General features: G+C 62.1%; 122 protein-coding genes and 1 tRNA gene (1 of these 123 cut by a window edge). 48 read left to right on the forward strand and 75 right to left on the reverse strand.

Annotated elements, in window-relative coordinates; translation table 11 throughout:
* Positions 1 to 433: 433 nt before the first annotated feature.
* A complete protein-coding gene (locus IB267_RS26660) occupies positions 434 to 2,401 on the forward strand; it encodes a M23 family metallopeptidase (RefSeq protein WP_043626166.1) in 1,968 nt (655 codons plus the stop codon).
* A gap of 86 nt (positions 2,402 to 2,487) precedes the next feature.
* Here IB267_RS26660 and clpB read toward each other — a convergent pair whose 3' ends face one another.
* Together clpB and IB267_RS26670 are read right to left on the reverse strand one after the other, a co-directional pair.
* A complete protein-coding gene (gene clpB / locus IB267_RS26665) occupies positions 2,488 to 5,094 on the reverse strand; it encodes an ATP-dependent chaperone ClpB (protein WP_192450558.1) in 2,607 nt (868 codons plus the stop codon).
* A gap of 240 nt (positions 5,095 to 5,334) precedes the next feature.
* A complete protein-coding gene (locus IB267_RS26670) occupies positions 5,335 to 6,354 on the reverse strand; it encodes an NAD(P)-dependent oxidoreductase (RefSeq protein ID WP_192450559.1) in 1,020 nt (339 codons plus the stop codon).
* A 130-nt stretch (positions 6,355 to 6,484) separates the two neighbouring features.
* On the opposite strand from IB267_RS26670, the gene IB267_RS26675 reads away from it, so the two are divergent.
* Positions 6,485 to 7,069, forward strand: a complete 585-nt coding sequence (locus IB267_RS26675) for a TetR/AcrR family transcriptional regulator (protein WP_192450560.1) — start codon at positions 6,485 to 6,487, stop codon at positions 7,067 to 7,069.
* Positions 7,070 to 7,173: 104 nt separating this feature from the next.
* Here the strand turns inward: IB267_RS26675 and IB267_RS26680 are convergent, their stop codons facing one another.
* The 5 genes from IB267_RS26680 to IB267_RS26700 form a co-directional block, all read right to left on the reverse strand.
* On the reverse strand, positions 7,174 to 7,833 hold the full coding sequence (locus IB267_RS26680) for a DUF4167 domain-containing protein (RefSeq protein WP_192450561.1): 660 nt from the start codon (positions 7,831 to 7,833) through the stop codon (positions 7,174 to 7,176).
* A gap of 332 nt (positions 7,834 to 8,165) precedes the next feature.
* The gene (prmC, locus tag IB267_RS26685) at positions 8,166 to 9,035 is read right to left on the reverse strand and encodes a peptide chain release factor N(5)-glutamine methyltransferase (RefSeq protein ID WP_192450562.1); all 870 of its coding nucleotides are present in this window, start codon (positions 9,033 to 9,035) and stop codon (positions 8,166 to 8,168) included.
* 3 nt (positions 9,036 to 9,038) lie between these two features.
* Entirely contained in the window at positions 9,039 to 10,121 is a 1,083-nt protein-coding gene (gene prfA, locus IB267_RS26690) for a peptide chain release factor 1 (protein WP_192450563.1), read from the reverse strand.
* A 69-nt stretch (positions 10,122 to 10,190) separates the two neighbouring features.
* Positions 10,191 to 12,458, reverse strand: coding sequence for a phosphoenolpyruvate--protein phosphotransferase (ptsP, locus tag IB267_RS26695; protein WP_192450564.1), 2,268 nt, complete (start codon positions 12,456 to 12,458; stop codon positions 10,191 to 10,193).
* 85 nt (positions 12,459 to 12,543) lie between these two features.
* Positions 12,544 to 13,818: an aspartate kinase gene (locus IB267_RS26700; RefSeq protein WP_043622972.1), complete on the reverse strand. Its 1,275-nt coding sequence runs from the start codon at positions 13,816 to 13,818 to the stop codon at positions 12,544 to 12,546.
* Positions 13,819 to 14,109: 291 nt separating this feature from the next.
* On the opposite strand from IB267_RS26700, the gene IB267_RS26705 reads away from it, so the two are divergent.
* The 3 genes from IB267_RS26705 (at position 14,110) to IB267_RS26715 (ending at position 17,971) form a co-directional block, all read left to right on the forward strand.
* Positions 14,110 to 14,946, forward strand: a complete 837-nt coding sequence (locus tag IB267_RS26705; protein ID WP_246810864.1) for a hypothetical protein — start codon at positions 14,110 to 14,112, stop codon at positions 14,944 to 14,946.
* A 68-nt stretch (positions 14,947 to 15,014) separates the two neighbouring features.
* A complete protein-coding gene (locus tag IB267_RS26710) occupies positions 15,015 to 16,061 on the forward strand; it encodes a linear amide C-N hydrolase (protein WP_371742658.1) in 1,047 nt (348 codons plus the stop codon).
* A gap of 377 nt (positions 16,062 to 16,438) precedes the next feature.
* Positions 16,439 to 17,971, forward strand: a complete 1,533-nt coding sequence (locus tag IB267_RS26715) for an ABC-F family ATP-binding cassette domain-containing protein (protein ID WP_192450566.1) — start codon at positions 16,439 to 16,441, stop codon at positions 17,969 to 17,971.
* A 64-nt stretch (positions 17,972 to 18,035) separates the two neighbouring features.
* Here IB267_RS26715 and IB267_RS26720 read toward each other — a convergent pair whose 3' ends face one another.
* On the reverse strand, positions 18,036 to 18,551 hold the full coding sequence (locus IB267_RS26720; RefSeq protein WP_192450567.1) for a class I SAM-dependent methyltransferase: 516 nt from the start codon (positions 18,549 to 18,551) through the stop codon (positions 18,036 to 18,038).
* A gap of 142 nt (positions 18,552 to 18,693) precedes the next feature.
* Between IB267_RS26720 and IB267_RS26725 the strand changes: the two genes are divergently transcribed.
* Both IB267_RS26725 and ubiG read left to right on the forward strand, forming a co-directional pair.
* A complete protein-coding gene (locus tag IB267_RS26725) occupies positions 18,694 to 19,242 on the forward strand; it encodes a dihydrofolate reductase family protein (RefSeq protein ID WP_192450568.1) in 549 nt (182 codons plus the stop codon).
* Between the two features lie 210 nt (positions 19,243 to 19,452).
* On the forward strand, positions 19,453 to 20,199 hold the full coding sequence (gene ubiG / locus IB267_RS26730) for a bifunctional 2-polyprenyl-6-hydroxyphenol methylase/3-demethylubiquinol 3-O-methyltransferase UbiG (RefSeq protein ID WP_192450569.1): 747 nt from the start codon (positions 19,453 to 19,455) through the stop codon (positions 20,197 to 20,199).
* Between the two features lie 16 nt (positions 20,200 to 20,215).
* On the opposite strand, the gene IB267_RS26735 is transcribed toward ubiG, so the two are convergent.
* The 5 genes from IB267_RS26735 to IB267_RS26755 all read right to left on the reverse strand — a co-directional run bounded on the left by IB267_RS26735 (position 20,216) and on the right by IB267_RS26755 (position 23,276).
* Positions 20,216 to 20,782, reverse strand: coding sequence for a GNAT family N-acetyltransferase (locus tag IB267_RS26735; RefSeq protein ID WP_192450570.1), 567 nt, complete (start codon positions 20,780 to 20,782; stop codon positions 20,216 to 20,218).
* A 109-nt stretch (positions 20,783 to 20,891) separates the two neighbouring features.
* Positions 20,892 to 21,320: a DUF1178 family protein gene (locus IB267_RS26740; protein WP_192450571.1), complete on the reverse strand. Its 429-nt coding sequence runs from the start codon at positions 21,318 to 21,320 to the stop codon at positions 20,892 to 20,894.
* Positions 21,317 to 22,174 carry a carbon-nitrogen hydrolase family protein gene (locus tag IB267_RS26745; protein ID WP_192450572.1) on the reverse strand — a complete coding sequence of 286 codons (858 nt, stop codon included), beginning with the start codon at positions 22,172 to 22,174 and terminating at the stop codon, positions 21,317 to 21,319. The genes IB267_RS26740 and IB267_RS26745 overlap by 4 nt, the downstream gene beginning before the upstream one ends.
* Positions 22,175 to 22,239: 65 nt before the next feature.
* Positions 22,240 to 22,497 carry a glutaredoxin 3 gene (gene grxC, locus IB267_RS26750; protein WP_043622990.1) on the reverse strand — a complete coding sequence of 86 codons (258 nt, stop codon included), beginning with the start codon at positions 22,495 to 22,497 and terminating at the stop codon, positions 22,240 to 22,242.
* Between the two features lie 47 nt (positions 22,498 to 22,544).
* Entirely contained in the window at positions 22,545 to 23,276 is a 732-nt protein-coding gene (locus IB267_RS26755) for a ComF family protein (protein ID WP_246810865.1), read from the reverse strand.
* A gap of 101 nt (positions 23,277 to 23,377) precedes the next feature.
* Here IB267_RS26755 and IB267_RS26760 point away from each other — a divergent pair, with 101 nt between their 5' ends.
* Positions 23,378 to 24,256, forward strand: coding sequence for a methyltransferase domain-containing protein (locus tag IB267_RS26760; protein WP_043622996.1), 879 nt, complete (start codon positions 23,378 to 23,380; stop codon positions 24,254 to 24,256).
* 33 nt (positions 24,257 to 24,289) lie between these two features.
* Here IB267_RS26760 and IB267_RS26765 read toward each other — a convergent pair whose 3' ends face one another.
* From IB267_RS26765 to IB267_RS26790, 6 genes are all read right to left on the reverse strand, one after another.
* Positions 24,290 to 24,457 (reverse strand): Flp family type IVb pilin, encoded by a 168-nt coding sequence (locus IB267_RS26765; protein ID WP_082006159.1) that lies wholly within the window; start codon positions 24,455 to 24,457, stop codon positions 24,290 to 24,292.
* Between the two features lie 68 nt (positions 24,458 to 24,525).
* Positions 24,526 to 24,846 (reverse strand): hypothetical protein, encoded by a 321-nt coding sequence (locus tag IB267_RS26770; RefSeq protein WP_043622998.1) that lies wholly within the window; start codon positions 24,844 to 24,846, stop codon positions 24,526 to 24,528.
* Between the two features lie 179 nt (positions 24,847 to 25,025).
* Complete coding sequence (gene mutT, locus IB267_RS26775) at positions 25,026 to 25,439, reverse strand: 8-oxo-dGTP diphosphatase MutT (protein ID WP_192450574.1); 414 nt, start codon at positions 25,437 to 25,439, stop codon at positions 25,026 to 25,028.
* Positions 25,440 to 25,443: 4 nt separating this feature from the next.
* Entirely contained in the window at positions 25,444 to 26,262 is an 819-nt protein-coding gene (locus tag IB267_RS26780) for a GNAT family N-acetyltransferase (RefSeq protein WP_371742650.1), read from the reverse strand.
* 58 nt (positions 26,263 to 26,320) lie between these two features.
* Complete coding sequence (gene argJ, locus IB267_RS26785; protein ID WP_192450575.1) at positions 26,321 to 27,562, reverse strand: bifunctional glutamate N-acetyltransferase/amino-acid acetyltransferase ArgJ; 1,242 nt, start codon at positions 27,560 to 27,562, stop codon at positions 26,321 to 26,323.
* A 212-nt stretch (positions 27,563 to 27,774) separates the two neighbouring features.
* Entirely contained in the window at positions 27,775 to 28,632 is an 858-nt protein-coding gene (locus tag IB267_RS26790) for a peptidylprolyl isomerase (RefSeq protein ID WP_192450576.1), read from the reverse strand.
* A 243-nt stretch (positions 28,633 to 28,875) separates the two neighbouring features.
* Between IB267_RS26790 and secA the strand changes: the two genes are divergently transcribed.
* Complete coding sequence (secA, locus tag IB267_RS26795) at positions 28,876 to 31,584, forward strand: preprotein translocase subunit SecA (RefSeq protein ID WP_192450577.1); 2,709 nt, start codon at positions 28,876 to 28,878, stop codon at positions 31,582 to 31,584.
* An 88-nt stretch (positions 31,585 to 31,672) separates the two neighbouring features.
* Here the strand turns inward: secA and IB267_RS26800 are convergent, their stop codons facing one another.
* On the reverse strand, positions 31,673 to 31,906 hold the full coding sequence (locus tag IB267_RS26800; protein ID WP_192450578.1) for a helix-hairpin-helix domain-containing protein: 234 nt from the start codon (positions 31,904 to 31,906) through the stop codon (positions 31,673 to 31,675).
* A gap of 127 nt (positions 31,907 to 32,033) precedes the next feature.
* Between IB267_RS26800 and IB267_RS26805 the strand changes: the two genes are divergently transcribed.
* Both IB267_RS26805 and IB267_RS26810 read left to right on the forward strand, forming a co-directional pair.
* On the forward strand, positions 32,034 to 33,425 hold the full coding sequence (locus tag IB267_RS26805; protein WP_192450579.1) for an oligosaccharide flippase family protein: 1,392 nt from the start codon (positions 32,034 to 32,036) through the stop codon (positions 33,423 to 33,425).
* Complete coding sequence (locus IB267_RS26810) at positions 33,422 to 34,696, forward strand: GNAT family N-acetyltransferase (RefSeq protein WP_192450580.1); 1,275 nt, start codon at positions 33,422 to 33,424, stop codon at positions 34,694 to 34,696. Before IB267_RS26805 ends, IB267_RS26810 begins: the two co-directional genes overlap by 4 nt.
* 185 nt (positions 34,697 to 34,881) lie before the next feature.
* Here the strand turns inward: IB267_RS26810 and IB267_RS26815 are convergent, their stop codons facing one another.
* A complete protein-coding gene (locus IB267_RS26815) occupies positions 34,882 to 36,543 on the reverse strand; it encodes an AMP-binding protein (protein ID WP_192450581.1) in 1,662 nt (553 codons plus the stop codon).
* A gap of 412 nt (positions 36,544 to 36,955) precedes the next feature.
* Between IB267_RS26815 and IB267_RS26820 the strand changes: the two genes are divergently transcribed.
* The 3 genes from IB267_RS26820 to IB267_RS26830 all read left to right on the forward strand — a co-directional run bounded on the left by IB267_RS26820 (position 36,956) and on the right by IB267_RS26830 (position 40,886).
* Entirely contained in the window at positions 36,956 to 38,017 is a 1,062-nt protein-coding gene (locus tag IB267_RS26820) for a DNA cytosine methyltransferase (RefSeq protein WP_192450582.1), read from the forward strand.
* A complete protein-coding gene (locus IB267_RS26825; RefSeq protein WP_192450583.1) occupies positions 38,004 to 40,004 on the forward strand; it encodes an ATP-binding protein in 2,001 nt (666 codons plus the stop codon). Before IB267_RS26820 ends, IB267_RS26825 begins: the two co-directional genes overlap by 14 nt.
* Positions 40,005 to 40,088: 84 nt before the next feature.
* The gene (locus tag IB267_RS26830) at positions 40,089 to 40,886 is read left to right on the forward strand and encodes an RES family NAD+ phosphorylase (RefSeq protein ID WP_192450584.1); all 798 of its coding nucleotides are present in this window, start codon (positions 40,089 to 40,091) and stop codon (positions 40,884 to 40,886) included.
* Positions 40,887 to 40,933: 47 nt separating this feature from the next.
* Here the strand turns inward: IB267_RS26830 and IB267_RS26835 are convergent, their stop codons facing one another.
* The 17 genes from IB267_RS26835 to IB267_RS26910 all read right to left on the reverse strand — a co-directional run bounded on the left by IB267_RS26835 (position 40,934) and on the right by IB267_RS26910 (position 56,309).
* Positions 40,934 to 41,338 carry a very short patch repair endonuclease gene (locus tag IB267_RS26835; protein ID WP_192450585.1) on the reverse strand — a complete coding sequence of 135 codons (405 nt, stop codon included), beginning with the start codon at positions 41,336 to 41,338 and terminating at the stop codon, positions 40,934 to 40,936.
* A 211-nt stretch (positions 41,339 to 41,549) separates the two neighbouring features.
* Positions 41,550 to 42,386, reverse strand: coding sequence for a DNA adenine methylase (locus tag IB267_RS26840; RefSeq protein WP_192450586.1), 837 nt, complete (start codon positions 42,384 to 42,386; stop codon positions 41,550 to 41,552).
* 205 nt (positions 42,387 to 42,591) lie between these two features.
* Positions 42,592 to 43,512: a non-homologous end-joining DNA ligase gene (ligD, locus tag IB267_RS26845; RefSeq protein WP_192450587.1), complete on the reverse strand. Its 921-nt coding sequence runs from the start codon at positions 43,510 to 43,512 to the stop codon at positions 42,592 to 42,594.
* Between the two features lie 82 nt (positions 43,513 to 43,594).
* The gene (locus IB267_RS26850) at positions 43,595 to 43,852 is read right to left on the reverse strand and encodes a hypothetical protein (RefSeq protein WP_210336020.1); all 258 of its coding nucleotides are present in this window, start codon (positions 43,850 to 43,852) and stop codon (positions 43,595 to 43,597) included.
* A 79-nt stretch (positions 43,853 to 43,931) separates the two neighbouring features.
* A complete protein-coding gene (locus tag IB267_RS26855; RefSeq protein WP_192450589.1) occupies positions 43,932 to 44,102 on the reverse strand; it encodes a hypothetical protein in 171 nt (56 codons plus the stop codon).
* Positions 44,103 to 44,124: 22 nt separating this feature from the next.
* Positions 44,125 to 44,460, reverse strand: a complete 336-nt coding sequence (locus IB267_RS26860; protein WP_192450590.1) for a DUF1515 family protein — start codon at positions 44,458 to 44,460, stop codon at positions 44,125 to 44,127.
* Entirely contained in the window at positions 44,460 to 44,705 is a 246-nt protein-coding gene (locus IB267_RS33545) for a hypothetical protein (protein WP_246810866.1), read from the reverse strand. Before IB267_RS33545 ends, IB267_RS26860 begins: the two co-directional genes overlap by 1 nt.
* Positions 44,602 to 44,820: a hypothetical protein gene (locus IB267_RS26865; RefSeq protein ID WP_192450591.1), complete on the reverse strand. Its 219-nt coding sequence runs from the start codon at positions 44,818 to 44,820 to the stop codon at positions 44,602 to 44,604. Before IB267_RS26865 ends, IB267_RS33545 begins: the two co-directional genes overlap by 104 nt.
* Before the next feature lies 1 nt (position 44,821).
* Positions 44,822 to 45,706 (reverse strand): chitinase, encoded by an 885-nt coding sequence (locus tag IB267_RS26870; RefSeq protein WP_192450592.1) that lies wholly within the window; start codon positions 45,704 to 45,706, stop codon positions 44,822 to 44,824.
* Positions 45,707 to 45,907: 201 nt separating this feature from the next.
* The gene (locus tag IB267_RS26875) at positions 45,908 to 46,438 is read right to left on the reverse strand and encodes a hypothetical protein (RefSeq protein WP_192450593.1); all 531 of its coding nucleotides are present in this window, start codon (positions 46,436 to 46,438) and stop codon (positions 45,908 to 45,910) included.
* 14 nt (positions 46,439 to 46,452) lie between these two features.
* The gene (locus tag IB267_RS26880; protein WP_192450594.1) at positions 46,453 to 47,637 is read right to left on the reverse strand and encodes a hypothetical protein; all 1,185 of its coding nucleotides are present in this window, start codon (positions 47,635 to 47,637) and stop codon (positions 46,453 to 46,455) included.
* Between the two features lie 12 nt (positions 47,638 to 47,649).
* The gene (locus IB267_RS26885) at positions 47,650 to 49,212 is read right to left on the reverse strand and encodes a hypothetical protein (protein WP_192450595.1); all 1,563 of its coding nucleotides are present in this window, start codon (positions 49,210 to 49,212) and stop codon (positions 47,650 to 47,652) included.
* Positions 49,212 to 51,836 (reverse strand): phage tail protein, encoded by a 2,625-nt coding sequence (locus IB267_RS26890; RefSeq protein ID WP_192450596.1) that lies wholly within the window; start codon positions 51,834 to 51,836, stop codon positions 49,212 to 49,214. Before IB267_RS26890 ends, IB267_RS26885 begins: the two co-directional genes overlap by 1 nt.
* Complete coding sequence (locus tag IB267_RS26895; RefSeq protein WP_192450597.1) at positions 51,836 to 52,243, reverse strand: hypothetical protein; 408 nt, start codon at positions 52,241 to 52,243, stop codon at positions 51,836 to 51,838. The genes IB267_RS26890 and IB267_RS26895 overlap by 1 nt, the downstream gene beginning before the upstream one ends.
* Complete coding sequence (locus tag IB267_RS26900; protein WP_192450598.1) at positions 52,244 to 52,888, reverse strand: DUF2163 domain-containing protein; 645 nt, start codon at positions 52,886 to 52,888, stop codon at positions 52,244 to 52,246. It abuts the gene before it with no gap.
* The gene (locus tag IB267_RS26905; RefSeq protein ID WP_192450599.1) at positions 52,885 to 53,502 is read right to left on the reverse strand and encodes a hypothetical protein; all 618 of its coding nucleotides are present in this window, start codon (positions 53,500 to 53,502) and stop codon (positions 52,885 to 52,887) included. The genes IB267_RS26900 and IB267_RS26905 overlap by 4 nt, the downstream gene beginning before the upstream one ends.
* Before the next feature lie 20 nt (positions 53,503 to 53,522).
* The gene (locus IB267_RS26910; RefSeq protein WP_192450600.1) at positions 53,523 to 56,309 is read right to left on the reverse strand and encodes a tape measure protein; all 2,787 of its coding nucleotides are present in this window, start codon (positions 56,307 to 56,309) and stop codon (positions 53,523 to 53,525) included.
* A 41-nt stretch (positions 56,310 to 56,350) separates the two neighbouring features.
* Here IB267_RS26910 and IB267_RS26915 point away from each other — a divergent pair, with 41 nt between their 5' ends.
* A complete protein-coding gene (locus IB267_RS26915; RefSeq protein ID WP_192450601.1) occupies positions 56,351 to 56,617 on the forward strand; it encodes a hypothetical protein in 267 nt (88 codons plus the stop codon).
* Here IB267_RS26915 and IB267_RS26920 read toward each other — a convergent pair.
* The 14 genes from IB267_RS26920 to IB267_RS26985 all read right to left on the reverse strand — a co-directional run bounded on the left by IB267_RS26920 (position 56,614) and on the right by IB267_RS26985 (position 65,484).
* Positions 56,614 to 56,763: a hypothetical protein gene (locus tag IB267_RS26920; protein ID WP_192450602.1), complete on the reverse strand. Its 150-nt coding sequence runs from the start codon at positions 56,761 to 56,763 to the stop codon at positions 56,614 to 56,616. The two genes, IB267_RS26915 and IB267_RS26920, sit on opposite strands and share 4 nt — an antisense overlap.
* 32 nt (positions 56,764 to 56,795) lie before the next feature.
* The gene (locus IB267_RS26925) at positions 56,796 to 57,182 is read right to left on the reverse strand and encodes a gene transfer agent family protein (protein ID WP_192450603.1); all 387 of its coding nucleotides are present in this window, start codon (positions 57,180 to 57,182) and stop codon (positions 56,796 to 56,798) included.
* On the reverse strand, positions 57,179 to 57,625 hold the full coding sequence (locus IB267_RS26930; protein WP_192450604.1) for a phage tail tube protein: 447 nt from the start codon (positions 57,623 to 57,625) through the stop codon (positions 57,179 to 57,181). Before IB267_RS26930 ends, IB267_RS26925 begins: the two co-directional genes overlap by 4 nt.
* Before the next feature lie 74 nt (positions 57,626 to 57,699).
* Positions 57,700 to 58,125, reverse strand: a complete 426-nt coding sequence (locus IB267_RS26935; RefSeq protein WP_192450605.1) for a DUF3168 domain-containing protein — start codon at positions 58,123 to 58,125, stop codon at positions 57,700 to 57,702.
* The gene (locus IB267_RS26940) at positions 58,122 to 58,541 is read right to left on the reverse strand and encodes an HK97-gp10 family putative phage morphogenesis protein (protein WP_192450606.1); all 420 of its coding nucleotides are present in this window, start codon (positions 58,539 to 58,541) and stop codon (positions 58,122 to 58,124) included. The genes IB267_RS26935 and IB267_RS26940 overlap by 4 nt, the downstream gene beginning before the upstream one ends.
* Positions 58,538 to 58,912, reverse strand: coding sequence for a head-tail adaptor protein (locus IB267_RS26945; RefSeq protein WP_192450607.1), 375 nt, complete (start codon positions 58,910 to 58,912; stop codon positions 58,538 to 58,540). The genes IB267_RS26940 and IB267_RS26945 overlap by 4 nt, the downstream gene beginning before the upstream one ends.
* Positions 58,890 to 59,078, reverse strand: a complete 189-nt coding sequence (locus IB267_RS26950) for a hypothetical protein (protein ID WP_192450608.1) — start codon at positions 59,076 to 59,078, stop codon at positions 58,890 to 58,892. The genes IB267_RS26945 and IB267_RS26950 overlap by 23 nt, the downstream gene beginning before the upstream one ends.
* Before the next feature lie 22 nt (positions 59,079 to 59,100).
* Entirely contained in the window at positions 59,101 to 59,688 is a 588-nt protein-coding gene (locus IB267_RS26955; protein ID WP_192450609.1) for a head-tail connector protein, read from the reverse strand.
* A 2-nt stretch (positions 59,689 to 59,690) separates the two neighbouring features.
* The gene (locus tag IB267_RS26960) at positions 59,691 to 59,885 is read right to left on the reverse strand and encodes a hypothetical protein (protein ID WP_192450610.1); all 195 of its coding nucleotides are present in this window, start codon (positions 59,883 to 59,885) and stop codon (positions 59,691 to 59,693) included.
* Between the two features lie 76 nt (positions 59,886 to 59,961).
* A complete protein-coding gene (locus IB267_RS26965; RefSeq protein WP_192450611.1) occupies positions 59,962 to 61,182 on the reverse strand; it encodes a phage major capsid protein in 1,221 nt (406 codons plus the stop codon).
* 69 nt (positions 61,183 to 61,251) lie between these two features.
* The gene (locus IB267_RS26970; protein WP_192450612.1) at positions 61,252 to 61,995 is read right to left on the reverse strand and encodes a head maturation protease, ClpP-related; all 744 of its coding nucleotides are present in this window, start codon (positions 61,993 to 61,995) and stop codon (positions 61,252 to 61,254) included.
* Positions 61,992 to 63,314: a phage portal protein gene (locus IB267_RS26975; RefSeq protein WP_192450613.1), complete on the reverse strand. Its 1,323-nt coding sequence runs from the start codon at positions 63,312 to 63,314 to the stop codon at positions 61,992 to 61,994. The genes IB267_RS26970 and IB267_RS26975 overlap by 4 nt, the downstream gene beginning before the upstream one ends.
* Positions 63,311 to 65,005, reverse strand: a complete 1,695-nt coding sequence (locus IB267_RS26980; RefSeq protein WP_192450614.1) for a terminase large subunit domain-containing protein — start codon at positions 65,003 to 65,005, stop codon at positions 63,311 to 63,313. The genes IB267_RS26975 and IB267_RS26980 overlap by 4 nt, the downstream gene beginning before the upstream one ends.
* Positions 65,005 to 65,484, reverse strand: a complete 480-nt coding sequence (locus tag IB267_RS26985) for a helix-turn-helix transcriptional regulator (protein ID WP_192450615.1) — start codon at positions 65,482 to 65,484, stop codon at positions 65,005 to 65,007. Before IB267_RS26985 ends, IB267_RS26980 begins: the two co-directional genes overlap by 1 nt.
* 140 nt (positions 65,485 to 65,624) lie before the next feature.
* Between IB267_RS26985 and IB267_RS26990 the strand changes: the two genes are divergently transcribed.
* The gene (locus IB267_RS26990) at positions 65,625 to 65,855 is read left to right on the forward strand and encodes a hypothetical protein (RefSeq protein ID WP_192450616.1); all 231 of its coding nucleotides are present in this window, start codon (positions 65,625 to 65,627) and stop codon (positions 65,853 to 65,855) included.
* Here IB267_RS26990 and IB267_RS26995 read toward each other — a convergent pair whose 3' ends face one another.
* The 9 genes from IB267_RS26995 to IB267_RS27035 all read right to left on the reverse strand — a co-directional run bounded on the left by IB267_RS26995 (position 65,856) and on the right by IB267_RS27035 (position 72,244).
* Positions 65,856 to 66,212 (reverse strand): HNH endonuclease, encoded by a 357-nt coding sequence (locus tag IB267_RS26995; RefSeq protein ID WP_192450617.1) that lies wholly within the window; start codon positions 66,210 to 66,212, stop codon positions 65,856 to 65,858.
* A 209-nt stretch (positions 66,213 to 66,421) separates the two neighbouring features.
* Positions 66,422 to 66,946, reverse strand: coding sequence for a transcription termination/antitermination protein NusG (locus IB267_RS27000; protein WP_246810867.1), 525 nt, complete (start codon positions 66,944 to 66,946; stop codon positions 66,422 to 66,424).
* Between the two features lie 94 nt (positions 66,947 to 67,040).
* Positions 67,041 to 68,306: a helix-turn-helix domain-containing protein gene (locus tag IB267_RS27005; RefSeq protein WP_192450618.1), complete on the reverse strand. Its 1,266-nt coding sequence runs from the start codon at positions 68,304 to 68,306 to the stop codon at positions 67,041 to 67,043.
* The gene (locus tag IB267_RS27010) at positions 68,303 to 69,070 is read right to left on the reverse strand and encodes a phosphoadenosine phosphosulfate reductase family protein (protein ID WP_192450619.1); all 768 of its coding nucleotides are present in this window, start codon (positions 69,068 to 69,070) and stop codon (positions 68,303 to 68,305) included. The genes IB267_RS27005 and IB267_RS27010 overlap by 4 nt, the downstream gene beginning before the upstream one ends.
* Positions 69,070 to 69,360, reverse strand: coding sequence for a hypothetical protein (locus tag IB267_RS27015; protein ID WP_192450620.1), 291 nt, complete (start codon positions 69,358 to 69,360; stop codon positions 69,070 to 69,072). The genes IB267_RS27010 and IB267_RS27015 overlap by 1 nt, the downstream gene beginning before the upstream one ends.
* Complete coding sequence (locus tag IB267_RS27020; RefSeq protein ID WP_192450621.1) at positions 69,357 to 71,102, reverse strand: hypothetical protein; 1,746 nt, start codon at positions 71,100 to 71,102, stop codon at positions 69,357 to 69,359. The genes IB267_RS27015 and IB267_RS27020 overlap by 4 nt, the downstream gene beginning before the upstream one ends.
* Entirely contained in the window at positions 71,099 to 71,251 is a 153-nt protein-coding gene (locus IB267_RS27025; protein ID WP_192450622.1) for a hypothetical protein, read from the reverse strand. Before IB267_RS27025 ends, IB267_RS27020 begins: the two co-directional genes overlap by 4 nt.
* Positions 71,251 to 71,739, reverse strand: coding sequence for a hypothetical protein (locus IB267_RS27030; protein WP_192450623.1), 489 nt, complete (start codon positions 71,737 to 71,739; stop codon positions 71,251 to 71,253). Before IB267_RS27030 ends, IB267_RS27025 begins: the two co-directional genes overlap by 1 nt.
* Before the next feature lie 238 nt (positions 71,740 to 71,977).
* Positions 71,978 to 72,244, reverse strand: coding sequence for a hypothetical protein (locus IB267_RS27035; protein ID WP_192450624.1), 267 nt, complete (start codon positions 72,242 to 72,244; stop codon positions 71,978 to 71,980).
* On the opposite strand from IB267_RS27035, the gene IB267_RS27040 reads away from it, so the two are divergent.
* The 10 genes from IB267_RS27040 to IB267_RS27085 all read left to right on the forward strand — a co-directional run bounded on the left by IB267_RS27040 (position 72,216) and on the right by IB267_RS27085 (position 76,778).
* Positions 72,216 to 73,022, forward strand: coding sequence for a LexA family transcriptional regulator (locus tag IB267_RS27040; RefSeq protein WP_192450625.1), 807 nt, complete (start codon positions 72,216 to 72,218; stop codon positions 73,020 to 73,022). The genes IB267_RS27035 and IB267_RS27040 overlap by 29 nt on opposite strands.
* Before the next feature lie 162 nt (positions 73,023 to 73,184).
* Positions 73,185 to 73,400 carry a hypothetical protein gene (locus IB267_RS27045; RefSeq protein WP_192450626.1) on the forward strand — a complete coding sequence of 72 codons (216 nt, stop codon included), beginning with the start codon at positions 73,185 to 73,187 and terminating at the stop codon, positions 73,398 to 73,400.
* A 79-nt stretch (positions 73,401 to 73,479) separates the two neighbouring features.
* The gene (locus IB267_RS27050) at positions 73,480 to 73,653 is read left to right on the forward strand and encodes a hypothetical protein (protein ID WP_192450627.1); all 174 of its coding nucleotides are present in this window, start codon (positions 73,480 to 73,482) and stop codon (positions 73,651 to 73,653) included.
* Complete coding sequence (locus tag IB267_RS27055; protein WP_192450628.1) at positions 73,653 to 73,979, forward strand: hypothetical protein; 327 nt, start codon at positions 73,653 to 73,655, stop codon at positions 73,977 to 73,979. Before IB267_RS27050 ends, IB267_RS27055 begins: the two co-directional genes overlap by 1 nt.
* A complete protein-coding gene (locus IB267_RS27060; RefSeq protein ID WP_192450629.1) occupies positions 73,976 to 74,308 on the forward strand; it encodes a hypothetical protein in 333 nt (110 codons plus the stop codon). Before IB267_RS27055 ends, IB267_RS27060 begins: the two co-directional genes overlap by 4 nt.
* Complete coding sequence (locus tag IB267_RS27065; protein ID WP_192450630.1) at positions 74,305 to 74,478, forward strand: hypothetical protein; 174 nt, start codon at positions 74,305 to 74,307, stop codon at positions 74,476 to 74,478. The genes IB267_RS27060 and IB267_RS27065 overlap by 4 nt, the downstream gene beginning before the upstream one ends.
* Before the next feature lie 18 nt (positions 74,479 to 74,496).
* Complete coding sequence (locus IB267_RS33550; RefSeq protein WP_246810868.1) at positions 74,497 to 75,024, forward strand: hypothetical protein; 528 nt, start codon at positions 74,497 to 74,499, stop codon at positions 75,022 to 75,024.
* Complete coding sequence (locus IB267_RS27075; protein WP_192450876.1) at positions 75,024 to 75,398, forward strand: HNH endonuclease signature motif containing protein; 375 nt, start codon at positions 75,024 to 75,026, stop codon at positions 75,396 to 75,398. Before IB267_RS33550 ends, IB267_RS27075 begins: the two co-directional genes overlap by 1 nt.
* Positions 75,395 to 75,703, forward strand: a complete 309-nt coding sequence (locus IB267_RS27080; RefSeq protein ID WP_246810869.1) for a hypothetical protein — start codon at positions 75,395 to 75,397, stop codon at positions 75,701 to 75,703. The genes IB267_RS27075 and IB267_RS27080 overlap by 4 nt, the downstream gene beginning before the upstream one ends.
* A complete protein-coding gene (locus IB267_RS27085) occupies positions 75,687 to 76,778 on the forward strand; it encodes a tyrosine-type recombinase/integrase (protein WP_192450631.1) in 1,092 nt (363 codons plus the stop codon). Before IB267_RS27080 ends, IB267_RS27085 begins: the two co-directional genes overlap by 17 nt.
* 91 nt (positions 76,779 to 76,869) lie before the next feature.
* On the opposite strand, the gene IB267_RS27090 is transcribed toward IB267_RS27085, so the two are convergent.
* Positions 76,870 to 76,954, reverse strand: a tRNA-Leu gene (locus tag IB267_RS27090).
* Between the two features lie 212 nt (positions 76,955 to 77,166).
* Between IB267_RS27090 and IB267_RS27095 the strand changes: the two genes are divergently transcribed.
* Positions 77,167 to 77,679, forward strand: a complete 513-nt coding sequence (locus IB267_RS27095) for a disulfide bond formation protein B (protein ID WP_192450632.1) — start codon at positions 77,167 to 77,169, stop codon at positions 77,677 to 77,679.
* A gap of 123 nt (positions 77,680 to 77,802) precedes the next feature.
* On the opposite strand, the gene IB267_RS27100 is transcribed toward IB267_RS27095, so the two are convergent.
* Together IB267_RS27100 and IB267_RS27105 are read right to left on the reverse strand one after the other, a co-directional pair.
* Positions 77,803 to 78,360: an HNH endonuclease gene (locus tag IB267_RS27100; RefSeq protein ID WP_043623031.1), complete on the reverse strand. Its 558-nt coding sequence runs from the start codon at positions 78,358 to 78,360 to the stop codon at positions 77,803 to 77,805.
* A 107-nt stretch (positions 78,361 to 78,467) separates the two neighbouring features.
* Complete coding sequence (locus IB267_RS27105) at positions 78,468 to 79,115, reverse strand: DNA-3-methyladenine glycosylase (protein ID WP_043623033.1); 648 nt, start codon at positions 79,113 to 79,115, stop codon at positions 78,468 to 78,470.
* A gap of 45 nt (positions 79,116 to 79,160) precedes the next feature.
* Here IB267_RS27105 and gluQRS point away from each other — a divergent pair, with 45 nt between their 5' ends.
* The gene (gene gluQRS / locus IB267_RS27110; protein WP_192450633.1) at positions 79,161 to 80,051 is read left to right on the forward strand and encodes a tRNA glutamyl-Q(34) synthetase GluQRS; all 891 of its coding nucleotides are present in this window, start codon (positions 79,161 to 79,163) and stop codon (positions 80,049 to 80,051) included.
* Here gluQRS and IB267_RS27115 read toward each other — a convergent pair.
* Complete coding sequence (locus IB267_RS27115; RefSeq protein ID WP_192450634.1) at positions 80,040 to 80,948, reverse strand: YihY/virulence factor BrkB family protein; 909 nt, start codon at positions 80,946 to 80,948, stop codon at positions 80,040 to 80,042. The two genes, gluQRS and IB267_RS27115, sit on opposite strands and share 12 nt — an antisense overlap.
* A gap of 174 nt (positions 80,949 to 81,122) precedes the next feature.
* On the opposite strand from IB267_RS27115, the gene IB267_RS27120 reads away from it, so the two are divergent.
* The 7 genes from IB267_RS27120 to IB267_RS27150 all read left to right on the forward strand — a co-directional run bounded on the left by IB267_RS27120 (position 81,123) and on the right by IB267_RS27150 (position 86,715).
* Positions 81,123 to 81,956, forward strand: a complete 834-nt coding sequence (locus IB267_RS27120; protein WP_192450635.1) for an SDR family oxidoreductase — start codon at positions 81,123 to 81,125, stop codon at positions 81,954 to 81,956.
* Positions 81,957 to 81,981: 25 nt separating this feature from the next.
* The gene (locus IB267_RS27125; RefSeq protein WP_043623043.1) at positions 81,982 to 82,185 is read left to right on the forward strand and encodes a twin transmembrane helix small protein; all 204 of its coding nucleotides are present in this window, start codon (positions 81,982 to 81,984) and stop codon (positions 82,183 to 82,185) included.
* Positions 82,186 to 82,251: 66 nt separating this feature from the next.
* A complete protein-coding gene (locus tag IB267_RS27130; RefSeq protein ID WP_192450636.1) occupies positions 82,252 to 82,830 on the forward strand; it encodes a cob(I)yrinic acid a,c-diamide adenosyltransferase in 579 nt (192 codons plus the stop codon).
* Between the two features lie 75 nt (positions 82,831 to 82,905).
* Entirely contained in the window at positions 82,906 to 83,703 is a 798-nt protein-coding gene (locus IB267_RS27135; RefSeq protein ID WP_192450637.1) for a rhomboid family intramembrane serine protease, read from the forward strand.
* A gap of 285 nt (positions 83,704 to 83,988) precedes the next feature.
* Entirely contained in the window at positions 83,989 to 84,738 is a 750-nt protein-coding gene (locus IB267_RS27140; RefSeq protein ID WP_043623052.1) for an electron transfer flavoprotein subunit beta/FixA family protein, read from the forward strand.
* A 23-nt stretch (positions 84,739 to 84,761) separates the two neighbouring features.
* Positions 84,762 to 85,691 (forward strand): electron transfer flavoprotein subunit alpha/FixB family protein, encoded by a 930-nt coding sequence (locus tag IB267_RS27145; RefSeq protein WP_192450638.1) that lies wholly within the window; start codon positions 84,762 to 84,764, stop codon positions 85,689 to 85,691.
* A gap of 151 nt (positions 85,692 to 85,842) precedes the next feature.
* Positions 85,843 to 86,715 (forward strand): 3-hydroxybutyryl-CoA dehydrogenase, encoded by an 873-nt coding sequence (locus IB267_RS27150; protein WP_034806743.1) that lies wholly within the window; start codon positions 85,843 to 85,845, stop codon positions 86,713 to 86,715.
* Positions 86,716 to 86,784: 69 nt separating this feature from the next.
* On the opposite strand, the gene IB267_RS27155 is transcribed toward IB267_RS27150, so the two are convergent.
* On the reverse strand, positions 86,785 to 87,456 hold the full coding sequence (locus tag IB267_RS27155) for a TlpA disulfide reductase family protein (RefSeq protein ID WP_192450639.1): 672 nt from the start codon (positions 87,454 to 87,456) through the stop codon (positions 86,785 to 86,787).
* A 26-nt stretch (positions 87,457 to 87,482) separates the two neighbouring features.
* On the opposite strand from IB267_RS27155, the gene argH reads away from it, so the two are divergent.
* The 4 genes from argH (at position 87,483) to IB267_RS27175 (ending at position 93,406) form a co-directional block, all read left to right on the forward strand.
* Positions 87,483 to 88,886, forward strand: a complete 1,404-nt coding sequence (gene argH / locus IB267_RS27160) for an argininosuccinate lyase (protein WP_192450640.1) — start codon at positions 87,483 to 87,485, stop codon at positions 88,884 to 88,886.
* A 117-nt stretch (positions 88,887 to 89,003) separates the two neighbouring features.
* Positions 89,004 to 89,198, forward strand: a complete 195-nt coding sequence (locus tag IB267_RS27165; RefSeq protein WP_034806616.1) for a lipoprotein — start codon at positions 89,004 to 89,006, stop codon at positions 89,196 to 89,198.
* Between the two features lie 72 nt (positions 89,199 to 89,270).
* Positions 89,271 to 90,539, forward strand: a complete 1,269-nt coding sequence (lysA, locus tag IB267_RS27170; RefSeq protein ID WP_192450641.1) for a diaminopimelate decarboxylase — start codon at positions 89,271 to 89,273, stop codon at positions 90,537 to 90,539.
* 206 nt (positions 90,540 to 90,745) lie between these two features.
* Positions 90,746 to 93,406 carry a TIGR02302 family protein gene (locus tag IB267_RS27175; protein WP_192450642.1) on the forward strand — a complete coding sequence of 887 codons (2,661 nt, stop codon included), beginning with the start codon at positions 90,746 to 90,748 and terminating at the stop codon, positions 93,404 to 93,406.
* A 129-nt stretch (positions 93,407 to 93,535) separates the two neighbouring features.
* On the opposite strand, the gene IB267_RS27180 is transcribed toward IB267_RS27175, so the two are convergent.
* The 3 genes from IB267_RS27180 to IB267_RS27190 form a co-directional block, all read right to left on the reverse strand.
* Positions 93,536 to 93,895, reverse strand: a complete 360-nt coding sequence (locus IB267_RS27180; RefSeq protein WP_043623067.1) for a response regulator — start codon at positions 93,893 to 93,895, stop codon at positions 93,536 to 93,538.
* 222 nt (positions 93,896 to 94,117) lie between these two features.
* Positions 94,118 to 94,663, reverse strand: coding sequence for a hypoxanthine phosphoribosyltransferase (gene hpt / locus IB267_RS27185; RefSeq protein ID WP_034806612.1), 546 nt, complete (start codon positions 94,661 to 94,663; stop codon positions 94,118 to 94,120).
* A gap of 63 nt (positions 94,664 to 94,726) precedes the next feature.
* Positions 94,727 to 95,395, reverse strand: coding sequence for a hypothetical protein (locus tag IB267_RS27190; protein ID WP_192450643.1), 669 nt, complete (start codon positions 95,393 to 95,395; stop codon positions 94,727 to 94,729).
* Between the two features lie 307 nt (positions 95,396 to 95,702).
* Here IB267_RS27190 and ftsE point away from each other — a divergent pair, with 307 nt between their 5' ends.
* From ftsE to IB267_RS27210, 4 genes are all read left to right on the forward strand, one after another.
* Positions 95,703 to 96,362, forward strand: a complete 660-nt coding sequence (ftsE, locus tag IB267_RS27195) for a cell division ATP-binding protein FtsE (RefSeq protein WP_043623069.1) — start codon at positions 95,703 to 95,705, stop codon at positions 96,360 to 96,362.
* Positions 96,355 to 97,377 (forward strand): ABC transporter permease, encoded by a 1,023-nt coding sequence (locus IB267_RS27200; RefSeq protein WP_192450644.1) that lies wholly within the window; start codon positions 96,355 to 96,357, stop codon positions 97,375 to 97,377. Before ftsE ends, IB267_RS27200 begins: the two co-directional genes overlap by 8 nt.
* 97 nt (positions 97,378 to 97,474) lie before the next feature.
* Complete coding sequence (locus tag IB267_RS27205; protein ID WP_043623073.1) at positions 97,475 to 98,173, forward strand: YdcF family protein; 699 nt, start codon at positions 97,475 to 97,477, stop codon at positions 98,171 to 98,173.
* A 133-nt stretch (positions 98,174 to 98,306) separates the two neighbouring features.
* A complete protein-coding gene (locus IB267_RS27210; RefSeq protein WP_043623076.1) occupies positions 98,307 to 99,098 on the forward strand; it encodes a 1-acyl-sn-glycerol-3-phosphate acyltransferase in 792 nt (263 codons plus the stop codon).
* 4 nt (positions 99,099 to 99,102) lie between these two features.
* Here the strand turns inward: IB267_RS27210 and IB267_RS27215 are convergent, their stop codons facing one another.
* Entirely contained in the window at positions 99,103 to 99,654 is a 552-nt protein-coding gene (locus IB267_RS27215; protein ID WP_192450645.1) for a gamma-glutamylcyclotransferase, read from the reverse strand.
* A gap of 201 nt (positions 99,655 to 99,855) precedes the next feature.
* Between IB267_RS27215 and IB267_RS27220 the strand changes: the two genes are divergently transcribed.
* Positions 99,856 to 100,866, forward strand: coding sequence for a DUF2125 domain-containing protein (locus IB267_RS27220; protein WP_192450646.1), 1,011 nt, complete (start codon positions 99,856 to 99,858; stop codon positions 100,864 to 100,866).
* A gap of 63 nt (positions 100,867 to 100,929) precedes the next feature.
* On the opposite strand, the gene IB267_RS27225 is transcribed toward IB267_RS27220, so the two are convergent.
* The 3 genes from IB267_RS27225 to IB267_RS27235 all read right to left on the reverse strand — a co-directional run bounded on the left by IB267_RS27225 (position 100,930) and on the right by IB267_RS27235 (position 103,867).
* On the reverse strand, positions 100,930 to 101,853 hold the full coding sequence (locus tag IB267_RS27225; protein ID WP_043623081.1) for a prephenate/arogenate dehydrogenase family protein: 924 nt from the start codon (positions 101,851 to 101,853) through the stop codon (positions 100,930 to 100,932).
* Positions 101,853 to 102,959: a histidinol-phosphate transaminase gene (hisC, locus tag IB267_RS27230; protein ID WP_192450647.1), complete on the reverse strand. Its 1,107-nt coding sequence runs from the start codon at positions 102,957 to 102,959 to the stop codon at positions 101,853 to 101,855. Before hisC ends, IB267_RS27225 begins: the two co-directional genes overlap by 1 nt.
* Before the next feature lie 143 nt (positions 102,960 to 103,102).
* Entirely contained in the window at positions 103,103 to 103,867 is a 765-nt protein-coding gene (locus IB267_RS27235) for a class I SAM-dependent methyltransferase (protein ID WP_192450648.1), read from the reverse strand.
* Between the two features lie 81 nt (positions 103,868 to 103,948).
* On the opposite strand from IB267_RS27235, the gene gloB reads away from it, so the two are divergent.
* Together gloB and IB267_RS27245 are read left to right on the forward strand one after the other, a co-directional pair.
* A complete protein-coding gene (gene gloB, locus IB267_RS27240; RefSeq protein WP_192450649.1) occupies positions 103,949 to 104,719 on the forward strand; it encodes a hydroxyacylglutathione hydrolase in 771 nt (256 codons plus the stop codon).
* The gene (locus IB267_RS27245) at positions 104,719 to 105,156 is read left to right on the forward strand and encodes a cupin domain-containing protein (protein WP_192450650.1); all 438 of its coding nucleotides are present in this window, start codon (positions 104,719 to 104,721) and stop codon (positions 105,154 to 105,156) included. The genes gloB and IB267_RS27245 overlap by 1 nt, the downstream gene beginning before the upstream one ends.
* A 12-nt stretch (positions 105,157 to 105,168) precedes the next feature.
* On the opposite strand, the gene IB267_RS27250 is transcribed toward IB267_RS27245, so the two are convergent.
* Together IB267_RS27250 and IB267_RS27255 are read right to left on the reverse strand one after the other, a co-directional pair.
* Positions 105,169 to 106,059 carry a DMT family transporter gene (locus IB267_RS27250; RefSeq protein ID WP_192450651.1) on the reverse strand — a complete coding sequence of 297 codons (891 nt, stop codon included), beginning with the start codon at positions 106,057 to 106,059 and terminating at the stop codon, positions 105,169 to 105,171.
* A 96-nt stretch (positions 106,060 to 106,155) separates the two neighbouring features.
* Positions 106,156 to 106,932, reverse strand: a complete 777-nt coding sequence (locus IB267_RS27255) for a DUF3108 domain-containing protein (protein WP_192450652.1) — start codon at positions 106,930 to 106,932, stop codon at positions 106,156 to 106,158.
* A gap of 390 nt (positions 106,933 to 107,322) precedes the next feature.
* On the opposite strand from IB267_RS27255, the gene rpmB reads away from it, so the two are divergent.
* Positions 107,323 to 107,613: a 50S ribosomal protein L28 gene (rpmB, locus tag IB267_RS27260; RefSeq protein ID WP_034806568.1), complete on the forward strand. Its 291-nt coding sequence runs from the start codon at positions 107,323 to 107,325 to the stop codon at positions 107,611 to 107,613.
* Positions 107,614 to 107,784: 171 nt separating this feature from the next.
* Positions 107,785 to 108,232 carry the 5' portion of a queuosine precursor transporter gene (locus IB267_RS27265; protein WP_192450653.1) on the forward strand. It continues 194 nt past the right edge of the window, so 448 of the gene's 642 nt are visible here — the first part of the coding sequence; it begins with the start codon at positions 107,785 to 107,787; its stop codon lies off the right edge, out of view.

Below are 108,232 nucleotides of genomic sequence, written 5' to 3' on the forward strand. Positions count from 1 at the left end.
CCCAAAATCAGCCTCAGCCAATCCAGGAAACTCTAGAGCGAAGGTCGTCGTCGCCAGCAGCGCCGCCGCCCTCGTCAGTGATCGGGCTTATAGACCCCCGCCCTCACAGACGTCAACAGGGATTTTCGGAAAAAATGACAGATTTCTGACAAAGCCCACAAACGCAGGGCTTTGCGCCCCCAAAAAACTTTTGCCCCCTCCCCCGGGCCTGTGGAGACACAATTTGGCCCTACCTTTTTCACAATCCGCCTATCTAAGCGAAGACGAAGATGCGTCGCGGATGCCGGCGCGCGGATAGGCTTGGGATATATAGGATATCGCCCTTGCCGCTTCCGCGCGTGATTTGACTCCGCCGCGTGAAAGATGCACACCTTCGCGCAACGTATCGCAGGCAAGAATACGGTTTAGAGAAATCGGGGACCCTCAGTTCGGCATGATCACCGACAAGAACATGGTCAGGTCGCTTGGCGACCAGCCACCGATCCTGGCGCATGGCCGGCGCGCGCCCGACAGGCGCGAGATCTCGCTGCGCTGGCTATCGGGTACCTTCCTGACGGGGATCACCTCGAGCCTTCTGATGGGTGTCGCGCTTTTTGCAGCGCTTGACGGACGCCAGCAACTGGCAATCCCGGCCGAAGCCTACGCCGCACTCGATGCCGGTTCGAACGGCGACGAGCAGGCAACCGCCGTTCGCGGCGGCCGCATCCTGTCGCCGAAGCTCGTTGCCAAGCCAGCCGACAAGACGATCATGGAAGTCTCGACGATGACCCATGACGGCGAGAAGGAGGTAGTGCGCAAGCAGCCCTTCGTTCATGTCAAGATGGCGCTCGCCGCCAATCATCAGGCCTCGGAAAGCTATCCGGACTTCGATCCTCTGGCGATCTTCTCGACGGAAGAGGCGGACGAAGAGTCCCCCGTTTCGCGAACCGGCACACTTTACGGCTCGAATGTCGATTCCGAAGTGGCGCTGAAAACCGTCGACTTCCCGCTGCGTGGCGGCGCCACTTTCGACAGCTCGATGTCGCTCGAAGAGGTCGAGGAAAATGTCCGCACCAACGGTTCTGTCCTGACCGAAGGCAGCACCCAGGTTGCCTCGCTCTATTATGTCGATCCGCAGCGCTTCGCCTCGGAGAATGACGGGCTCGATCTTCTCCAGGGCCTGACCGCCCGCATCGTCGAGCAGAACAAGAGCGACGCCGCCTACGAGACGATCGACGAAGAAACCACCGAATACGCCGACGACATCATCCCGGTGCGGCGCCAGACCGACATCGCGACCGTGATGAGCAGTGCCGGCTATACCAAGGCGCAGGCCGAAGACGCCGCCGGCTATCTCGGCCAGGCGCTCGGCGCCAGCGAACTTTCCGAAGGCGATGTCCTGCGCATCGGCATCATTCAGAACGGCGAGACGCAGAAGGGTCAGGACGCGCGCATCGTGCGGGCCACGATCTATTCGCGCAACCGGCATGTGCTGACGATGGCGGTCGACGACAAGGGCCGCTTCGTGCCCGGCGCCGAGCCGCCGAGACTTGACGCGGTCGCCACCGCCTTCGACGACAACGGCGCGCCGGTCATGACCAGCAGCCACGATCTGCCGCGGGTCTATGACGGGATCTACCGGGCGGCACTTTCCTACGGCATGAACGCCGACATGGTCGGCCTCGTCGTCAAGCTGCTCGCCAGCAATGTCGATTTCCAGGCGCAACTGAAGCCGACGGACTCGCTCGAAGCCTTCTTCTCCGTGACCGACGAACGCGGCATGGCAACGGAGGATTCCGAACTCCTCTATGTTCGCGCCAAGTTCGGCGACGCCGTTACCGCCTTCTACCGGTTCCAGGATCCGAGCGACAACACGATCGACTATTTCGACCAGGACGGCAAAAGCATCCGCCAGTTCCTCTTGCGCAACCCCGTGCCGAACGGCCACTTCCGCTCGGGCTTCGGTATGCGCCGCCATCCGATCCTCGGCTTCTCGCGCATGCACACCGGCGTCGACTGGGCAGCCCCGCGCGGCACGCCGATCATCGCCGCCGGCGGCGGTGTCGTCGAAAAGGCCGGCTGGGATTCCGGCGGCTATGGCAACCAGACGCTGATCCGCCATGCCAACGGCTACGTGTCCTCCTACAACCACCAGAGCGCGATCGCCAAGAACGTCAAGGTGGGCAACAAGGTCGTCCAGGGCCAGGTGATCGGCTGGGTCGGCACAACAGGCCTTTCGACCGGACCGCACCTGCACTACGAGCTGATCGTCAACGGCAACAAGGTCGACCCCTTGCGCATCCGCCTGCCCGGCGGCAAGTCGCTTTCCGGCGATGCGATGGCGAAGTTCGAGAAGGAACGCGACCGGATCGACGAGTTGCTGAACAAGGACGGCACGGGCGCAGAGGTCGCGAGCAACTAGCCGCAGCTCCCCTCCCCTTCTCGAAAATCCGCACAAACAAAAAGGCCGCCCCGAAGGGCGGCCTCTTGATTTGAGCGTTGCTGGACTTAGGCGGCTTCCTTGTCCGGCCCCGCCCCGCGCTTGAAGTTGAGGCGATCCGAGCCCGAGAGCACCTTGACGGTCGAACCATCAGGGAACTCGCCTTGCAGGATCTTCTCGGCGAGCGGATCCTGCACGAACTTCTGGATCGTCCGCTTCAGCGGACGGGCACCATAAGCCGGATCGTAGCCCTTGTCGGCCAGGAACGCGCGGGCATCGTCGTCGAGCTCCAGCGTGATCTTGCGCTCGGCAAGCAGCTTGCGCAGCCTTTCGAGCTGGATATCGACGATCGCACCCATTTCCGAACGGCGCAGCCGGTGGAACAGGATGATCTCGTCCACGCGGTTCAGGAACTCCGGCCGGAAGGCGGACTTCACCACCTCCATCACCTGGTCGCGAACCACATCGCTGTCCTCGTTTTCGCCAAGCCCGACCAGATATTCCGCGCCAAGGTTCGAGGTCATGATGATCATCGTGTTGCGGAAGTCGACGGTGCGACCCTGACCATCGGTCAGGCGGCCGTCGTCGAGCACCTGCAGCAACACGTTGAAGACATCCGGATGCGCCTTCTCGATCTCGTCGAACAGCACGACCTGATAGGGCCGGCGCCGAACGGCTTCGGTCAGCGCACCGCCTTCCTCGTAACCGACATAGCCCGGAGGCGCGCCGATCAGTCGAGCGACGGAGTGCTTCTCCATGTATTCCGACATGTCGACCCGCAGCAGCGCGGTTTCGTCGTCAAAGAGGAACCGGGCAAGCGCCTTGGTCAGCTCGGTCTTGCCGACGCCGGTCGGGCCCAGGAAGATGAACGAGCCGATCGGCCGGTTCGGATCCTGAAGGCCGGCGCGCGAACGCCGGACGGCACGGGAAACCGCCTGCACGGCGTCACCCTGGCCGACAACCCACTTCGCCAGTTCGTCTTCCATGCGAAGCAGCTTGTCGCGCTCACCTTCCAGCATCTTGTCGACCGGAATGCCGGTCCAACGCGAAACCACATGCGCGATGTTGTCGGGGGTCACAACCTCCTGCACCATCGGGTTGGCATTGGCGTTCTCCTGGCTTTCGGCGTCCGAGAGCTCCTTTTCGAGCTTCGGAATGACACCGTAGGTCAGTTCGCCGGCACGCTGGAACTCGCCCTTGCGCTGGACGATCGCCAGCTCGTTGCGGGCTTCGTCGAGCTGCTTCTTGAGATCGGCGGCACGCCCGAGCTTCTGCTTTTCCGCCTGCCAGCGGGCCGTCAGCGCGGATGCCTGCTCTTCCAGGGAAGCCAGATCAAATTCGAGCTTCTCCAGCCGATCCTTCGACGAGACGTCGGTTTCCTTCTTCAGGGCTTCGCGCTCGATCTTCAGCTGGATGATGCGACGATCGAGCTCGTCGAGCTCTTCGGGCTTGGAATCCACCTGCATGCGCAGCCGCGAGGCGGCTTCGTCCATCAGGTCGATCGCCTTGTCCGGCAGGAACCGGTCGGTGATGTAGCGGTTCGAAAGGGTCGCGGCGGCAACCAGGGCCGAATCCGAGATCCGGACCTTGTGGTGCTGCTCGTACTTTTCCTTCAGACCGCGCAGGATCGAGATCGTGTCCTCGACCGTCGGCTCCTCGACCATGACCGGCTGGAAGCGACGGGCAAGGGCCGCGTCCTTTTCGACATGCTTGCGGTATTCGTCGAGCGTGGTCGCGCCAACGCAATGCAGCTCACCGCGCGCCAGCGCCGGCTTCAAAAGGTTGGAGGCGTCCATGGCGCCATCGGCCTTGCCGGCCCCGACCAGAGTGTGCATCTCGTCGATGAACAGGATGATCTCGCCGTTTTCGGCCTGCACCTCGTTGAGCACGGCCTTCAGCCGCTCCTCGAACTCGCCGCGGAACTTCGCACCGGCAATCAGCGCACCCAGGTCGAGCGCCATCAACCGCTTGTCCTTGAGGCTTTCCGGCACGTCGCCATTGACGATGCGCAGCGCCAAACCTTCGGCGATCGCGGTCTTGCCGACGCCGGGCTCACCGATCAGAACCGGATTGTTCTTGGTGCGGCGCGACAGCACCTGGATGGTACGGCGGATCTCGTCGTCGCGGCCGATGACGGGGTCGAGCTTGCCCTCACGCGCATCGGCCGTCAGGTCGCGTGCATACTTCTTCAGGCTGTCGAAACCCTGCTCGGCATTGGCGCTGTCGGCGGTGCGGCCCTTGCGGATGTCGTTGATCACCTGGTTGAGCTTGGTCGGCGTGACACCGGCCTTCTTCAGCACATCGGCGGTGGCAGCCGAGCTTTCGATCGCCAGCGCCAGCAACAGGCGCTCGACGGTCACGAAGCTGTCGCCGGCCTTCTTGGCTGCGTCTTCGGCACTCGAAAACACCCGCGCGAGCGGCTGCGACAGATAGACGGAACCGTTGCCGCCGGAAACCTTGGGGAGCTTTGCCAGCGCTGCGTCATTGCCGGCGCGCGCTTCGCGGGCATCACCACCGGCCCGCTCGATCAGCGAGGCGGCCATGCCCTGGTCGTCATCGAGCAGTACCTTCAGCACATGCTCGGGCGTGAATTGCTGGTGTCCTTGAGCCAGCGCATAGGTCTGCGCCGACTGCAGGAAACCGCGCACGCGCTCGGAATATTTTTCGATATTCATACTCTACCTCCATATCCCGGCAGGCCCATCATGGCACCCGTCGGTGTTTCAGGATCAGGCTCCCGCATTCGGCAAGCCTGGCAGTGTGGCGCGATCCCCGCTTTGCGTCGGATCAACGCGTCCGAAGTGAATATGGGGCAGCGATTTTGGAAATTAAAGAGCCTCGCGACGCTCCTGAGATGGAAATCTGCAACCGCGAGGCGGCCGCGCGCCGAAAGGGCAACGCGGCCGCCAGATTGCCTATGCCGCGGGCGTCCGCTCGGCAAAGGTCGCGCCGAAATCCTTCATCCGCCGCACGTAGTAGCCCGGGTCGATCAGGACCTCCGGCAGATAGAGCCCCGGCGCCGGGGCTGCCCCGCCCTCAAGGCCGAGCATGCGCTCGACCGCAAGGGCGACGCCAAGGGCCGTCAACGGCGCCTGGCCCTGAGGGTGCACGATCTCATACCGACGGTCGACCGGTTCGCCATGCTTGTCGCGGCCCTTGATATCGATGGCGATCTCGGTCGAGAACGGCTCGCCGCGCCGTCTGCTCGCGGAGACGCTATAAGCAAGATCCAGCCGGATATCGCTGGCGTTGGTGCGGGCCGAAAGCGCCATGACGTCGAAGGGCGAATAGGCGGTCGCTTCGAGCTCGACGCCGTCAACGCTTCTGAAGTGCGTCTTGGAATCCTCGCCGCCAGCCCAGTGGAACTTGCCATCCGTGACGGTCAAAGCCGCGGGCGCGAGACCGGTGATGCGGTTGTAATCGGCAAGCGCTGCCGGCCCGCCCATGTCCTCTTCGTCGAGCAGGACCCCGATGCGGATCGCATCGATCGCCTCATAGGCTTTGGCAAAGTCGAGGATGGGGAAGATCGCGGCGCCGGCGAGCCAGTGACTGGCGAGCAGGATCGGCGCGCGGTCCGGCGCGTGGATATACTGCGCCATCTCCGGACCGACCTCGAAGGTCCCGCTCGATAGGCTGATATAGGGGATGCGGTGGCGCTGGGCGTAGCGCATCGAGCTCAGTTTTTCGTCTTTCAGGAAGATGACGACCGCACTGAAGCGGCGCTCGGCGCCGAGGCCGAGATCCGGTCGCCCGAGGTCAACACTGACCCCGACTGCATCGCCAACCTCGCGCGCGACCGCTTCGGCCTTGCCACGGTCGCGACCACCGATCGCGATCGGCAGCGCCGGGTGCAGACGACGAATGATCTTTGCGGCCTGCGACCCGACGACCCCGGAACCGCCAATGATCAAAACGGGCAGAAACTTGCTCGACATCTTCCTATCTCCTAAACGAGAGGTAAGTGGCACCTACAAAACTTACCATTAGTAACTTACTATTGGTAAGTAAGATGCCGAAGGCCACTTTCAAGAGGCGTGAGCCGACGCGAAAAGAGGATTGTGACCGATGAGCCGGACGAAGGGCCGAAAGCTTGCCAAGCCGGAGCGACGCGCCCAGTTGCTCGAGACCGCAAGGGAGATCCTGCGCGAACGGGGCGCCGACGCCCTGACGCTTGGCCATCTCGCCGAAAGCGCCGGCGTCAGCAAGCCGATCGCCTACGAACACTTCGGCACGCGCGAGGGGCTTCTGATCGCCCTCTCCCAGGAAATCGAAGACCGGCACACGGAAAAACTGAGGGTGGCGCTGAATGGTGCCGCCAGTCGGCTCGATGCGGTCGCCGACATCATCAGTTCGGTCTACATCGCCTGTGCGGTCGAAAGCGGCGAGGAATGGCAGGCGATCTCCGGCGCGCTGCGCGGCAATGCCGACATGATCGCCACGCAGCAACAGCAGGTCGACGACTACGTCGCCATGATCAAGACGGCCCTCTCCCCCTTCTCGGAAATCGCTGAAGACGATCTGAGGCTTCGCTGTACCGGTATCGCCGGCGCGGCCGAAGCGATCGGCCGCGAACTGATCCGTGGGCGCACAAGCGAGACGGCCGCGAGCAGCAACCTTGCTGCGCTCATCATCGACAGTGCCAAGAGCTGACCAACACAAAGGCTGATCAGCGGTGGCCGGACAAAGAAAGACCCGGCCGCTAAGGGCCAGGTTTTTGGTGCCTGCACTGGACAGGCTAAGGATTGCGACTTCGCTTATTCGGAAGCGGCGAGAGCCGGTGCTTCCGGCGCGTCATCACCCGACGGCTGAGCCTCGTCGGCGGCACCTTCGGCGGCGCTGCGGCGCGGACGGCGCGGACGCGGCGTGTTGCGGCGGCGCGAAGCGGCGCGGCCGGAAGCGGCCGGTGCCTCTTCTTCCATCGCGACTTCGGCCGGCGTGCCTTCGATCACCGGCTGCGGGCCGGTACCGTCGATGACAGGCTGCGGCTCGGAAACCGGCGCTGCGGCTGCGGCAACCGGAGCCGGCATGTCGTCTACATAGCCCTGATCCAGATCGTCCTGGTCCTGGTCGGCGGCATCGTGGCCGCGGAAGTCCTGACGGTCGTCACGCTGGAAACGGTCCTGCATCTGCGCCTGTGCGGCAGCAATGATGCGGTTGTAATGCTCGGCGTGCTGCAGGTAGTTTTCCGCCATGACCCGGTCGCCGGAGCTCTGGGCGTCGCGCGCAAGTGCAGAATACTTCTCGGCGATGTGCTGGGCCGTACCGCGAATCTTCACATCCGGACCGGAGCTGTCGTAGGTCCGCGTCAGCGGGTTCGAGCCCTTGCGGTTGTGATTGTTGTTATTACCATTGTTGTTGTTATTGTTGTTGTTATTCCGCCCGCGGCCGCGCTTGTTTTGCTGTCCTGGCCTCATAGTACATTCACCCGAATTCTCTTGATAATGATGATCATGTGGTTTCGTCTTCCGGCCGGATCCGTTCACGCCCGACAGAACACGCGCCGTTGTGCTCGCACAATGGCGGCTTCGGCGCCGACTGACGTCAAATTAACAGGTACCCGCACAAGGCACTGTTGAACCCTAGCAACTCTTTCTTGAGAGCAATCCCCGTGGCCAGGTCATACCGGAACGAATCTTAGGTCCATGACCTTCTGCCCAGTGCGCGGGCAAACTAGCCCGCTTCCTCTGGGATTCCAAGCCCTTTCTTTGCCTCTGCAAGAAAGAAGATGCGCCAGTGCAGCATTTTTTCAACGGTTTGTGTCGCGTTCGAAGATCAGGACGCGGTCATTGCCGCCGAGATCCTTCGCCTCTTCACGCAGACGGAATTTTTCGGCGTAAAACAACGCCGTTACCGCCTCTTTCTGGTCGAAACCGATTTCCAAGCCTATCACGCCGTTTGTCTCAAGATGATGAACAGCTTGAGAAGCGATGGCGCGATAGGCATCTAGCCCATCTTCTCCGCCATCAAGCGCTGCGGCCGGGTCGTGAAGTCTCACCTCCGGCTCAAGCTCGTTTACTACACTGGACCGGATATACGGCGGATTTGAGACGATGACGTCGTAGCGACCATCCACCTTTTCGTACCAGTTGCTAAGCAAGGGCCGAAATCGATCCGCAAGTCCGAGAGCGGCGGCATTTGCCGTCGCCGTTGCCAGCGCGTCTCCGGATATATCGGTCGCCGTGCCCTTGGCTTCAAGAACCTCAGACAGAAGCGCGAGACAAATCGCGCCCGTGCCTGTGCCGAGATCGATGATCTCGCACCCTCCCTTTCGCGCGACCACCGCGCGCAGATAAGGGATCATGCGATCGACCAGGGTTTCGGTGTCCGGGCGCGGCTCCAGCGTTTCCTTCGACAGCTTCAGCGGCAGGCCGAAGAACTCGCGCTCACCGAGGATGCGATAGACCGGCTCCCGCGCCAGCCGGCGGGTAACCGCAGCCCGGATCCGCTGGGCATCCTCATCCGAAACCGGGTCCCTGCCCCGCGACACGACCGCGCTCAGCGACAGGTCGAGCAGGCCCGAGATCAGATGCCGGACGTCGAGCGCCGCGTGTTCGATGCCGCCCGCCTGCAGGCGATCGCGACTTTCGGCAACCAGGCTCGCGAGCGTCTCGGCCATCGCTCAGCCTCGCTGCTCGCCGAGCTGCGCCAGCTGGCTTGCCTGGTAGTCGGCAAGCAGCGCATCGACGACTTCGTCGATTTCGCCCATCATCATCCGATCGAGCTTGTAGAGCGTCAGGTTGATGCGGTGGTCGGTCAGCCGTCCCTGCGGGAAATTGTAGGTACGGATGCGTTCGGAGCGGTCGCCGGAGCCCACCTGACTCTTGCGGTCGGCCGAGCGTTCGCTGTCGGCGCGCTGGCGCTCCATGTCGTAGAGGCGCGAGCGCAGGACCTGCATCGCTTTCGCACGGTTCTGGTGCTGCGACTTCTCCGAGCTGGTGACGACGAGCCCGGTCGGCAGGTGAGTGATGCGCACGGCCGAGTCCGTCGTGTTAACGTGCTGGCCACCGGCGCCCGACGAACGCATCGTGTCGATGCGGATATCTTCTGGCCGGATCTCGATGTCGATGTCTTCGGCCTCGGGCAGCACTGCGACGGTTGCCGCCGAGGTGTGAATGCGACCGCTCGCCTCCGTCTCCGGCACGCGCTGTACGCGGTGCACACCGGATTCGAACTTCAGCCGGGCAAACACGCCGCGCCCGGAAACGGTAGCGATGATTTCCTTGAAACCACCGGCTTCGCCTTCGCTCGACGACAGCACTTCGACCTTCCACCCCTTGCCCGCCGCATAACGCTCGTACATCCGGAACAGATCGCCGGCAAACAACGCCGCCTCGGAACCACCGGTTCCGGCGCGGATTTCAAGGATCGCGCTCTTTTCGTCGGCCGCATCCTTCGGCAGGAGCAGGATCTGGATTTCCTGCTCCAACCCCTCGATCGCCGCTTGGACCTCGGGCTTTTCCATTTCGGCGAGATCACGCATCTCGCGGTCGGTCGATTTGTCGGCGAGCATGGCGGTGATGTCAGCAAGCTCCGCCGTCGCCTTTTCATAGGCGCGGATCTTCGTCACCACCGGCTGCAGTTCGGAATATTCCGAGGCGAGCTTGACGTAGACGTCCGCGGCCGGGCCGGCGGACATGCGCGCCTCGATTTCGCCGAACCGCCGTTCCAGTTCGCGCATCTTTTCAACGGGAAGCTTTGCCAAGTCTCACTCCAATGCGTCTTGCCCCGGCCGGATCAGCTCCGGACGAGGGTTGCGACGCGTCACTTCGATCTAAACCGGAATGCCGTTTTCCGCGGCGAAATCCACCAGCATCTGGCGAACGGGCGTCTGATCGCGCGTATCGTCCAGTGCAGCGTTGAGCTGTGCGCCGAGCTTGGAGGCGTCAAGCGCCAGAAGCATCGCCTTGATCGGCCCGACGGCCGTTGGCGACATCGACACCGAACGGAAGCCAAGCCCGAGCAGCGCCATGGCCGACAAGGGCTTGCTCGCCATCTCGCCGCAAAGCGTCACCGGCGTATCGTGCCGGTCGCCGGCGCGCACGATGTCGCGCAGGATTCTCAGGAACGGCCGCCCGAGCACGTCGAACCGGTCGGAGACACGGGCATTGCCACGGTCGACCGCCATCGCGAACTGGAAGAGATCGTTGGAGCCGACGGAAACGAAGTCCACCTCCGTCATCAGCTCGTCGAGCTGCCACAGGAGCGCCGGCACTTCGAGCATGGCGCCGAACTGCAGCTTGCGCGGCAATTGCTCGCCGAGCTTCGACTGCCGCTCGATCTCCTTCTGCAGAAGGTCGCGCGCTATCCTGAGCTCCGAGACTTCGGTGACCATCGGCAGCATCAACTTCAGCTCGACGCCCGCCGACGCGCGCAACATCGCGCGAAGCTGGGTTCGCAACAAACCCGGACGGTCCAGCGAAAGCCGGATGGCCCGCCAGCCGAGCGCCGGGTTTTCCTCTTCCGCGGCGCGGAAATAGGGAACGACCTTGTCGCCGCCGATGTCGAGGGTGCGGAACGTAACCGGCTTGCCGCCCGTCTGCTTGAGCACGCTGCGATAGAAGGCTTCCTGCTCCTCTGCCTTCGGCATGGTCGAGGCGATCATGAACTGCAGTTCGGTGCGGAAGAGGCCGATGCCCTCCGCACCCGCTTCGTTCAGATGCGGCAGGTCGACGAGCAGGCCGGCATTCATCTGCAAGGTGATGCGCTTGCCGTCCTTGGTCAGCGGCTCGACGTCCTTGAGCGCCCGGAACTGCGCCTGGCGGCGCGCCCGGAAGCGGACTTTTTCCTCGTAGGCGCGCTGCAGGTCGGCGAGCGGGCGCAGGTGCACCTTGGCGTCATCGCCGTCGATGATGATCGCGTCGCGGTTCTCCGCAAGCGCAACGGCACCGGTCGCCTGGCCGATCACAGGGATCCCCATGGCGCGGGCGACGATGACGACATGGCTGGTAACGGCGCCCTCTTCCAGCACCAGGCCGCGCACGTTTTCGCGCGGGTAGTCGAGCAATTCGGCAGCACCCATGGCGCGCGCGACGATCACCGCATCGTTCGGGAAGTCGCTCGCCGAAAGCTTGGCGCCATAGCCCGAAAGCTGACGCAAAAGTCGGTTGGCGAGATCGTCGAAGTCATGCATGCGCTCGCGCAAGTACGGATCCGTCAGTCGGATCATGCGCGCCTTGGTCTCGCTCTGCACGCGCTCGACGGCGGCCTCCGCCGTCAGGCCGTTGCGGATCGCCTCTTCGAGCTTGCGCACCCAGCCGCGGTCATGGGCGAACATACGGTAGGTCTCGAGCACAGCCCGGTGCTCGCCTTCCATCGACACCTCGCGGCGCGACAGCATGTCGTCGATCGAGATGCGCAACGATCCGAGCGCCTCGGCAAGCCGCTGCAGCTCCTGGTCGGTGTCCTCGTTGAGCAGGTTCGTGACGACGATCCTCGGCTCGTGCAGCACGACGTAGCCAAGGCCGATGCCTTCGCCGTAGCTGTTGCCGTCGATCGAGACGGGACGCGACAGGTCGAGTTCGAGACCCGGCTTGGTGATCTTCTTCAGTTCGCCCGTCGCCACCATCTCGGCGAGCACCATGGCGGTGGTCTCAAGCGCCTCGACCTCGTCCTCGCGGTAGTTGCGCATCGCCTTGTTCTGGACGACGAGAACGCCGAGCGCGCGGCCGGTGCGCAGGATCGGCACGCCGAGGAAGGAATGGTAGATCTCTTCGCCGGTCTCAGGCAGATAGGTAAAGGCCGGATGCGACTGGGCGTCGGAAAGATTGAGCGGTCGCGCCGAAGCGGCGATGGTGCCGACGAGGCCCTGACCCATCTTCAACTGCGCCAGGTGAACGGCCGACTTGTTCAGACCTTCGGTCGCGTAGAGCTCGAGAACGCCGTCGGAGCGCAGCACGTAGACTGAACACACTTCCGCGACCATGTTCTGCGCGATCTGGCGCACGATACGGTCAAGGCGCTCCTGCGGCTCCAGCGGTTCCGCCATCAACTCGCGCAACCGCTTGAGGAGAACGCGCGGACCTGCGGAAAGGTCTCTCATCGCGTGGGGTCTCCCGATATAGAATAGACGGGGCAAGAGGAGCCGCGGCCGGACGGCCGCGAATCCCAAATCAGTCGCCTGTCGCTTAACTCTTATCGAGACCGTAAGCGGAATGCAAAGTGCGAACCGCCAATTCGGCGTAGGGACCGTCGATCAGGATCGAAATCTTGATTTCGGAGGTGGTGATCGCCTTGATGTTGATGCCCTTGTCGGCAAGCGCACGGAAGGCGGAAGCGGCAACGCCGGCGTGGCTGCGCATACCGATGCCGATGACCGAAACCTTGACGAGGCCTGCTTCGGACTGGACGACGTCGTAACCGATCTTGTCCTTGTTGTCGCCGAGCACCTTCAGCGCCTTGTCGACGTCGCCGGAGGGAACCGTGAAGGTCATGTCGGTCTTAGAGCCGTCCTCGGAGATGTTCTGGACGATCATGTCAACGTTGATATGGGCTTCAGCCAGCGGGCCGAAGATCGCGGCGGAGACGCCCGGCCGGTCGGCGAGACGGCGCAGCGAAATCTGGGCTTCATCCTTGGCATAGGCAATGCCGGTTACGACTTCCTGTTCCACGATCTCATCCTCATCACAAATCAGCGTACCGGGCGGATTGAGAAGGTCACCCATGCCCGGCGCATCGGGATCTTCGAAAGACGAACGCACGAAGGTGCGGACCTTGTGCACCATGGCGAGCTCGACCGAGCGCACCTGCAGCACCTTGGCGCCGAGCGATGCCATTTCCAGCATTTCCTCGAACGCGATTTTCTTCAGCCGCCGCGCCTTCGGCTCGATGCGCGGGTCGGTCGTGTAGACGCCATCGACGTCGGTGTAGATGTCGCAACGGTCTGCCTTGACCCCTGCGGCAATCGCAACGGCCGAGGTGTCGGAGCCGCCGCGACCGAGGGTGGCGACGCGGTTGTCCGGGCCAAGCCCCTGGAAGCCGGCAATGACGGCGACCTGGCCCTCACCCATGCGGCGGACGAGTTCGGCACCGTCGATATCGAGAATACGGGCGGCGCCATGGGCATTGTCGGTGCGGATCGGGATCTGCCAGCCCTGCCAGGAACGGGCGTTGATCCCCATCGACTGCAGCGCGATCGCCAGCAGGCCGGAGGTCACCTGTTCGCCGGACGCGACGATCGCGTCATACTCGCGCGCGTCATAGAAGGGGGAGTTGGCGCCGGTTGCCTTCGGCATGTTCTGCACCCAGCCGACCAGCTCGTTGGTCTTGCCGGACATGGCGGAAACGACGACGGCTACTTCGTGGCCGGCATCGACTTCGCGTTTCACATGGCGGGCAACATTGTGAATGCGGTCCAAATCAGCGACGGACGTTCCGCCGAATTTCATCACGATGCGTGCCATGTGCCTCTACCGGTACCCAATTTGCGCGCGTGAGGCGCGCGTGACAGGAAAGTCCCCGCCGGCGCCCGACGATCAAAAAGCTTGGGAGACTTCTCGGACATCGGCAGTCACCGCTTCGGGGAGCGGAAAGTCGCGGCGTCTCTTAGCGGATCGGGGGGCCGCACGCAATGGCAAGAGGGCAGGAATAAGGCGCGGGAACCCCGGCCGGAAACCTGTACCGGGACAAGAATGCGCCACTTGCAATTGCAGCCATGGCGGCTAGGCTGCCAGCGAGGGATCAAGGGGGCAGACATGCAGACACGACGCATAGCCGCAACCGGGCGCGCCGCAGCCCACCTTGCCGGCACATTTGCGCTGGCGCTGCTCGCTTCCGCACCGGCGCGCGCTGCCGATTTCGACACCGAGCGTATGGCGCCTGAGAGCGACTGGACGGTGATCGTCAGCCCCTATATCTGGGCCGCCAGTCTGAAGGGCGACGCATCGCTCGCCGGCTTCGACACGGATGTCGATGTGCCGTTCAAAGACACGCTCGACCATCTCGATCTTGCGCTGATGGGCAATATTGAGCTGACCAACGGTCAATGGGGCGTCTATTTCGACGGCCAATATGTGCGTACCAGCCAGGATGAAGAGCTGCTATCCCACGAGATCGGCCTCGATATCAAGATAACGACGCTGGCCGCGGGCGCGTTCTATCAGATCTACGAGCAGGAGCTTGGCGGCAACACCGCCTTCGGCAAGCCGAGAACGTTCTCGATCGAGCCGACGGTCGGTCTGCGTTGGACGAAGCTCGAGGCCGACGTCTCCGTGCTTGGCTTCAACGCGGCGAAGAGCGCCGACTGGACCGACCCCTTCGTCGGCGTGCGCGTGAAGGCGGATCTCAGCGAGCGATGGAATCTCGCGGCCGAGGCCGACATCGGCGGCTTCGACGTCGGCTCCAAGCTCAGCGTCAACGCCCAGGCCTATCTCGGTTATCGCACCGAAATGTTCGGCCAGCCGACGATCCTGCGCGCCGGCTATCGCCTACTCTACCAGGACTATGAAAGCGACGATTTCACCGGAGCCAACAAGTTCCGTTGGGATGTGAACCAGCATGGCCCGGTCATCGGGTTTTCGATGCTGTTCTAGAGAGACTTGATCCGCACGCGACCGAAAGGGAGAATGCCGTGACGTTTATCGGAAAGTCCGCCCGCTCGATTGTTTCAGCGGCACTCGCCAGCCTTCTCGTCTTTGCCCAGACCAGCGCCGAAGCCTGCACGCGCCTCGTCTATCTCGGCCCTGACGACAATATCATCACAGCGCGATCCATGGACTGGAAGAGCGATGTCGCCACCAATCTCTGGGTGCTGCCGCGCGGCACCGAACGCGATGGCCAGGCCGGCCCCAATTCGTTCAAATGGACGGCGAAGTATGGCAGCGTCGTTGCCACCGGCTATGACGTCTCCACCACCGACGGCGTCAACGAGGTAGGGCTGAATGCCAACCTTTTGTGGCTGGTCGAATCCGAGTACCCAAAGTTCGATGACAAATCGAAGCCCGGCCTGACGATTGCCGCCTGGGCGCAATATGTGCTCGACAGCTTCGCAACTGTCGAAGAGGCAGTGGCAGCGCTCGAGAAAGAGCCCTTCACCATCGTCACGGACAATGTTCCGGGCGAGAACCGCCTGACGACGCTGCACCTTTCCATCTCCGACAAGACGGGCGATAGCGCCATCGTCGAATATATCGGCGGCAAGCAGGTGATCCACCACGACCGCAAATACCAGGTCATGACCAACTCACCTGTCTTCGACCAGCAACTGGCGTTGAATAGCTACTGGAAGCAGATCGGCGGAACGGTGATGCTGCCCGGCACCAACCGAGCATCCGACCGGTTCGCCCGCGCCTCCTTCTACGTCAATGCCATCCCGAAGGACGAGAACCCCGACCGGGCGCTGGCGAGCGTCTTCAGCGTCATTCGCAATGTCTCGGTCCCCTATGGGCTCAACACCCCGGAAGAACCGAACATTTCCTCGACCCGCTGGCGCACCGTCGTCGATCACAAGCGCAAGCTCTACTTCTTCGAATCCGCGCTGACACCAAACACCTTCTGGATCGACCTGAAGAAGATCGACTTTGCCAAAGAGACGGGCAAGGTTATGAAACTCGATCTCGGCGAAAACCAGGATCACACCTATTCGGGCGACGCGACCGGCGATTTCAAGCCGGCCGAACCATTCAAGTTCCTCGGCCTGCAGATGTGAGCCTTCGATGCCGGGGCATTGAAAGTTGCACGCGACGATGGTATTCACACCGCGCAACTTGAATTCGAGGAAGGGGGGCTGCACGTGATGACATTTTTCCGGCACCACCGCCAGCGTGGCCCCGTCCAAGCCCTGCAGATGCGTTTGCAGGGCTGACCAGAAACCTTTCGCACAGTTGCGAGCCCTATCCCTGGTCTGCCCAGAGTGATGTAGTGCGGAACCGTTCCGGTTCATATGCCTGCATCGTCTTCCAATACCGAGCCGACGTGGCCCGAGCACAGCAGATTTGCTGTTGCGGGCGCAATCATCCGCCAACCACGGCATGAGCTTGCCGCCCCGGATGTCGCATCGTCGCTCGCGCAGTCCAGAGAACGACCATGGCCTTGATCAATATCCGCAACCTCGGCGTCAGCCTGAGCGCGCCGCTTTTCTCCAACCTCAACCTCTCCGTCGCCGCCGGTGACCGCATTGGCGTCGTCGCCGCCAACGGGCGCGGCAAGTCCACGCTTTTAAGATCGGTCGCCGGCACCTTCGACCCGACCGCCGGCGAAATCACCCGCTCGCGCGGCCTGACGGTCGGTCACGTCGAGCAGAACGTGCCTGCGTCCCTTTTGCCTCTGTCCTTCCACGACGCCGTTCTTTCGGCGCTCCCGGCCGACCAGGCGGAAAACGAAAGCTGGCGTGTCGATATCGTGCTCGATTCCCTCGATGTGCCGGAGGTTCTGCGGGCGCGCGCCGTCTCGGAGTTGAGCGGCGGCTGGCAGCGGCTGATGCTGCTTGCCCGCGTCTGGGTCAGCGAGCCGGACGCCCTGCTTCTGGACGAGCCGACCAACCATCTCGATCTCGCCAAGATCGGCCGGCTGGAGGCGTGGCTGAATGCGCTGCCACGCGACGTGCCGGTGCTGGTTGCCAGCCACGACCGCGCCTTCTTGGACGCCACCACCAACCGCACGCTGTTCCTGAGGCCGGAGCAATCGCCGGTCTTCGCGCTCCCTTATTCAAGGGCGCGCGCCGCTCTCGACGAGGTGGACGCATCGGAGGAGCGGCGTTACCAGCGCGACATGAAGGTGGCCCAGCAGCTGCGTCGCCAGGCCGCCAAGCTGAACAACATCGGCATCAACTCCGGTAGCGACCTGCTCACGATAAAGACAAAGCAGTTGAGACAGCGCGCAGAACGGCTGGAGGATGCGGCAAAGCCTGCGCATCAGGAACGTTCCGCTGGCGCGATCCGACTCGCCAACCGAGGCACCCACGCCAAGATCCTGGTGACGCTCGACGACGTCCAGGTCGAAACGCCAGACGGCACCCCGCTCTTCCGCACCGGCAAGCGCTGGATCTGCCAGGGCGACCGCATCGTGCTGCTCGGTGAAAACGGCGCCGGCAAGACCCGGCTCGTCAACCTGATCCGCACCGCGATCGAGGAGCCCTCCCGCGCGCCGGAAACGCTGAAGGCAACGCCCTCGCTCGTGCTCGGCTACAGCGACCAGGCACTTGCCGGCCTGTCGGACGAGGAGACGCCGCTTGCGGCCCTCTCCCGCCGCTTCTCGCTCGGCGATCAGCGCGCCCGGAGCCTGCTCGTCGGTGTCGGCGTCGGCATCGACATGCAGGAGAAGGCGACCGGCCGGCTCTCGGGCGGCCAGAAGGCGCGTCTTGCCATGCTGGTGCTGCGCTTGAAGGAGCCCAATTTCTACCTGCTCGACGAACCGACCAACCATCTGGATATCGAGGGCCAGGAAGCGCTCGAAGCGGAGCTGTTGAGAAACGAGACGAGCTGCCTGCTCGTCTCCCACGACCGCAGCTTCGTGCGCAATGTTGGCGACCGTTTCTGGCTGATCGAAAAGCGCCGCCTCGTCGAGGTCGAGGATCCCGAGGACTTCTTCGCCTCGGCGGCTGCAGGCGACGTCGGCTGACATAACCGCAATCATCGCAAGCGTGGCGCCCGCAAAAAAGCGGGCGTCATCAGTCGCAACACCATCAAGCTGGCGGCCGCGCAATCAGGCAGGCGACCTCGCCGCTGTCGAAGCTCTCCCCCAACCGGGCCTCGACCTGCCAGCTGTGGCGAAGGGCCGCCGCCTCGAGTCGCGCGCCAACGTCGTCCGCCCCTGTGGACGGCTCGTCATGGAAAAGAAAAAGGCGGCCCTCCGGCTTCAACACCCGCACCAGCGCCGCAAACTCGCGGGCGGGATCGCCCCGCGTGAACACGCCGACGCGCATGGCGAACACCTTGTCGAAGCGGCGACCACCGAGATCGATCGAGTACAGCTCCGAAACCCGCAAGGCAGCCCGCCCGGCGGCGATGTATTCGGCATTTCGACTTGCTGCCGCCGCAATCATCGCAGCCGAGCGGTCGATGGCGACTATCTCTCCATCGACAAGCCGCTCGCAAACCCTCGCTACGGCAACGCCATGGCCGCAACCGACTTCTAGCAGATGATCGGACGGCTGCGGCGCGACGACGTCGACCGCCCAGTCGATCCTGTTCAGCGTCATCTGGATTGCTCCCCTTTCCTGCCTCGGAAACTAGCACGCATACCGGCGCCAGTCCATCCGATGCAAATATAAAACCGCTTGCATAATTATATCAGTTTTGTCACTCTTCCCGTGAGAGAGCGTGCCGTAACGGGAGAGAGAAATGCGCAAGGTCATCATGTGGGACATGGTTAGCGTTGACGGCTTCTTCGAAGCACCGGGACACGACATCGGCTGGTTCGTCTTCGAGGACGAGCTCGCCGCCTATATCGGCGAAACACAACTCGGAACGGGCACCCTGCTTTTCGGCCGCGTGACCTATGAGATGATGGCGGCCTACTGGCCGTCGGCCGAAGGTGACATCGCGACCTTCATGAACGGCGTCGAGAAATTCGTCTTTTCGCGCACGCTGGCCTCCGCCGATTGGGCAAGGACGACGCTCGTGACCGGCAACGCCGCCGAGGAAGTCAAACGATTGAAGACGCTCGAAGGCGGCACGATATTCATCTTTGGCAGCGCCGATTTCGCAAGCGAACTGGTCGAGAAGGGCCTCGTCGACGAATACCGCCTCGGCATCAATCCGGTATTGCTCGGCGAGGGTGTGCCCCTCTTCAAACCAGGGCTGAAGCGAACGAAACTCAAGCTGACCCACGCGCGCCCTCTGACGTCCGGTGTGGTTATCCTGCACTACCAGCCGGACGCGAGCGCTTAGCAGGACGGGTGTCACGCAGGCGCGTGCGCCGATCTGGCCCAGCGCCACCTCTTGACTTCCTTGTCCGATCGTCCGACTTCACTGCTGCACAACTCCCTAAATCGGGATCGGTTTAGGGATAGATGATGCAGCAGTTTAAAGTGTTGCGGCGTCCGTAGCGCGTGGTAAATGACGCGCGGCGCTGTCGGGACGATGCAAGGAGACGGCGACATGAGCGAGACCGCACGCACGACGATCGACCAGAGCGAGGTTGACCGCTTTTCCGCCATGGCCGCGGAGTGGTGGGATCCGACCGGCAAGTTCCGGCCGCTGCACAAGTTCAATCCCGTTCGCCTCGCCTATATCCGCGACAAGGTGGCTGAGCATTTCGGCCGTGATCCCAGGAGCCCACAGCCGCTGAAAGGCCTGCGGCTGCTCGATATCGGCTGCGGTGGCGGTCTCCTGTCGGAGCCGATGGCGCGCATGGGCGCAGAGGTGCTCGGCGCCGACGCCTCCGAAAAGAACATCGGGATCGCGAAGACCCATGCGGCCGGAAGCGGGGTAACTGTCGACTATCGCGCGGTGACCGCCGAAGCGCTCGCCGAAGCCGGCGAGAGCTTCGACATCGTGCTCAACATGGAAGTGGTCGAGCATGTCGCCGATGTCGACTTCTTCATGACCACCTGCGCCCATATGGTGCGCCCCGGCGGCCTGATGTTCGTCGCCACGATCAACCGCACGATGAAGGCGGCGGCGCTTGCCATCTTCGCCGCCGAGAACGTGCTGCGCTGGCTGCCGCGCGGCACGCACCAGTATGAAAAGCTGGTGCGTCCGGAGGAACTGGAAAAACCGCTCGTGGCGAACGGCCTCGAAATGACCGAGCGGACCGGCGTGTTCTTCAATCCGCTTTCCAACCAGTGGAACCTGTCCAAGGATATGGACGTCAACTACATGATCGTCGCCAAGCGACCGCTATAAGCAGTTGCCGGCGGGCTCAACCGGCCTGCCGACGCTCCTGCCATTCGCGCTTCAAGAGCGCATAGACGTATTCGTCTCCCCAGACATCGTTGAACCGGTCGTTCTCGATCAGATGCGCTTCGCGGCGCATGCCGAGACGCTCGACGACACCGACCGATCCCTTGTTGAGGGCATCGAGCCGGGCAAAGATCCGGTGGAAATTCATCGTCGAAAAGCCGAGATCGAGCATGGCCCGCATCGCCTCGGTGGCATAGCCCTTGCCGGCAAAGGCGGGATCGAAGATGTAGCCGGTCTCCGCCTGCTCCGCCGCGCGGCTGGCGAGTTTCAGCAGTACCTCTCCGATCACGGCGCCATCGTCGCGACGCTCGACGGCGAACAGGGCGACATCCCCATCGTCCACAAGCTTTGGCGCCGAAGCCTTGGCGAATTTTGTCCGCGCTGCCGTTTCGTCCAGCGGTTCCTGATAGAGATAGCGATAAACTTCCGGCAGCCGGTGATAGGCAAAGTAGCTCGCGAAATCATCGGGTGCAAAAGCCCTGATGATGAGGCGATCGGTGGAAATGCGGATATCGGACAACGTCATAGGCTGAAAAACTCCCACTGCAAAACCGCCAGATGGGAAGCAAGCCGTTGTTTTTAAAGAGGCACCCAGGCTTTTACGCAAAATGGGGTGAGCATTTCCCGCTCGCGCGTCAGTTGACTTCGTCGGGCAGAATCGGCAGCGGCGCGACGGCAATGCCCTCTTCGAGCAGCGCCACGGCCTCTTCCGCGGTTGCCTTGCCGATCAGGCCGCGTTCTTCCGCTTCGCCGTAATGGATCTTGCGGGCCTCTTCCGGAAAGCGCTCGCCGACATCCTCGGCGTTTTCGCGCACGGACTTCACCAGCTCGCGGATCTTGGCGACCGTCTCCTTCTGCGCCTGGTCCATGATCACCGCCCGCGTCGCTTCCTTCTTGCGCGCAGTCGCGACCGAAGGCGCCATCAGTTGCTTGGCGACCGACGTTGAATTGCAGCTCGGACAGGAGACCAGCTTGCGCTCGACTTGGCTGTCGAAATCGTCGCTCGACGAGAACCAGCCCTCGAAATCGTGGCCGTTGTCGCAGGAAAGGGTGTAGCGGATCAAGCGGCAACGCCTCCCTTCCCGGTCGGCGCCACTTCATCGAGCACGAAACTGCGGGCGTTCTTCAAGTTCGGTATCTTTGCGCGCGCCGCGTGCACGGCGGCGACATCGATGTCGGCTAGCACAATCGCCTCACCGGTCGGCCCAGCCGATGCAAGCACGCGCCCCCAGGGATCGATGATCATCGAGTGGCCGAAGGTCTCGCGCCCATCCTCATGCGTGCCCCCTTGCGCGGCGGCAATGACGAAAAGGCCGTTCTCGATCGCGCGGGCCCGAAGCAGGATTTCCCAGTGCGCCTCACCGGTCTGCCGCGTGAAGGCGGCAGGCACCGACATGATCTCGGCACCGGCAACGGCCTGCTGCCGGAAAAGCTCCGGGAAGCGCACGTCGTAGCAGATGGAAAAGCCAAGCTTGCCAAGGTCGAGTTCGGCCAGGCGCGCTATGCTGCCGGGCTGATACGCGGCACTTTCCCGCCAGCTCTCGCCGTTGTCGAGATCGACGTCGAACATATGGATCTTGTCGTAGTCGCAGATCTTCTGGCCGCTCGGGCCGAACAGCAGGCCGCGATTGGCGATCTTGCCGTCGGCAAGCGCGATCGGCGTCGAGCCGACATGGAGGTAGACACCAAGTTCGCCGGCAAGCTGAGCTGCCGCCGCGGCAATGAGATCGTTGGCCTCGTCCTTCAGGATCGCGCGCAAAGCCGCCCGGTCGCGCTGGAGCGCCCCGGTCATTTCCGGCGTCTGGATATAGGTCGCGCCCTGGGCTGCCGCCTCGCGCGCAAGCCGCACCATCGTCTCCGCATTCTTGCGGGTGTCGACGCCGGAACACATCTGAAGGGCTGCAGCCTTGAAAGTCATCTCGTCCAACTCCCGGCGCGCACCGCTGACAAACGGGACGTCGCCTCTTGCAGGGGTGCGGTGCCTCAGGCAGCCAGCATCGCGTCGAGTTTGCCGGCGCGTTCCAGCGCGTGCAGGTCGTCGCATCCACCGACATGAATGTCGTTGATGAAGATCTGCGGGAACGTCGTCCCCCCGTGCGACTTGTCGATCATCACCTTCCGAACACTCGGATCATAGGTGGCATCGTGCTCGAGGAAGGAAACGCCCTTGGTTTCCAGGAGTTTCTTTGCGGCCGAGCAATAGCCGCAGAACTGACGCGTATAAATGACCACCGAAGCCATGATCCTGAACCGCTCCTTTGCCGGCGACCGTGCCGGACATCTGATTGTCATATAAGACCGGATACGGCTCTTGCAAAGGTCAAAACCGTGACCGACCCCGCCCCCGCCCGCTTCAGCGCACGGGTCGCTGCGGCAACGGTTGCGCCGGTCGTATATACATCGTCGACGAGAACCACGCTTTTCCCACTGAGACCCGCCTTGCCGCTTTCCGAGACGGCGAAGGCGCCGCGCACGTTCTCCTCGCGGGCGCGCAGTCCCAAGCGAACCTGCGGGCTCGTGCGTCGGATGCGTTTCAAAAGATCAGGCTGATAGGGACGACCGGAGAGCTGCGCAATCGCCCGCGCCAGCTCCGCCGACTGGTTGAACCGCCGCTTCCACAGCCGGAAGGCATGCAGCGGCACGGGAATGATCGCATCGGCGGAAGCGACGGCACCGTCGCTCGCCCGGATCATCCATGCCGCCATCATCGGCGCGAGATCCGTGCGGTCGCGATACTTCAGCCCGTGGACCAGATCGCGGGCGACGCCTTCATGGATCGCCACCGACCTTAGCCGATCGAAGGCAGGCGGGTTGGCGATCGCCTCCGGTGACACCGATCCGGCGCCATGGTCGACCGAAAACGGGGTGCCGAGAATATCGCAATAGGGCCGTTCGATCAGCGGCAGCGTCGCCCAGCAGGAGGCGCAGACCGCACGATGATCGCCGACCGGCCGGCCGCAGCCGCAACAGACCGGCGGAAAAACGAGATCGACGAGCCCCAGGCCGAACCGTCTCAGCATGCCCGCGCGCCACGCCTGCGGAATACGCAACCTCTCCCATGCCATGCGGTTGACTTTGTGCCTCCGAAGGTCTCTTTGCTGCCCATCGCGGAGAGACTATCGTGGAAAAAATCTTTGACCAGAGCCTCGTCGAGGCACACCGGGCAAGGGCGCTCAGAAACGCCGATCCAAAGGCCGGATTCCTTCTCGACATCGTGGCCGAGGAGCTCGCCGAGCGTGTCGGCGTCGTCGAGCGCCACTTCGACCGCGCACTCGAACTGCACGGTTATACCGGTGAAACGGCCCGCCAACTGATGGCGACCGGCAAGATCGACGCCATCGAGCGCGTCGAGACCGACGCCCGCTTCGGCTCGACCGAGGCGCCGGTGACGATCGCTTCGCTCGAAGAAGTTCCAGCCGAACCGGAAAGCGTCAACCTGATCGTCTCGCCGCTGTCCCTGCATCTGACCAATGATACGCCGGGCGCCTTCATCCAGGTGCGACGGGCGCTGAAGCCCGACGGGCTGTTCCTCGCCGCCATCCCCGGCAGCGGCACGTTGCAGGAACTGCGCGAAGCACTGCTGGCTGCGGAAGCCGAGCTGACGGGCGGCGCCAGCCCGCGCGTCATTCCCTTCGCCGATGTCCGTGACGTCGGCGCGCTCCTGCAGCGCGCCGGTTTCGCCCTGCCGGTAACCGACACGGAAAACTACACGGTCCGCTACGATTCGCTGTTTGCGCTGATCCGCGACCTGCGCGCCATGGGCATGACCAGCCCGCTTTCGGCGCGCAGCCGCACGCCCGTTTCCAGGCGCTTTTTCCTCAGAGCTGCGGAAATCTATGCGGAGCGCTTCTCCGATCCGGACGGTCGCATTCGCGCAACCTTCTCGATCATCTACCTGTCCGGTTGGGCACCGCACGAGAGCCAGCAGAAGCCGTTGAAGCCGGGTTCGGCAAAACAGCGGCTTTCAACCGCTCTCGGTACGAAAGAGCAGCCGCTTTAGGGCGGCATCCACCCCCATATCCGGTTTTAATGTTTATGCGCTTGGGAACGCTGCGGCGAGCGAGTCGTAGACGTAGGTCAGGGCGCTGCCGATCTGGTTGGCTCCGAAGATCAGGCTGAGGGAGACGAGGGCGGCAATCAGCGCATACTCGATGGCGATGCCGCCATCCTTGCCGCGAAACAAGCGTCTAAGCGTTTCCATTCGTCCCCAGCCTGATTTCTGTTCAATCCGAAACGCAAGCCAGCACCAACGGGCCGATGGCGTTCGTTTCAGCAGCCGCTCTTGCGGCCGTCGGCATCGATAATGCAAACCGCTCCGGGCATTTCCTGAAGGACGCTGCGCCGAACCGTGTAGCGCTTGGTAGTCCCGTTCGAAGGGATGGAGCCGGTGGAAATGTTGTCGTAATCGACAGGCGTATTGGCCATGATGCGCTTGTCTGTCTTTGACGACAGCATGGGCGTCAGGATCAGCGTCAGTGCGATCACCGCTGTTCCGAACAACAGCGACAGATTGAGCACACCTGTCCGGCGGGACTGATTGTTCATCAGATCCTTTTCCTGAACCGTGTTCCAGAAATCGTCGTCCACCATCCCAGCCTCACAAACGCGCAAAATACGGCGAACGCAAGCGCCCTTCCCAAGCTTGGTTCTACCGCACTGCCTGAAATCGATACGCCGTTGCTAACGATACGTACCGAAACTGAATTGGAGCTATCTTTGCGCCAGGGAGATAAACGATCGATTAATAATCAATCAGATTTCGGGTAGGTTCAGAGCAAATCCATGAGAAACGGGATGAGCGGTTCGTCCGCCGGCGGCATCGGATAATCGCGCAGGGCCTTTGGCCGGACCCACTTGATCGCCTGGCCTTCCCGCCCGGTCGCAACCCCTTCGTAGCGGCGGCAGACATAGAGCGGCATCAAGAGATGGAACTCGTCATAGGTGTGGCTGGCGAAGGTGAGCGGCGCGAGGCACGCGACCTTGGTGCGGATGCCGAGCTCTTCCTCGAGCTCGCGGATCAGGGTTTCCTCCGGCGTCTCGCCGGCCTCAACCTTGCCGCCCGGAAACTCCCATAGGCCGGCAAGCGATTTTCCTTCCGGCCGCTGCGCAAGCAGGATGCGGCCATCGGAATCGACCAGCGCGCAGGCCGCGACAAGCACGATCTTCTTTCCGTTGGCGTCCATGGCCTCAAGCTCCCGGCGTTCTGTAGATGTAGCTGTAGACTTCGGAGAAACCGGCGCCGCGATAAAGCGCCATGGCCGCGCTGTTGTCCGCCTCCACCTGCAGCCAGGCCTTCTTGGCGCCGCGAAGGCGCGCCCAGCGCAGGCAGACGTCGAGCATTGCCTTGCCGACGCCCTGGCCACGGACACGCTCGTCGACGGCAAACTGCATGATGCCGGCAAGGTCGTTGTCCTGGACAACCAGCGCCACGGCCGTCGGCCCCGTTTCGGCATCCTCGAACAGGAAGAGGCCACTCTCCGGCTTGATCGCATTGATGATTTCCGCCAGCGCCGCCTTGCGCTTCGGATCGCCTTTCGCAATCCCGATGCAGGCGTCGACGAAGCGGCCGACATCCTTGATCGGCAGGTGATCGATGCCGTCGCCAAACTCGCGCTCGACGAGATCGACCGTCATCACCAGGCTGCGGCTGAACGCGGTCCAGCCCTCGGCGTCCATATGGGCGACAAGCTGCGGCGGTGTCAGCGGCGTCTGGCGCACGGTCAGCGGCCGGCCGTAGTCGGCAAAGCGCCGGGCGGCCTTTTCGAGACGGACCGGGATGTCGCGATAGTCGGACGGATCGAGCGGATTGACGGAATTCAACCGCTTGGAATCATGGCCAGCATTGAGCCGGATCAGCCAGCTGCCATCATACTGCACGGACGCTGCCGGCCAGGCGCGGAAACCCACGGCCTCGAGACGGCGCACGTTCGGAAGATCCACCATTGCCACTTCCCCAGCTTGGGCCTGTGCCTTGCCCGCCACGGGCCGAATATCACTCGATGTCATCTTGCTACCTCTGTACGGCCTGGCACGCCAGGCCGCTCACCATCCTGCAATCGGTGCCTCAGCTCCGGTAATCGCCGTTGATCTCGACATACTCCTTCGTCAGGTCGCAGGTATAGACGGTGGCGCGACCGGTACCGAGGCCGATCTCGACGCGGATCGGGATGTCCTCGGCCTTCATCACGGCGGTGGCCGCAGCTTCCGAATAGGTCGGGTCACGTTCGCCCTCGACCGCGACGCGCACGTCACCGAACCAGATCGCCAGACGGTCGCGCTCGGCCAATTCGCCCGCCTTGCCGACAGCCATGACCACGCGGCCCCAGTTGGCGTCTTCGCCGGCAACGGCGGTCTTGACCAGCGGCGAATTGGCGATCGAAAGCGCAATGCGCTTGGCGGCGGCATCGCTTTCGGCGCCCTCGACGGTGACTTCGACCATCTTGCGCGCGCCTTCGCCGTCACGCACCACCTGGAGCGCCAGATCGCGCAGGAGATCGTTCAGTGCTGCGCGGAAGGCATCGAGCCGCGGGTCGGACGCGTCGGTGATCGCCGGCTGGCCGTCAGCCGATGCAGCGCCCGTCGCAAAGAGCATCAGCGTGTCGGACGTCGAAGTGTCGCTGTCGACCGTGACCGAATTGAAGGTCGGGCCGACGCCGGCCGAAAGCAGGGCCTGCAGCGCGGCCGGCGCAATGTCGGCATCTGTGACCACGAAGGAGAGCATCGTCGCCATGTCGGGCGCGATCATGCCGGCGCCCTTGGCGATGCCGTTGATCGTCACCTTGACGCCGCCGATGTCGGCGCTGCGCGTCGCAACCTTCGGATAGGTATCCGTCGTCATGATCGCCTTGGCGGCTTCGAACCAGAAGTCCTCCTTGCCGGCAGCAGCCAGATCGTCGAGCACGCCGGCAAACTTTGTCGCGTCCAAGGGTTCGCCGATGACGCCGGTCGACGCCAGGAACACTTCGCTCTCCGCGCAGCCGACAGCCTTTGCCGCCGACTTCGCCGTCAGTTCGGTCGCGTCGCGGCCCTTCTTGCCGGTGAAGGCGTTGGCGTTGCCGGAGTTGACGACGACGGCGCGTGCGACACCGCCCGAAAGATTCTTGCGGCAGAAATCGACCGGGGCCGAGGGGCACTTGGAACGGGTGAAGACACCGGCCACGACAGCCGGCCGGTCGAACACCATCATCAGCACGTCGGTGCGGTTCTTGTACTTGATGCCGGCGGCTGCGGTCGCCATACGGACGCCGCGCACGGAGGGCATTTCGGCAAAGGTTTTCGGAGCGAGCGGGGAAACGGAGCCGGACATGGGAAACCTGCTGTGACGTGTTGAAACCAAAGCATCTCCAGGAAGAACCAGGGCGGCCTTCAGGAGTGCCTAAGAACAAAGATCCGGAGCGGTCTACAACCGAAACGGCTCCAGATCCATCTTGCGACAAATGCCCGAACGGTTTTCACCGCCGGGCATCGACAAAAAGCGGTGGCGCCAGGCCCCGCCGGTGGCAGGGCCTGGCGATCGAATTACTTGGCTTCTTGCGCCTTGTTGGCCTCGTCATAGGCCTGCTTCAGCGCCGGGTCGGAAATTTCGACGCCTGCATCCTTCTTGGCAGCGGCAAGCAGCTCGACATACTTGTCACGCATGACAAGCTGGCGAACCTGCTGTTCGACCTGCTCGAGCGGCGGCGGAGCCTGCGGACGCTTGTCTTCGACCAGGATGACGTGGAAGCCGAACTGGGTCTTGACCGGGGTCTTGGTGTAGGTGCCCTTATCGAGAGCGAAGGCCGCCGTTTCGAATTCCGGCACCATGCGGCCCTTGGTGAAGTAGCCGAGGTCGCCGCCGTCGTTCTTGTTCGGATCGGTGGACTTCGCCTTGGCAAGCTCGACGAAGCTCTTGCCGGCGTCGAGTTCCTTGATGATTTCCTTGGCTTCGTCTTCCGTCTTGACCAGGATATGGCGGGCCTTCACTTCTTCCTGAGCCGGAATGGCCGCGACTTCCTTGTCGTAGCGGGCCTTCACCTCGTCCTTGGTGATGGCGTCGACGACGTGCTTCTTGAAGTAGGCGTTGTGCAGTTCGCGCTCGGTGAGGTACGCGACGCGCTGCTTGAAGGTGGCGTCGTCCTGCAGGCCTTCCTTCTCGGCCGTGGCGGACAGAAGCTTGACGTCGATGATCGCCGACAGTGCTGCGGCGCGCTTCTGTTCTTCCGGCATCTGCTGCAGCTGCGGGTCGAGACCGCCCAGAGCAAGATTGAGTTCGGACTGGCGCACGTCCTCGCCGCCAACCTTGGCGACCACCGGATCGGCGTCTTCCGCCCGCGCGCCACCATGTACGGCCATCGCCGCAACCAGTGCCGCGGCGGCCAGGGTTTTCAACTTGGTCATGCTCACTAACCTTTCACATTGGCCTTCGGCGCAATTGCCTGCAGCTTGTAGCGGCTGCACAACACCAGAATGTGGCGGTTCTGTAGCCGTCCAGTAGTGCAATTGCGTTGACATAATTCGACCCCCCTCTTATCTGTCACGCAACCTCGCGTCCAGAACAGTTTCCGGGCGTTTCACGGCATTGCGCGGTTTTCGCGGCGCGGCCATGAGACCCAAGGCAACAAAAAAGAAAGGACCATTCATATGGTCAGTCTCGGCGGCCTAGCCCGCAAGTTGTTTGGCTCCTCCAACGATCGCCGCGTGCGCGGCTACAAAGCCCGGGTGGATGCCATCAACGCTCTCGAAGCCGACATGAAGGCCCTGTCGGACGAGGCGCTCGCCGGCAAGACGGTGGAATTCCGCAAGCAGCTGGAAGAAGGAAAGACGCTCGACGACCTGCTGGTTCCGGCCTTTGCAGTCGCCCGCGAGGCGGCCCGCCGCGTGCTGGGCCTGCGCCCGTTCGACGTCCAGCTCATCGGCGGCATGATCCTGCATGAGCGCGCCATCGCCGAAATGAAGACCGGTGAAGGCAAGACGCTCGTCGCGACGCTTCCGGTCTACCTGAACGCGCTTGCGGGCAAGGGCGTGCACGTCGTTACCGTCAACGACTACCTCGCCCAGCGCGACGCCGGCACCATGGACCGCATCTATAGCTTCCTCGGCATGACCACGGGCGTGATCGTCCACGGCCTGACCGACGAGCAGCGCAAAGCCGCCTATGCCTGCGACATCACCTACGCCACGAACAACGAGCTCGGCTTCGACTATCTGCGCGACAACATGAAGTACGAGCGCGGACAGATGGTCCAGCGCGGTCACTTCTTCGCCATCGTCGACGAAGTGGACTCGATCCTCGTCGACGAAGCGCGCACGCCGCTGATCATCTCCGGCCCGCTCGACGACCGTTCGGATCTCTACAACACGATCAACGAGTTCATTCCGCTGCTTTCGCCCGAAGATTACGAAATCGACGAAAAGCAGCGTTCGGCCAACTTCTCCGAAGAAGGCACCGAGAAGCTCGAAAACCTGCTGCGCGAGGCGGGCCTGCTCAAGGGTGAATCGCTCTACGACATCGAAAACGTCGCGATCGTCCACCACGTCAACAATGCGCTCAAGGCCCACAAGCTGTTCCAGCGCGACAAGGACTACATCGTTCGCAACGGCGAGATCGTCATCATCGACGAATTCACCGGCCGCATGATGCCGGGCCGCCGTTATTCGGAAGGCCAGCACCAGGCGCTCGAAGCCAAGGAAAAGGTGCAGATCCAGCCCGAGAACCAGACGCTCGCATCGATCACCTTCCAGAACTACTTCCGCATGTATTCCAAGCTCGGCGGCATGACCGGTACGGCCTCCACCGAAGCGGAAGAATTCGGCAACATCTACGGTCTGGAAGTCGTTGAGGTTCCGACCAACCTGCCGATCAAGCGTATCGACGAGGACGACGAGGTCTACCGGACCCAGGGCGAGAAGCTGAACGCCATCATCGAGGAGATCAAGTCGGCGCACGAGCGCGGCCAGCCGATGCTGGTCGGCACGACGTCGATCGAAAAGTCGGAACAGCTCGCCGACCTCCTGAAGAAGTCGGGCTTTGCCAACTTCCAGGTTCTGAACGCCCGCTACCACGAGCAGGAAGCCTTCATCGTCGCCCAGGCCGGCGTGCCGGGCGCCGTCACGATCGCCACCAACATGGCCGGTCGCGGTACCGACATCCAGCTCGGCGGCAACGTCGACATGCGCATTCAGCAGGAGCTCTCGGACGTCGAGCCCGGCCCCGAGCGCGAACAGCGCGAACAGGCGATCCGCGCCGAAGTGCAGCAGCTGAAGGAAAAGGCGCTGGCCGCCGGCGGGCTTTACGTTCTCGCAACCGAGCGCCACGAAAGCCGCCGCATCGACAACCAGCTGCGCGGCCGTTCCGGCCGTCAGGGCGACCCGGGTCGCTCCAAGTTCTACCTGTCGCTCCAGGACGACCTGATGCGCATCTTCGGCTCCGACCGCATGGACGGCATGCTGCAGAAGCTGGGCCTCAAGGAAGGCGAGTCGATCATCCATCCGTGGATCAACAAGGCGCTCGAACGCGCCCAGAAGAAGGTCGAAGCCCGCAACTTCGACATCCGCAAGAACCTTCTGAAGTACGACGACGTTCTCAACGATCAGCGCAAGGTGATCTTCGAGCAACGCATCGAGCTGATGGATGCCGAAAGCGTCACCGAAACCGTGACCGACATGCGCACCGAAGTCGTCGAAGACATGGTCAGCAAGCGCATTCCCGAGAAGGCCTATGCCGAGCAGTGGGACGTCGCGGGCCTCAAGGCCGATGTGCAGCAATACCTCAATCTCGACCTGCCGATCACCGAATGGGCTGCCGAAGAAGGGATTGACGAGGCCGACATTCTCGAGCGCGTCATGGCCGCTGCCGAAAAGGAAGCCGCCGACCGTGCCGAACGCTTCGGTCCCGAGATCATGCAGTATGTCGAACGCTCGGTCGTGCTGCAGACGCTCGACCATCTGTGGCGCGAGCACATCGTCAACCTCGACCACCTGCGCTCGGTCATCGGCTTCCGCGGTTATGCCCAGCGCGACCCGCTGCAGGAATACAAGTCCGAAGCCTTCGAGCTGTTCCAGGCCCTGCTCGGCAACCTGCGCCAGGCCGTGACGGCACAACTCATGCGCGTCGAGCTGGTGCGCGAAGCGGCAGAAGCGCCGCAGCCGGTCCCGCCGGCCATGCACGGCCACCACATCGACCCGCTGACCGGCGAAGACGATTTCGGCGGCGAAACGCTTCTGGCAGCTCCGCCGGTACAGCGCGACGCGGCCAACCCACTGTCCTGGGGCAAGGTCTCGCGCAACGAGCTGTGCCCCTGCGGTTCGGGCAAGAAGTACAAGCACTGCCACGGCATCTACGAGGCATAAGCCGAATATGGAAAGGGGTGCTGTCTGCACCCCTGCCCTTCAGAAATGCCGCCTCCGGGCGGCATTTTCGTTTCGCGGGGCCTGCTTGCTAGCGATCGGACGACCTGGCATGGGCAATCAGGCTTTCGAGTGCGCGAATGCCAGTGCGGTTGATGTGGCGGCGACCGAGCGTGGCGTTGATGCGGAGTGCGAGGTCTTGCGCATCCGCCATTTTGAGGTCGTCCAGCCGCTCGATGCCGATCTCCTGGAGATAGCCGACCATGCGCGGGCCGATCGATTTCGCCTGCATCATCCGTTGCCGCTCGATGTCCTCAATCGGCATGGTTGCCCCCATTCCTTACAACCGCGCTGCACCCTTTGTTAACGCTGTTCTGGCAGTACTGAAACCCTGTATTGCGTAATCTCAGGGTGTTCTCGTGTTCATGGCGGTATGTCAAACGGCCGGACGAATGCTGCCGTCGGCACTGAGACACCGCCTGTCCGCAATATTCGCCGGGCTTCTCCCCATCCTCACCGGTTCGGACGCGAAGAACGCCGCGCGCCGCATGGCGCTCGTCGCCTTCGCGGTTCGTATCGTCAGCGCCGCCATCGCCTTCCTGTCGCAGATCATCCTTGCGCGCCTGATGGGCGAGTTCGAATACGGCATATTCGTCTTCGTCTGGGTGCTGGTCATCCTGTTCGGCAGCCTCTCCTGCGTCGGCTTCCACTCGGTGGTCATCCGCTTCCTGCCGGAGTACCAGGCATTGGCCGCCATGGACGAGATCCGCGGCGTGACGACGACGGTGCGCATCTTCGCACTTTCCTCCGCCACCACGGTCGCGGTCCTCGGCCTTGCCGGTCTCTGGTTCTTTTCCGGGCACATCGAGGCCTACTACCTCGTGCCCCTCTATCTCGGGCTCTTCACCCTGCCGATGATTTCGCTCGGCGACGTCATGGACGGAACGGCGCGTGCCCATGGCTGGCCGATTGCCGCCATGAGCCCCACCTTCATCATCCGGCCGCTGCTGGTGCTCGTTTTCATGGTGCTCGCCGTCACCGCCGGGGCGCCGCATACGGCGCAAACGGCCATGATGGCAGCCATGGCCGCGGCCTATGTCACCAGCGTCTCGCAGTTTCTCGCGCTCACCTATCGCCTTCGCTCGCGCTATGTTCCAGGACCGCGACGCATCGAGCTTCGCCGCTGGCTAAAGGTCTCGATCCCGGTCTTCCTGGTCGATGGCTTCGGCTTCCTCTTGACCAATTCCGATGTGGTGATCGTCGGCCTCTACCTTGAGCCGGACGACGTCGCGATCTATTTCGCCGCCGCCAAGACGATGGCGCTGGTGCATTTCGTGATGTTCGCGGTCAAGGCCGCTGCAGGCCCGCGCGTCTCCAACGCGATGGCGCGCGATCCCGGCCAGATCTCCGGCATCGCGATCGAAAGCGCCCGCTGGGCCTTCTGGCCGTCTCTTCTGGTCGGCGCGCTGGTGCTTCTGGCCGGACCGTTCCTGCTATCGCTTTTCGGGCCGGCCTTCGTCACCGGGCTGCCGCTGATGATGGTGCTTTTTGCAGGCATCCTCGCCAAGGCTTTCGTCGGTCCGGCCGAAACACTGCTGACGATGGCAGGCCAGCAGACGCTATGCGTGGTCCTCTACTCCGGCGCGCTGGTGGTCAACATCGCACTCAACCTCAGCCTCATCCCTCTTTTCGGACTGAACGGTGCTGCTTTTGCAACCGCCGGTGCTATGTTCGTAGAGGCGATGCTGCTGCACATCGCCGTCCGGCGTACCTTCGGCTTCGCGCTCTTCGCCTTCGCAAGAGCACGGGCCGGCAATGATAACAACGGGGCTGTCCATCCATGATCGGCAATACCAATCTTCCGAGCGATGCAAACAGCCGGGCCGCACGGGTTCTCGGCGGTCTGGCGCAGGCCGGCGACAGCGGGCCGACCGCAGAGCAACTGATCGAGGTCGGTCGCCCCGGACGCCATCTTGCCATCTATCCGGCAAGGGCCGGCTACGAGTTGCAGCGCGAGCTCGACTTCCTGTCGAACCGGGCGCTGGAACCGAATGTCTTTTTCACCGGCCGCTTCCTGGCGCCGGCCATGCCGCGCCTCGAAGAGCGCGTCATCCGGCTTGCGATCATGCGCGACAACGATGAGCGCCGCAGCCGCCTGCGCTTCCTGATGCCATTCTCGATAGAAAAGCCGGGCTTCTCGATCGGCGCACCGATCATTCGCGCCTGGTCGAACCCATTCGGTCCGCTCGGCGTGCCGCTGCTCGACGCCGAGGATGCGGCCGAGACAATCGACAACTTGTTCGAAGCTTTTGCCGCGCCGGCAACCGGGCTGCCCTCGATCCTGGTGCTGCCCGACATGCGGCTCAACGGCAAGGTTGCCCGCCTCACCCGCGCGGTCGCGATCGGCCGCAACCTCCCTTTGACGGTGACCGACACCTTCAGCCGGCCGATGCTCGAAAGCCTGCTCGACGGCCCGACCTATCTGCGCCAGGCCATCAACCCGGCGCACTTCCGCGAATTGCGGCGGCAGTGGACCAATCTCGAAAAGCAGGGCGAACTCGTTTACTCGGTCGCCCGCCAGCCGGCCGACGTCCGCCTGCGCATGGAGGAATTCCTGGCGCTGGAAGCCTCCGGCTGGAAGGGCAAGGCGCGCAGCGCCATGGTGCTCGACCGTTTCCGCGCCGCCTTTGCGCGCGAGGCGATCACCAATCTGGCGGACGGCGACAGCGTGCGCATCCACACGCTCGATCTCGACGGCAAGGCGATCGCCTCGATGGTCGTCTTCCTGATGTCGGGCGAGGCCTATACCTGGAAGACTGCCTATGACGAGCGCTATGCCAAGTTCTCGCCGGGCAAGCTGCTTCTCGCCGAACTGACGGAATGGCATCTCGACGACGCCAACATCGCGCGCTCGGATTCCTGTGCAGTGCCGGACCACCCGATCATGAGCCGCTTCTGGCAGGAGCGCGAAGACATGGGCACCATGGTGATCGGCCTGCAGCAGACCCGCGACCGCGAAGTGCGCCAGGTGGCAGCCCAGCTCCATCTCTATCGCAACACCCGCAACATGGCGCGGATCCTGCGCGACAAGATAAAGGCCCTTGCAGGACGTTAATGCCTGTCGCGCAAAAGTGCGCAGCGGTTTTGCGGCAACGACATGTATCAAAACAAGAGCTTAAAGCCTGAGGTGTGAATCCTTTTTCACGCAACAGGCTTCAGAGCGGGACGAGAAACTGCGCGCTGTTTCCGCCCGTTTTCCCGCTCCAGCCTATCGGAATCGATCGCGCAACGGCCGCGGGACTACGAAGCTTCGGAAATCTCGATGGCCTCGTGCGCTTCCCCCGCTGCCTGCTCGCGCAGGAACCGCCTGATCACCTTGCCCGAGGTCGTCAGCGGCAGGCTGTCGACGAAGGCGATCTCGCGCGGATATTCGTGCATCGAAAGACGGGTCTTCACCCATTCGCGGATGGAGGTGGCCACACGCGCATCGCCAACGACGCCCGGTCGCAATACGACATAGGCCTTGACGATCTCGGTGCGCACCGGATCGGGCTTGCCGACCGCGGCGGCAAGCTGCACGTCCGGATGGCCGGCCAGGCAATCCTCGATCTCGCCCGGGCCGATGCGATAGCCCGACGAGGTGATGATATCGTCGTCACGCCCAAAGAAGGTGAAATAGCCCTCCTCGTCCATCACGCCTTGATCGCCTGTCGTCATCCAGTCGCCGATGAACTTCTTGCTCGTCGCCGCCTCATTCCCCCAATAGCCGAGGAACATAACCGGATCCGGCCGCTTGACCGCCACCTGTCCGACGCTGCCGGCCGGCAGTTCGCGGCCCTCGCCGTCGATGATCGCCACCCGGTGACCGGGGGCGGCCTTGCCCATCGATCCCGGCTTGACGACGCCGAGATCGGCAGCCGACGATATGACGATGTTGCACTCGGTCTGGCCGTAGAACTCGCTGACCTCAAGGCCGAGCGCGGCCTTTGCCCACTCATAGGTTTCGCGACCAAGGGATTCACCGGCCGAGCCAATGGTTCTCAGATTAAGCCGATAGCGCTCGCGCGGGTTTTCGACCGCCTTCATCAGCCGAAGCGCCGTCGGCGGAATGAAGGCGTTACGCACGTCCATTTCTTCGAGGATGCGAAACGCCGTATGCGGATCGAATTTTTGGGCCGGCGACGACACGACCGGCACGCCGTGCAGCAGCGACGGCAACAGCGCGTTGAGCAATCCGCCCGCCCAGGCCCAGTCGGCCGGCGTCCACATCCGGTCGCCCGGCTGCGGCAGGAAGTGATGGTGAAACTCGAAGCCCGGCAAATGGCCGAGCAGCACCCGGTGCCCGTGCAGCGCCCCCTTGGGCGGTCCTGTCGTGCCTGACGTGTAGATCATCAAGGCCGGGTCGTCCGGGCCGGTATCGGCCGCAACAAAGCCCGAAGGATCACCCGATGCCAAGTCCGAGAAGGCAATCGTGTCCGGAAGCGGCTGATCGTCCGCCAGCACCACAAGCCGCAAATCAGGCAGCCGTTCACGGATCGCCGCGATGCGTTCATAACCGAAGCTGTTGGTGATGACAGCCGCCACGCCGGCATCGCGCAGCCGGTACTCGAGCGCCTCGACGCCGAAGAGCAGCGCCAGCGGCAGAGCGATGGCACCGTGTTTGTAGATCGCCGCATGGGCGATCGCCGTTTCGAACCCTTGCGGCAGCAGGATCGCGACCCGCTCGCCGGGCACGATACCCTCCCCGGCAAGCCCCTTGGCGAAGGCCGAGGATTGTCGCGCGAATGCACCATAGGTAAGCGACCGATGCGCACCGCCGGGATCAAAATGCTGGAGACAGACCCGCTCCGGCGCCCGCGCAGCCCAGGCGTCGCTGACGGCAACGCCGATATTGAACTTTTCCGGGATCTGCCAGCGGAAGGCGCGGTAGAGGTCGTCGTAGGTCTCTATTCTCGGTAACATGACGCTGCCATGACAGTTTTCTTGCTGCAGCGCACCTAACACCTTCGCAAGCGACAGTTCAATGACCGCGGCGGCGTTCAGGCATGTCGGACGATGGATGTGAAGAAAGTGTATGTGGTGGTGCCCCATGCCGGAGTTTACTAAATGCGTAGAATCAATAGCTTGGCACTTTACGGGACATAAGGACTATCTACTATTTCATTGAGCTTTCTGCCCACCATGTCCCGCGCGAGCGTGCGACCGGTGACCATCCTTCAACGCTCCATGCACGTAAACCAGTTGCAAACGACCATGACTTATGCTCGCGGCCAGCTTGCGAATGTAAATAGAATCACAAATTACTTGGCGGCAGCCCGAGCGGTATCACCGTTCGGGCCGCCTTGCGTTTCAGACATAACCGAAGGTGAATGCAATGCAGATTGACGCGGTGGACCTGTTTTGCGGTGCAGGCGGCTTGTCGTTTGGTTTGGGAAAAGCAGGCTTGGCAGTTAAAGCGGGCTTAGATTTTGACCCGAAGTGCCAGCATCCGTATGTCGCAAATAATGCCGGCGCAGAATTTGTCCTTGCCGACCTTCAGGTAGTCCCTGCTAGCGTAGTGGATGCATACTACTCACCCGACGCCATTAAGCTGCTTGCAGGCTGCGCGCCGTGCCAGCCATTTTCTACCCTGAGCAACGGGAGTAACCGTCAGAGCAGCAAGAAGTGGCCTCTCCTGAACGAGTTTTCAAGAGTGGTCCGAGAAGTGCTCCCGGACGTAGTGACCATGGAAAACGTCCCCGTCCTCAGGGGGCAATCAATCTTTCAAGATTTCGTTCGGACACTGAAGGACAGCGGGTATCACGTCTATCACGCGATAGTTGATGCCGCGAATTACGGGGTGGCGCAACGCCGAAAGCGCCTTGTCCTGCTCGCGTCGAGATTCGGTCCCGTTCGCCTGCTCACCCCCGAAGAACTTGAACTGTCCCCAAGAACGGTCAGAGATGCGATCGGTCATTTGGTGCCGATCAAGGCTGGACAGCGGAACGACCGCGATCCGCTTCACAAGGCAAGAACCTTTACTGAGATCAACCTAAAGCGGATTCAAGCATCGCGTCCTGGCGGGACTTGGGCCGACTGGCCGGAGGATCTCCTATTGGAATGCCACAAGAGGGAGTCTGGCTCCACTTTTAAGAGCGTGTATGGACGCATGGAATGGGACAAGCCTTCTAGCACCATGACGACCCAATCTCATAATTACGGCACAGGTAGATTTGGGCATCCCGAGCAGGATCGGGCACTTTCCTTGCGTGAGATGGCTATCCTGCAGTCGTTCCCAGAGGATTACGAATTTGTACCACCAGGAGTTGACGCGGACTTCACTTCAACAGCAAGATTGATTGGCAACGCGGTTCCGGTCGAACTCGGGTACGCGATTGGCATTTCAATTCGTCAGCATGTGGCTGCCTACCAGAGTAGTGTTAATGGCAAACAGTAATTCCTTTACATTCCAAGTAGACATCAACGTTATTAACCACCTAGGAGTCGGACTTTATAGTTCGACTCCCGCCGCTCTTACCGAACTAGTCGCAAACGCTTGGGATGCAGACGCCGAAAATGTATACATAACAATCGAACCAGACACTGATACTATCATCATCGAGGATGATGGTCATGGAATGGACGCCCTTGCGATCCAGAAGAAGTTTCTTCACGTGGGTTATTCTCGGCGCGTTGCTTCCCAAAACCATCTAAGCGCTTCGGGCAAGCGTCGCGTGATGGGACGGAAGGGCATTGGAAAGCTCTCGATGTTTGCGCTGTCCAACTTTGTGAAGGTAAGTTCACAAGCGAAAGGCTCGCCGATCGTCGGATTCGAAGTAGATGTCCCGCTTCTAAAAAAGAACATCGAAGCGCAAAAGCCGATACTGCTGGATGAGTTCACACCGAGTCCGTTTCCAAAAGGCCACGGCACAAGGATTGAACTAACCTCAGTTTTGAAAACCTTGAACAAAACAGAAGAATATCTTCGGATTAAGCTCGCGAGAAGGTTTAGTATTCTTGGCCCAGAGCATGGGTTCCGTGTTCATCTAAACAAAAGAGAGATCGTAGAGAGCGATCGCGCAATTTACGACAAATTCCAATTCCTGTGGTCGTTTGACCAGCCCACACTCGATCGCGTTAACAAACTCGCGAAGAATATTTCCTCCGTTGGCGAAGATGGTGCGCCGAAGGAAAAGTGCGAAAAGTTGCTTCCGAACGGTGTCCACCTAGATGATGGCACGCCGGCGACGGTCACCGGTTATATCGCGAGCGTCTTTCGCCCGCGAGACTTGGGCAGCAGGGACGACAGCGCCAACACGCTTTCCATTTTTGCGAATGGTCGCGTATTTGCAGAAAACATCCTCACCGAGGCAAATAGCGCAAAATACTATCAAAGCTATCTCGTCGGCGAGATACACGCGGACTTCCTTGACGAAGACGACGTTGATCGCGCGACCGCCAGCCGTGAAGCAATTAAGAAAGATGATCCTCGCTATAAAAAGCTCCTTGCCTTCGCGCTGAGCACGCTGGAGAGCATCGGCGATGATTGGGACGAGTGGCGAACGTCACTAGGACTAACTCCGGGAACCGCAGAAAATGATGCAGTAAACGAATGGCTTGCGACCTTACCGGACAAGCGCGATCAGCGCACTGCTCGAAGGCTGATGACGTCCATTCAGAACGCGACGGTTCATTCGGATGACGCGAAAAACGAAAAGGCGAAGGCGGTTCTCTATCGAGGCGCGATTATCGGTTTTGAGAAGCTTCGCATTAAGAACCAGCTTGACGAACTCTCGCGCATCACCGACGTTTTGGGCCCTCAATTTGCGGCAATATTCAGCTCGTTGAGTGACGTGGAGGAGGCCGCCTACGCAGACATTACTAAACAGCGTCTAGAGGTTATTAAGCACTTCAAGGCAATCAAAGACAGCCCTACGGACCTTGAAAAGGTCGCTCAAAAATATCTCTTCAATCACCTTTGGCTCTTGGATCCGTCTTGGGATCGCGTCACAGGTCGAGCAGAGATGGAGTTGACACTCACTGAGCACATCAAGAAAGTTAATCCAGACTCTACCGGCGCGCGACTAGACATTTCCTACAGATCCAGCTCAGGTCGTCATATCGTCGTGGAGCTGAAAAAGCCTGCGTTGACCAGTCTTCAATTCGACGACCTAATCAAGCAAGCCCGCAAATACCGGCATGCGGTCGAGGAATACTATCGGTCGAACTTCCCGAGCAAGCCTATCCCGCCGCTTGATATATACCTCTTGGTGGCGAAAACCCCCACTGGCATGGATGAAACCGACCGGCAGTCCCTCGCTGCGCAGAATGCGCGGATTATCACGTATCAGCAACTCATAACGGATGCGGTAAATGCTTATCAGGAGTACCTGGACGCAACCAGCAAAGCAGGTCCGCTAGAGCGAATACTTGAGAAGCTCTAAGAGACACAAGTCAGCCCCTCTGAATGATCAGGCGGGCTGACGCATTCCGCGCAGGGATTCGTCGATCGAAAGAAGGGAAACTATGTGGGGAAAGTAGTCGAACTGGATGATCCTAGCGTGCCCCGGTTTGCCTCGTGGCGAAGCTACAGCCTATTCGCCTTTAACGTTCGCACCGCGCGACGGTATGTGTGGACCCGCGAAATTGACGCATTTTTGCAGACCCTGCTGGCAACCACGGTCAAGCGTTTGGACAAGATCCCGCATGGCGCCAGGTTTTATAGGGCGCAGAAGGGTTGGGCATCCTCGAACGAGCGAGGACATCACTACCCCTACGGGCCTGATCGAATGAAGCCGCAAGAGCGCCGGGCATCAGAAGGGCGAGCTAACTCGGTAGGCATCCCGGTTCTGTACTTGGCGACGTCCCCCGAAACCGCAGTTTCCGAGACGCGCCCATGGGTAGGCGCGCAGGTGTCAGTTGGAACCTTCGAGGTGACACGAGACCTTACGATAGTGAATTTCACACACGAGGGGCCTACTGGCGCCTTTCGAAAGCTTGGTCTAGACGGCATTTTTGGAGAGCGAAAGCCGTCAACTGAGCAAATCACAGACGCCGTACTGGCAGATATTGACGACGCATTCTCGCGCCCAGTGTCACGCGAAGATTCCAGCGCAGCCGATTACGCACCCACGCAGATCCTCACAGAGCTTTTCAAGGATGCGGGCTATGATGGAATTGCGTACAACAGCCACTTCAAAGGAGGCCACAACGTAGCGCTGTTCGACGTCGAAGCTGCCAGGCTCCGAGTTTGCGCTCCCTACGAGGTCAAAGAGGTTCAAATCGCGATCAAGCAAGTAGACGCCGAATTGTACTATGAGAATTGATGTTTGCTACCGAGTGGCGGCGAAGGAAACCGTGCGGTCTGGTTCGCTCAGCGGCCAATAATCTCAATGAGTCGGGTTGCCAAGAGATCTGGCTGAACTGCTTCGCACTGCCATATAACGTCGACGGCCCAGCCCATTGAAGTCAATTCAGCCACGTTCCGCTGGTCACGCTCGACATTCCGCTGAAATTTGGTGCGCCAAAAGTCTATATTGGTCTTGGGAAGGGCGGATTTTCGGCAGTCATGGCGATGCCAAAAACATCCGTGAACAAATATTACCCGTCCACGAGAGCGCATGACTATATCCGGACTGCCCGGCAATCCCTTTAGATTAAGCCGATAACGCACGCCCATTTTATGAAGTGCGCTCCTGACCCTCATCTCAGGTAAAGTATCCTTCTTCTTTACCTTGGACATAAGCTCGGATCTCTTCAGCGGAGTCAGATGGTCCACGTCATTACCCAACTTCTAAAACTGTCGCTGTTTAACAGTTGGACGTGACGAAATTAGGAAGCAGACGTTCATCATCCCGACAGCTTGTTCAATGGTGGCGTGCGTGATCGCCTCGTACGCCCACCTTTGGACATCTGGCCGTAGTCTCTCCGCTCGCCGAGCGGTTGTCTGAGCGGAAGGGGAAGGCAGCCCTCCCGCTCAGCAGGACGCGTCATCCTGGCAAATTCGCTATCGCCGGTTCTTTACGATCAATGATCACCACCTCACCCACCTCTTTCCCCGCACCGCCGGCGACGGTGTAGGTGAGATCTACGCGCGCGATAGGAAAAGCCGCGAATATTTTGCGGACCTCCGGTCGATCATTGAGTGAGACTATGAAGCGCCCCCGGATCGTCGCCAGCCTCTCCGCCATCTCCGCGAACCGATCGCGGGTGAAGGCGTCCTTGCCATAGTCGCCCTCGTTTCCAAAATACGGCGGGTCCAGGTAGAAGAGCACGCCCGGCCGGTCATATCGATCTATGAAATCGCGCCAGTCGAGATTCTCGATCACCACGCCGCTCAGCCTCTCATGCACTTCTTCCAAGACGATCCCGAGCCGGCCTATGTTGAACCGCGCCGGCCCGGTCGTGTCGACGCCGAATGATCGGCCCGTGATCTTGCCGCCGAATGCCAGGCGCTGCAGGTAGAGGAAACGGGCAGCACGTTCGAGATCCGTCAAGGTCGACGGATCAGTCGCCGCGAGCCGTTCGAATTCGCGCCGCGACGTAAGCTGGAACTTCATGACCTCCATGAACTGCGGATAGTGCCGCTGCAGGATGCGGAAGAGCGTGATCACGTCTCCGGAGCGATCGTTGATCACTTCCGCCCTGGGGATCAGCGATCGGCGTAGGAACACGCCGCCCATACCGACGAAAGGCTCAGCATAGATTGAATGCGGGATCTGCTCGATCATCGACGCGATGCGCGCCGCGAGTTGCTTCTTGCCGCCGAGGTAAGCCGCCGGCGGGGACACGGGCCGAACGGCCGTGAACTGAAAACTGTCTTGCATTGTCGAGAACCATTTTTTCTGGCACACCGCCGAGCGCCTGCGCAGGCAGCGGGTGTGGCAAGGATTCCTGTGGATTGCCAGGCGGGAACGACGCCAATCAGCTCCGCCGTTGCAGCTCTAGGGCTGCGACCACCCGTGGCCGGGCAGCCAAAGGCCGGAGGGTAAGCCCTCCGGCCAATCTCTTTCACCCTGCATCGGGGTTTGGCTAGATCACGTAGACCTCAGCGGGGCCTTGCATCTCGCGCACGCCCTTGAATGAAGGGTGCCGAAGTTTGCCGTCCTGCGTCCAGGCGCGATACTCGATATCGGCGACCAACAACGGCCGCGCGAAGACCGCGCCTTTTTGCCTCAGAGCAACCGCCGGGCTGTCGGCCGGGATCGCGTTCAGCAGCTCCCGCAAAGCGGTGGACTCCTTGTTGCTCCATCCGGTACCGCACCCCCCGACATAAATCAGATCGTCGCCCTTCCTCGCCGCCAGCAGCAACCGGCCGATCCCGCCTGGCACGGTCGAGGGCTCATAACCGACGATGACGAATGTATCGCGCCGCGCGCATTTGATCTTCAACCACTCCGGTTGGCGGCCAGATCGATAGGGCTTGTCCCGCCGCTTGGCGACGATGCCTTCGAGCCCGTGCTCGCACGCGACCTGAAAGAATGCGGCGCCGTCGGCCTCGACCTCTTCGGAGAAGCGGATCGCGCCGGTACGGCCGGCGACGATCGGCTCAAGAAGACGCCGTCGCTCGGACAGCGGCAGCTTCCGCAGATCGCGCCCATCCAAGTAAAGCAGGTCGAACGCAAAGAAGATGATTTCGCTCACGTCGTGCGCACTCGGACGCCTTCCCACGGCGCGCTGCAGCAGCCCGAAATCTGACCGGCCCTGTTGGTCGAGCACTACCGCCTCGCCGTCGATGATCATTGACGCGTGCCCCAGCTCGCGCGCCTCCGCGACAATTGACCCAAATTTCTTGGTCCAGTCATAACCGCCGCGCGTGATCGCCCTCACCTCAACCGGCCCGACGTGGATGGCGAGTCGGTAGCCGTCCCATTTCACTTCGAAGGCCCACTCCGGCCCCTTCGGCGGCTTATCGACAAGAGTAGCCACACAGGGCTCGACCAGGCGCGGCATCGGATCTGCGACTAGCGTGGGGGATTTTGTCTTTGGTGCTTTAGCCATCACGCATTAACGCATGAAACGGCGAAAACGTCAGCTATCGCGGCAATCGACCTATCAAGACGACATTGTTGGAGTGGTTCCCACAGCCGCAGCGGAACCGATTGCGCAGGTTCATTAGATATTGATCGCCCCAGCGCGCGAGCACGGCGTCCTTGTTGACCCAGCCGATGCGACCGCAAGCAGAGCAGCGCGCGCCCAGCACCTCCCATTCCCGAAGGCCCTTCACGGTGTTGTACATCTTGGGGTCATGTTCGATGTACGACGACGGGGGGAATGGTGCCTTCAGTCTCATGGCCTTTGCTCAATCTAAGATCAGAACAAAATAGGAACGTATTCCCATTGATGTCAAGGGAAGGGCAAATCTATGCCCATCATTCCTTGATCAGTTCGTCGGCCAAATTGCAGAGGGCGTCCGCAAATTCTTCCTGCGACCAGCCCGCCATCTTCGCCGTTTCGAGCACGGCGAGGATAGAAGGGCGGATAGCGCGAAGAGCATCGTCACCGCGCCCGTCGTATTCATTCTCAGAAAGTGGATGGTTCAAATCAATTCCTCCTGCCGACGTGCTACCAACCAAGCTTGAACGACAGCCATTTCCAGAATGTTATGGCTGCCGCGCCGGCCGAGCCGGCGAGGAAAACGACGAGCATCTGCATACCGATGAAGCGCTCGCGCCAGCGCTTGATATCGGAGATGACAGGCGAGGCATCCGCCATCTGCTGCTCAAGGCTTTCGACTTTCGCGCGGCTCGCTGCCGCCTCCTGTCGCACCTTCTCCAGCTCGCTATAGATACGCGCCCGCCCCTGCTTGCTTTCGTCCTGCCCCTTCTCCACCGCATCGACGAGGGCATCAAGTTTGCCCTCCAGCCTGCCAATTGCCCGCTCAGAAGTCCCCTCCGTCATTACCGCCCTTCCCCGTGTCGCTTGCATTCCGCCTTCGTCCATACGCCGCCGGCGCAGAGGCCGACGACTGTCCGGTCTATCTTCCGCTGATCTGCCGGCGTCGCCCCTCGCGTGCCGACTAGATCCGCTCCGACGATGCTCCTAAGGGCCGTCACACTCGCCGGCGCCGAAGTTCCACAGCCCGCCAGCATCAAGGCAGGAATCGTAATCAGTGCGCTTTGAATGAGCGCGGCTCGCCGCTGCATTGTTCTGCCTTTCAATCTTGGTGGTGAGCGACCGGGCGCCGTCCTCGCGGATCTCGGCGACCAGCCAAACGAGGCCGGCGAGCGCGAGCCCGCCGACGATGACGCGCGGCCACATGTCAGCGGGCCGGTGCGCGGTTCACCGACCAGCGGCCGGTGAAGAACATGAAAGCTGCGACGGAACCGACCACGATCAGCAGCGCCGCGATACCAGCGGCGTAGGGATTGTTGACCCCGAGAACTGCCGAAAGCCCTGCGCTGCCGAACAAACCGCCCACGGTTGTCAGGGCCGTGCCGCTCTGGCTGGCTGGCACGTCGTCGGCCTTGGCCGCTTCCGGCGTGACATCCGCCACCTTGACCGGCGACCTCGCCGCCTCGAGCGCATCCAGAAAGCTCCGATAGTACCCCGCAATCAGCGGCGCCTTGTCGGTGCTGATGATTGCGCGGGCGCCGACCGCATCGTTTGCCACCTGGTTGAAATAGTCGGCGAGCTTCTTGCCGGTGAACAGACCGCCGATCATGCCGTCGAAGAGGATGCGGATCGCGGTCTCCATCTCGGCCGCCTTTTCAGGAGCGTCGGCAATCCCAAACTTGGCGTAGTTGTCGTGGCCGGTGATCTGCGGCAGGCCGCGGCCGCGATAGCGCCAACCATCATCGGGCGCCTTGTTGCCCATCCGGCCGCCGTATACCTTGTTTGCAAGCTTGCGCGGGTTGCGGGCATAGGGCTTGGCGCTGGCGAGATCCGGAAAGCGCTTCGGCCAAACCTGCATGAGCCGTTCGGCCGAGTAGTTCAGGTTCTCGGTCACCGGCTGCATCGTCGCCCCGGTTTCATGGAAGGTGATCGCAAGCATGTAGGCAAGCCACCGGTTGTCGAGCACCTTGCCGGTCGACTGGCGCCGGTCCCACTCGTCGAGGATGGCGATCATGCCATCCTTCTGAGACTGCTTCATGCTCACGCCAAAAGGTGCGCGCTTCGCATAGGCGAAGAACGTTTCGCGGTTCATCGGATTTACCTCTTCGTTAGGAAAACAGGCCACCATTCCGGCGCGGCATGATGCCCGGCTGGGGAACATGATGGGCTATGATTGGGATGGCGCTCGCGGGCGCCGGATGAAGATTGCGCGATTGGGAACGGCCGTCGCACTGGCGGCCTTGCTGGTATCGGTCGCGGCTCAAGTGGTGACGCGAGCGATCTGACGAGGGAGTTACAGCTTCAGCGCCTCGACCCACATGGTTTCGAACTGCTCGGCCGAGATCCCGAGCTGCGCGGCGATGGTCGTTAACAACGGATGGTCACGATTGAACTCGCCAGCGTACTGCCATTCGATCCGGGCCTTTTCTTTCTCTGCGCCGTCCGGCAACGCCTCTATCGCGACGTCCACGTCTGCAAGAGCAAAGCCGTTGTTGACCAGGCCCAGCCGGAGCTGCCGAGCAGTTAACGGCTTGGTTCTCTCCATCTCGGCACGCTCCTGCTCGGCCTTCGCCAGCGCCTGGGCGTTTCGCGCGTCCGCGTCTGGCGCCGTCGATGCACTGATAATTGCATCGTCGCTTCCAGTCAGAGTACGACCTTCGTTAGCGGCCGCCTCTCGCTCATGCCGCAAAAGCTGATCTCGTGCCGAATTCACTACGGTGGTGAGCACGGAGTTGAATGCGAACTCCACCATGCCCGATGGATGCGAGTAGGTGAGGGCCTTTTCGTCGGCTTCCGATGTCTCGATGGTAAAGGTGCGTATCATCTGGTTTTCAGCTCCTAGAAGTGCATGAAGTCGATGCTGAAATTCGTGTGCTCCAGCGACAGGTTCACGGAGCCCGAATTGCAGTAGAGGCAGAGATGGTCATTTGCTGTCATCGGCATCGTGTAGGTCGCAGTATGAGTGCTGTAAGACGAGCTCGTCGCCGGAATGAACAGGACAGGAATAACTGCTGCGCCATTTCTGGCCAGAGTTAGAGAGGACTGACCTGAGGGGGAGTTGGCCGTTACTGTCAGCGTTATCCTATACCAAGCAGTATGGGGGACATGGACAACACGCCCTCCTGCACCTGGGTTACCGCCGATGCTAAAGGTCATGCCGGACGGCCCAACGATCATATCGAAGCCGACTGCACTCCGGAGCAGGCCGTAATATTGACCGGCCGCCAGCGGTTGAATTGGCCCGTAGGGAGTTCCCGCGCATCGCGGGTTGCTACCCATCGTGACGCACCCGGTCCTGCGGTTCACAATGATCGGCGCGTCGATGTACGCCCCGGCATCGCTCCATCGGCTCAAGGCGAAGTTCGCGCCAACATTCCCTCCGGTTTCAGGCTCTCCTGTCTTGGACAAAACGAAACGATGACCACCTGCCGCCTTCAACGATAGGAAGGTTTCGATCCCCGCGGCAGCATCCGCTGAGTAGTTTCCGGCGGCGTGGCTTCCGTTGACGACCTCCGATCCGCTGACCGTCAAATTGCCGGCAATCGTTCCACCAGCCGAAGCAAATGCCCCGATTTTGTTGCGCCAGGCGGCCGCATCCCCGAGTGCAAGCGTCTCCCGACCGAAAGCCGACAAGGCCGTCCACGCCATCGAGCTGAGGCCAGTTGTATAGGCGAATTTGTCGGCCGTCATCGACGCCGCCAGCGAGGCCAGTGCGGAGAGCGATGCACTGTCGAGCCGCTGCAGGTAGGTCGAAAGTGCCTGCGCATTGGCAACCGTCTGCTGACCATAGGCGGTGTCGCGCATGATCGCATAGGGGTAGCTGCCAGTTGCGCCCTTCCATTTGATCGCAGACGTGATCTGCGTGTTGCTGTCGACGGACAAGATCGGCAACGGGTTGCCGTCGGCCTCAGCGTAAAGCGTGCCGCCAGCGATCAAAGCCGTCTGCCAGGCCGTGCCGACACCAGTCACCACGGCGCTGCCGTTCGTCAGGGTCACCGACCCTGTCGTGTAAGGAGTGGTCATGTTGGGAGCTTCCTAAGCTGGAATGCCGAAAACGTAATAACGGATGCCGAGAGGCGGCGTGGCGCCAGAGGTGCGCCAGCTTCCGGGGCTATTGCGTCGGTTGTAGTAGTCGCCGACATTGCCGGCGAAGGTCCAGAAGCGGGCGTTGTCCTGGGTCAACTCGCAATAGGTGCTTTCGCCCGCGTGCGACTGGTTGCCGGGCGCCGTGTACTTCAGCCGCTTCACGAACGGGAGACGGTAGACGTTCGTCCACGATGTATTGAGCTGATTGAGGCCGTCCGGGGCAGCGCTGCCACCTCTGCCGGCGCCATGCGTCGTCAGGTATTTCACCATCGGGAACATTCCGGTTCCGTCGAATGGTATGTCGTAGGCGACGCCGTTTCCCGCAACTGTGTCGATCCATCCCTGCGCAAGGATTTGCACCTGCGGCCATCGACTGTCGATGACGATGTCGGCCCAGCCCGGCGGATCGGCCGAGCCCGGTCGCAGGATCTGCGTCACCTCCTGCACCCCGTCGTGAAACTTCCGCAGCACCTTGTTGCTGCCGCTGGTCGGCGGGCTGTTGTCTTCGAGGTAGAGCATGAACCGGGCGCGCATGCCGGTCGAAGCGTCGAAGCCGATCCGCGTGCCATCGAACCAGTACTCTGCGCCGAAATTGTTAAGTTGCGGATTGCACGGATACATGATGGTGGCGCTGTTGTAGAAATGCACGTCGAGCGCGACCATCTCAGGGATCTGGAAGCCGACATCGAAGTAGCTCACGCCAGCCGGAAGTGCGATGTCGCCCGACCGAATGACCTTCACCGGTAGTTTGGCGCCGATGTCGAAAGCAATCTGCGCCGGTGTCGCCGTATCGACCGGGTAACCGGGTCTCGCCGCCTTGAACTCGGTCGACGAGATCTTGATCGTCTTGCTTCCATTCGGCGCCAAAGCAGGCGCCTCGTCGACGGGCGCGTTGTTGCCAGGCAGGTTCCAGACAACGAGCGTCCGATCTCTCGACAGGAAACGGTTAAATCCGTCGATCGTGTCGAACCTGGTAATATTGATCATGATGCCAGACGCCCATGAACCCCAGGTATTGTTGAAGAACGAACTGTCGGTGCCCGTTACCCACGCCAGCTGTTGGTAGTTCCCGGCAACATAAAATCCGCCCTGACCATTGTAATAGTCGTAGCTGTCGAACCAGAAGACCATCTGCTGGTTATAGCGGTTGCTGCCCTCGCCCTTCTTCGCCTTGATGTCGTAAAGAGGCACTTCATACCGGAGCGTAGGAAAATGCTCCTTCTTATAACACCAGGTACTAGAGCCACCAGCTGACCCCTCGCCGTACACAAAGTTGCTGCTGTTGGAACCGGGAGGATAGTAGTACATCACGCCCGAGTCATTCAGCCCCGGCCGGCTGATCTGGTTGACCCGCTGCATGTCGGCCAGGTTCATCGTGATCGAGAACTTGCTGTTGTAGAGGAACTTCCAGCGCTCGCTATCCGGCGTGGTGCGCGGATCATCGGCGTCGCTCTTCATCATTTTGATACAGCCGGCGCCAGTGCTGTCGACGCCAATCATTGTGCGAACCATCAGCTATAGATCTCGATCGTGCCGTTGTTGAGGTTGATATCCATCTTGCCGTTCTGCGACAGGAGCCTGCCCGATCGGATCAAGCCGATATTGGCGATGTTGAGCTTCAGTTCGCCGTTCTCGATGACGATGGGTAGGAACGCGGGGCTTCCGGGGTTCCAGATCACGAACTGGTCGGCCTTCACCGCGAAGCGCGATTTCAACACGCCGCCCTCGGTGTAGATCTCAAGGTAGAAGCCGCTTTCCTTGAACTGGTCGCCAAGCCCAGCACGAAGCATCACCGAAAAGCGAGCGTTGACACCCGATTGATCGGCTGACGCCTGAAACTTCACCAGGCCGCCGGCAAATCGCCCGTTCATGTCGGCGCTGATGCCCGTCATGCTCGCTGTGAGCACGCTGTCGGCGGTGGCGCGAGCCTGTTCCTCGCTGATCAAGCGCCCAAGGTTCCCGGCCACGCTGACATCGAGCGACGTCAGGCGGCCGCTCAAGGCGCTATCCGCCGTCGCTCGCGCCGTCTCCTCTGTGATCAACCGTGCGAGATTGCTGCCGACCGTCGCCGTCAACGCAGTATAGAGCTGCGACAGGGCCTCATCCTGCGAGGCGCGGACACGCTGCTCGGTAACGATCTGCGCGAACGCATCGCCGACCGCCGCCTTCAGCTCCTGCCGTTTGACCTCGCCGACAGCGCCATCGAGCGAAAACGCCGTGGTCAACTCTTCGAGCCTTTGCCAGACGCCGTTGAACTCGCCTTGCAGTTCCTCGAAGCGGTTTTTCACATCCTCGCCGAGCCGGCCTAAGCCGATCTCCAGATCCGCATTGCCGCCGTCGACCGATTTCACGGTGATAGGCGCCGTCCAGTTGGTCGGGCGATCGGCAAGCAGCCTGTAGCGGAACTCGTAATCGGTCAGGCTAAGGATACCCTCCTGAAGAAAGGTAATCGTGCCGTCGCTGGCCGATACCTGCTTGGAGAACTTGTTGGCCGGCGCCGTCTTGATCCACCACTCGAATGTGATGCCCGTTACGGTCATGTCGACGATCGGCGCCCATGCGATCCGGAAGGCCGGGTAAGAGCGACCATCCGCCCCAACTGCCTTCACGCCGATGACGCTGAAATCCTGCAACTCGCTCAGATAGACAGGCTCGCCGGGCGGCAACGGAATGACCGGAGCCACCACGCCAACGCCGTCATAAATCGCGCCGTCACGCTCCTGCAGCGAAAGCATCACGTTGCGCGGGCCATCGCTGGTCAGCGCCCTGATTGCCCGAGCCTGCACCATATAGACGCGGTCACCATAGCGAGCCGAATTCCAGCGCACCCAATCGCCCGCCTTGATGGTCTGGAACCGGGGGCGAAGGATGATGTCGGCCGTCGCCTCGTAGCGGTTCTCATTGAAGTAGATCGAGGCGAGCTGGTTCGCCTGCGCCTTGTAAGGCACGGTCGGAAAGTCGAGCGGCACGTCTCGCGTACGGCGATCCAGCGCCACATAGGCCGGGTTCGTCTGAACGTCATAGCCGGCCGGCGACCACATATTGGCCGGCTCCGGATAGGTGCCCGAGACGATGTTGACGAGATCCGCCATCGACCGACGGCGCTGATAGCGCACCGGCTCCCCTGCGACCAGGTCGTCATCCGTGAAAGTCTCGACGATCGGCTGATCGGTTCCGACAAGCGGCCACGAGCCCTCGACGCTGTCGATCACGATGCCGCCACAAGCACGCATGACCGCCTCGATGTTGTCGCCGTGGTCGACATCGGCATCGAACATCACTGAGCAGCGATAGCGCTTGCCGTGATCCGTCGCCTCGTCGCAGATGTTGGCGGCCGTGGCATAGCGATCGAACGGCAGATCCGCCGCATCCATGCCCATGCCGCAGAACATGTCGTCGTTGACCGAAAAGCCGCGCCGGTAGCTGTATTCGAACAGGATTGGGTTTTCGGTGAACTCGTATGTCGAGTAGACGCCCCAGCGATGCGGGCCAGATCCGCCAGCCGTGGAATCCTTGCGAATGTCGTAGAGACGGGCACCGCGGATCTCAAAAAAGAAGTCCGGAAACTGGCCGAGCTTCTCGCTGTCATAGGTCAGGCTGACCTTGATCCAGGCGATGCCCGTGCCGATGTGATCGGCGGTCCAGCGACCAGGCGGATTGGAGTTGGCGACCATGCCGGCGTCGGCGGCCGTCTGCGTGCCATCGTAGAAGGTGAAGACCATCAAGCCGGCGTAGGTGCCACTTGCGACGCGATAACTTTTCGCGTGCGGGATCGACGGCAGAATTTCTTCGAGCGGCAGCAGCGCTCCGCCGGCCCATATCCGCGACAGGCCATCGCAGGGAAAATCCGCAACGGTGTAGGCCTGCTCCAGGTACTTGTTGGAAGAGCCGAAGGTGTTGACGTAGGTGTCGTGCCCCGCCAGCCCGACGAGGCCGCAGGCCACCTTGCGGCTGACGTTCTCGCCATATTGACGCTCAAACTCGACGCCACCAACCTGCTTCTGGTTTTTCTTGGCGCGGCGCTCCTCCATCTTCCCAACGATGAGGTTGAGGCCGACGGCAATCACCATTTTGCCGATGATGCCGAGAGATCCAGCGCCGAAGACGGCGCCGAGGATCGGAGCGAGAAAGCCCATTATTCCACCCTGAAAGCTGAATTCACGGCACTTGCCGGAATGAATTCGACCGCGCCTCCATGGGCGCGCGTCATGAAACCAAGGACGGTGAAGACACCACCGGAAAAGGCGCCATCGCGCTCGATCACACCGATGTCGCCCCGCTGCGCCATCATTGCCGGGATCTCCGCGAACCGTGCCGCGAATGCGTCCCGCACATTAGCGAAGCCATGCCGGCGCAGCGCCTTGGCGGCGCCCGCCTCTGTCTGGTAGCCCCGCGCGTTCGGATACATCACGGCACCCGTCAGCGCCTCGACCGCATCGTCAGGGATGACGTAGCAATCGGAGATGCCCCAACGAGACGGCAACGCCTGGTGCTTCGCCACAACCGCGTTGAGGCGTCTTTCCCATCCGGATTGTCTGGACATTCAAAGCCCCTTGAAACCTAAGGCTCTAGCCGCGCCGGCGGCGACGTTCTTGGCAGCGTTCATGGCCGAGCCGACAACTCGACCCCATGCGATATCGACACGGCCGGCCGTGGCGGCATGTTCAAAGAAGCGGTCGCCGGGATCTCGGCGCTGCTGGTCGACGAGCGTTCGCTTGCGACCGTTGCGACGGCTGTAATCGAGCTGCCGCCCCTCGCATTTCGCTTCGAGATAATAGCCGCGCGTGTCGTCCGCATAATGCTCGATGATATCGAGGTATCCCCGCGCGACGGGCTCTATCTGGATCAGCGCGAGCGTGTCTGGATGAAAGTGCGCGTCGTAAACGACAACGGGCCGGTCGCGGTAATCTTCGTTCTCGATCTGCGTCAGGATCGCAGGCGTGAGCCCGTCATCCTTGCTTTCAGCCAAGCGCAACGTAAACCCGCCATCGGCCGCCGTCCCCGTGCCCCCGCCGATCTCCGAGACCTCCAACAGGCCAAACGGCCGATAGGTGACGCCGCCGAAGTCGAGAGGTTCCTTTCGAGCGATGAAGCCATAGACGCCCGAGCCGAGTGTTACGCGCACCATCTGCCGCGTCGAGATCCTGCCCTGGTCGTAAAGATCCTTGACCTCTTGTGACAGCGTCATTGGCTTTCCCGCAACTGAAACGAGACGTTGAAGCGATGGCCCGCTTTCGGAGCCTGAAAGCTTCCGGGCACGGGCCTCATGATCAGAGCCGGGCGTGCGAACCGCACGACGGCACCCGCCTGCGTCACGACGCCTTGCGGGGGCGGCTCGATCGCAATCTGCCGCGCCGCGCCAGCGCCCGAGACATCAGCCACACGACCAACGTGATACCGGCCGAGGCGCTCAAGGCCGACCCGATCGCCGATCGACAACGCGAGCGCTGGATCGACGCCAGAAACCGCCAGCTCGTTGCCACTGGTCACAGAGACCAGGACGCCGGCAACGTCTGCCGGCGCGTGGTTGCCACGGTGGAGCCGAGGGTAACAATCCCAAGGATGGCGGAACAACACGGCTCGCAGTCCCTCGCGCAAAGACAGCCACCAGGTCTCAACCGCCGAATACTCTGAGTAGAGCAACGGCCTCGTGACCATCGACGCCTGCCACACCGGATCTTCCACCTGCGTGTAGTTGATGAGCCGGGCGCCCGATGGCGACGCCTTGACGGGATCAGCGAGTATGACATCGGCGGTGACGAAACCGACATCGGGCAGCTCGCGAGGAAATACGATCGCCATTTCTAAAACGAGCCTTTCGACTAAATCATGCGTCGTTTCTGAGCGTCACGCACCGCCTTGATCGTGCGGCCCTCAAACTCGGCGCGATCCTGCGCCATCTGACGTTTGAGCGCGGCGATCTCTTCCCCCGTACCGGTCACGCTGTAGCTAGGGGCATAGCTCAAAGAAACGGATTGCCCGCCCTTCAGCCCCATGCCGGCAAGGTTTGGCATGCGCGGCGCCGTCAGCTTGACCGGGCCACCATCCGCGAGCCGCAACGCACGGTTCGAATTGATGGCATCGAGCAACGCGCGGTGCTTTTGGGTGGCGGCCGCATTGACCACGTACTCGCCATCGGAAAGCATCGCCGGGATGCTGTCGCTTCGGCTCGTGCCCGGACCGGTGACCTTGCCGCCCGATGCAGCCTTGACCGGCCCGCCATTGGCAAGGCCAATCCATTTCCCGATCGCCGAGAATATCCCGCCGAACATTCCGCCCGACGAGCTGGAGGTGCGCGGCTGAAAGAGGCTATCGAAGCCGCTATTCAGCAACAGACTGGAAAGGCGCTTTCCGACGTTCTCCAGAGCTTCGGAAAGGCTGTCGGCGCCGGTGATGGCGCCTATGGTGCCCGACTTGAAGACATCATAGAAATCTTCGGCCGCCTGCTCTGCCCTATCCTGCTGCTCCTGCACGCGGCGAAGAACATCGGCCTGCTCGGCATACGCTGCCGAGGCCTCGCGGATCTTCGCCGTTTGATCCGCCGAAAGCTTGATGTTTTCGAGATCCGTCTGCCCTTTACGGCGCGCCTCTTCTCGCAGATCCGCAAGCGCGGTCTGCTCCAGGTCGAGCGCCATGCGCCGGCGCTCCTGGTCCTGAAACGACAGTCCGACAATGCGCTGCTCTTCAACCAGTGCCGCCGTGCGATCCTTGACCGCCTGAATGTCGGCATCGAACCGGCTTTCAGAGGTCTGCTTTACGCCTTTCGTGCGACCGCTTCCGGACGACTTGCTGCGCGCCTGGTCGGCCGCAACATTCGCTTCGGCCAACGCCTTGATCTGGGCATCAGCAAGGAAACCACCTTTGTCCTTGAGATCCTTCCGGATCGACGCAATTTCCTTTTCGACGGCGAGCTGATCCTTGCTCAGCTTGTTCTGCCGCGCCGCCTCGTCGGCGTAGGCTTTGCCGAGGCGCAACATCTCCTCGCTCTTAGAGCGAGACTGACCGTACTGACGATAGGCGGCCGCGCTTTCCGGTGTAACGGCTTGACCGGATGCCAAAGCTAATTCCTGTTGCGCCTGCTTAGCCGCAGTGACCACTTGCCCCAACTTTTCGAGCAACGGTTTAAAGGCGTTCGCAACCGCCTGAAAATTGGGATTGGAGTTGGCAAGGCTATGCAGCGCGTTGTTTGCCTCGTCGGCTCCGACCGTGCCAGCCTTCAGCTTGTCGCGCAGATCTTCAAGCTGACGGATTTGCTCTGGAGAAATGGTGTCCCGATCGACGTTCCGGAAAAGACTGTCGAACAGGTCGACGACAGCGGCGGTGGCAGCCTCAACCTCACTTTTCGCGGCCGAGACCTCACTCGTCAGCTGATTCTTTACAACCTCATCGACTTTCCGGCTCGCCGTCTCTGCCCTTGAGGCGGATTCCTCCGCAGCGTCCCCCATTCTGTGGAGGCGCTCAGCAAAGCGATCTGCGCCGCTTCCGGCGCTATCTGTAGAACTCGCGAACAGCGCGAGCGCGGCGACAGCGGTTCCACCGACAATGACACCGATCGGGCCGGCCGCCGCTGCGAGCCCGCCGATGGCCGACGCGACACTGCCGACCGACGCAGCGGCTCGCAGTGCAGCAACGAACTTCAAAACCACCGTCGTGGCGAGGCCGAGCTTAGCAACCATCAACGCAATCGATCGACCAACCAACGCTCCAGCGATAACGCCGGCAACTTGGAGCACGACGTCAGCAGTTTCGCCAAAATTGTCGGCAAGCGCGTTTAGACCCGCGACAAGCCGCTCTGATGCGCCGAGACTGGCATCCGTCTCGCCAATGTACTTCGTGAAGGCGTTGTTGACCTTCGTAACACCCTGCTCGATCGTCTGCGTGGAGTTGGCGGCCATCGACTGGATCTGAGGAAGACCCTTGAGGAAGGCTTGAAAGAACTGGCGACCTGAAACGGCGCCCTCATTCACCAGTTCTTTGAGTCTGCTGACGGAACCGCCGGCCTCGTCGAGACCAGCCGCAACGGCCATCAGGATAGGCCGAGCACCGTCATTGATGGAGTTGAATTCTTCGGCTTGAACACGCGCGGAACCGAGCAACTGCCCCAGCTGCGTGAGCGCCCCCGAAGCGGCGCCAGCGCTTGTACCGGCAACACGCAAGGAAGTCGCGACGCCATCGGAAAATGCGATCAGCTCTTTTTGAGAGGCCCCGAGAACGTCGGAGGCCTGCGAGGCCTTGCCGAACAGATCTGCAAGCGCCCCGACCGGCGTGGCATTCGCCTGCGCCGACTGATACAGGCGATCGAGAACATCGACTTGCTGCTGCCCAACGACCCCGGCCACGGAAAGGCTGTTCTTGGCCGTGGTCCAGGCGTCGGCGTATCCAAGCACCTCGTTGACCGAGATGGCCGCAGCGACACCGGTTAAGGGGGCAATCAAGGCGCTGGCTGACCGGCGCCCGATCGAATCCAGCTTTCGGCTCATGTTCTCGTAGCGCTTCTCGATCGCGCGCGCCGTTGCGTTGGTCACGCCGACCGATTTCTGCATCTCGCGCGCGTAGCTCTTGATGTCGGCAGACAACTGCACCACGAGCTTTTCAAGGTCGATGGACAAAACGAAAATTCCTTGAGAGATTGCGGCCCGGAGGACACGCAATGAGTGTTTCGAAGTATCGATTGAACGCCATCGGCAAAGTCGGAGCGGCATTGTTTGTGCTGCCCACGCCGTACGCCGCGTGGGAGTACAACGCCGCACTTACGGCGTTCGCGGGCCGGAACGAATTCCAGAAACGCTTGGAGGACGTATCCGGCACGATCGCAGTGCCCGACATGCCGGAAACGCTTTTCGTTGCGCTCGCGACCCTCACCCTAATAGGTTTCGTGATGCTTCTTATCGGCCGCGAAATCGTGACCGAGGGCTAACCAGCCTCCAGCCACTCCCAAAGCTCCTCAGCCTCTTTCGCCGTCAAACCCGTGTCTTCGGGCGAGTTGGCGGCGATGAAGCCATCAAGCGCGGCCATGAACTGCCACATCGACATTGCCCGGATTTCTTGTGGCGTGAAGCTCATCGCCGCGCCATTGCCGTAGATCGCGCCAAACCTCAGCTTTCCGTTGGGGAGGTCGTCGAGGCGTTCTCCTCCGCCGGGCTTGGCGCGCCCTCCTCCCCCACATTCTCCTCCGGAGCGCCGACACAGGCTGCCGACAAGATGACCTGCGCAAACAGGAGGTTTTCGGCGGGCGGGCGAGCTTCGACGAACTTGCGCACCTTCAGCAGCGCGTCGGTCATCTTCATGCCGCCGCCGACAAGGCCGAGGCGGATGGTATGGCTGATGTCACCAACGCGCCACGTATCGTCCTGCAGGCGAGAGAGGATGACATATGGCCCCGCGTCGCAAGCCTCCTGCAGCTGCTCCAGCTCGCCCCACCCGAGGCGGAAGGTGTAATCACCATCCGCCCAAGGGAACGTGATTTGAGCGTTGCGGCTCATACCGGCGTCACCACGCGCGTCATCTTGCCGTCGCTCTGCAGGCTGACGTTTGCCGTGACGCGGCGACCGTTCGGCGCAGTGGTTTCGAGCGTCTCGACGTGCATGCGCCCCGTCCAGGTGATCGTTTTCGTGGGAAACACCCACTCAACCTTGACCGGCACGGAGTCGACATCTTCCCACGCCTCGAGCCAGGTCTCGACGCTTTCGGACGCCAGCACGCCCTCGCCGCTGATGCTCATCGACAGCGAAGTGGCATCACGGCCGAGCCAGTCGACCGCATCGGGGTCGACGCAGTTGGGGATCTGCACCTCCTCCAGCCCCTTGTTGAGCGTGACGGACTTCTGCGTAAAACCGCACGGCGCCGTGTAGACGGTCGGAGTCGCGGCATTCCCGAGCAGCACCTTTACCTTGCCGCCCTTAATTGTCGTTGCTTCATCTGCCATGTCTGTCTCCTTTGATGGCAAGCGGAATTGCCCGCCCGTCGGGCAGGTTGGCGAAATGCCGAATTTGCGAAGGATCAGGCCTTGTCGATGCCGGCCCGGAAGGTCATTGCAGCCTGAGACGTCAGGCCGTCAGGGTCGCGGAACACGCGGCGCCCGTCATACTCGAAGTAAACCATCGCGTTTCCGGGTAACAGAAACTCGACTTCGTGAAGCGCATCCTCGACGGCGCGCGCCACCTTCTTGACTTCCGGGAAACCCGGCTCGCGTGACCAGGCGTCGATCTGGAGCACAAATTCCGAGGCGCGAACGCAATCGGCGGCCTCCGGAAGCTCCTGGTCGGGACCAAGCGAGACGTACGGAAATGTGGCCGTCACTTTGTTCGTGGCCGGATCTCGCGGCACGTGATCGTAGACGCGGTCACCAATGAGCGCGGTTAGCGCAGGGGCGTTTTTCAGGAGCGCGACGATAGCGACCTGAAGCTCAAACGAAGCGTCGCTCATGATGCCGCTACCTTCTTTGCCGCCTGCCGCGAGGCCTTGCGGACCTGTCGGAGGGCATCTTTGCGACTGGCGCGCCAGCTCACATAAAAGAAGGGCTGCGCCGGCAGATCCTGCGTGCCGAACTCCTGCCACCGCGCATAGTAGGCCTCGACGCTGCCGGCGTAGATGGTGATGGTGAGATCCGCGCCCATCTTCGATTCCACGGTCGCGACGATGCTCGCGCCCTTCGGTGCCTTGCCCCACGTCCAGCCGATGCTATCGCTCAGCACGCCGTCCTCGACGGGCACCAGGCGCTTCATCATCTCAACGACCTGGTCGGCAACCTTGCCCATTTCGGCCCGGATGAACTCCTTGGCAACCGTCGGCAAGCGCTTCAGCTTCTTGTCCAGCTTGGCGAGATTGAGGATCTTCGTCATCCGTCAGCAACTCCGCTCTCGCTCAACACTTCGATCCACTGCCGATCGTCGGATCGGGTGATTTCGCGGATGTTGTAGGAAACGCCGGTCCACTTGCCGTTGACGAAGGCGCCGGTACGAACATCCCTCAGGCGCCAATCCGTAGAGATCGAGCGCGTCTGCGACGAGGCGCGGACAAAAACGACCTGCGTGTGCTTGCCCTCAAGGCGGCCGGCCATGACGGCCTCACCGCCGCGAAGATTGATAACGCCGGCACGCACCGAGAACTGCTCGATCCATCTCCCGACCGTATTCCCGGCGCCATCATCGATTTGCTCGCGCTTGTCGAAGGCGTAGCGATGATAGAGATCACCGGCTGACCGCTTCACCATCGGTCACCTCCTTTCGCTTGGTCGGGACGGCAACAGCCTTGCCGACCGCAATCGCCTGCTCGGCGCATTCGCGCTTTACGACCTCCTCCATGCCGGCGAGGTATCCCACGGTCGACTGAGGCGTCGGCTTGTAATCGAAGTCAGCAATAAAACGCACGCGTGGCATGTCAGCCTCCATCAAGCGGGTATCAGATGCCGGTTCGCCGAAATGGCGCGATCAACATTGAAGCGCCGAAGGGAACTTCGACGGACTGACCTTCGACCGCGACCTCTCGGTGGTTGTACCAATGGGCAACCATCATCGAGATCGCCGCGCGAATGGCCTGCGGAACATCGCCGGCAGCAGGTCCATATCCCGCGACGAATTCCACCGTGACCGCAGCGGAACGGTCAGCGAAGACGGCGGGACCGGTGAAGCCCTCGCGAAATTCGACGATGGCGCCTCGCTCATCTTCGACCCGCTCGAAGAGTGAGGCATCAACGGTCTGCTCGACGTTGTCGACATCGAAGTATTTGACGGTCGCGTCAGAGACATCAGGAAAGGGCAGCCGGATGGAGCGGCACGCCGGCCAGCCCGTCAAACTCAAACGCCAGCCCTGATTTATGAGGCACCGCCCCAGCACACCGGACCACCCGTCGAGGTGCGAGACCGCAGCATCAATAAACGCTGCGATGACGACATCGTCTTCGTTGGTGTCGACCCGGCAATGCTGCTTGGCTTCCTCAAGGGATACCGGCTTTACGGCAGGCGCCGAGGTGCGAATGGGGCGGCGCATGATCAGGCCTGTTCGCCGTTTTCGCTGTCGCCGCTGGCGGCCTTCAGCTCGGCCGCAGCACCGATTTCGACGAGCCGATCAGCGTCGGCCTTGTCGAGGGTTACAACGTCGCCAGGACCATTTTCGCCATGGTACGCCGTCAGTTTGACTTTCTTCTGCTCGGCTTTCTTGCCGGCATCCGTTTTCGCATCGGTCATTGTCATTACTCCTCTAGGGGGATCAAACGAAGGAAAAGCGGGCCGCCGTGTGCGACCCAACTGGTTTGCGCAGCGATTAGGAAGCGGCGTTGACGAAGACCTTCACCGCGCCGCCGACATCGAGCAGGTTGCCGCCGGCACGCATCCAGGCAAGAAAGCCGACTTGGCCCTTCTTGGCGTAGACAGAGTCGGCAAACCGGAACATCTGGATCGCCATCACATCGCGGATCGTGTAGTGCTTGAAGTCGCCGTAGCCGATCGACCGGGCGCTTGCCGCCATCTTGGCGACGTTCTGGTTGACCTTGATCGGATCGCCAAGAAGTCTGTCCGGCGCTCCACCGGGCACATTCGTCTCGTAGCCGGGGACAAAGATCGGCCGCTGCGAACTGTCCTTGATCTTGCGGACAATGCGCACGCTATCGTCGTTCATCATCCAACGGCAATTGCCGCCCTCGCGATACGCAGGATCGACCGAATGCTGCAGATCGACGAGGCTGTCATAGGTGACGTTGGTCACCTGAGAGCTTCCGTTTGCCGCAGCGACGCCGACCGTTGCGGCAGTGATGACACCGTTCGGCTGGTTCGTATTGTTACCGATGGTGAAGTGCTTGTTGGTCACGCGGCCGAGACGAGTGATGAAGCGCCCCCGGATGAAGGCCTCGATGTCGACGCTGCTATCCATGAGCAGCTCAAACGGTACAGTCACCACTTTGGATGAATACTTGTAGACGGGCAGCCCGGTCGTGCCAAATCCGACGTCCTGGTCGGAAGCGGACTGGTTTTCCGGTACAATTTCGCCTTCTTCGGTGGTGCCGTCGGAGGTCGGGAACGACATCGGGTTGCCGCTCAACGTCTGGATCACGTTGGCAACCTCACGCATGCCGCCGTACGCCTTCAGCGCATCAAGAACCGTCGTAGCGACATCGGTAGCGACAGTGTAGCCACCTTCGGCCGGCGTGGTCGTCGACATCGTGTTGCGAACGATAGTCCATTCTTCGGCAGAAAGCGCATTGTCACCACCGCGCAGCCACTTGGCATAGAGCCGCGCGCCGTCGGACTTTTGATCCTTACCCGCCTTTTCGGCCGCATCGATAACGCTGTTCTTCAAGGCATCTTCGGCAACGCGTTCGTTTACCGCAGTGATGCGCTTGATCTGATCGTCGATGGCGTCGATATCGGCGATGCCAGCATCATAGACCGGCTGGTCCTTTTCGGCGTTCCAGTCCTTTTTCTCAACCAAGTCCTTCAGCGCCTTGGCTTTGGCCGCACGCTGTTCTCGCAATGCCTGAATAGACATCTCGTTATTCCTTTCAACGATGTGGAAATTGACCGCCCGGCGGTCGGTTTTCTGCTACGCGCGGCGCGCTTAGGCAGCTCGTTCCAGCATACGAGCGGCATGCTGCCGAACGCGCTGGGCAATGACATTGTCTGGGGTTGGCTCCGGCTGCGGCGGCGAAGGCTGCGGCTCCGGAGCTGGATCAGGAAGTTTCGGAGCCGCCGCGAAAGCGCTCATGTCCCATTTCGCGGAAGCCTTCGGTTTATCACTGGCAATCTCGTTCGCCAGGCCAATTTCGACCGCTTCGGCCGCGGTAAACCATGTTTCCTTGGCCATAAGGTCGAGGAAATTGGAGATCTCGCCGCCACTCTTCGTTGCGTAGGTTTCGGCGATAGATCCGTCGACCTTTACCAGCAGGTCGGCCGTCGAGACGAGGTCGTCCGAATTGCCGACCGCTATCGTCCAGGCCTTATGGATCATCATAAACGACCCCGGCGCCATGACGACTTGCGAGGCCGAGGCAGCGATTACCGAGGCAGCCGACGCAGCGTAACCATCAACGTGGACGGTGATAGCGCCGGCGTGCTCGCGCATCGCTTGGCACATGGCAACCGCTGCGAAGACATCGCCGCCGGGTGAGTTGATCCGGATCGTCACGTCACCGCTGATGGCTGACAGCTTTTCGACGAAGGCAACCGGCGAAACCCCGCCGAACCATTCGGCCTCAAACTCATCGGCAACGATGATGTCGTAAATGTAGATCGTGTTGCCTTCTGCTCGGAAGGAACCGCGCTTGGCGTTCGACGCCAGGAGCGCGCGGAGCTTGTTCTTCATACTTGAGCTTCCTTCTGCTTTTCAGGTTTGGCTGGAGCCGGCATGACCGGCGCAAGGCTGTCGCTCCCCTTCTCCTTGTCCTTCTTCAGACGAAGGACTGATCGGACTTCGTTGACCGACATCATTTTCTCTTCGCCGGCGCGACCGAGAGCGATCCGCAGCGACTCGAACAGCGATCTGGTATCGGCGCGCTCAAGGTCCGTGGTGTCGAACTCGGCCACCCGCGAAGCGGTGCGGAACAGCTTTCGATTGAGCTCGTTCTGGAACTTGTTGAGGTGCTGCCGCAGCGTGAACCGGACAAACCCGACGGCCATTGCCTCGACACCTGAGCCCCAGGACGTCGTCTTCTCGTTGTGGCCGATCATGAAGGGCGGGACGCCGTAGATGCGGGCAACTTCCTCGATCTGAAACTGACGCTGCGCGATGAGCTCCATGTCTTTCATCGGCAGGGTTATGGTTTTGATGTCCAACCCGCCATGCAAGAGCATCGGGCGGTGTGAATTCGCCGTGCCTTGATGCTTTGCGTCGATTTCCCCTCGAAGGTCGGCAACGGCCTCCTTGCCGAGGGTATCCTTCGACACGAGCGCATAATCGGGCCGAGCCGAATTAGCGAAAAAGTTCGCCGCGAAATCCTGCATTGCGATCGAGGATGCCCCCGTCATGCGCAGCGCGTGGCGCAATGGCGAAAGCCCGCGAACGCCATCAAAGCCGAAGCCCGGAATGTGCAGCATGTCATCCTGGTCGATCACCAGCATGCCTTCGCTTGTCTTGCCGGCGATAGCTTCCGGCTCGACGGCGTAAACCAGGCGCGAGCCGTCAGGCCAGACGCCAACGGTCACTCGTTGAGGGTGAACCGGTGTCAGAGTTCCCGGTGTCCCGCCCGCCTTGCGGCCGATAACAGCGAACGCATCCCCGTGCAGCAACAACGACTGGCAGAGGAACTCCCATCCGCTCGCCGCCGTCCACCGTGGGCTCATCTGCTCATTGAAAACCCAATGCAGATCGTCGTTGTGGATCCTGTCGCGCTCGCCGTCCTCGACGTTGACCCGGTAGATGTTGACCGGCAAGGCAGCGATGGCGCCTGCGATGAGATTCACCGAGGCATAGATCGCCGAAACCGTGAGCGCCGTGCGCTCGGTCGGCGCCGGCAGCTTACCCATCCCTTCCACAAAATTGGTCCAGCTCGACGAATTGCGGGTAATCGCGGGCAACGGAACTTCAGCGGACTGCGCCAACACCGGCTCAACACGATCCACTGGCAATTGATTGGCATCGCGCCCGGCGACCCAGTCAGCGATACGGTCTCGCCATCTGCTCATAGGAACTCCAGGGACGGTTTGCTGATCGCCTTGGCGACAGGGTTTTGAAACATCAGCATCGCCGCGTTGTAGGTCGCCATCAGCGGATCGATCTTCGCCGCGCCGGAGGCTTCCTTGGTGACGATGTAATTGGAGCCTTTCAGCTCGGTTTTCGCGTTGCCGACCGTCCACGCCATCAGCGGCTGACCGCAATGCTGCATGGTCCGATCCTTCAGCTTACGCGGGAGCGTCGTAACTGCGGATTGGAGCTTCCACCCCTGCCCGACTGCCATAGTCAGGTCGCCGGCCATGCCGCGTTCTGCCAACGCATCTAGCAGGCTCGCGACGCCATATGCATCGAGACCAATGCCCGCTTTCTCCGGCAGCAATGCCGCCAAATGAAGCCGCTCGCAGATGTCGACAATCGCCGTAACGTCGTCGTCGACCTCTTTGCAGACCCAGAGATCTCCATCCTTCTCAAAGTCGAGAAGACGAGGCGCGATCTCCTTTCGGCGCTCAAAGACGTCAGTGTGTGCCCATGCCCGCGCCCAGTGCAGCCAGGTACGCGACTTGGCGTGGCGCCCGATCACAGCGATGGCCATCAAGTCGTCGAGGCCGCCGCCGTCGATCCCGACGACGCAGACATCGCATTCCTCGATGATAGTATCGAGCGTCAGGCCCTTCCGCGCGGCGTCAGACCAATACAGCGCGCCGGCCCAGCGATCAGCGTGCAGGCCTAGACCGACCTCGACGTTGAAGTGCTGCGAGGCAATCAGCGCCAGCTTTTCCGGCCCCTCGCGTTCCGCAGTCGCTATCTCACCAGCGAGGTAGTCCGCACTCACCGAGCGGTTGAGGTTCGGGTTAACGAGGCCCCAGGTTTCCTTGCGCTTCCACTTTCCGTCGACGGCGTCCTCTGGCGGCAGCTCGTAAAGCACGGCGAGCATAGGAAATTCGAATTTGCCGTCGCGCACGTCGCGCGCCTTCTGCAATTCCGCCTTGAACACGCCCGCCGGCGGCGTCTTCGACTGCGTCGTGATCTGAAGCAGAAAACCGTCCGGACGCGCTGCCAGCGAGCCGCGAATTTCGACAAAGATCTCAGCGGCTTTGGCGATCGACGCGAAAACGTGTGTTTCGTCGATCAGGATGTATGTGGCTTTGGAACCCGTGATGACGTCGGCAGCAGCCGCCTTCACGACGATAGCTGCCAGCGTGTTGAAGTGCGTGATCTTCTTCAGATGATCCTGCACGTGGAAAAGCTTCGACAGCTCGTCGTCAAGCCGGATGATGCCCGCAGCCTGCTTGAACGAGATGTCCGCGATGGCTTTCGTCGGCGCGATCAAAAGCAGTTCTGCTTCCGGCCGTTCGTTGAGTATCGCGGCCGTGACGATGATCGCTGCCGCGATCGACGACTTGCCGTTCTTTTTCGGAACGAGAAGAAAGAACTCGCGGAGCGCCCGGCGCTTCGTCTCCGGGTCGTAGCTACCAAAGACGACACGGACGAAGTCAAAGACCCAATCGTCGCAAGCCTCGCCATAGGTCGGGGTGCCGATGATATCCGGCACCCTCAGACGCTTGAAAATCCGAAGCGCCTTCTCGGCAACCACGTCGTAGAGCGGCAGATCCGGCACGAGCGGCAGGCGCTTGCGGATCCGATCTTTCCAATCCGGAACGGCTGTCGACCAGGCGGTAGCCGGCATCCATGCCGTATCCATCACTGCACCCTATGAACACCCGGCAGCAGATCGTTGCCCCAAGAGCTGCCTTCACCGGCGGTCTTGGCAGCGTCTTTCCGTGCCTCCTTCTTTCCGACTTCCGGCTCTTTCTCCGGCTTGCGATCGTCGCCGCGCAGGCGAGCGTCAATCAGCATCTGGTCTGAGCGCTCGATCATCTTGCCCAGCTCTTTGAGCGCGGCGACGTTGCCGGCGTTCGACTGCTCCATCGCGATCTCGAAACGCCGCGCATCGAGCCGGTCGCGCATCGCCGAGCGTTCTTGCAGCTCGGCTCTAAAATACCGCTTCAGCGTGGCCGGCGAGATGCCAACACCGTTTGCCATCCGCTCGATCGACCAACCAAGCGCCAGCAACAGCTTGATTTTGTTGCGATCTTTTTCGGTCGGCTGATAGGGAGGCCGCCCACGCTTGCCTTTCCAGTTCGGCACCAGCTGGCCGAACAGGTCAAAATCCTGATCCATCGGAAAAAAATCTCTGAATGAGGGGGACGCGGGTCTAGGCGGTGAGGCCCACTAGACTTTCGACCCACCCCCCTTGTCCCGGATAACGAACCCTGTGCAAATGCCGGTCGACAACCAATCGAACGACGAGGACCGACCGAATGAACCGCTCACAACTGGAGAGCATGCGCGACAGATACACTCGCCAGATGGGCGAAGCGCAATCGATGATCGAGTACATTCGGGAGCATCGGTTTGTCTTTAAGGATCAAAGTGACGACCGCTCTGATGAGGAGATCATGGCAGAGGACATCGCCTCGCATCAGCATTTGATTGATAAGTACGCCTTGTACATCAGGCGCCTTAACGAACGCCTTGCTGAAGGTTCATAGTCAAAACAACCGCGAACGCTCCTGCTTCTGCTTCAAGCGGTCATGGCATGGCTTGCAAAGGCACTGCAGGTTGTTCTCATCCCAGAACAGCCGCTCGTCGCCCTGATGGCGGATCTTGTGGTCAGCGACCAGTTGAGAGGTGTTAGCCTCAATGCGCCCGCATCCAACCATCTGGCACGTGAACAGATCACGCTTCAGCACCTGCATGCGCAGCTTCTGCCAACGCGCCGTCTTGTACCACTTGCGCCAGGTCACGTTGCGATCGCGCTCTGCGAGGCGAGCCGCTTCACCTTCCGGCCGAGCGATGCGCGAGCCCAGCGTCGTAAGCCTTGGCTTGAGTGTCGAGAGTCTGCCCATAACCCTTAAACGAAAAAGGCGACCTTTCGGCCGCCTGTAATCTGGTCATAGCAGTAGCACTTGCCCTGACTCGGTGCCTCGCTTCGGAGGCTGTGAGGGCGTGGGGCTGGTGATCGTTGGTCCCTGAGGCTGCTGCCTGCTCTGCCCTAGCTCCAGGCTAGGGGATCGGAGGGGTACGTCATCCGGCTCGTCCGTTGGCAGAATGACTCTCACACCTTCTTCAAATGCGCAAGAGGCAAGCTCTCAATGTCGAATACCTTGCCCTGCACGTCGATGCGAACGCTCGCCTTCGCCTCACGGCACCACCTGACGGCGGTAACGATACACCTGAAACCGGCGAATGGACCAAGCACGATATCGGCCTCAGTGCCCTGCCCGATGCTCTTGTCCGTCGCGACACGCAGCGGGTTTTTGCTCCTGAAAACAGCTACATCGCTATCCTTGATCACGTGATATCCGGCAGTGCCGCCAACGAAATCGAGAACATGTCTCAGGTTGCGGAGCGCAGAAAACGCTTCAGCGGATGGCACCAGGCGCACCAGCAGATAGCTCGCCAATCGCGGCACTTCGGTCTCGATCTTCTTGCCTGCGCGTACCGAAACGATCTTTTCACGCGGCACAAAGACCTCAACATTGGCCGACATCAGTGCGTTTTCCACATCGAATTCTTTGCCGCGCAAGATGTGGAGGCAGTACCAGCGGGCATTTTCGGGGTTCATTTCGGTCACTTTCATTGAGGCTGCCTTCAAATTCCTTGCTGTGATTCGCCGCATACGGTCCCTAAAACCGTCTCTCGATGCGGTTGCGATCGGCTGACCCTTCATTCCCCTATGCTGCATCATGGTCGCCCTGCCCTTCGCTGATGGTTGCCTTGAACGTCTCGATTGCCGTTTCGACGCCGCTGCCAGCCTCGATCGGCGGGAAGCAAATCCACTTGGCCTCGCCCATGCGCGGCCATGGCCAATCCATTCGCTCATAGAGCTGCCGATAGGCCTGCACCTCGGCTGAATCGACGTGGTAGCTCTTGAAGACTTCGCCCGCCTCGACGATGGCGCCGTCGATGACCTGTCCGCGAAACTGCTCTGCCGCCGCATACATCTCGCTCACCTTCGGCCAAGCCCAACGCTGGCGATGTTCACGGCGAACGCGATCGGCCATGGGACCGCCAGCCTTCACCGTCTGCTGGAGGAAGGGCGTCATCGCCGGCATGGGTGCATCGGGCTCAAGCAGGCGGCTTATCGCCAAGGCCTGCCACGCCTTGCTGAAAGGCTTGTGCACGCTCGGCGGGTTGACCGCAGCGGCCGCCACGGCACCAAGCCGCTGCCAGCGCTTTTCGTGCAGGTATTTGCCGGCGGCGACGGTGCCTTTCTTCGTCCGACCGAGCTGCTCGCGTGCCCGGAGATAGGCCGGCGTGAGTTCGATAGCGTCCTTGCGTTCGGCAGGCGTCAGCCGATACCAGGCCTTGCGGGCTTCCGTTTCGCTATCGTCGAGATTGGTCGGCCACGTCGGGAACCAACGCTTGAAGCCACGTTCGATCGACTGTCGGCTTTCAACCTTTTCGTCATCGCTCGCGCGCTCTCTCTCACTTCGTTCAGCAGGAGGCGTTAAACAAGAGTCGTTAATAGGTGCCGACCCAGGACCGGCAGGGGGTGCCGACTCTGGACCGGCAGGGGGTGCCGATATATCGGCAGGGGTGCCGGTATACCGGCAGGGGGGTGCGCCCTCGTCGTCGCCGGAAGTGGGAGCAAATTCCTCGTCGGAAACATCGCCGTCATTGTCCCATGATTGGAACGCCGTTTCCGGCGTCTCGCGATCGTAGATGACCCGATACCAATGCGCGCTGTCGCGGCCGCTGTCGCTGGCAACCACGCGCCGTTCCACAGCGCCGATCACGACAAGGCGATCGAGCGAGGCCTGCACCGTCGAGCGGGCACAGCCCATCTCCTCGGACATCTTGACCTGGCTGCGCCGGCACCATCCGTGCTTGCTACTGGTATGCCGTCCGAGAACGCAGAGAACCTGCAAGTCCCGCCCCTTGAGCCGCTGATCGGTGACCAGCCAGCCGGGGATAATCGATAGTCGCGCCGTGCTCACTCGCAGGCCCCCCATTCATTACATGATGTTCCAAAGTTTTCAGCTGCGGCGACGAAGGCGTCGTATTGGAGCCCTCCCCGCGACGTTTTCGACCACTCGACACGGGCGCGGATGCCGGTGCGCGATAGCGACCAGTCGTAGCTGTCGCTCTGCCAGCCATCGGCGAGCAGAGGGTCGTCGGTTACGTTGAAGAAGGTGGAATTTCCGCGTTTCGAAACGTCGGAAACCAGCGCCTCCCAATTCGCGAGCCTGTCCACGTGCTCCGGGAAGCGGGTGCCGATCAGGCGCATTTCCTCTTTGCGGCACATGACACAAGGAAAGCAGCCGACCCGCGTAAAGCCCAAGGCGTAGAGAGTGTTTCGAGGGATGCCGAACCGATCGGCGTACGCGAAGACATCTTCGACGCTCCAGCTCTCGATCGCTATCCGAGCAATCGGGGCATTCCAGAAATCGGAAAACAGAGCAGCGCCCTCATCAAGCTCCGCCCACATTTGTTCAAGCGTTTTGCCTCGCGGCGGTTTGGTCAGCCAGCGCACCCCGCTGTTGCAGAGCCGTGTGCAAGGCGGATGCGCAACGATCAGCAGATCCCACCCGTCATCCAGGAAATCGCGGGCGTCGCCGACGATGTGGCGGTTGCTACCATCCTCGCTCGGCAACAGGTCGCAGGACCACGCGTCATAGCCCCGAGCGCTGAATGCGTTACGAACGGTACCCGAGAACTCGCAGGCGACCAGAACGCGATAGTTTGCAGATGTGTTCATCATCAATTGGGCCTCTTGCGCGCGATCTCGACGAGCTGCAGGCGCGCGTACTCGCGCGAGACCCGCAAAGTGATGGGATGGCCGCCGTCATCGCAGCGGGTGCCGCAGAGCGCGGCGATCTCGGTGGCGAGGCACGTGAGGCCCGGCTGAAATCCCGCCCGCTGCAGCGCGGCGCGGATCGACATCTGGTCGCGCAGCAGCACGTCCAGCGGTGCGTTGAGGATCCAGCGAGCCCGAGCGGCATCATCGGTCGCGTCGAGCAGTTCCTCGACGATAGGAAGCGGCGCCGTCATTGTGCGACCGCCTTCCACGTACCGTCGCCGTCAGCGACGATCAGCCCGTCAGCGATGAAACCCCCAATCAGAGCCACGGCGACCGCACCGCGCACGGCGACGCCGCGACGAAAGGTGCCCATGTCGAATGCGCCCTGCCCGCGCACCCATGCGAGTGCCCGATCGCGCTCCTCGTCGAGGCGCTCGTCGAGCGTCTTGCGCGGCGTCTCGCGGGCGAACTCGTCGGGCTGCGGCTTGAAGGTCATGGGCGCGACATTGCCGCCCGCCCCCGGCACCAGCGGCGCGGCGTCCTCGTAGGCCTTCCAGTCCACGCGGATGATGCGCGGGAAGCCGTCGCCATAGGTGCCGTCGTCGTTCCGTTCCCAGACGAACCACGCCGTGTTCATCTGGCTCGACGCTTCCGGCCCGTCCCATCCGTCGCGGTGCATCATCGGCAGGCGGCGAGTGAAGAGGTAGACGCGCGAAGGCGGGTTTTCGTCCATGACGAAGACGCGGTTCGGATCATCGAACCCGGCCGCGAAATTCCAGTTGAGCAGCAGCGCCATCTTGCGCGGCTTGTGCTCGCGCAGCGCATGCGCTGGGAAAGAGTTCGCCAGCTCCGCATAGGGCGGATTGGTGACGATATCGACGCCGACGGAACCGCCTGCAACGGAAAGCAGGAAGTCGCCGACCTGCTGTAATTCGCCGTGCCGCGTTGCAACGCCCCGGTCGACGAGATCCGCGATCATCACCTCGTAACCGGCGTCTTCGAGCGGGCGCATGATCGCGCCCTTGCCGACTGCCGGCTCTTTCACAGTCGCCGAGAAGCTTTCGAGCGCCAGTAGCGTGCGCATGGCCTCGATCGGCGTCTGATAGAGCTGGTCGCCCTTGTCTTCCGCAGGAGCCGAGCGCGTGCCGATCGCGTGCGACAGGCTGCGGCGGCTTGGATCAAGCCCGGCCTCCAGCCGCGCGGCGATCACGCGATCGACGAAATCAGGCTGCTTGCGAACGGCATCGCGCAGCTTGCGTGCCTTGTGGAGTTGCAGCCGGTCGATCCCGACCTCTTCCATCGTGAAAATGTTTTCATTGGAAACATTTTTCGGACGGCCTTTTCCGGCGATCCGTCCGCCCGACTGCGCCTCGTCGACCGTGTCGGCCATGGCGACGTAGCACATGCTTTCGATCTTCAGCGCTTCCGCCTGCATCTGGCGAGCCTTCTCGATCAGCTCGCGCGAGGCCTTCACCTTTCCGGCATAGTTCACCGCCGCCTTCGCCTGCTCATACGCCCCGGTCGAAAGCAGAAGCGCCGCCCGCACGTCGCCGGCGCTCAAGAGCGCGCGAGCCGTCTTGATCGAGTCGACCAGCTCCGACGATCCCGCATCCGGCGCTACCCTGGTCGCGGGCACCGTGAAACCCACGCAAGGCGGCGAGACCGTCAACACATCGACCCCGCCGCCGTCGATGCCGATCGGCACGATGTCGGACGCCTGCGCATGGTTCCCGGAATGAATGGCGACCGCTCCGCCCCAATGGTTCACGAGTTCATCGGCGGGCCGGTCCACGCCCGATAGGCTGTATGCCAAGTCAGTCGGATACCAGATGCACGCGTCCTGCGGATTGCGGCGGAGCAATCCCCGGCCGTTCAGGTTCCGGCAGGTCTTCATGTCCCGCTCAGCGTCGACGACCAGGACGCCGGCTGCGAGCGCCCCCGACAGGAGTCGTTCCGCTTTCTCGCCTAAGTTCTTCGGGAGATTGCCGATCACAGCGCCCGCCTTTCCGACTGTTCGATGATTTCGCAGACCGCGCGCTCGTCGATGTCGAGCAGCGCGGCGATGGCAAACGTGTCGTGCCGGCCGTCGTGCCAAAGCTGCAGCACGCGCTCGATCAGGATCTGGCGAGCGAGAGAGGGCATCAGTCCCTCACGAGCCGCAGCGCTGCAGGCATTCCGCCCTGCGCCTTGACGACGGCCGCCATCGCGCGCAGGTCGGACATCGCCTTTTCGAGGGAAGCCGCGACACGGTCGACGCTGGCCGCTTCGGTCGGCGAGAAATGCCCGTCGGAGATCGCGACCGCGACGCAGTTCGCCAGCTCGCCGGAAAGGCGCATCACCTCGGCGTGTGCGGCAAGCACGTTGACCTCGGATTGCCGTTCGGCTTCCGGATCTGTCAGCCGGCGTCCGCTGGCTTCCGCCATCACGGCCGTGATCAGCGGTTGCCCGCAGTCCTGCTCCAACGCGCGAACGGCGCCGATCGGCATCAGGTCGGGGTCGTTCGGGTTGTTCCAGCGGCCAACATGGCTCTTGGAAAAACCGGTGATGCTCACGGCGCGCTCGATCCCGCCGCAACGTTCGATCAGGTCACGCTGCGCAGCTTTCACGCGGTAGAGGAAGGCGTTGGACATGGCTGTCTCCAGACAAGAAAAAGGCGTTCCCGCGCCGGGAAATCCGGTCGGGTTTTCCCGTTTTGGGAAAGGTGTCGAAGTGCGAAATTCAGGCCATCAGATCAGGGAGGGCCACATGGATACGCGGATGGAAAAAAGGAGGCAGGGACGCGCAGGTCAGTGGCGCGCCCCTGCCAGGTGGCAAGGCCATTCACCTTCAGGAGGAGGGCAGGTTTCAGTCCTTGCTTGGGGAACATCGTCATTCGGCGGCCTCGCGATGTGCGAGCAGGGACTGCAAACGTTCAGCCGAATGGAAATCCTCTGGGCGCAGGTCTACGCATTCGGTTTGAGCGTAGTAGAGCAGCTTGCGTTGATCCTTCGCCGGAATGAGACCGCCACAGCCCTCGCGTGCCGTCTCTGGATAAGTCCAGCGATAGACGCGCGAAACATGCTTCCCAACGATGCGCGAAACAGCCTTCGCACCGCCGAGAAATGTGATGACTGATTTTGCCGGTTCCATATCCATGGGCGAGATTTGCGATAATCGCGATTTCAAGTCAAGCGAGATTCGCGATATCCGCGATATCAATTTTCGCGTTTCTCGCGAAAATGGCCGCATGAAAGATCGGCGTCAGGAAATTCGGGATTGGCTGCAGGCGGAGCTTGACCGTAAGGGTTATGGCGCCAAGGGACAGCTGGCGAAGTTTCTCGGCCTGCGAAATGACGGCATTACCCGCATCCTGAACACTGCCCCCGGAAAGGAGATCCGGGAGGTGAAAGCCGACGAGCTAGTGAAGATGGGTGAATTTTTCGGCTCGACTCCGCCCGGTCTCACCGGCACGTTGACCCGCTCAGAAGCGCCAATTAACTCAGTAAAAGTCATTGGTCGCATCGCAGCGAACACGTGGATGGATGTTGACGAAATGGATTTTGGATTTGACGACATCGAAACTGTTCCGTCTGTCGGAGACTATCCGGCGGCCTGGCAGTTCGGGTTGCTCATATCCGGCAATTGCTTAAACAAGATCGCCAGCAACGGCGACCGATTGGTATGTCTTGACCTCGCGAAGGCCGGGCTAGATGCCCAACCTGACGATCTGGTCATCGTCGAACGCTCCAAATTCAGCGGCCAGATGATTGAGCGGACTGCAAAGCGCCTGCGCCAGTCCGCGAAGGGTTTCGAGCTTTGGCCCGAAAGCAACGACCCCGCTCATCAGGATCCAATCCCTTTGTACGAGGATGGCGACGACGACATCGAGCTTCGCATCGTCGGCAAGGTCCTCTGGATTCTGCGTAAGCCATAACGGCATCGACTAATTTTTAAAGCCGCATCGCGAAGTGATTCGCGATGCGGCTTTTTGTTGTCGCGATTATCGCGATTTCTAAGTTGACATGTTTTCGCGATTATCGCAAATTCTCCGCCGACCAAGACAATCTGGTCGTTCAAAGTTCGGAGAACACACCCCATGCAAAACCAGCTCGGCACCACCCCTGAAGCGATCACTCACTCGATGGCTGACGCCATGCGCATGACCGGCGACGGTTGCACTGAACGCGACCTGCTTCTGCGCGGCTTCACCCGCCAAGAGATCCTGAGGCACGGCGACGCCGCACGCGAAATGGCGCTCGCCAGCTCGTCGAGCAGCATCCGCGCGCGCGTCCACGCACGTCGCGCCGCCTGAGGCCGAACGCTTTCGGCGTCGGCCTTATGGCCGACATCGAAGGTGTTCCCTTCGCTGTCCTCAAACGGAGTCTCTGATCATGAATGAGCACTTCACCGGCCACAACAAGGCACGCCTTGATGCCGGCTACAGCCGCTTTCGGCTACTCTGCGTCACCCTTGCCATGACGGCCGCCTTGGCGATGTCGGCATTCCTCGCCGGCGACACGGCACTCAAGAAGGAATGGCAGTTTGCATCGGAGGCTCGCGTCTGATGGGCCACTACCCCCTTGACGGCGCCATCCCCGCCGAAGCGATCGTTCACCGCCTTTGGGAGCAGGGCGCGACCTTGCACGACATGTCGCTGCGCTTCGCAGTGCCACTCCCCTCCATAGAGCGCTATCTGCGCCTGCGCCTGCCTCGCTGGATTGGCGTGCAGCAGCGTGCCGCCGCGCCCGACGATCGCCGCATCGTCCACACCGTCCGCTGCATCGAGCGTGGCGCCTACCAGGTGATGCACGTGTCTCTTCCCCGTATCTCGATGCACGTGAAGGCGATCGAGGCGCAGGACAAGGGCGCTGACTGGAGGGTTGCGGCATGAGCATCACCCTCTGGAAACCGGAAACGGACGTCATTCTGCACCAGGCACTAGGCAAGTGCGCCGAGGAATGCGCAGAGCTTTCTCAGGCCTTGGCCCGCTGCCTCATCCAAGGCTTCCACGAAGCGGAACCGGTCACGCACAAGCCGAACCGGACGCACCTCTTAGAAGAGGTCGCCGACCTCAAGGCGGCTCTGCGCTGGCTTTTCGACGTTCTGGACGAGCCGTTCAAAGGCGAACCCGAACGGGAGCGCCGCAAGTTCGACGGCTTCAAGCACTGGCAGAAAATGCTGGAGCGCGACCAGGCCGCCCGTGCGGAGGCGAGCCAATGACGGCCGGTTTGCACCCCTTCCGCATCCATTTCCACGACCCGGATCTGTCGCCGATCGACATCGACGCCACCGACGCCAAAGCGGCACGCGACATCGCGGCCGAGCGCCGCAGCGTCTCGCCGGCCGCTATCCGCAAGGCAAAAGTCATCAGGGACAACGCCAATGGCTGACGGCAGCGAGGCCAAGCCATGAACATGGACTTCGCCAAAAAAACATATCTCGACGCGCGTCACCTGCTCGGCCTTGCCAGCGACGAGTGGTGCGAGTCCTATGAGATCGAGAGCGGCCGTCCCGAGATCTGCGCCAAGGAAGCAATGACCGGCGAGGTGGAGCCGATAGCCCTCCTACTGCCGGCCTGCGGCTACGAAGATCGTCGAATCATGACGCACGCGCCGACTTACATGCGTGCGATGGATTTCCTGCTGCAGCACGCGTTTCGCGAGATCCGCGAGCTGCGCCAGAAACTCGGCGCGAAAGCGCCGGAGCCTAAGCAGTACGCCGCCGAATGCGCCATGAAGTGCGGCGAGCCGGCCTTCCTAAAGTTCCTTGAGGAAAGCCACGGCCTCCAGCGCCCCCTGACGAAGGATCGCGCCGCGACGAAGGTCCGCTCTATTCTCAACATCAAGTCCCGCCGCGAACTGGATAGCGACCAGAACGCCGCAGCCCGTTGGCGCAGCCTGGTCAACGCCTTCGACGCATGGAGGCGGCACGGATGATGATGAGCCGCCGCGAGGAGATCCGCGAGAAGATCATGGCGAGGGTCGTCGTCGACCCTGTAACCGGCTGCTGGATCTGGCAAGGCCCGACATCGGGAAAATCCGGTCGAGGCAAGGACTACCCGCGCATGTCGCTGAGCGGCCAGACGGTCGCCGTGCACCTGGTCATGTGGACCAATGAGCACGGCTACATTCCGGGCAAGAAACAGATCGACCACAAATGTCGCAACCGCCTTTGCGTCAATCCGGACCCAGAACATACGGAGCTGGTGACGCACAAGCAGAACCAGAAGCGCCGCGACCAGGCACGCGCCGCCGCAATGATCGGCCACAACGGCGGCCCGCCGCTCGAATGCGAGGAGATCACCCAATGAGCCGAGAAATGACGGCCGTCGACACGCGCGCTCGCCGCTCCGCCATGCTTCCTCCGAGCCTGCCGCCCTTCGGCGTCACACGCGAACAGGCGGCGGGCTTGCTAAGCATCAGCGCTTCCCTCTTTGACAGCGCTGTCGAAGCTGGCACCATGCCACAACCGAGAGTGCTCGGCGGGCGTAACATTTGGGATGTCGACGAGCTTTGGGCGAGCTTCCGAGCACTCCCGCACAAGGGCGGCATGAGCCGAGATCCCGACGAGCTGCGACCACAAGGGAACGCTTTCGACAATGCCAAAAAGGCTTGATGACAAACTGCCGAAGGGCGTGAGCCTCGATCGCGACTGGCGCACCAGGGAAGCCCGCTACTATTTTCGCGCACCAGGTCGCAAGAAAGTGCGACTCAAGGAGACGCCGGGAACAGACGAGTTTGACAAAGAGGTAGCCTGCGCCCGCCTTGGGATACCCTACGCGCCCGAAGGCACCGAGCCAGCGGCTGCCGTGGCGACGTTGAAGCGAGATCCCGCCGAAGGCACCGTCGATTGGCTTTATGCGGAGTACAAGCGCCGAGCCACCATCAGCGCCGGCGTTATGGCTCGTCGCGCCACCATCCTGGAAGCGGTCTGCGACTACAAATTCGGAACAGCTCGTTGCGGCGACTTGCCCTATGCTGACATGCGCAAGCGCCATGTCGTCGAGATCCGCGACGCGATCCGGGACAAGCCCGGCTCCCGCAACGACGTGAAGAAGGCGATTTCGGCTCTATTCGCGTGGGCGGTCGAATGCGACCTCGCCCAGATGAACCCGGCAGCAAAAATCAAGCTGCTGCACTCCGGCGACGGCTTCCATACCTGGACGGTCGAAGAGGTGCGCCAATATGAAGCCAAGCACCCTGCCGGATCAAAGGCCCGGCTGATGTTGCACCTCGCGCTCTACACCGGGCTGCGGCTCGACAGCCTCTCAATCGTCGGCCGCCAGCACGTGCGCGACGGACAGTTGACGATTCGACCTGAGAAGACACGCAAGTCGAGCGGCGTCATCGTCGATATTCCCGTACTGCCCGAGTTGCAGAAGACGGTCGACGAATGTCCGACCGGAAACCTGACCTTCCTCGTCACCGAGTTCGGCAAACCATTCACAACGAACGGTCTCGGCAACAAGATGCGGGACTGGTGCGATCAAGCCGGGTTGTTCCATTGCACCACTCACGGCCTGCGGAAAGCCGGTGCGACGATCGCCGCCGAGAACGGCGCGACGGACGAGGAACTGATGGCAATTTTCGGCTGGACGACGAAGAACCAGACGACGACCTACACGAAGAAAGCGCGCCGCAAACAGATGGCCGCAGGCGCCATGCACAAGCTCGTGCCAGAACAAAAGTAGGCCGCATTTTGTCCCACACATTTCGCGGTGCGAAAATGTGGGGCAAAAACAGCCAAAAAGAACAACAAAAACAATAGCTGTCTGGTGTAGGTGGTGCCCCATGCCGGGGTCGAACCAGCACTCCTTTCGGAACTCGATTTTGAGTCGAGCGCGTCTACCAATTCCGCCAATGGGGCTCAGGGAAGTGCGATATCAGCGGCTCGGGTTTACACTGAGGATTTCGCCGTGGTCAACCATCATTTTCAGGATGCACGACCAACAATCACGAAAGCGTGCGGGCAGGTCGCGGCCGCCGCGATTTACAGCGCGTACGATCCTGCCTAAGAAGGCGCCATCCAGTTTGCACTGCGGCATGCGTCGGTTTCGAGCTGCCGCCCGCGAGGTATAGATGATCGACGCCGACACCCAATCCCGCCAGCATCTGCTGATCGCAGTTATCGTAACGCTCGGCATGGCGGCGACCGTGGGCGGGGCGCTCGGCTTCGAGCATGTCGGCGGCTATATCCCCTGCGCGCTCTGCCTGTTGCAGCGCGATCCCTACTACTACGGCATCCCGGTCGGTGTTCTGGCAATCGCCACGAGCGCGTTCAGACTGCCGGCGTGGACGACACGCACGCTGCTTCTCATCGTCGGCATCCTGATGCTGGTCGGCGCCGGCATGGGCGTCTACCATTCGGGCGCGGAATGGGGCTTCTGGGAAGGCCCGTCCACCTGCGCCACGACCGCGCAAGGGATTTCGTCCAATGTCGGCGACCTGCTCGGCGACCTCGATTCCAAGCATGGCCCGTCCTGCACCGAAGCCTCCTTGCGGGTGCTTGGGCTCTCCTTTGCCGGATGGAACGTGATCGCCAGCCTCATCCTTGCAGCGATCGCCCTGCGCGGCGCGGCAAAGGCGCGCTGATCCAGATCACTCTCGAGAAACAGGCACGGCGTCGCGTGAACGCCCCGACAAGGGTTCGCGAGCGCACGTACCTCTCCTGATCCCGCTTTCGCGGCCTGATCCGGCAAGAAGGCACGAACAGCGTCAGGGCTGCAGTTCGACGTCCCAGTAGAGATAGTCCATCCAGCTTTCATGCAGATGGTTCGGCGGGAAGAGCCGGCCGTTGTTGTGCAGGTCCTGAACCGTCGGCTGATAGGGCCGCTGGTGCGGGAACATGCCGGCCTGCTTCGGCAGCTTGCTGCCCTTGCGCAGATTGCAGGGCGAGCAGGCTGCGACGACATTGTCCCAGGTCGTCTGGCCGCCGTGAGCGCGGGGCACCACGTGATCGAAGGTGAGATCGTCGGGCGAACCGCAATACTGGCATTCGAATTTGTCGCGCAGGAACACGTTGAACCGGGTGAAGGCCGGGTGGCGTGAGGGCTGCACGTAGCTCTTGAGGCAAACAACGCTCGGCAGTCGCATCGAGAAGCTCGGAGACGACACCGAATGTTCGTACTCGGCAAGGATATTTACACGGTCAAGGAAGACGGCCTTGATCGCGTCCTGCCAGGACCAAAGCGACAAGGGGTAGTAACTCAGCGGCCTATAGTCAGCGTTCAAGACGAGCGCCGGCAAGGCCTGTGGTGAGACTGCAATCGTCAAGCGTATTCTCCTGATCGATTCGGCATCTGCACCTTCTATATTAGGCCCGTTGCAACAGGATTGTGAAGCCGGAAACAAAAATGCGTGCGCTGGATTCGCTTTTTCCTTCAAGGTGTCACAGGAACAGCATCACGACGCATTTCCTGTGAGTAATAGGCCCAGAAGAGGCGTGCGGCGACACTGCGCCAGGGCGACCAGGAAGCGGCGAGCGAATCAATTTCGCGTGCGCTCGGTCGCAGTTCGAGGCCCAGTCCGTGGCCGATCGCGTTTTGCAGCGCGACGTCGCCGGAGGGAAAGACATCCGGGTGGCCGGCGCAGAAGAGCAGATAGACTTCAGCCGTCCAGCGCCCCACCCCCTTGATCGCCGTCAACTCCCGGATCGCCTCCGATCCGTCGATGTTGCAGATCGCGTCGAGATCGATCTGACCACCGACGACCACCTCGGCCACGCGCCTCAGCGCCTCGGCCTTCGCCCGCGACAGCCCGATCGCCCGGCAATCCTCGTCGCTCAGCGAATTGACGCCTGCAGCCGTCACCTCACCAAGCTTCTCCTCCATGCGCCGCCAGATCGCGGCCGCACTGGCCTTCGAGACCATTTGCGAGACGATGATGCTGGCAAGGCCGCGATAGCCGGGATCGGTGCGGCGGAGCGGCACCGGGCCGGCTCTCGCAACGACGTGCCCGAGGCGCGCATCGAGCATCACCAGGCCTGACAGGCCGGCCTCGATATCCTCATGTGTCCGGATGATCCGCATGACGCCTCCACAAAGCGGGTGATTTTTATACCCCTTCCATGGCAAATGGAAACGATGCCTGACACGCCACCCGTTTTCCGCTTTGCCCCGAGCCCCAATGGGCTGCTCCATCTCGGCCACGCGCTTTCCGCGGTGTTGAACCATGACTTGGCGAAGGCCGCAAACGGACGTTTCCTGCTGCGCATCGAGGACATCGACCAGACCCGGTGCCGCCCGGAATTCGAGGCGGCGATCTACGAAGACCTTGCCTGGCTCGGCCTCGGCTGGGAGCGCCCGGTGCGCCGGCAGTCGGACCATCTCGACGCCTATGCTTCGGCGCTTCAGCGGCTGGACATGCTCGGCGTCATCTACCCCTCCGTCATGACCCGGGGCGAGATCAAGGCGGCCGTTGCCGAAGCGGAAGCCGGCGGCCAGGCCTGGCCGCGCGATCCGGACGGCAGCCCGCTCTATCCCGGCCGCGAGCGCGAATTGCTCCCAACCGAGCGCGCGGCCCTGACCGCGAGCGGCAAGGCCTATGCCTGGCGGCTGGACATGCAGAAGGCGGTCGAACGTCTGGGAAATGACCGCCTGACCTGGGCTGAGAGCGGCCATGGTCCCGAGGGCGAGACGGGCACGATCATCGCCGACCCCGCCGCCTGGGGCGACGTGATCCTGTCGCGCTCCGATGCGCCGTCGAGTTACCATCTCTCCGTCGTCGTCGACGACGCGCTGCAGGGCATCACCCATGTGGTGCGCGGCCGCGACCTCTATCACGCGACATCCGTTCACCGGCTGCTGCAGCGGCTTCTCGATCTGCCGGAGCCGCTCTATCATCATCATCGGCTGCTCCTTGGCCCGGACGGGCGCAAGCTGTCTAAGAGCAACCAGGATACCGGCATCGCGGCCTTCCGCGCTGCCGGCCGCACGCCTGAAGAAGTCCGTGCGCTAATCGGCTAGGTCCTGTTCCTCGCGAGCCGTGTCCCCACCATTGCGCAGCTGGAAGCTGCGCCGCACCATGCGCTTGACCCTGTATTTGAGGATCGCGGCATTGATCTCGGCGCCGATGATGAAGATCGCCGCGATCATGTAGAGAAACACCAGCACGATCATGATCGACGCCAGACCTGCATAGGTCGAGACATAGGTGGCGAAGGTTGCGAGGTAGGAAGCAAAAGCATAGGCGCCGATCGTCCAGCAGACGAGCGTCAGCACGATGCCCGGCAGCACGTCGATCACCTTGCGGTGGCCGTCCGGGAGCCAGAGATGCGACACCAGCAGACCGGTGGTCAGCACGACGAGAGCGAGCGGCAGGCTCCAATTGTCGACGGTTGCAAGCACGCCGCCAAGCCAGGGGAGCCACTGTCCGGCATACCGCACCGCCAAGGGTACGGCGACGAGCAGGATGCTGAGTGCGGCGAGGATCAGGACGCCAGCCAGCACGAAGCCCAGGCTCGCAAGCCGGGTGACGTACCAGTAGCGGCTCTCGGTGACGCGATAGGCGCGGTTGAGCGAGACGCGCAGCGCCTCGACGCCGTTGGAGGCGAAATAGGCGGCGGCCAGCACCGAAACGGTCAAGAGCCCGCCGCGCGGGATCGTCAGCACCCGCACGATTTCGTCGGCGATGGGCTTGGCGATCGATTCCGGCCAGGCGTCGAAAATCAGGTGTACGGCCGTTTCGGCAAACTGGTCTGCACCGAGAAAGCTGCCGAGCGCGGTGCCGAAGATCAAGAATGGAAAGACCGCGAGCAGCGAGGACAGCGCCACGTGGCTCGCCATCGCCCAACCGTCATCGAGGCTGAAATGCCAGAGCGCATCGAAGACGACTTTCCAGGTGATGCGTATGAATGCTGGCATTCCATTCCAATCCTAAAACCCGCCCGATACCGGCGGTCCGCTCACATAGGTATCGCCCGGGCCCGGCACAATTCCTGATGTCGCAACGCAGGCTGGTTCCAGTCCGCGCAATTCAATTGTATCCCGCGGATGAATATGGGAAACCGAGGCAGGATTTCTACAGGATTCGACCGGATGACGGATCGCCCCACAATCATTGTCACCGGATGTTCGTCCGGCATCGGCGCCTATTGCGCCCGTGCGCTTCACGCCGATGGCTGGCGGGTCTTCGCCACCGTGCGCCGGGAAGAGGACCGGCAATCGCTTGAAAGCGAGGGCATCGAGACCTTTCTGATGGACTACACCAAGCCGGAGAGCATCGCGGCCTTCGCCGATACAGTGCTGGCGCTTTCCAGCGGGCGCATCGACGCGCTCTTCAACAACGGCGCCTATGGCCAGGCTGGTGCGGTCGAGGATCTGCCGACCGAGGCGCTGAGGCTTCAGCTCGAGACCAACGTCATTGGCTGGCACGACCTGACGCGACGGGTGATCCCGGCGATGCGGGCGCGCGGAAGCGGCCGCATCGTGCAGTGCTCCTCCATTCTCGGCATCGTGCCCTATCGCTGGCGCGGCGCCTACAATGCCTCCAAGTTTGCGATCGAGGGCCTGTCGCTGACCCTCAAGATGGAACTGGCCGGCAGCGGTATCGAGGTAAGCCTGATCGAGCCCGGGCCGATCACCTCGAAATTCACCGCCAATGCCGTCACCTATATCGAGCGCTTCATCGACCTCAAGAATTCGGTGCATCGCGTCGAATACGAACGGCAGATGCGACGCTTGAAAGGCGAGAGCAAACCCGCAGCCGGAAAGCTTGGCCCGGAGGCGGTTTATGCGGTCTTGAAGCACGCGCTGACAGCAAAGAAACCGAAACCGCACTATATTGTAACAAGGCCCGCCAGACAGGGCGCGCTTCTGAAGAAGCTTCTGCCGGCGGCACTGTTTTATCGCATCATCGGCCGACTTGGCTGACGCAAGAATTGCAAGGAAGAGTTCGATGTCCAGCTTCTTTACCGGCCTGACCCTGTTCGTCATGGGCCTGGTCGTGATCGTCTTGATCCGCGGCCTCGTGAACATGGCAAAGGGCGGCAGTGGCAACACGTCCAACAAGCTGATGCAGGCGCGCGTTCTGCTGCAGGCGATCGCGATCGCCCTGATCATGCTCACGCTCTGGATCACCGGCGGCGGCCGCCCGACCTGACGCAATCTTGAACGGACAGCCGTTCCACACCGTTCCTGAAATTGCGCGAGAGGACTGCGTCCACCCATGGTGAAGCTCAACAAGATCTATACCCGGACGGGTGACAACGGCACCACCGGGCTCGTCGCGGGGCCGCGCCGTCTGAAAAGCGACCTGCGTGTCGATGCCTATGGCGCGGTGGACGAAACCAACGCCTTTGTTGGCCTGGCGCGGCAGCATACGGCCGGCAACGTCGATCTCGACGCCGCGCTGATGCGGATCCAGAACGATCTCTTCGATCTCGGCGCGGATCTCGCGACACCCGACGCCGGCGAGCCGCCGCAATACGAACCGCTGCGCATCGTCGCAGCACAGGTGACCTGGCTCGAAACCGAGATCGACCGGCTGAATGCCGAGCTCGATCCCTTGCGCTCCTTCGTGCTTCCGGCGGGCAGCCCCGCCTCTGCAGCCCTCCATGTCGCCCGCACGGTCGCACGCCGTGCGGAACGCCAGGTGGTGGCGCTTGCCCAGATCGAAGGCGAAATCGTCAGCACGGAAGCCATCGCCTATATCAACCGCCTGTCGGATTTCCTGTTCGTCGCGGCCCGCTTTGCAAATGACAAAGGTCAAGCCGACGTTCTTTGGATTCCCGGGAAAAACAGATAACGTCCGCTTGCGCATCGTCGCCCGATCGAGATTCGGCGGGAGAAACGGGCCGTAACCTGTGCTTCGGGAGACCGCATGTTCATACCGCTTCACGATACGAACACCCTGAAGTACATCAAGGTCCAGTACGTCACGATCAGCCTGATTGTGATCAACGTCGTCGTCTGGCTGATCACCGGTCCGATTGCCTCCGAGCAATTCGCCAACGCAGCACTGCTCGGCTTCGGCTATATCCCGGCGCTCATTTTCGACTACGCCCAGCTTGATCCCTCGCTGGTCGTCGTCCCCGACGGCTTCACCTTCGTCACCTATTCCTTCCTGCATGGCGATTTCATGCATCTCGCCATGAACATGCTGTTCCTCTGGGTGTTCGGCGACAATGTCGAGGATGCACTCGGGCACTTCCGCTACCTCGTCTTCTACCTTCTCTGCGCCGCTGCAGGCGCGCTGGCGCATGGGCTGCTCGACCCGGCCTCCGAGGCCCCGCTGATCGGAGCATCGGGGGCGATCTCCGGCATTGTCGCCGCCTATTTCCTCCTGCACCCGAAGGTGCGCGTCTGGGTGCTGGTGTTTTTCCGCATCCCGCTGCCGCTGCCCGCCGTCATCCCGCTCGCCTTCTGGATCGGCCAGCAGTTCTTCATGCTGGTCGTCGATCCCGGCAGCGGCGTTTCCTGGAGCGCCCATGTCGGCGGCATCATCGCGGGGCTGGTTCTGGTGGTCATTTTGCGACGCCGCGATGTGCCGCTGTTCGACCGCACGATCGTTACCCCCCGCGCCGTCCGGCACAAGGCCGAACCGGTCACCGCAAGCCAACAACCCTCGCCAGATGCGACAAGACCACCCGTTCCCTGGGGGCGCCAGACCGGATCCTGATACCGGCAATCGCCAGCCTTCAACGAGGATGATCCATTATTTCAATGGCTTGCCTGGACGCTTCCCGGCCCTCCCGGGACAGGGCTTCATCAGGCCCCGAGCCACTTGCCATCGACTATTCTTACGTGTACGTAAACGTAATTCCAATTCTCGGGATTATATCGATTTAGCGTCATGCACAGCGATTGTAATTGGAGAAAAAACGCGTATCGATGTCGCCAACCGACAATCAGGCGGCTCCGTTAAGGCGCATTTTCCTGCGAAAGCTCTTGGAGGGAAGAATCCATGAAAATACTTGTGACGGTGAAGCGGGTCGTTGACTACAACGTCAAGATCCGCGTGAAGGCAGACGGTTCGGGCGTCGAACTTGCGAACGTGAAGATGTCGATGAACCCCTTCGACGAAATCTCGGTCGAGGAAGCGCTGCGGCTGAAGGAAGCCGGCAAGGCCGAGGAAGTCGTCGTCGTCTCGGTCGGTCCGGCAAAGGCCGAAGAGACGCTGCGCACCGCGCTCGCCATGGGCGCCGACCGCGCCATCCTGGTTGAGACCGAAGACCAGGTCGAACCGCTCGCCGTTGCCAAGATCGTCAAGGGCGTTGCAGACGCCGAACAGCCGGGCCTGATCATCGTCGGCAAGCAGGCGATTGATGATGACAGCAACCAGACCGGTCAGATGCTGTCGGCTCTCTTGGGCTGGGCACAGGGCACCTTTGCCTCCAAGGTCGAGATCGGCGACGGCAAGGCGACCGTCACGCGCGAAGTCGACGGCGGTCTGCAGACCATCGACATCAAGCTGCCGGCAGTCGTCACCACCGACCTGCGTTTGAATGAGCCGCGCTACGCATCGCTGCCGAACATCATGAAGGCGAAGAAGAAGCCGCTCGACAAGAAGTCGCCTGCCGACTTCGGCGTCGACACGTCAGCCCGCCTCAAGGTGCTGAAGACCGAGGAGCCGTCGGGCCGCAAGGCCGGCATCAAGGTCAAGTCGGTCGCCGAGCTCGTCGAAAAGCTCAAGACCGAAGCCGGCGTACTTTAAGTTCAGGAAAGGGAGACATCATCATGGCCATTCTTCTTCTGGCTGATCACGACAGCAACCACCTTTCCGACCAGACCGCCAAGGCGCTGAGCGCGGCCTCCAAGATCGGCGGCGATGTGCACATCCTCGTTGCCGGCGCCGGCGCCAAGGCTGCGGCCGAACAGGCCTCCAAGCTCTCGGGCGTTGCCAAGGTACTCGTCGCCGACGACGCCTCGCTGGCCAACAACCTCGCAGAGCCGCTGGCCGCGCTCGTCGTCTCGCTTGCCGGCAACTACGACACGATCGTTGCGGCCGCGACTTCGGTCGGCAAGAACGTCATGCCGCGCGTCGCAGCCCTGCTCGACGTCAGCCAGGTCTCCGAAATCATCGAAGTTGTCTCTTCCGACACCTTCAAGCGCCCGATCTATGCCGGCAACGCCATCCAGACCGTGCAGACGACGGAAGCCAAGCGCGTCATCACCGTGCGCACCGCCTCCTTCGCCTCGGCCGCTGAAGGCGGTTCGGCTGCGATCGAGAGCGTTTCGGCTGCCGCCAACCCCGGCGTTTCTTCCTTCGTCGCCGACGCGCTGTCGTCGTCCGATCGTCCGGAGCTCACCTCTGCCAAGATCATCATCTCCGGCGGCCGTGCGCTCGGCTCGTCCGAGAAGTTCCAGGAAGTGATCCTGCCGGTCGCCGACAAGCTCGGTGCTGCCGTCGGCGCTTCGCGCGCTGCGGTCGACGCCGGTTACGCGCCCAACGACTGGCAGGTCGGCCAGACCGGCAAGGTCGTCGCGCCTGATCTCTACATCGCCTGCGGCATTTCCGGTGCCATCCAGCACCTCGCCGGCATGAAGGACAGCAAGGTCATCGTCGCAATCAACAAGGACGAAGAGGCGCCGATCTTCCAGGTCGCAGACTACGGCCTGGTTGCCGATCTTTTCGACGCTCTGCCGGAGTTGCAGAAGGCGCTGTAAGCCCAAATCGATGCCACCCGCCGCACCCGTGAAAAGGGCTGGCAAAAGCGGGGACTTGGCATTAACAATCTACCGGGCCGGCCAAACCGGCCCGGTTTGCATGTCTGACGGCGGCCTCACCGCCAAGCTTTGAAGATGGATGTTCGCTGCGATGATCAAGACGGTCGGAATTATTGGTGCCGGGCAAATGGGCTGTGGCATCGCACATGTTTCGGCAATCGCCGGATACAAGGTACAGATCTATGATCTGGCCGCCGAGCGGATCGAAGCAGGCCTTGCCACCGTCAACGGCAACCTTGCCCGTCAGGTCTCCTCCGGCAAGATGACCGACGAGGCCCGCAAGGCGGCACTTGCCCTGATCAAGGGCTCTTCCGACATCAACGACCTGTCGCAGGCCGATCTGGTGATCGAAGCCGTCACCGAAGACGAGACGATCAAGCGCAAGATCTATGGTCAGGTTTGTCCGATCCTGAAGCCGGAAGCGATTCTCGCGACGAATACCTCGTCGCTGTCGATCACCCGCCTCGCCTCCGCCACCGATCGCCCCGAGCACTTCATGGGCATCCACTTCATGAACCCGGTTCCGGTCATGAAGCTGGTCGAGCTCGTGCGCGGCATCGCCACCGACGAGCAGACCTTCAAGACCGCCAAGGAATTCGTCGCGACGCTCGACAAGACCGTGACGGTCGCCGAAGACTTCCCGGCCTTCATCGTCAACCGCATCCTTTTGCCGATGATCAACGAGGCGATCTACACGCTGTACGAAGGCGTCGGCAGCGTCGAGGCGATCGACACCGCCATGAAGCTCGGCGCCAACCATCCGATGGGCCCGCTCCAGCTTGCCGACTTCATCGGCCTCGACACCTGCCTCTCGATCATGCAGGTGCTCTATGATGGCCTGGCAGATTCGAAGTACCGCCCCTGCCCGCTGCTGGTAAAATATGTCGAAGCAGGCTGGCTCGGCCGCAAGTCCGGGCGCGGCTTCTACGACTATCGCGGCGAAGTGCCGGTTCCCACCCGCTAATTCCGTCAGCATCTGACAAGAAAAACCCGGCGATCCGCCGGGTTTTTCTTTGTCTAGATCCAGGCCCCTTCAGCTTCCCGCAGCCGGGGCGAGCGCAGCGCTGACCAGCGCCTTGGCATCGTCGCTGTCCCAGGCGGCCGGGCCGTTCATCGAGCCGATCAGGCAGCCCTTGTCGTCGAGCAACAGGGTTGCCGGCAGGCCGAAAGCCAGGCCTTCCTTCTTCATGTTGTTGAACACGCCCATCGAAGCATCGCGGTAATAGCCAAGCGCGTGCACGGCGGTCTCATCGAGGAAAGCCTTCGGCTTCTCGTCGTCGCCGACATCGATATTGATCGCCACCACTTCGAACTTGTCGCTGCCGAGCGACTTCTGCAGGGCGTTCAAGGCGGGCATTTCTTCGCGGCAGGGAACGCACCAGGTGGCCCAGAGATTGACGAGCAGCGTTTTGCCGGCAAAGGCCGAGACATTGGTCGGCTTGCCGTCCGGGCCGTTAAAGTCGAGCGCGATCGGCTGCGGTGCCGACGCCGGCGACATCGCGGCGACCTGCCCCTTCATGAAGGGCGTCAGCGAGGCGACCTTGGCCGAGGTCAGCGGGCAGCTGGCTGCAGCCGTTTCGGCCGTCTCGCCATTGCCAGACCCGGTCTCCTTCACGTATACCGCTGCCGCACCGACGATCACGCCGAACAGGGCGGCGAGCGCGAACAGTTTCACGGCCGGGGGGGATTTCTTCTGGTCGGGCATTTCATTCTCCAAGGCGGGCATTCTTCATGGCTGACGGCAATTCCGAGACGAAATCCTCCAACCAGATGTGGGGCGGTCGCTTTGCCTCGGGTCCGGACGCGATCATGGAGGAAATAAATGCCTCGATCGGCTTCGACAAGAAGCTCTATGCCCAGGACATCCGCGGCTCAATAGCGCATGCGACGATGCTGGCGCATCAAGGCATCATTTCGGCTGACGACAAAGACAAGATCGTTCACGGCCTGAACACGATCCTGTCAGAGATCGAAAGCGGTGCGTTCGAGTTTTCGCGCCGTCTCGAAGACATTCACATGAATATCGAAGCCCGGCTCGCAACCCTCATCGGTCCCGCGGCCGGCCGCCTGCACACCGCCCGCTCGCGCAACGACCAGGTGGCGCTCGACTTCCGCCTCTGGGTCAAGGAAGAGTTGCAGCGGACGGAGAAGGCGCTGACGGCGCTGATCGCCGCCTTTCTCGACCGCGCCGAGGAACATGCCGATACCGTCATGCCCGGTTTCACCCACCTGCAGACCGCACAGCCCGTTACCTTCGGCCACCATTGCATGGCCTATGTCGAGATGTTTGGCCGCGACCGCTCGCGCGTGCGCCACGCCATCGAGCACATGGACGAAAGCCCGATCGGCGCCGCAGCCCTTGCCGGCACCGGCTTCCCGATCGACCGCCACATGACCGCCAAGGCGCTCGGCTTTGCCGGCCCGACCCGCAACTCGATCGACACGGTATCGGACCGCGACTTCGCGCTCGAATTCCTGTCGATGGCCTCGATCACTGCCACGCACCTGTCGCGCCTTGCCGAAGAGATCGTCATCTGGTCGACGCCGCAGTTCGGCTTCATCCGCCTGTCGGATGCGTTCTCGACCGGCTCCTCGATCATGCCGCAGAAGAAGAACCCGGATGCTGCAGAACTGGTGCGCGCCAAGACCGGCCGCATCAACGGCTCGTTGGTCGCGCTGCTCACGGTCATGAAGGGCCTGCCGCTCGCCTATTCCAAGGACATGCAGGAAGATAAGGAACAGGTCTTCGACGCCGCCGAAAGCCTCGAACTGGCGATCGCCGCCATGACCGGCATGGTGCGTGACGTGACCATCCGCACCGACCGCATGAAGGCGGCCGCCGGCTCCGGCTATTCGACCGCGACCGACCTTGCCGACTGGCTGGTGCGTGAGGCGGGCCTCCCCTTCCGCGACGCCCACCATGTCACCGGCCGCGCCGTGGCGCTTGCCGAACAGAAGAGCTGCGATCTCGCTGACCTTTCGCTTGCCGACCTGCAGTCGATCCATGCCGACATCACCGACAAGGTCTTCGATGTCCTGACGGTGGAAGCCTCCGTGGCCAGCCGTACCTCCTTCGGTGGCACCGCGCCGAACGAGGTCCGCAAGCAGATCGCCTGGTGGCGCGCCCGCAACTAAGGCATCCGCGCCAAGCCCGCTGCGGGCGGTTCCTCGCCCGCAGAAACAGGGTGCACAAGTGCCTGAAAAATCGGTAAGACATCGCACCTGCATCAGTTCCCGCGAAGGAAAATCACGATGACATTCACGAAGGCGGCCCGGCTTGCACTTCTGCTGGCGATCCCCGGGCTGGTTCTTGTCGGTTGCGGACGCAAAGGCGACCTCGATCGCCCCGGCTCGACCGCGCCGATCAACACCAAGGCGCCGGCAGGAACTGTCGAGCAGAAGGAAAAAGCGGACGAGCGTTCGTTCCTGCTCGATCCCCTCCTCTAGTAGAAATTATGCAATTCCGAACGGAAGCCGCTTCGCACTTTCCTGGAATTGCTCAAAGCCGAGCTGCCTGACGTGAACCATTTTCAGTACCGCGACGGAATTCTCTACGCCGAAGATGTGCCGGTGACCGATATCGCCCGCGCCGTCGGCACGCCCTTCTACTGCTATTCGACCGCCACACTCGAGCGCCACTACACGGTGTTCTCCAAGGCTTTTGCCGATGTGGATGCGATGGTCTGCTATGCGATGAAGGCCAACTCGAACCAGGCAGTGCTGAAGACGCTCGGCCGCCTCGGCGCTGGCGTCGACGTCGTCTCGGGCGGCGAACTGCGCCGCGCGCTTGCAGCCGGCATCCCGGCAAGCCGCATCATGTTCTCCGGCGTCGGCAAGACGCCGCAGGAAATGGATCTGGCACTGGAGGCCGGCATCTACTGCTTCAACGTCGAGTCCGAGCCGGAACTCGAAGTGCTCAACCAGCGCGCCGTGCGTGCCGGCAAGCGCGCCCATGTATCCTTCCGCATCAATCCGGATGTGGACGCCGGCACGCATGCGAAGATCTCGACCGGCAAGAAGGAAAACAAGTTCGGCATTTCGTGGGAGCGCGCCCGCGCCGTCTACGCCCATGCCGCAACCCTGCCCGGCATTCAGGTGACCGGCATCGACATGCATATCGGCAGCCAGATCACCGAGCTGCAGCCCTTCGACGCCGCCTTCAAGCTGCTGCGCGAACTGGTCGACACGCTCCGCTCCGACGGCCATTCGATCGATCACGTCGACATCGGCGGGGGCCTCGGCATTCCCTACAAGGACGACAACAATCCGCCGCCGCTGCCGGACGCCTATGCGGAAATCGTGAAGAGCCAGCTGCAGTCGCTCGGTTGCAAGATCGTCACCGAGCCGGGGCGGCTGATCGTCGGCAATGCCGGCATTCTGGTGACAGAAGTCATCTATGTGAAGGACGGCGGCGACAAGACCTTCGTCATCGTCGACGGTGCGATGAACGATCTCATCCGCCCGACCCTCTATGAGGCCTATCACGAGATCCGCCCGGTCCGCATTTCCGCCGCCAACGCGCCGCGCATCCGCGCCGACGTCGTGGGCCCGGTCTGCGAAACCGGCGACTATCTGGCGCTCGACCGCGAGATGGCGATGCCGAAGCCCGGCGATCTCTTCGCCATCAGCTCGGCCGGTGCCTACGGCGCCGTGCAGGCCAGCACCTACAATTCCCGGCTGCTTATCCCGGAAGTTCTGGTCAAGGGCGACCGTTTCCACGTCATCCGTCCGCGCCAGGACTATGATGCGCTGATCGGTCTTGATTCGGTGCCGGACTGGCTCGACTGAGCCGTCCTGCCGCAGAAACGACAATCTGTGGATCGGCCGTGCAAACGATCACGATTGTGTATGCGCCCTCGTCTTCGCCACAAACGATGGTATCCTGAACGCAAGCGGGATAGGCGAAGCTGCGTGCTTTTTTGAGCGCGGCCGTCGCCTCACTATATTGGGTCAGCCACAAGCGTTGATGGGCGACCGAAAGGAAACTTGGGCGGATGACGCAATTCCGGCAGGATGAAACGCCACAACCGAAGCCGTTTTCGAGAACTCTGGCGCTGAAGAGATGGCTGGCGCGCGCCGTGCTGGTCGCCGAGCAGGTCCTGCCGCGCATCCTTCTGCCCGGCTCCGTCGCCCTTCTGTTTCTTGCCTTCGCCTGGCTCGGTTTCTTTCGCGCAGCGCCTTTCTGGCTGCATGCGGCGGCCCTCTTTGGTTTCGCCCTAGCCTTCCTTGCGTCCCTCGTCCCGCTCAGTCGGGTCCGCCTGCCCGCGAACGCCGATGCCGATCGCATGCTGGAAGAGCGCAACGCCCTGCCGCATCAGGCGATCCGCGTCCAGGACGATCGCCCCGCGACCGACAATCCCCTCGGTGAGGCGCTCTGGCGCGAACACCAGGCGCGCATGGCGCGGATGATCGGCGCGCTCGATACCGGCCTGCCGCGGCCCGATATCGCCAGGCACGATCCCTTCGCGCTCAGGGCCGTGCCGGTGCTTCTCGCCTGCGTCGCTTTTGCCTATTCCTACTCCAACCGCGCCGGATTGCTCAGCGATGCCTTCCGGCTGCCGCAGACGTCGATCGAGGCTGCCAATATCCGCGTCGATGCCTGGGTGACGCCGCCGCCCTATACCGGGCGGGCGCCGATCTTCCTAACGGGCAAGCCCGAAGCCGCCGCGGCCGTGAATGAGGACGCCGGGACGATCACCATTCCCCAGTTCAGCGATATCACCGTCCGGATCACCGGCGCCGGCGCAGACGCGTCCGTACGCTACGCGGAAACCGGTGCGAGCGAACCGATCATCATTCCGGTGGCCGGCGAGAAGGCCGAGGAAAAACAGACGCAGCAGCAAGTGGGCGAAGCCGGGCCGAAGGTCGCCGAAGTGGTTGCAACCGAGCCGGCACGCAACGCGACCGCCGTCCGCAACCACGTCTACAAGGTCGTCAAGGACGGCGAACTCACGGTCGGCAGCCAGCGCTGGGCGTTCAAGATCACCCCGGACGGGGTGCCTCAGATCGCCTTTGACGGGATCCCTCATCCGACCGTCAACGCAGCGCTCGAAATCACGTTCACGGCCAACGACGACTACGGCATCGCCCAGGCCTGGGCTGAGATCAAGCCGCTCGAGGAACCGGCAGAAGGCGCCCGCGCGCTCTATCCGCTGCCAGAGTACCGGCTCGATCTGCCGCGCCGCAATGCGCGCGAGGCAAAGGGCACCACCAGCCGGAACCTCAGCGAGCATCCGCTTGCCGGCAAGCGGGTAGAGGTGACGCTCGTCGCCCGGGATGCTGCCGGACAGGAGGGCCGCAGCCCGCCGCACGAGATGATCCTGCCTGCCCGCCAGTTCTCGCAGCCGCTTGCCGGTGCCGTCGCCGAGCAGCGTCAGGTCTTCGCGCTCAATGCCAACGACCTGCCGCGCGCCATCGATCTCAACGACGCCGTAACCTCGCTTGCCGAGGACTGGATCCCGAACCTCACCCATTTCCTGCTGTTGAAATCGGCGCGCACCCGCATGGCGCTCGCCTATAACGACGACATGTTGCGCGATGCCGCCGGATACCTGTGGGAGATCGCGCTCGGGATCGAGGATGGCGACCTGTCGCTCGCCGAGCGCCGTCTGCGCGAAGCCCAGCAGGCGCTGTCGGATGCGCTGGAGCGCAACGCTTCGGACCAGGAAATCGCCAAGCTGATGCAGGAACTGCGCCAGGCGATGCAGCAATACATGCAGGCGCTCGCCGAGCAGGCGATGAAAAATCCACGCATGACCGGCAAGCTCGACCCGAACAACATCCTGCGCCAGCAGGACCTCGAGAAGATGATGAACCAGATCGAGAACCTGGCGCGGTCGGGTGCGCGCGATCAGGCACAGCAGATGCTCTCGGAACTGCAGCGCATGATGAACAACCTGCAGGCTGGCCGCGGACAGCAGCAGATGGGCGAGCAGAACGACGCCATGCGCCAGCAGATGGACAAGCTCGGCAAGCTGATGCAGCAGCAGCAGCAACTGATGGACGAGACCTTCAAGTTCGATCAGGCCCTGCGCGACCGGATGCAGCGGGGCGACCCGCTGCAGGGCGAGGACAACGAACTCTTCGGTCAGGAAATGCCGCAGGATCCGGGGCAGCAGGGCGATCCGAACGGTCAGCCCAATCCGCTCGACGACATGACGGCCGAACAGCTGAAGGATGCGCTGAAGCAGCTGAAAGAGCAGCAGGACGCGCTCGGAAAGCAGCTCGGCGAGCTGAACAAGGGCCTGGAAAGCATGGGCATCAAGCCCGGCAAGGGCTTTGGTGAAGCCAAGCGCGAAATGGACGGCGCTTCCGGCGCGCTCGGCAAGGGCCAGGGTGAACAGGCCGTCGGCAATCAGGGCCGCGCGCTACAGGCGCTGCGCCAGGGCGCCCAGGACATGATGAACCAGATGCAGGGCCAAGGTCAGGGCGGACCCGGCATGGGCGTGCCGCAATACGGTCAAAACGGCCGCGATCCCCTCGGACGGCGACAACAGAATCTCGGCCCGAATTTCGGCGACCAGGTCAAGGTTCCAGACGAGATCGATTCCCAGCGCGCGCGGCAGATCCTGGATGAGATTCGCCGCAGGCTCGGCGACAGCCTGTCGCCGGAGCAGGAGCGGCAGTACCTCGAACGCCTGCTCGACATGCGCTAAGCCGAGCATCCGCCCGGTTTCGGCCGCTTGCCCGATCACGGCAGAACATGACAACGCCCCCCGTCGCATCGAAATCGCTGCGACGGGGGGCGTTCTTGTTGCTGTAATGCAGGTCGGTGGGTCTGCCCGTCAGGCGGCCAGCGCCAGGGCGACTGCCTTGCGGATATCGGGAAGGGAAAAGGGCTTGGAGATGACGTCGACGATCTTGTCGGTGAGATCGTCCGCCCGCTCGCGCTGCTCGGCATAGCCGGTCATCAGCAGGATCTTCATGGCCGGAAAGGCGGCCGACGCCTGGTGCGTCAGCTCGATGCCATCCATCACGGGCATGCGGATATCGGAAAGCAGAAGGTCGAAGGCCTGGGCCTCCAGGCAAGCAAGGCCATCGGCCCCATCGCCCGCTTCGACCGTCTCGTGGCCGTCGAGCCTCAGGGCCCGCGCGACGAAGGAACGCAATGCATCCTCGTCCTCGGTAATCAGGATCTTCGCCATCATGGCCTCCGCGTTCGCTTCCGAGTCCGGCGTTCACGCCGGCACCCGCACCTGATCCAAAGGTACAGCGAGCGTGGATCATCGGGAGACACACTGGCGCTGCAGCGCCGCCGATCCTCGTCGAGAATCACTGCGGCACGCACCAAAACAACCAGTTTTTCGTTTGTGTTCGGTAAACGCCGAACGACTGGATTTCAGGGCGCATGCCCCAAAACGGGACGTTTACTCGGCGTCGCCGGTGACAACGCCGACAAACGGCAGCTCGCGGAAGGCATAGGCGACGTCCATGCCATAGCCGACGACGAAGTGATCGGGGCATTCGAAGCCGACATAATCCGCCTCGAGCTCGACCTTGCGCTTGACCCGCTTGTCGAGCAGCACCGCGATCGTCACGTTGCGGGCGCCGCGCTCGTACATCAGTTCCTTGGCAAAGCGCAGCGTGCGGCCGGATTCCAGAATGTCGTCGATCAGCAGAACGTCGCGCCCATGCACGTCGCTGTCGATGTCCTTGGTGATCTTGACGCCCTGCGAAACGGTGCCGGTGCCGTAGCTCGACAGCGTGATGAACTCGACTTCCGGAGCGAGACCGGCCGTATGCATCGAGCGGATCAGATCGGCCGCGAAGATGAACGATCCTTTGAGCACCGCGATCACCAGCAGATCCTTGTGCGGGCCGTTGACGATCATTCCGGCAAGCTCGCTGTTGCGGGCAGCGATCGTTTCAGCCGTATAGAGAGGTTCGATATTCTTACCGCGAACAACGGGCATCAGGGCTTCTCCAGCGTTTCATGCGGAAGACCTCGGCCTTCCCGTTGCCGCCGCTTAGCACAATCAGCGGGCCGAAACACCGTTTTCGGCGAAGGAAACCGCGACTTCCGGCATTTTTCCACCTGCATAGGGCAGTCTCGTCATGAAATGACGGCTCTCACCGGGCGCGATGGCAGCCCCCTCGGGCATCACCCGCGTCGTCGTGACCTTGCGGCCGTTGGCGGTGATCTCCACCACGACCTGCGGCAAACGCTGCTCGACATCGGAGCGATTGTCGATCGAGCCATAGACGGACAGCACGCGCATGCCACCGGAATAGTCGAGCCCGCTCTTGATGCCGGAAATCGCCAGCGGCTGGACGTCGGCCTGCCCGTCGCCGGCAAAGCCGACGATCGCCAGGAAGGACGCGAGCGCAACCCCCGCCACCATGCCCGCAAAGCGGCGTGCCGGCATGTCGCGAAGCCGCGTTTCAGCAAGGCGAAGCAATCGACCGCCGAGCGTCGGCTCCTGCTCCACGACCGTCAGCGTCGGCCGCCGGCGACTGCCGGTCTTCGCATCGTCGTTGAACACCGGATAGGGCGTGCGACGCGACGAGGCGGAGATCACCTCGAATTCCGCATCGACGACGTCGGCGCGCCGCGGCGCTGTAGCCCCGTCGCGTCCGCCGCGCTCCGGCGGCAGGAAGTCGGTATAGGCGCTGCTGCTGGCGGACTTGGTCCGGAATGCCTGCATGATCATTTCCTCCTGTCCCGCAAGAGAACACGGCCGCAGGCGGCCGGCTTGGCTGCGAAACCCTCGGGCAATGGCGAGCCCCTTGCGGTGCAAGAACTAGGCATTGCGTCAAATCTTTCCGACACGTAAACCGGAATGGTTAATGTTTCGGAAAGACGTCGCGAAAGCGGCGCGTTTTCATGAAAAATTAACCGTCACTTAACCATGATTCCGCTGGCGGTTTTGCCTTTCCTGGCTGGTCGTCCTATGCGCGGAGGACCGGAACCGGCCATCGGTTGCAGGGCCGTAAGAGAGACTGGGCTGCCGCTTGATTCACTTTGAGAACGTCGGACTGCGCTATGGCATGGGACCGGAAATCCTCCGGGACCTCACCTTCGACATTCCACGCCGTTCGTTCCAGTTCCTGACGGGCCCGTCGGGTGCCGGCAAGACGACACTGCTGCGGCTTCTTTTCCTCTCGCTGCAGCCGACACGCGGCCTGATCCGGATGTTCGACCGGAACATTTCTTCGATCCCGCGCGAGGAATTCCCGATGCTGCGCCGGCGCGTCGGCATCGTCTTCCAGGATTTCCGCCTGCTCGAACATCTCACAACCTACGAGAACGTTGCGTTGCCTTTGCGCGTGCGTGGCAAGGAAGAGGCGAGCTACCGGGCCGACGTGATAGAACTCTTGAAATGGGTGGGACTTGGCGAACGCATCAACGTGCTGCCGCCGGTGCTTTCCGGTGGCGAAAAACAGCGCGCGGCCATCGCTCGGGCACTGATCGACCGGCCGGAGATCCTGCTTGCCGACGAGCCGACCGGCAACGTTGACCCGCCGATGGCAAGGCGCCTGCTCAATCTCTTCCTCGAGCTCAACCGGCTCGGCACGGCGGTCGTTATCGCCACCCACGATCTGTCGTTGATGGACCAGGTGGAGGCGCGGCGCATGATCCTTTCGCAAGGGCGGCTCGACATCTATGAGTGACAGCCACACGAAACGCCAAAAGGACGCGCCCGAACAGGCACCGGAGGCGCAACAGCGCCGGACCGAAATGCGCGTGCGCCCGACCGGCCCGATCGTGCCGTCGAGCAATGTGTCCGGCAATGCGCTGATGTGCGTCATCGCCATCATGTCGTTCCTCGCCTGCCTGACGCTCGGCGGCGTCAGCATGGTGCGAGCCACGGCCCAGAGCTGGCAATCGCAGATCTCCCGCGAGATCACCATCCAGATCAAGCCCGACGACAACCTCGACATGGAAAAGGCGCTCGCGGATGCGCGCGACCTGGCGCTGACCTTCAGCGGCACGACAGACGGCAAGATCGTCGACCGGGCCGCAACCGCCCGCCTGCTCGAACCCTGGCTCGGCGAGGGCCTCGATCTCGACGAGTTGCCCGTCCCGCGCCTCGTCATCATTACCATCGACGAAAACAACCCGCCCGACTTTGCGGCCATGCGCAAAGCGCTGACCGAAATCATCCCGCAGGCTTTCCTCGACGACCACCGCACCTGGGTCGACCGGCTGGTCGCCATGGCCAACACCACAGCGATGATCGGCACCGGCATCTTGGCGCTGGTCTTCTCCGCCATGGTGCTGACGGTGGTCTTCGCCACGCGCGGCGCGCTGTCAGGCAACCGACATATCGTCGAGGTGCTGCATTTCGTCGGTGCCGAAGCCGGCTTCGTCGCGTCGGAATTCCAGAAGCATTTCTTGAGGATCAGCCTCAAGGGCGCCGGCGCCGGCGGCCTGCTCGCGGCACTTTTCTTTGCGCTGGCGGGGTTCTGGCAGTCGCGGACCCTGGCGACCCCCGAGACGGATCAGGCCACCGCCCTCTTCGGAACCTTCACCATCGGCTACGGCGGCTATCTCGGCATCGCCGCGATCATCGTCGTCATCGCCATCCTGACGACGGTTACGGCGCGGCTGACGGTGACCCGCACGATCTACGAAATCGACCTCATCCGTTCGGACCCCGGCCGTACCGACCTCTACCAAAGCTGAGCCGCCTGATGTTTCGCCGCCACTCGATCTATTCCTTGCCGCAATCTGCGGCTATGTGAAGAGAATCATGATGGCGCGAGAACTACGCGGGAACGGAATGGCCGGAGGAGACAAATGGCACGGGAAAGCCGACGATCGCCGGCGGTCCCGCAGTCTCCTGCGCAAAATTCTCCGCCGAACCTTCTTCGTCCTGCTCCTGCCGCTGGCAATCCTGATCGCCGCCTTCCTGAATTTTGCCGACACGGTGGCGTCGCTGCAGCCGCCCGGCCATCCCAAGGCCGATGCGATCGTGGTCCTCACCGGCGGCTTCCAGCGCATCGACCAGGCGGTCGATCTATTGAAAGGCGGCGCCGGCAAGCGCCTGCTGATCTCCGGAGTTCACCCGACGACGACAGGCAGCCAGATCCGCCGCAACACCCAGAGTTCAGCCGATCTTTTCAAGTGCTGCGTCGACATCGGCCATGAGGCGATCGACACCATCGGCAATGCGACCGAAGCGGCGCAGTGGATCCGCGATCGTGGCTACGCGACCGTGCTCGTCGTCACCAACAATTATCACATGCCGCGAAGCCTGCTGGAGCTTCGCCGCGCCCGGCCAGAAACGGAGTTCATCCCCTACCCGGTCGTCAACTCCGATCTGAAGACGACAAACTGGCTGCGCAATCCGATGGTGCTGAAGTCGATCCTTCTGGAATTCGGCAAGTATACGGTGGCGTCGATACGCGACCTCGCCGGCGCCCGCCCGACCAGCGGCCTGCGCACCGATGCCTCGCGCGCGACACCCGCCGAAGAATAGGCCGTCAGGAACGGCCTTCGCCGCTGCAAAGTGAAACAGAGCAGTTTTCCTTCAGCACTTAATCGTGTAGGCAGCGATCAACCGGCTCAAAGACGCCGGTCCCCTTGAGACCTCGCCTACGAGAGCGTGCCTGATGATCGTCTTGCGTTCGATCCTTTTCAACGTGGTGTTCTACGCCAATCTGATCGTGCAGATGATCGTGCTGACCCCGATCTACTTCCTGCTGCCGCGCAAGAAGGCGTGGTTCGTGCCGAAGAACTGGGTGCGCAGCAACCACTGGCTCCTGGAAAAGATGGTCGGCACGACTTTCGAAATCGAAGGCCTGGAGAACATTCCGAACGGCCCCTACATCTTCGCGCCCAAGCACCAGTCCTTCTGGGACGCCTACGCGCTGCTGCCGTGGCTGAACGACCCCTTCTACATCCTGAAGCGCGAACTGACCTGGATCCCGCTCTTCGGCTGGTACATCCTCAAGCAGCGCATGGTGCCGGTGAACCGCGCGGCGCGCGGGAAGGCGATGACCAGCGTCATGGATCGCACCAAGCAGGAAATGGCGACGGGCCGCGAGCTCATCATCTACCCGGAAGGCACCCGTCGTCCGCCGGGCGCGCCGCCGGAATACAAGTACGGCATCGCCCGCCTCTATCGCGATCTGAACGTGCCGGTCGTACCGGTCGCCATGCATCCGGGCCTGTTCTGGCCGCGCCGCAAGTTCCTGCGCTTTCCGGGCCACTTCAAGGTCCGCATCCTGCCGCCAGTCGAGGCCGGCATGGACCCGGACGCTTTCCTCAAGAAGCTTGTCGAGGTAACGGAAAAGGCCAGTGACGAACTGCTCGTCGAAACGGTGAAGGCCAATCCGCACGTACCGCTGCCGCCGACCGCCGAGCAGCGGATGAAGGAACTGAAGGCCGAAGGCCGGGCCTGATCCTTCAGAGCCCTGCCGGATGCGGCGCCTGCCGCAGCAATCCGACCACCTCTTCCAGCCAATGATCGCGGATGCCCATTTCCTTGAGATGGGCGAGCGTATTGAACACGTATTCGCTGTTCGGCCCGGATTTTCCGGTCGAAACCGAGACGATGCCGGCCGCCTCCGCAGTCGTCAGCGCGCCCGCATACTGGACATGGCCGCGATCGATGACATAGGCGAGCGCCGGCACGCGGCGGCCGTCGGCGAGCAGCACCGGCATGGTGCGCTCCTTGTAGACGTGGGTCACCAGTTCGCGCTCGCGCAGATAGTCGACGACATCGGCCTGCTGTCCGCGTTGGACGCGAAACGCCGTCCCGATGCAGGAGCCGCCACGGTCGAGCCCGAGCACCAGCCCCGGCCGCTGCTCGGTGCCGCGGTGAACCCAGGAACGCACGCAGAGCGAGCGGCGAAATCCGAAGGCGCGCGCCGTCCGCTTCTCCTCGAACGCAAAGCCCGGGTTCCACATCAGCGAGCCGTAGCCAAAGACCCAAAATTCGTCCATATCCACTGTCATTCAACCCGCGCTGCTGTTCTCACTGCCGAATCACGATCGGTCGCGTGGGACGGTGAGCCATTTCGGTTTCTACGGCACAGCATCCCGGCACGAAAGAGACAAGCTCGTCCTCCTGCGGCCGAAGGAAAGAATAGTTTTGCGGATCGACGGCGCCACCCGAAAGGCAGCCTCCATCCTGTTTTGAGTGAGGTACCCGCGCCCATGTCGGCCACCGCAGTCTCCAACCCATCGCCGGTCAGCCGGAAATTCCGCTGGCTCATGGCAGGCATCGTGCTTGTCACCGGCGTTTATTCAGCCGGCTGGTTCTTTGCCGCCGACCAGATCGAGAAGCGGCTAACGACCCGCCTCGCCGAAGGACAGGCGGCCGGCCTCGGCGGCGAATGCACCAACATGGACGTGCGTGGCTTCCCGTTCCGCATCGGCCTCTTCTGCGACAAGGTGCATCTCGACGACACCCGCAACGGCACCTCTGCTTCCTTTGGAGCACTGAGGACCGCCGCCCAGGTCTACCAGCCAGGCCATGCGGTGATCGAGCTCGATGGCCCGGCCGAGATCCGGGCTTCCCCTGGCCTCAACGTGTTTGCCGACTGGACGCTGCTGCATGCGAGCGTGCGCGCGACCCTGTCCGGTGTCGACCAAACGTCGCTCACCTACGACAACCTCACCGGCCGCTTGCGCCTTCCGCTCTCGGGCGACGGCCTCGGCTTCGGCGCCAGCCACGGCGAAGTGCACCTGCGCCAGAACGGCGCGGACCTCGACGCCGCCTTGAGCGTCGACAAGCTCGACGTTCGGCCCGAAGAAGGCCCGAGCCTCGCGCCGCCGGCAACCGTCGCCGCGGACCTGACCTTCACCGACCGGGCCGGGTGGATGACGGCCCCGCCGACGCCGGAGATGTTTCGCGGCAGCAAGGGCGAACTGCGCCAGCTTACCCTCGACCTCGGCTCCGGCATGAACGCCAAGCTTTCCGGGCCGTTCTCGGTCAACGATCAGGGGCTGATTTCCGGCGAGTTCTCGCTGACGATGACCAACATCGAAGCCTGGCGCGCCAATCTGGTCACCCTGATCCCGGATGACGCCAATCTCGTCGACAACACCACCAACATGCTGAAGGCGCTCGCCAACGGCAAGAACGAGGCGACCGTGAAGCTCAACGTGCGCGACGGCACGGCGTTCCTCGCCTTCATCCCGATCGGCGTCCTGCCGACCCTCTAGGCCACGGGTATAAACCGCACAGGAAGGAAGACTGCTCCACGGTCTTCCCCGGCCTGCTCAAGGCTATTTCTGGTCCATGGCATGGCGGCCGAAGTCCGGCATCGCCGTGTCCTGGCCTGCCTGGATGATCGAGCGGCGAATGGCCCGGGTGCGGGTGAAGAGATCGAACAGCTTGTCGCCATCTCCCCAGCGGATCGCCCGCTGCAGATAGGCAAGATCTTCCGAAAACCGCGCCAGCATCTCCAGGATCGCATCCTTGTTGTGCAGGCAGACGTCGCGCCACATGGTGGGGTCGGATGCCGCCAGGCGCGTGAAGTCTCGGAAGCCCGAAGCCGAATATTTGATGACTTCGGATTCGGTGACGGTCTCGAGATCGTCCGCCGTGCCGACGATGTTGTAGGCGATGATGTGCGGCAGGTGCGAGACGATCGCCAGCACCTTGTCGTGGTGTTCGGCGTCCATCTCCTCGACCATCGAGCCGAGCGTTTCCCAGAAAAGCCTGAGCCGCGCCACCGCTTCGCCGTCAGCGCCTTCCGGCGGCGTCAGGATGCACCAGCGGCCGCGGAAGAGCCCGACGAAGCCCGCATCCGGACCGGAATGCTCGGTACCGGCGATCGGGTGCCCCGGCACGAAATGCACATTCTCGGGCAAATGCGGCGCCATCTGCGCAATCACCGAGCCCTTGGTCGAGCCGACGTCGGTGACGATGGCGCCCGGCTTCAGATGCGCTGCGATCTCGGCGGCAACCGCGCCGGACGCGCCGACCGGGACCGACACGATGACGAGGTCCGCATCGCGAACGGCATCGGCGGCCGACAGCGTATAGCGATCGCCGAGCCCGAGTTCCTGCGTCCGCTTCAGCGTCGCCTCGCTGCGCGTCGAGACGACGAGCGTGCCGGCAAGCTGCTTCTCGCGGATTTCGCGCGCGATCGACGAACCGATGAGACCAATGCCGATAAGGGCGATCGTTTCAAACTGCTGAGCCATTATTTCCGTCCCATAAATTCGGTCAGCGCCGCGATGACGCCTTCGTTGGCTTCTTCAGAGCCGATGGTCATGCGCAAGGCATTGGGAAAGCCGTAGCTGCGGACCGCCCTCAGGATAAAGCCGCGGTGGGTCAGGAACGCGTCGGCCTCCTCCGCCCGCTTGCCGGGCTCGTCGGGAAAATGGATCAGCACGAAATTCGTGACCGAGGGCGTGATGCGAAGACCGATCGCGGCGAGCGCTTCGGCAACGCGGGCAAGCCAGGTGAGGTTGTGATCAACCGCCGTTGCGACAAAGGCCTGGTCACGGATCGCCGCAGCACCCGCCGCGATGGAGGGCGCGCTGAGATTGAAGGGGCCCCGGACCCGGTTGACGGCGTCGATCACCTCCGCCGGCGCATACATCCAGCCGATTCTGAGGCCCGCGAGACCATAGATCTTCGAGAAGGTGCGGGTCATCACCACGTTGCGGCTGGCCGAAACCAGCTCAACCCCGGCGGCATAGTCGTTGCGGCGCACATATTCGGCATAGGCCGCATCGAGAACCAGGAGTACGCCGTCCGGCAGGCCCGCATGCAGCCGGCGCACTTCGTCGACGGGGATGTAAGTGCCGGTCGGATTGGCGGGATTGGCGAGAAAGACCATCTTGGTCCGCTCGGTCACGGCCGCCAGAATGGCATCGACGTCGACGCGCGCATCCCTTTCCTTGACGGTCACGGGCGTCGCGCCCGACGCCAGGATCTCGATCTTGTAGACCAGGAACCCGTGCTCCGTGATGATGCCCTCGTCACCGGGACCAAGATAGGTGCGGCAGACAAGAGCGAGCAATTCGTCGGAACCGTTGCCGCACATGATGTTTGCCGGGTTGAGCCCGTGAACCGCACCGATCGCCTCACGCAGCGCCTTGGCCTGGCCATCCGGATAACGCTCCAGATTGAAGGCCGCCGCCTGGAAGGCTTCGATCGCCTTCGGGCTGGCACCGAGCGGCGTCTCGTTCGACGACAGCTTATGCACCTTGGCGACACCCGGCGCATGCTCCTTGCCCGGTACATAGGCGTCGATATCGAGGATGCCGGAACGCGGCTCAGGGCTCTTCGAAGCAAGGCTCATCGGGTCAGCTTTCTATGGCCATCAAGGTGCACAGCGACCTTTGTCGCGCCTTGGGAGGCGCGGGGCGCTATGGCAGGAAAAGAGGTCAAGCCATTACCGGCGCAAGCGGCTTTTGTCGAGGGTCCGCCGCCTGGACGTAAGCCTTATCGGGTGAGGCGTGGCTGTTCGCGCGTGCTCGGCACGCCCTGTGGCGCCAGCACCGGCACGAAGACGCGGCGGGACGCGCGGGCTGCGACCGGCAGCCCCTGGTAAAGCCGCTTCTGCGCCTCGACGACGATGACGCCGGAAAAGACCGGCCAGAGCCAGCGGCCGAGCCGCTCGAAGCCCCGCCGCAGCCGCAGGATCGCCCGGAGCTTCGACGGCGGGAAGAACAGCGCGTCGGCCGTAGCCCCCGGCGTGAAGTTTGTCTCGCGCAACAGCGCCGTCAGCTGCCCGCGCGAATAGGGCCGGCCGGAACCGAAGGGCGTATGCTCCATGCGTGCCCAGACGCCGCGCCGGTTGGGCACGACGATCACGAGCCGCCCGCCCGGCGCCAGCACCCGCCAGATCTCCTTCATCGTCTCGCGCGGACTTTCGGCGAATTCCAGCGAATGCACCATCAGCACCCGGTCGATCGACGCGTCCGGCAGCGGCAACTCCTCGTCGAACACCAGCGCCGTCGAGGAAAGCTCGGCGACCGGCCAGTTCACCGCACCCTGACCCGCGGGCATGAAGGCGAAGGTGCGCTCCGTGTCCTTGCGGAACCGTTCGAGATAGGGAACGGCATAACCGAGGCCGACCAGCCGCTCGTCCGGCAGGCGCGCCCAGACGGACGAAAGCGCCATGGTGACGGATTGCTCCGCCATCCGGCCAAGCTCGGAGTGATAGAATTCGCGAAGATCGACAATATCGGTATGCATTCGCAACATGTTAGCTTCGAAGCGGTAGACTTCAAGGTAAGGCTCGCTACATTCGGCAGCATCTCCCCTTTCGCGACCGGAGGACCTGCCATGGCCGCGCTCGAACTCGATCTTTTCCTCTGCCGCACCGACAATTTCGGCGTGCTGATCCACGACCCCGAAAGCGGCCTGACCGCCTCGATCGATGCGCCCGAGGAGGCGCCGATCCTGGAGGCGCTGGAACGCCGCGGCTGGACGCTCACCCATATCTTCACGACGCATCATCATGGCGACCACGTCGCGGCCAATGACGCGTTGAAAGCCCGCTTCGGCGCAACCATCGTGGGTCCGTTCAGCGAGGCCGCAAAAATTCCGGGCCTCGACAAGACCGTGCGTCATGGCGACCGCTTCGACTTTGCAGGCCGCGCCATCGAGGTGATCGAGACGCCGGGCCATACCGCCGGCCATATCTGTTTCCATTTCCCAGAGGACAAGCTTCTCTTTGCCGCCGACACGCTGTTTGCGCTCGGCTGCGGTCGACTGTTCGAGGGGACGCCAGCGACCATGTGGCAGTCTCTGAGCCGGCTGATGGCGTTGCCGGACGACACGACCGTCTATTTCGGACACGAATACACGCTCTCCAATGCCCGCTTCGCGGTCACGGTCGACCCTGAGAACGCCGAACTCAAGGCGCGCGCTGCCGAGATCGAGGAAATCCGCTGCGACGGCGGCTTCACCGCACCGACGACGATCGGCCTGGAAAAACGCACAAACCCGTTCCTGCGCGCCGCCGATTCCGGCATTCGCGCCCATCTCGGCATGCGAGACGCCGACGATGCCGCCGTCTTTGCGGAAATCCGCAAGCGGAAGGATAATTTCTGATGGCTGCGGCCCAGACGGCTGCAGAGGTCATTGCGGCGCTCGGTCTGGCGCGCCATCCGGAGGGCGGCTGGTACATCGAAACCTTCCGCGATAAGGCCGGCGGCCCGCGGAGCCATTCGACGGCGATCTATTATCTGCTCGAGCGTGGCGACCGTTCACACTGGCACCGCGTCCGCGATGCTGTCGAGATCTGGCACTACTACGCCGGCGCGCCGCTCGAACTCAGCATCGCCGAGGACGGGAAACCCGCCGCGACGCTGCGGCTTGGGCCTGATATCCGGGAGGGCGAGCAGCCGCAGGGGATCGTCCCGGCCAACTGGTGGCAGTCGGCCGCGTCGTTGGGTGATTGGACGCTGGTCGGCTGCACGGTCGCGCCGGGCTTCGATTTTGCCGCCTTCGAGATGGCAACCCCCGACTGGCAGCCGCCGACCCGATAGCCGTCTTTCGGGCTACTCCGCCGGCTGGGTGGCCGCGGCATTCTTGCGCAAGATCAGATCCTGGGCGGCGAGCACCGCGCCGCCGGTGACGAACAGGCAGGCGAGCGCAATGCGCCAGGACGGCTCGGCAAAGCCGAAGAGGATCAGGATCAGCGTCGAGAGCACCGGTGCCGCATAGCTCGAAACGCCGAGAAGCTGGATGTTGCCGTTCTTCACCCCGAAGTCCCAGGCATAGAAGGCCGCGCCGACCGGCAGGAGGCCGAGGCCGGCGACTGCCAGCCATTCGAAGGTCGTTTCCGGCCAGACCGTCGTTTCGAGCGCCAGGTGACAGACGAAGGAGAGGATCGAGGTCGCGAGGCAGAAACCGGTGACCACATCGGTGGAGACCGCCTCGAAGCGGCGGGTGATCAGCGAATAGCCGGACCAGGTAAAGGCGCAGAGGAAGGCCGCGCCATAGCCGATGAGATAGGCATCGTCGAAGGCCACACCATTGCGCGCGACGATCAGGATCGTGCCGGCAAGGCCCGCCAGCGCACCGGTGATGTGATACCAGCGCAGCCGCTCACCCGGCAGCAGTGCCGAACCGACGACGATCAAGAGCGGCCAAAGATAGGCGATCAGACCTGCTTCCACGGCCGGCGCATTGCGCAGCGCCGTGAAGTAGAGGAAGTGATAGCCGAACAGGCCGGCAATGCCGGTGATCCAGACCTTCGCCGGTTGCTTCAGCAGCGCCAGGCGCTCCGGTTTCGCTGCCAGCACCGCAAGACCGGGCAGGCTGCCGATCAGGAAACAGATCGCCGAAAGCTGAAATGGCGGCATCTTGCCCGATGCGGCCGTGAACAGCGCAAGCAGCGACCACATCAGGATGGCCGAAAAACCGATTAGAGTTGCCTTGAGTTTCATTGTCGTCCCCTGGCGCGATTTCTCTAACGGAAACCTGCGCCGTCAAAATCACGGTGCTTGGTGGTATTTAACCTTTTAGTTGCACGCGATCGCGCGTCAACCACCAAATCGCGTCGCCGAGACCGTGACCGGTCCGAGCTTGGTTGGGATGCGGACATAGACGGGAGCATAGACGTTCACGGTCGGCGCCTTGGCAAACCAGATCTCCATCGTCTGCAGACGCCGCAGATACTCGACGTCTTCGCGGCCCTTCTTGTAGCCGGCCTTCGGCACGAAGCGGATGCCGCAGACGATCACCTCGCCTTCGAAGCCTTTCGTCTTGAAAGGCCTGGTGCCCTTCGGCGAAAGCTTGATGTCGAGCCGCGACTCGCCGTCGAAGATCGGCAGCGTGTTGGGGCAGACGCGCGCCTCCGCGGGAATGATCAGGCCCGAAAGCGGATCGAGCACGTTGCGCATGTCGCGCGAGGTGACCGGCACCCAGTTCTTCGGCAAAGGCGTTCGCTTCGGCGTCATGCTCGCATGCACAACATTGCCGTTGCGGTAGGTAACGCTGATCGCCCGGCTCTTGGAACCGCTGCGATAGGACATAGAATACTGCGAGGCGCGCAGGTAATCCTTGTCGACGACGCCGGAAACCTGCGTCTGGCCCGACGTGCGGCTGAGGATATCGAGCAGGCCCGCCGATTTCAGCGTCCCCGATATCGTGTAACGATTCTTCTGAACCTCGGTGTGGAATGAGGCGCGCGCCACCGGCAGACCGGCCAGCGAGATGCTGTAATCCGTCAGATGTTCGACATCGGCGGCCGATGATGCTGTGGAAAACAAGACCACGGAAAGCAGCATTGCCCCGCGAAAACCATTTCGCAACTTCATGCCCGAAGAAATCCATCACTTGAATATTGCCGCAATACCCTGAAATGCAGGGTATTTACGGCTTTTCTGCGCCCATTTCGCTGCCGCCGGCTACGCGGTCGGTCCGATCACGGAACCAAACCGTCGTGTGTCCTCAATTAAGAAATAGCGCATACAAAACCGCTTGGAATGGGTCTCGTGAGGCATTATTCTTGCCCAGACAGCGCTTCGGATGTGAAGAACTGCCGGGAAAATCCGCGGTTTTCCGAGAATGCAAGAGGTTTGGCTTGACGGACGAGCCGTCTCTGACTATAGAACCGCGACTTTCCAATAATGGCCAATAGGAACGCGGCCTGGGCTCTGGGCCCGCTACCGCATTGTCCGCCGGCGATAAAAGAGAATAGGTGTACTATGTCCCGTAGTTGCGAATTGACCGGCAAAGGCGTCCAGTCGGGCAACAATGTAAGCCACGCCAACAACAAGACCAAGCGCCGGTTCCTCCCGAACCTGTGCAACGTCACGCTGATTTCCGATGCTCTCGGCCAGCGCTACCGCCTGCGCGTTTCCGCAGCAGCTCTCCGCTCGGTTGAACACCGTGGCGGCCTCGACGCCTTCCTGCTGAAGTCGGACGAGAACGAGCTGAGCATGCGCGCTCGCCTGCTGCGTCGCCAGATCGTCAAGAAGGTTGCTGAAGCCGCCTAATCGGCGCCAGCGCACCGTCTTTGACACGCGTTTAAAAGGCTTGCGGGTTTATCCGGCAAGCCTTTTTCTCGTGCGCGCGTTTCTTAACCGATACGCGCTTTTGCCTTCATCGGCCGGGTGCACTACCCTGCTTTCATCCCTCTAGCTGGTGGCATACCCCAGGATAAAAAAATGCTGATCAACCGCACGTTCTTCGTCTATGTCGCGCTGATGACCCTCGTGGTCGTCGCCTCCAACATCCTCGTTCAGTTTCCGCTGCCAGGCTCGATTGCCGGCATGCAGCTCGGCGATCTCCTGACCTGGGGCGCCTTCAGCTACCCCTTCGCCTTCTTGGTGACCGACCTTACCAACCGCCAGTTCGGGCCGCGCATCGCGCGCCGTGTGGTGGTCGCAGGCTTCATCGTCGCCATCCTGCTCTCCTTCGTCGCCGCCACGCCGCGCATCGCGATCGCCTCAGGCTCGGCCTTCCTGTTCGGTCAGCTGCTGGACATCTCGGTGTTCAACAAGCTCCGCCGTCAGAGCTGGTGGCATGCGCCGCTGGCAGGTTCGCTGATCGGCTCGGCGCTCGATACCGCAATGTTCTTCTCCTTTGCGTTCGCACCGTTCTTCGTATTCTTCG

Origin of the sequence: Ensifer sp. ENS09 (assembly GCF_014852425.1) — a bacterium.
Taxonomy (GTDB): domain Bacteria; phylum Pseudomonadota; class Alphaproteobacteria; order Rhizobiales; family Rhizobiaceae; genus Ensifer.

What these genes read in the sequence shown, in the direction of transcription:
- IB267_RS33545 (WP_246810866.1), bottom strand. Translation starts at nt 44,705, where the DNA reads ATGCAGCGGCGAGCCGCGCTCATTCAAAGCGCACTGATTACGATTCCT.
- IB267_RS26950 (WP_192450608.1), bottom strand. Translation starts at nt 59,078, where the DNA reads ATGCCACGCGTGCGTTTTATTGCTGACTTCGATTACAAGCCGACGCCT.
- IB267_RS27015 (WP_192450620.1), bottom strand. Translation starts at nt 69,360, where the DNA reads ATGACGGCGCCGCTTCCTATCGTCGAGGAACTGCTCGACGCGACCGAT.
- IB267_RS26765 (WP_082006159.1), bottom strand. Translation starts at nt 24,457, where the DNA reads ATGGAAACGCTTAGACGCTTGTTTCGCGGCAAGGATGGCGGCATCGCC.
- IB267_RS27205 (WP_043623073.1), top strand. Translation starts at nt 97,475, where the DNA reads ATGGCCGGAGGAGACAAATGGCACGGGAAAGCCGACGATCGCCGGCGG.
- IB267_RS26945 (WP_192450607.1), bottom strand. Translation starts at nt 58,912, where the DNA reads ATGGTGAAGCGGTCAGCCGGTGATCTCTATCATCGCTACGCCTTCGAC.
- IB267_RS27105 (WP_043623033.1), bottom strand. Translation starts at nt 79,115, where the DNA reads ATGCGGATCATCCGGACACATGAGGATATCGAGGCCGGCCTGTCAGGC.
- IB267_RS26725 (WP_192450568.1), top strand. Translation starts at nt 18,694, where the DNA reads ATGCGCAAGGTCATCATGTGGGACATGGTTAGCGTTGACGGCTTCTTC.
- IB267_RS27165 (WP_034806616.1), top strand. Translation starts at nt 89,004, where the DNA reads ATGACATTCACGAAGGCGGCCCGGCTTGCACTTCTGCTGGCGATCCCC.
- IB267_RS27150 (WP_034806743.1), top strand. Translation starts at nt 85,843, where the DNA reads ATGATCAAGACGGTCGGAATTATTGGTGCCGGGCAAATGGGCTGTGGC.
- IB267_RS26970 (WP_192450612.1), bottom strand. Translation starts at nt 61,995, where the DNA reads ATGAAGAACAAGCTCCGCGCGCTCCTGGCGTCGAACGCCAAGCGCGGT.
- IB267_RS27045 (WP_192450626.1), top strand. Translation starts at nt 73,185, where the DNA reads ATGCAAAACCAGCTCGGCACCACCCCTGAAGCGATCACTCACTCGATG.
- IB267_RS27190 (WP_192450643.1), bottom strand. Translation starts at nt 95,395, where the DNA reads ATGCAGGCATTCCGGACCAAGTCCGCCAGCAGCAGCGCCTATACCGAC.
- gloB (WP_192450649.1), top strand. Translation starts at nt 103,949, where the DNA reads ATGGCCGCGCTCGAACTCGATCTTTTCCTCTGCCGCACCGACAATTTC.
- IB267_RS27210 (WP_043623076.1), top strand. Translation starts at nt 98,307, where the DNA reads ATGATCGTCTTGCGTTCGATCCTTTTCAACGTGGTGTTCTACGCCAAT.
- IB267_RS26940 (WP_192450606.1), bottom strand. Translation starts at nt 58,541, where the DNA reads ATGACGAAGATCCTCAATCTCGCCAAGCTGGACAAGAAGCTGAAGCGC.
- IB267_RS33550 (WP_246810868.1), top strand. Translation starts at nt 74,497, where the DNA reads ATGAACATGGACTTCGCCAAAAAAACATATCTCGACGCGCGTCACCTG.
- IB267_RS26895 (WP_192450597.1), bottom strand. Translation starts at nt 52,243, where the DNA reads ATGTCCAGACAATCCGGATGGGAAAGACGCCTCAACGCGGTTGTGGCG.
- prmC (WP_192450562.1), bottom strand. Translation starts at nt 9,035, where the DNA reads ATGGCCGAGACGCTCGCGAGCCTGGTTGCCGAAAGTCGCGATCGCCTG.
- IB267_RS26935 (WP_192450605.1), bottom strand. Translation starts at nt 58,125, where the DNA reads ATGAGCGACGCTTCGTTTGAGCTTCAGGTCGCTATCGTCGCGCTCCTG.
- IB267_RS26825 (WP_192450583.1), top strand. Translation starts at nt 38,004, where the DNA reads ATGGCAAACAGTAATTCCTTTACATTCCAAGTAGACATCAACGTTATT.
- secA (WP_192450577.1), top strand. Translation starts at nt 28,876, where the DNA reads ATGGTCAGTCTCGGCGGCCTAGCCCGCAAGTTGTTTGGCTCCTCCAAC.
- IB267_RS26930 (WP_192450604.1), bottom strand. Translation starts at nt 57,625, where the DNA reads ATGGCAGATGAAGCAACGACAATTAAGGGCGGCAAGGTAAAGGTGCTG.
- argJ (WP_192450575.1), bottom strand. Translation starts at nt 27,562, where the DNA reads ATGTCCGGCTCCGTTTCCCCGCTCGCTCCGAAAACCTTTGCCGAAATG.
- IB267_RS26850 (WP_210336020.1), bottom strand. Translation starts at nt 43,852, where the DNA reads ATGAGACTGAAGGCACCATTCCCCCCGTCGTCGTACATCGAACATGAC.
- IB267_RS26905 (WP_192450599.1), bottom strand. Translation starts at nt 53,502, where the DNA reads ATGGCGATCGTATTTCCTCGCGAGCTGCCCGATGTCGGTTTCGTCACC.
- rpmB (WP_034806568.1), top strand. Translation starts at nt 107,323, where the DNA reads ATGTCCCGTAGTTGCGAATTGACCGGCAAAGGCGTCCAGTCGGGCAAC.
- IB267_RS27080 (WP_246810869.1), top strand. Translation starts at nt 75,395, where the DNA reads ATGAGCCGAGAAATGACGGCCGTCGACACGCGCGCTCGCCGCTCCGCC.
- IB267_RS26900 (WP_192450598.1), bottom strand. Translation starts at nt 52,888, where the DNA reads ATGACGCTGTCACAAGAGGTCAAGGATCTTTACGACCAGGGCAGGATC.
- IB267_RS26820 (WP_192450582.1), top strand. Translation starts at nt 36,956, where the DNA reads ATGCAGATTGACGCGGTGGACCTGTTTTGCGGTGCAGGCGGCTTGTCG.
- IB267_RS27000 (WP_246810867.1), bottom strand. Translation starts at nt 66,946, where the DNA reads ATGAAAGTGACCGAAATGAACCCCGAAAATGCCCGCTGGTACTGCCTC.
- IB267_RS26735 (WP_192450570.1), bottom strand. Translation starts at nt 20,782, where the DNA reads ATGACGTTGTCCGATATCCGCATTTCCACCGATCGCCTCATCATCAGG.
- argH (WP_192450640.1), top strand. Translation starts at nt 87,483, where the DNA reads ATGGCTGACGGCAATTCCGAGACGAAATCCTCCAACCAGATGTGGGGC.
- ptsP (WP_192450564.1), bottom strand. Translation starts at nt 12,458, where the DNA reads ATGAGAGACCTTTCCGCAGGTCCGCGCGTTCTCCTCAAGCGGTTGCGC.
- IB267_RS26780 (WP_371742650.1), bottom strand. Translation starts at nt 26,262, where the DNA reads ATGACATCGAGTGATATTCGGCCCGTGGCGGGCAAGGCACAGGCCCAA.
- IB267_RS27030 (WP_192450623.1), bottom strand. Translation starts at nt 71,739, where the DNA reads ATGTCCAACGCCTTCCTCTACCGCGTGAAAGCTGCGCAGCGTGACCTG.
- grxC (WP_043622990.1), bottom strand. Translation starts at nt 22,497, where the DNA reads ATGGCTTCGGTGGTCATTTATACGCGTCAGTTCTGCGGCTATTGCTCG.
- IB267_RS26670 (WP_192450559.1), bottom strand. Translation starts at nt 6,354, where the DNA reads ATGTCGAGCAAGTTTCTGCCCGTTTTGATCATTGGCGGTTCCGGGGTC.
- IB267_RS26965 (WP_192450611.1), bottom strand. Translation starts at nt 61,182, where the DNA reads ATGTCTATTCAGGCATTGCGAGAACAGCGTGCGGCCAAAGCCAAGGCG.
- IB267_RS27145 (WP_192450638.1), top strand. Translation starts at nt 84,762, where the DNA reads ATGGCCATTCTTCTTCTGGCTGATCACGACAGCAACCACCTTTCCGAC.
- IB267_RS26880 (WP_192450594.1), bottom strand. Translation starts at nt 47,637, where the DNA reads ATGACCACTCCTTACACGACAGGGTCGGTGACCCTGACGAACGGCAGC.
- IB267_RS27115 (WP_192450634.1), bottom strand. Translation starts at nt 80,948, where the DNA reads ATGCCAGCATTCATACGCATCACCTGGAAAGTCGTCTTCGATGCGCTC.
- IB267_RS26800 (WP_192450578.1), bottom strand. Translation starts at nt 31,906, where the DNA reads ATGCCGATTGAGGACATCGAGCGGCAACGGATGATGCAGGCGAAATCG.
- IB267_RS26715 (WP_192450566.1), top strand. Translation starts at nt 16,439, where the DNA reads ATGGCCTTGATCAATATCCGCAACCTCGGCGTCAGCCTGAGCGCGCCG.
- IB267_RS27135 (WP_192450637.1), top strand. Translation starts at nt 82,906, where the DNA reads ATGTTCATACCGCTTCACGATACGAACACCCTGAAGTACATCAAGGTC.
- IB267_RS26960 (WP_192450610.1), bottom strand. Translation starts at nt 59,885, where the DNA reads ATGACCGATGCGAAAACGGATGCCGGCAAGAAAGCCGAGCAGAAGAAA.
- IB267_RS26745 (WP_192450572.1), bottom strand. Translation starts at nt 22,174, where the DNA reads ATGACTTTCAAGGCTGCAGCCCTTCAGATGTGTTCCGGCGTCGACACC.
- IB267_RS26985 (WP_192450615.1), bottom strand. Translation starts at nt 65,484, where the DNA reads ATGGATCAGGATTTTGACCTGTTCGGCCAGCTGGTGCCGAACTGGAAA.
- ligD (WP_192450587.1), bottom strand. Translation starts at nt 43,512, where the DNA reads ATGCCGCGCCTGGTCGAGCCCTGTGTGGCTACTCTTGTCGATAAGCCG.
- IB267_RS26700 (WP_043622972.1), bottom strand. Translation starts at nt 13,818, where the DNA reads ATGGCACGCATCGTGATGAAATTCGGCGGAACGTCCGTCGCTGATTTG.
- IB267_RS27140 (WP_043623052.1), top strand. Translation starts at nt 83,989, where the DNA reads ATGAAAATACTTGTGACGGTGAAGCGGGTCGTTGACTACAACGTCAAG.
- IB267_RS27120 (WP_192450635.1), top strand. Translation starts at nt 81,123, where the DNA reads ATGACGGATCGCCCCACAATCATTGTCACCGGATGTTCGTCCGGCATC.
- IB267_RS26840 (WP_192450586.1), bottom strand. Translation starts at nt 42,386, where the DNA reads ATGCAAGACAGTTTTCAGTTCACGGCCGTTCGGCCCGTGTCCCCGCCG.
- IB267_RS26860 (WP_192450590.1), bottom strand. Translation starts at nt 44,460, where the DNA reads ATGACGGAGGGGACTTCTGAGCGGGCAATTGGCAGGCTGGAGGGCAAA.
- IB267_RS27085 (WP_192450631.1), top strand. Translation starts at nt 75,687, where the DNA reads ATGCCAAAAAGGCTTGATGACAAACTGCCGAAGGGCGTGAGCCTCGAT.
- IB267_RS26815 (WP_192450581.1), bottom strand. Translation starts at nt 36,543, where the DNA reads ATGTTACCGAGAATAGAGACCTACGACGACCTCTACCGCGCCTTCCGC.
- IB267_RS27010 (WP_192450619.1), bottom strand. Translation starts at nt 69,070, where the DNA reads ATGATGAACACATCTGCAAACTATCGCGTTCTGGTCGCCTGCGAGTTC.
- IB267_RS27125 (WP_043623043.1), top strand. Translation starts at nt 81,982, where the DNA reads ATGTCCAGCTTCTTTACCGGCCTGACCCTGTTCGTCATGGGCCTGGTC.
- IB267_RS26920 (WP_192450602.1), bottom strand. Translation starts at nt 56,763, where the DNA reads ATGAGCTTCACGCCACAAGAAATCCGGGCAATGTCGATGTGGCAGTTC.
- IB267_RS27130 (WP_192450636.1), top strand. Translation starts at nt 82,252, where the DNA reads ATGGTGAAGCTCAACAAGATCTATACCCGGACGGGTGACAACGGCACC.
- IB267_RS27025 (WP_192450622.1), bottom strand. Translation starts at nt 71,251, where the DNA reads ATGCCCTCTCTCGCTCGCCAGATCCTGATCGAGCGCGTGCTGCAGCTT.
- IB267_RS27225 (WP_043623081.1), bottom strand. Translation starts at nt 101,853, where the DNA reads ATGGCTCAGCAGTTTGAAACGATCGCCCTTATCGGCATTGGTCTCATC.
- IB267_RS26810 (WP_192450580.1), top strand. Translation starts at nt 33,422, where the DNA reads ATGATCGGCAATACCAATCTTCCGAGCGATGCAAACAGCCGGGCCGCA.
- IB267_RS26705 (WP_246810864.1), top strand. Translation starts at nt 14,110, where the DNA reads ATGCAGACACGACGCATAGCCGCAACCGGGCGCGCCGCAGCCCACCTT.
- IB267_RS26915 (WP_192450601.1), top strand. Translation starts at nt 56,351, where the DNA reads ATGAGTGTTTCGAAGTATCGATTGAACGCCATCGGCAAAGTCGGAGCG.
- IB267_RS27095 (WP_192450632.1), top strand. Translation starts at nt 77,167, where the DNA reads ATGATCGACGCCGACACCCAATCCCGCCAGCATCTGCTGATCGCAGTT.
- IB267_RS26980 (WP_192450614.1), bottom strand. Translation starts at nt 65,005, where the DNA reads ATGGATACGGCATGGATGCCGGCTACCGCCTGGTCGACAGCCGTTCCG.
- IB267_RS27215 (WP_192450645.1), bottom strand. Translation starts at nt 99,654, where the DNA reads ATGACAGTGGATATGGACGAATTTTGGGTCTTTGGCTACGGCTCGCTG.
- IB267_RS26790 (WP_192450576.1), bottom strand. Translation starts at nt 28,632, where the DNA reads ATGACCAAGTTGAAAACCCTGGCCGCCGCGGCACTGGTTGCGGCGATG.
- IB267_RS27235 (WP_192450648.1), bottom strand. Translation starts at nt 103,867, where the DNA reads ATGTTGCGAATGCATACCGATATTGTCGATCTTCGCGAATTCTATCAC.
- IB267_RS27035 (WP_192450624.1), bottom strand. Translation starts at nt 72,244, where the DNA reads ATGGATATGGAACCGGCAAAATCAGTCATCACATTTCTCGGCGGTGCG.
- IB267_RS27245 (WP_192450650.1), top strand. Translation starts at nt 104,719, where the DNA reads ATGGCTGCGGCCCAGACGGCTGCAGAGGTCATTGCGGCGCTCGGTCTG.
- IB267_RS27175 (WP_192450642.1), top strand. Translation starts at nt 90,746, where the DNA reads ATGACGCAATTCCGGCAGGATGAAACGCCACAACCGAAGCCGTTTTCG.
- IB267_RS27050 (WP_192450627.1), top strand. Translation starts at nt 73,480, where the DNA reads ATGAATGAGCACTTCACCGGCCACAACAAGGCACGCCTTGATGCCGGC.
- IB267_RS26990 (WP_192450616.1), top strand. Translation starts at nt 65,625, where the DNA reads ATGAACCGCTCACAACTGGAGAGCATGCGCGACAGATACACTCGCCAG.
- hisC (WP_192450647.1), bottom strand. Translation starts at nt 102,959, where the DNA reads ATGAGCCTTGCTTCGAAGAGCCCTGAGCCGCGTTCCGGCATCCTCGAT.
- mutT (WP_192450574.1), bottom strand. Translation starts at nt 25,439, where the DNA reads ATGGACGCCAACGGAAAGAAGATCGTGCTTGTCGCGGCCTGCGCGCTG.
- IB267_RS26875 (WP_192450593.1), bottom strand. Translation starts at nt 46,438, where the DNA reads ATGATACGCACCTTTACCATCGAGACATCGGAAGCCGACGAAAAGGCC.
- IB267_RS27180 (WP_043623067.1), bottom strand. Translation starts at nt 93,895, where the DNA reads ATGGCGAAGATCCTGATTACCGAGGACGAGGATGCATTGCGTTCCTTC.
- IB267_RS26995 (WP_192450617.1), bottom strand. Translation starts at nt 66,212, where the DNA reads ATGGGCAGACTCTCGACACTCAAGCCAAGGCTTACGACGCTGGGCTCG.
- IB267_RS26675 (WP_192450560.1), top strand. Translation starts at nt 6,485, where the DNA reads ATGAGCCGGACGAAGGGCCGAAAGCTTGCCAAGCCGGAGCGACGCGCC.
- IB267_RS26755 (WP_246810865.1), bottom strand. Translation starts at nt 23,276, where the DNA reads ATGCTGAGACGGTTCGGCCTGGGGCTCGTCGATCTCGTTTTTCCGCCG.
- IB267_RS26680 (WP_192450561.1), bottom strand. Translation starts at nt 7,833, where the DNA reads ATGAGGCCAGGACAGCAAAACAAGCGCGGCCGCGGGCGGAATAACAAC.
- IB267_RS27155 (WP_192450639.1), bottom strand. Translation starts at nt 87,456, where the DNA reads ATGCCCGACCAGAAGAAATCCCCCCCGGCCGTGAAACTGTTCGCGCTC.
- IB267_RS27075 (WP_192450876.1), top strand. Translation starts at nt 75,024, where the DNA reads ATGATGAGCCGCCGCGAGGAGATCCGCGAGAAGATCATGGCGAGGGTC.
- IB267_RS27040 (WP_192450625.1), top strand. Translation starts at nt 72,216, where the DNA reads ATGACTGATTTTGCCGGTTCCATATCCATGGGCGAGATTTGCGATAAT.
- IB267_RS26870 (WP_192450592.1), bottom strand. Translation starts at nt 45,706, where the DNA reads ATGAACCGCGAAACGTTCTTCGCCTATGCGAAGCGCGCACCTTTTGGC.
- gluQRS (WP_192450633.1), top strand. Translation starts at nt 79,161, where the DNA reads ATGGAAACGATGCCTGACACGCCACCCGTTTTCCGCTTTGCCCCGAGC.
- IB267_RS26660 (WP_043626166.1), top strand. Translation starts at nt 434, where the DNA reads ATGATCACCGACAAGAACATGGTCAGGTCGCTTGGCGACCAGCCACCG.
- IB267_RS27220 (WP_192450646.1), top strand. Translation starts at nt 99,856, where the DNA reads ATGTCGGCCACCGCAGTCTCCAACCCATCGCCGGTCAGCCGGAAATTC.
- IB267_RS26955 (WP_192450609.1), bottom strand. Translation starts at nt 59,688, where the DNA reads ATGCGCCGCCCCATTCGCACCTCGGCGCCTGCCGTAAAGCCGGTATCC.
- IB267_RS26975 (WP_192450613.1), bottom strand. Translation starts at nt 63,314, where the DNA reads ATGAGCAGATGGCGAGACCGTATCGCTGACTGGGTCGCCGGGCGCGAT.
- ubiG (WP_192450569.1), top strand. Translation starts at nt 19,453, where the DNA reads ATGAGCGAGACCGCACGCACGACGATCGACCAGAGCGAGGTTGACCGC.
- hpt (WP_034806612.1), bottom strand. Translation starts at nt 94,663, where the DNA reads ATGCCCGTTGTTCGCGGTAAGAATATCGAACCTCTCTATACGGCTGAA.
- IB267_RS26925 (WP_192450603.1), bottom strand. Translation starts at nt 57,182, where the DNA reads ATGAGCCGCAACGCTCAAATCACGTTCCCTTGGGCGGATGGTGATTAC.
- clpB (WP_192450558.1), bottom strand. Translation starts at nt 5,094, where the DNA reads ATGAATATCGAAAAATATTCCGAGCGCGTGCGCGGTTTCCTGCAGTCG.
- IB267_RS26885 (WP_192450595.1), bottom strand. Translation starts at nt 49,212, where the DNA reads ATGGTTCGCACAATGATTGGCGTCGACAGCACTGGCGCCGGCTGTATC.
- IB267_RS27055 (WP_192450628.1), top strand. Translation starts at nt 73,653, where the DNA reads ATGGGCCACTACCCCCTTGACGGCGCCATCCCCGCCGAAGCGATCGTT.
- IB267_RS26720 (WP_192450567.1), bottom strand. Translation starts at nt 18,551, where the DNA reads ATGACGCTGAACAGGATCGACTGGGCGGTCGACGTCGTCGCGCCGCAG.
- IB267_RS27200 (WP_192450644.1), top strand. Translation starts at nt 96,355, where the DNA reads ATGAGTGACAGCCACACGAAACGCCAAAAGGACGCGCCCGAACAGGCA.
- IB267_RS26890 (WP_192450596.1), bottom strand. Translation starts at nt 51,836, where the DNA reads ATGGGCTTTCTCGCTCCGATCCTCGGCGCCGTCTTCGGCGCTGGATCT.
- IB267_RS26770 (WP_043622998.1), bottom strand. Translation starts at nt 24,846, where the DNA reads ATGGTGGACGACGATTTCTGGAACACGGTTCAGGAAAAGGATCTGATG.
- IB267_RS27250 (WP_192450651.1), bottom strand. Translation starts at nt 106,059, where the DNA reads ATGAAACTCAAGGCAACTCTAATCGGTTTTTCGGCCATCCTGATGTGG.
- IB267_RS27065 (WP_192450630.1), top strand. Translation starts at nt 74,305, where the DNA reads ATGACGGCCGGTTTGCACCCCTTCCGCATCCATTTCCACGACCCGGAT.
- IB267_RS27060 (WP_192450629.1), top strand. Translation starts at nt 73,976, where the DNA reads ATGAGCATCACCCTCTGGAAACCGGAAACGGACGTCATTCTGCACCAG.
- IB267_RS27255 (WP_192450652.1), bottom strand. Translation starts at nt 106,932, where the DNA reads ATGAAGTTGCGAAATGGTTTTCGCGGGGCAATGCTGCTTTCCGTGGTC.
- IB267_RS26805 (WP_192450579.1), top strand. Translation starts at nt 32,034, where the DNA reads ATGCTGCCGTCGGCACTGAGACACCGCCTGTCCGCAATATTCGCCGGG.
- IB267_RS26865 (WP_192450591.1), bottom strand. Translation starts at nt 44,820, where the DNA reads ATGTGGCCGCGCGTCATCGTCGGCGGGCTCGCGCTCGCCGGCCTCGTT.